The 115,343-nt window shown below is 58.2% G+C and carries 80 protein-coding genes (2 of these 80 running past the window's edge); 23 read left to right on the top strand and 57 right to left on the bottom strand.

Annotated elements, in window-relative coordinates:
* A protein-coding gene (locus BCM02_RS19245) for a YdcF family protein (RefSeq protein WP_148930748.1) crosses the window boundary here: on the top strand, positions 1-381 show its 3' portion. Its footprint begins 186 nt before the window's first position; 381 of the gene's 567 nt are visible here — the last part of the coding sequence; the start codon falls outside the window, past its left edge; its stop codon occupies positions 379-381.
* A gap of 29 nt (positions 382-410) precedes the next feature.
* Complete coding sequence (locus BCM02_RS19240; RefSeq protein ID WP_148930747.1) at positions 411-782, top strand: hypothetical protein; 372 nt, start codon at positions 411-413, stop codon at positions 780-782.
* A 141-nt stretch (positions 783-923) separates the two neighbouring features.
* On the opposite strand, the gene BCM02_RS19235 is transcribed toward BCM02_RS19240, so the two are convergent.
* Positions 924-1,889 (bottom strand): formylglycine-generating enzyme family protein, encoded by a 966-nt coding sequence (locus BCM02_RS19235; protein WP_148930746.1) that lies wholly within the window; start codon positions 1,887-1,889, stop codon positions 924-926.
* Between the two features lie 110 nt (positions 1,890-1,999).
* Positions 2,000-3,367, bottom strand: coding sequence for an MFS transporter (locus BCM02_RS19230; RefSeq protein WP_148930745.1), 1,368 nt, complete (start codon positions 3,365-3,367; stop codon positions 2,000-2,002).
* A 197-nt stretch (positions 3,368-3,564) separates the two neighbouring features.
* Between BCM02_RS19230 and spoVB the strand changes: the two genes are divergently transcribed.
* The gene (gene spoVB / locus BCM02_RS19225) at positions 3,565-5,109 is read left to right on the top strand and encodes a stage V sporulation protein B (RefSeq protein ID WP_148930744.1); all 1,545 of its coding nucleotides are present in this window, start codon (positions 3,565-3,567) and stop codon (positions 5,107-5,109) included.
* 106 nt (positions 5,110-5,215) lie between these two features.
* Here the strand turns inward: spoVB and BCM02_RS19220 are convergent, their stop codons facing one another.
* The 3 genes from BCM02_RS19220 to BCM02_RS19210 all read right to left on the bottom strand — a co-directional run bounded on the left by BCM02_RS19220 (position 5,216) and on the right by BCM02_RS19210 (position 10,355).
* A complete protein-coding gene (locus BCM02_RS19220) occupies positions 5,216-6,541 on the bottom strand; it encodes a type 2 periplasmic-binding domain-containing protein (protein WP_148930743.1) in 1,326 nt (441 codons plus the stop codon).
* A gap of 351 nt (positions 6,542-6,892) precedes the next feature.
* A complete protein-coding gene (locus BCM02_RS19215; RefSeq protein ID WP_148930742.1) occupies positions 6,893-8,536 on the bottom strand; it encodes a response regulator in 1,644 nt (547 codons plus the stop codon).
* 7 nt (positions 8,537-8,543) lie between these two features.
* A complete protein-coding gene (locus tag BCM02_RS19210) occupies positions 8,544-10,355 on the bottom strand; it encodes a sensor histidine kinase (RefSeq protein WP_148930741.1) in 1,812 nt (603 codons plus the stop codon).
* A 286-nt stretch (positions 10,356-10,641) separates the two neighbouring features.
* Here BCM02_RS19210 and BCM02_RS19205 point away from each other — a divergent pair, with 286 nt between their 5' ends.
* The 3 genes from BCM02_RS19205 to BCM02_RS19195 all read left to right on the top strand — a co-directional run bounded on the left by BCM02_RS19205 (position 10,642) and on the right by BCM02_RS19195 (position 13,278).
* Positions 10,642-11,529 carry a carbohydrate ABC transporter permease gene (locus BCM02_RS19205; RefSeq protein ID WP_148930740.1) on the top strand — a complete coding sequence of 296 codons (888 nt, stop codon included), beginning with the start codon at positions 10,642-10,644 and terminating at the stop codon, positions 11,527-11,529.
* Positions 11,529-12,359, top strand: a complete 831-nt coding sequence (locus BCM02_RS19200) for a carbohydrate ABC transporter permease (RefSeq protein ID WP_148930739.1) — start codon at positions 11,529-11,531, stop codon at positions 12,357-12,359. The genes BCM02_RS19205 and BCM02_RS19200 overlap by 1 nt, the downstream gene beginning before the upstream one ends.
* A 490-nt stretch (positions 12,360-12,849) precedes the next feature.
* A complete protein-coding gene (locus BCM02_RS19195) occupies positions 12,850-13,278 on the top strand; it encodes a VOC family protein (RefSeq protein WP_148930738.1) in 429 nt (142 codons plus the stop codon).
* Positions 13,279-13,311: 33 nt separating this feature from the next.
* Here BCM02_RS19195 and BCM02_RS19190 read toward each other — a convergent pair whose 3' ends face one another.
* Positions 13,312-14,256: a helix-turn-helix transcriptional regulator gene (locus BCM02_RS19190; protein ID WP_148930737.1), complete on the bottom strand. Its 945-nt coding sequence runs from the start codon at positions 14,254-14,256 to the stop codon at positions 13,312-13,314.
* A gap of 260 nt (positions 14,257-14,516) precedes the next feature.
* Here BCM02_RS19190 and BCM02_RS19185 point away from each other — a divergent pair, with 260 nt between their 5' ends.
* Entirely contained in the window at positions 14,517-15,158 is a 642-nt protein-coding gene (locus tag BCM02_RS19185) for an FMN-dependent NADH-azoreductase (RefSeq protein ID WP_148930736.1), read from the top strand.
* Between the two features lie 128 nt (positions 15,159-15,286).
* Here BCM02_RS19185 and BCM02_RS19180 read toward each other — a convergent pair whose 3' ends face one another.
* The 9 genes from BCM02_RS19180 to BCM02_RS19140 all read right to left on the bottom strand — a co-directional run bounded on the left by BCM02_RS19180 (position 15,287) and on the right by BCM02_RS19140 (position 27,969).
* Positions 15,287-19,138, bottom strand: coding sequence for a polysaccharide lyase family 8 super-sandwich domain-containing protein (locus BCM02_RS19180; protein WP_187434309.1), 3,852 nt, complete (start codon positions 19,136-19,138; stop codon positions 15,287-15,289).
* Between the two features lie 198 nt (positions 19,139-19,336).
* Complete coding sequence (locus BCM02_RS19175) at positions 19,337-20,491, bottom strand: glycoside hydrolase family 88 protein (protein ID WP_148930734.1); 1,155 nt, start codon at positions 20,489-20,491, stop codon at positions 19,337-19,339.
* Positions 20,492-20,498: 7 nt separating this feature from the next.
* Entirely contained in the window at positions 20,499-21,320 is an 822-nt protein-coding gene (locus BCM02_RS19170) for a carbohydrate ABC transporter permease (protein WP_148930733.1), read from the bottom strand.
* Positions 21,305-22,180: a carbohydrate ABC transporter permease gene (locus BCM02_RS19165; protein ID WP_148930732.1), complete on the bottom strand. Its 876-nt coding sequence runs from the start codon at positions 22,178-22,180 to the stop codon at positions 21,305-21,307. Before BCM02_RS19165 ends, BCM02_RS19170 begins: the two co-directional genes overlap by 16 nt.
* A 93-nt stretch (positions 22,181-22,273) precedes the next feature.
* Positions 22,274-23,587, bottom strand: a complete 1,314-nt coding sequence (locus BCM02_RS19160) for an ABC transporter substrate-binding protein (RefSeq protein WP_148930731.1) — start codon at positions 23,585-23,587, stop codon at positions 22,274-22,276.
* 183 nt (positions 23,588-23,770) lie between these two features.
* Entirely contained in the window at positions 23,771-25,246 is a 1,476-nt protein-coding gene (locus BCM02_RS19155) for a response regulator (protein WP_148930730.1), read from the bottom strand.
* The gene (locus BCM02_RS19150; protein ID WP_187434308.1) at positions 25,243-27,003 is read right to left on the bottom strand and encodes a sensor histidine kinase; all 1,761 of its coding nucleotides are present in this window, start codon (positions 27,001-27,003) and stop codon (positions 25,243-25,245) included. Before BCM02_RS19150 ends, BCM02_RS19155 begins: the two co-directional genes overlap by 4 nt.
* Positions 27,004-27,244: 241 nt before the next feature.
* Positions 27,245-27,511: a DUF7336 domain-containing protein gene (locus BCM02_RS19145; protein ID WP_148930728.1), complete on the bottom strand. Its 267-nt coding sequence runs from the start codon at positions 27,509-27,511 to the stop codon at positions 27,245-27,247.
* A gap of 35 nt (positions 27,512-27,546) precedes the next feature.
* The gene (locus BCM02_RS19140) at positions 27,547-27,969 is read right to left on the bottom strand and encodes a hypothetical protein (protein ID WP_148930727.1); all 423 of its coding nucleotides are present in this window, start codon (positions 27,967-27,969) and stop codon (positions 27,547-27,549) included.
* A gap of 231 nt (positions 27,970-28,200) precedes the next feature.
* On the opposite strand from BCM02_RS19140, the gene BCM02_RS19135 reads away from it, so the two are divergent.
* Entirely contained in the window at positions 28,201-29,595 is a 1,395-nt protein-coding gene (locus tag BCM02_RS19135) for a hypothetical protein (RefSeq protein ID WP_148930726.1), read from the top strand.
* A gap of 62 nt (positions 29,596-29,657) precedes the next feature.
* Here BCM02_RS19135 and BCM02_RS19130 read toward each other — a convergent pair whose 3' ends face one another.
* Together BCM02_RS19130 and BCM02_RS19125 are read right to left on the bottom strand one after the other, a co-directional pair.
* Complete coding sequence (locus tag BCM02_RS19130) at positions 29,658-31,052, bottom strand: YebC/PmpR family DNA-binding transcriptional regulator (protein ID WP_148930725.1); 1,395 nt, start codon at positions 31,050-31,052, stop codon at positions 29,658-29,660.
* Between the two features lie 243 nt (positions 31,053-31,295).
* Positions 31,296-31,880, bottom strand: a complete 585-nt coding sequence (locus BCM02_RS19125; RefSeq protein ID WP_148930724.1) for a TetR/AcrR family transcriptional regulator — start codon at positions 31,878-31,880, stop codon at positions 31,296-31,298.
* A 172-nt stretch (positions 31,881-32,052) separates the two neighbouring features.
* Here BCM02_RS19125 and BCM02_RS19120 point away from each other — a divergent pair, with 172 nt between their 5' ends.
* Positions 32,053-33,285 carry an MFS transporter gene (locus tag BCM02_RS19120; RefSeq protein ID WP_148930723.1) on the top strand — a complete coding sequence of 411 codons (1,233 nt, stop codon included), beginning with the start codon at positions 32,053-32,055 and terminating at the stop codon, positions 33,283-33,285.
* 54 nt (positions 33,286-33,339) lie between these two features.
* Here BCM02_RS19120 and BCM02_RS19115 read toward each other — a convergent pair whose 3' ends face one another.
* From BCM02_RS19115 to BCM02_RS19080, 9 genes are all read right to left on the bottom strand, one after another.
* Positions 33,340-33,897, bottom strand: a complete 558-nt coding sequence (locus tag BCM02_RS19115; protein ID WP_148930722.1) for a CBO0543 family protein — start codon at positions 33,895-33,897, stop codon at positions 33,340-33,342.
* 157 nt (positions 33,898-34,054) lie between these two features.
* Complete coding sequence (locus tag BCM02_RS35340; RefSeq protein ID WP_187434307.1) at positions 34,055-34,222, bottom strand: hypothetical protein; 168 nt, start codon at positions 34,220-34,222, stop codon at positions 34,055-34,057.
* 418 nt (positions 34,223-34,640) lie between these two features.
* Complete coding sequence (locus tag BCM02_RS19110) at positions 34,641-35,996, bottom strand: glycoside hydrolase (RefSeq protein ID WP_246183455.1); 1,356 nt, start codon at positions 35,994-35,996, stop codon at positions 34,641-34,643.
* A gap of 166 nt (positions 35,997-36,162) precedes the next feature.
* Positions 36,163-37,251 carry a response regulator gene (locus tag BCM02_RS19105; RefSeq protein WP_187434306.1) on the bottom strand — a complete coding sequence of 363 codons (1,089 nt, stop codon included), beginning with the start codon at positions 37,249-37,251 and terminating at the stop codon, positions 36,163-36,165.
* Positions 37,244-39,064 (bottom strand): sensor histidine kinase, encoded by a 1,821-nt coding sequence (locus BCM02_RS19100; RefSeq protein WP_187434305.1) that lies wholly within the window; start codon positions 39,062-39,064, stop codon positions 37,244-37,246. The genes BCM02_RS19105 and BCM02_RS19100 overlap by 8 nt, the downstream gene beginning before the upstream one ends.
* 446 nt (positions 39,065-39,510) lie before the next feature.
* Positions 39,511-44,235 (bottom strand): fibronectin type III domain-containing protein, encoded by a 4,725-nt coding sequence (locus BCM02_RS19095; protein WP_148930719.1) that lies wholly within the window; start codon positions 44,233-44,235, stop codon positions 39,511-39,513.
* Positions 44,236-44,766: 531 nt separating this feature from the next.
* Positions 44,767-46,344 (bottom strand): extracellular solute-binding protein, encoded by a 1,578-nt coding sequence (locus tag BCM02_RS19090; protein WP_187434304.1) that lies wholly within the window; start codon positions 46,342-46,344, stop codon positions 44,767-44,769.
* A 121-nt stretch (positions 46,345-46,465) separates the two neighbouring features.
* On the bottom strand, positions 46,466-47,347 hold the full coding sequence (locus BCM02_RS19085; RefSeq protein ID WP_148930717.1) for a carbohydrate ABC transporter permease: 882 nt from the start codon (positions 47,345-47,347) through the stop codon (positions 46,466-46,468).
* A gap of 21 nt (positions 47,348-47,368) precedes the next feature.
* Positions 47,369-48,328, bottom strand: a complete 960-nt coding sequence (locus tag BCM02_RS19080) for an ABC transporter permease (RefSeq protein ID WP_246183454.1) — start codon at positions 48,326-48,328, stop codon at positions 47,369-47,371.
* Between the two features lie 748 nt (positions 48,329-49,076).
* On the opposite strand from BCM02_RS19080, the gene BCM02_RS19075 reads away from it, so the two are divergent.
* From BCM02_RS19075 to BCM02_RS19065, 3 genes are all read left to right on the top strand, one after another.
* Positions 49,077-50,480: an ABC transporter substrate-binding protein gene (locus BCM02_RS19075; RefSeq protein ID WP_246183453.1), complete on the top strand. Its 1,404-nt coding sequence runs from the start codon at positions 49,077-49,079 to the stop codon at positions 50,478-50,480.
* A 75-nt stretch (positions 50,481-50,555) separates the two neighbouring features.
* A complete protein-coding gene (locus BCM02_RS19070) occupies positions 50,556-51,422 on the top strand; it encodes a carbohydrate ABC transporter permease (protein WP_148930716.1) in 867 nt (288 codons plus the stop codon).
* Positions 51,419-52,252 (top strand): carbohydrate ABC transporter permease, encoded by an 834-nt coding sequence (locus BCM02_RS19065; protein WP_148930715.1) that lies wholly within the window; start codon positions 51,419-51,421, stop codon positions 52,250-52,252. Before BCM02_RS19070 ends, BCM02_RS19065 begins: the two co-directional genes overlap by 4 nt.
* A 433-nt stretch (positions 52,253-52,685) precedes the next feature.
* On the opposite strand, the gene BCM02_RS19060 is transcribed toward BCM02_RS19065, so the two are convergent.
* Both BCM02_RS19060 and BCM02_RS19055 read right to left on the bottom strand, forming a co-directional pair.
* Positions 52,686-53,927: an ABC transporter substrate-binding protein gene (locus BCM02_RS19060; protein ID WP_187434303.1), complete on the bottom strand. Its 1,242-nt coding sequence runs from the start codon at positions 53,925-53,927 to the stop codon at positions 52,686-52,688.
* Between the two features lie 209 nt (positions 53,928-54,136).
* The gene (locus tag BCM02_RS19055; protein WP_148930713.1) at positions 54,137-55,489 is read right to left on the bottom strand and encodes an ABC transporter substrate-binding protein; all 1,353 of its coding nucleotides are present in this window, start codon (positions 55,487-55,489) and stop codon (positions 54,137-54,139) included.
* Between the two features lie 566 nt (positions 55,490-56,055).
* On the opposite strand from BCM02_RS19055, the gene BCM02_RS19050 reads away from it, so the two are divergent.
* From BCM02_RS19050 to BCM02_RS19025, 6 genes are read left to right on the top strand one after another with little or no spacing between them, the layout of a single operon-like run.
* Positions 56,056-56,478 carry a hypothetical protein gene (locus tag BCM02_RS19050; protein WP_148930712.1) on the top strand — a complete coding sequence of 141 codons (423 nt, stop codon included), beginning with the start codon at positions 56,056-56,058 and terminating at the stop codon, positions 56,476-56,478.
* Between the two features lie 26 nt (positions 56,479-56,504).
* Positions 56,505-58,244 (top strand): ABC transporter ATP-binding protein, encoded by a 1,740-nt coding sequence (locus BCM02_RS19045; protein WP_187434302.1) that lies wholly within the window; start codon positions 56,505-56,507, stop codon positions 58,242-58,244.
* On the top strand, positions 58,222-58,695 hold the full coding sequence (locus BCM02_RS19040; protein WP_148930710.1) for a TlpA family protein disulfide reductase: 474 nt from the start codon (positions 58,222-58,224) through the stop codon (positions 58,693-58,695). The genes BCM02_RS19045 and BCM02_RS19040 overlap by 23 nt, the downstream gene beginning before the upstream one ends.
* Before the next feature lie 33 nt (positions 58,696-58,728).
* A complete protein-coding gene (locus tag BCM02_RS19035) occupies positions 58,729-59,259 on the top strand; it encodes a MauE/DoxX family redox-associated membrane protein (RefSeq protein WP_148930709.1) in 531 nt (176 codons plus the stop codon).
* 35 nt (positions 59,260-59,294) lie between these two features.
* Complete coding sequence (locus BCM02_RS19030; RefSeq protein WP_148930708.1) at positions 59,295-59,720, top strand: hypothetical protein; 426 nt, start codon at positions 59,295-59,297, stop codon at positions 59,718-59,720.
* Between the two features lie 49 nt (positions 59,721-59,769).
* The gene (locus BCM02_RS19025) at positions 59,770-60,165 is read left to right on the top strand and encodes a hypothetical protein (RefSeq protein WP_148930707.1); all 396 of its coding nucleotides are present in this window, start codon (positions 59,770-59,772) and stop codon (positions 60,163-60,165) included.
* 355 nt (positions 60,166-60,520) lie between these two features.
* On the opposite strand, the gene BCM02_RS19020 is transcribed toward BCM02_RS19025, so the two are convergent.
* From BCM02_RS19020 to BCM02_RS18995, 6 genes are all read right to left on the bottom strand, one after another.
* On the bottom strand, positions 60,521-66,718 hold the full coding sequence (locus BCM02_RS19020) for a 5'-nucleotidase C-terminal domain-containing protein (protein WP_187434301.1): 6,198 nt from the start codon (positions 66,716-66,718) through the stop codon (positions 60,521-60,523).
* Positions 66,719-67,104: 386 nt separating this feature from the next.
* Positions 67,105-68,415, bottom strand: coding sequence for an ABC transporter substrate-binding protein (locus tag BCM02_RS19015; protein ID WP_148930705.1), 1,311 nt, complete (start codon positions 68,413-68,415; stop codon positions 67,105-67,107).
* Positions 68,416-68,424: 9 nt separating this feature from the next.
* The gene (locus BCM02_RS19010) at positions 68,425-69,930 is read right to left on the bottom strand and encodes a helix-turn-helix domain-containing protein (protein WP_148930704.1); all 1,506 of its coding nucleotides are present in this window, start codon (positions 69,928-69,930) and stop codon (positions 68,425-68,427) included.
* Positions 69,931-69,953: 23 nt separating this feature from the next.
* Positions 69,954-71,693, bottom strand: a complete 1,740-nt coding sequence (locus tag BCM02_RS19005; RefSeq protein ID WP_148930703.1) for a cache domain-containing sensor histidine kinase — start codon at positions 71,691-71,693, stop codon at positions 69,954-69,956.
* A gap of 154 nt (positions 71,694-71,847) precedes the next feature.
* Positions 71,848-73,428: an alpha-L-rhamnosidase-related protein gene (locus BCM02_RS19000; RefSeq protein ID WP_222871022.1), complete on the bottom strand. Its 1,581-nt coding sequence runs from the start codon at positions 73,426-73,428 to the stop codon at positions 71,848-71,850.
* Positions 73,425-75,938, bottom strand: coding sequence for a beta-glucosidase (locus BCM02_RS18995; protein WP_148930702.1), 2,514 nt, complete (start codon positions 75,936-75,938; stop codon positions 73,425-73,427). Before BCM02_RS18995 ends, BCM02_RS19000 begins: the two co-directional genes overlap by 4 nt.
* A 246-nt stretch (positions 75,939-76,184) precedes the next feature.
* Between BCM02_RS18995 and BCM02_RS18990 the strand changes: the two genes are divergently transcribed.
* Positions 76,185-77,177 carry an AraC family transcriptional regulator gene (locus BCM02_RS18990; RefSeq protein WP_148930701.1) on the top strand — a complete coding sequence of 331 codons (993 nt, stop codon included), beginning with the start codon at positions 76,185-76,187 and terminating at the stop codon, positions 77,175-77,177.
* Positions 77,178-77,256: 79 nt separating this feature from the next.
* Positions 77,257-77,679, top strand: a complete 423-nt coding sequence (locus tag BCM02_RS18985) for a hypothetical protein (RefSeq protein ID WP_148930700.1) — start codon at positions 77,257-77,259, stop codon at positions 77,677-77,679.
* 238 nt (positions 77,680-77,917) lie between these two features.
* Here the strand turns inward: BCM02_RS18985 and BCM02_RS18980 are convergent, their stop codons facing one another.
* The 10 genes from BCM02_RS18980 to BCM02_RS18935 all read right to left on the bottom strand — a co-directional run bounded on the left by BCM02_RS18980 (position 77,918) and on the right by BCM02_RS18935 (position 91,521).
* Positions 77,918-79,426, bottom strand: a complete 1,509-nt coding sequence (locus BCM02_RS18980; RefSeq protein WP_148930699.1) for a sulfatase family protein — start codon at positions 79,424-79,426, stop codon at positions 77,918-77,920.
* A 35-nt stretch (positions 79,427-79,461) separates the two neighbouring features.
* The gene (locus BCM02_RS18975; RefSeq protein ID WP_148930698.1) at positions 79,462-81,498 is read right to left on the bottom strand and encodes an alpha-L-arabinofuranosidase C-terminal domain-containing protein; all 2,037 of its coding nucleotides are present in this window, start codon (positions 81,496-81,498) and stop codon (positions 79,462-79,464) included.
* Between the two features lie 22 nt (positions 81,499-81,520).
* Complete coding sequence (locus BCM02_RS18970) at positions 81,521-82,414, bottom strand: carbohydrate ABC transporter permease (protein WP_148930697.1); 894 nt, start codon at positions 82,412-82,414, stop codon at positions 81,521-81,523.
* 14 nt (positions 82,415-82,428) lie between these two features.
* Positions 82,429-83,391, bottom strand: a complete 963-nt coding sequence (locus BCM02_RS18965; protein ID WP_148930696.1) for an ABC transporter permease — start codon at positions 83,389-83,391, stop codon at positions 82,429-82,431.
* A gap of 21 nt (positions 83,392-83,412) precedes the next feature.
* On the bottom strand, positions 83,413-85,026 hold the full coding sequence (locus tag BCM02_RS18960) for an extracellular solute-binding protein (protein ID WP_148930695.1): 1,614 nt from the start codon (positions 85,024-85,026) through the stop codon (positions 83,413-83,415).
* 106 nt (positions 85,027-85,132) lie between these two features.
* Positions 85,133-86,002 (bottom strand): AraC family transcriptional regulator, encoded by an 870-nt coding sequence (locus BCM02_RS18955; protein ID WP_187434300.1) that lies wholly within the window; start codon positions 86,000-86,002, stop codon positions 85,133-85,135.
* 403 nt (positions 86,003-86,405) lie between these two features.
* The gene (locus BCM02_RS18950; RefSeq protein ID WP_246183477.1) at positions 86,406-87,788 is read right to left on the bottom strand and encodes a sugar phosphate nucleotidyltransferase; all 1,383 of its coding nucleotides are present in this window, start codon (positions 87,786-87,788) and stop codon (positions 86,406-86,408) included.
* A 43-nt stretch (positions 87,789-87,831) separates the two neighbouring features.
* Complete coding sequence (locus BCM02_RS18945) at positions 87,832-89,169, bottom strand: glycosyltransferase (protein WP_148930692.1); 1,338 nt, start codon at positions 89,167-89,169, stop codon at positions 87,832-87,834.
* A 4-nt stretch (positions 89,170-89,173) separates the two neighbouring features.
* The gene (locus BCM02_RS18940; RefSeq protein ID WP_222871021.1) at positions 89,174-90,073 is read right to left on the bottom strand and encodes a DUF6492 family protein; all 900 of its coding nucleotides are present in this window, start codon (positions 90,071-90,073) and stop codon (positions 89,174-89,176) included.
* Positions 90,074-90,300: 227 nt separating this feature from the next.
* Positions 90,301-91,521, bottom strand: a complete 1,221-nt coding sequence (locus BCM02_RS18935) for a multidrug effflux MFS transporter (protein ID WP_148930691.1) — start codon at positions 91,519-91,521, stop codon at positions 90,301-90,303.
* 433 nt (positions 91,522-91,954) lie between these two features.
* On the opposite strand from BCM02_RS18935, the gene BCM02_RS18930 reads away from it, so the two are divergent.
* Positions 91,955-92,590 carry a glycoside hydrolase family 11 protein gene (locus BCM02_RS18930; protein WP_148930690.1) on the top strand — a complete coding sequence of 212 codons (636 nt, stop codon included), beginning with the start codon at positions 91,955-91,957 and terminating at the stop codon, positions 92,588-92,590.
* A 134-nt stretch (positions 92,591-92,724) separates the two neighbouring features.
* Entirely contained in the window at positions 92,725-93,636 is a 912-nt protein-coding gene (locus BCM02_RS18925) for a formylglycine-generating enzyme family protein (RefSeq protein ID WP_148930689.1), read from the top strand.
* Between the two features lie 116 nt (positions 93,637-93,752).
* On the opposite strand, the gene BCM02_RS18920 is transcribed toward BCM02_RS18925, so the two are convergent.
* From BCM02_RS18920 to BCM02_RS18890, 7 genes are all read right to left on the bottom strand, one after another.
* Positions 93,753-96,968 carry a galactose-binding domain-containing protein gene (locus BCM02_RS18920; protein WP_148930688.1) on the bottom strand — a complete coding sequence of 1,072 codons (3,216 nt, stop codon included), beginning with the start codon at positions 96,966-96,968 and terminating at the stop codon, positions 93,753-93,755.
* Positions 96,969-97,000: 32 nt separating this feature from the next.
* Entirely contained in the window at positions 97,001-100,123 is a 3,123-nt protein-coding gene (locus tag BCM02_RS18915; protein ID WP_148930687.1) for a glycosyl hydrolase family 95 catalytic domain-containing protein, read from the bottom strand.
* Positions 100,124-100,136: 13 nt separating this feature from the next.
* Entirely contained in the window at positions 100,137-101,012 is an 876-nt protein-coding gene (locus BCM02_RS18910; RefSeq protein WP_148930686.1) for a carbohydrate ABC transporter permease, read from the bottom strand.
* Positions 101,013-101,028: 16 nt separating this feature from the next.
* Positions 101,029-101,961, bottom strand: coding sequence for an ABC transporter permease (locus BCM02_RS18905; RefSeq protein ID WP_148930685.1), 933 nt, complete (start codon positions 101,959-101,961; stop codon positions 101,029-101,031).
* Positions 101,962-102,256: 295 nt separating this feature from the next.
* The gene (locus BCM02_RS18900; protein ID WP_148930684.1) at positions 102,257-103,891 is read right to left on the bottom strand and encodes a type 2 periplasmic-binding domain-containing protein; all 1,635 of its coding nucleotides are present in this window, start codon (positions 103,889-103,891) and stop codon (positions 102,257-102,259) included.
* Positions 103,892-104,451: 560 nt separating this feature from the next.
* Positions 104,452-106,833, bottom strand: coding sequence for a helix-turn-helix domain-containing protein (locus BCM02_RS18895; RefSeq protein ID WP_246183451.1), 2,382 nt, complete (start codon positions 106,831-106,833; stop codon positions 104,452-104,454).
* 171 nt (positions 106,834-107,004) lie between these two features.
* The gene (locus BCM02_RS18890; RefSeq protein ID WP_148930683.1) at positions 107,005-107,607 is read right to left on the bottom strand and encodes a TetR/AcrR family transcriptional regulator; all 603 of its coding nucleotides are present in this window, start codon (positions 107,605-107,607) and stop codon (positions 107,005-107,007) included.
* Positions 107,608-107,787: 180 nt separating this feature from the next.
* On the opposite strand from BCM02_RS18890, the gene BCM02_RS18885 reads away from it, so the two are divergent.
* Entirely contained in the window at positions 107,788-108,525 is a 738-nt protein-coding gene (locus BCM02_RS18885) for an SDR family NAD(P)-dependent oxidoreductase (protein WP_148930682.1), read from the top strand.
* Positions 108,526-108,661: 136 nt separating this feature from the next.
* Here the strand turns inward: BCM02_RS18885 and nudK are convergent, their stop codons facing one another.
* From nudK to BCM02_RS18855, 6 genes are all read right to left on the bottom strand, one after another.
* A complete protein-coding gene (gene nudK / locus BCM02_RS18880) occupies positions 108,662-109,636 on the bottom strand; it encodes a GDP-mannose pyrophosphatase NudK (protein WP_148930681.1) in 975 nt (324 codons plus the stop codon).
* 4 nt (positions 109,637-109,640) lie between these two features.
* Entirely contained in the window at positions 109,641-110,834 is a 1,194-nt protein-coding gene (locus BCM02_RS18875; protein WP_148930680.1) for a MerR family transcriptional regulator, read from the bottom strand.
* Between the two features lie 223 nt (positions 110,835-111,057).
* Positions 111,058-112,536: a serine hydrolase domain-containing protein gene (locus tag BCM02_RS18870; RefSeq protein ID WP_148930679.1), complete on the bottom strand. Its 1,479-nt coding sequence runs from the start codon at positions 112,534-112,536 to the stop codon at positions 111,058-111,060.
* Positions 112,537-112,583: 47 nt separating this feature from the next.
* A complete protein-coding gene (locus BCM02_RS18865) occupies positions 112,584-113,681 on the bottom strand; it encodes a HAMP domain-containing sensor histidine kinase (RefSeq protein ID WP_148930678.1) in 1,098 nt (365 codons plus the stop codon).
* Complete coding sequence (locus BCM02_RS18860; RefSeq protein WP_148930677.1) at positions 113,666-114,340, bottom strand: response regulator transcription factor; 675 nt, start codon at positions 114,338-114,340, stop codon at positions 113,666-113,668. The genes BCM02_RS18865 and BCM02_RS18860 overlap by 16 nt, the downstream gene beginning before the upstream one ends.
* A 660-nt stretch (positions 114,341-115,000) precedes the next feature.
* On the bottom strand, positions 115,001-115,343 hold the 3' portion of the coding sequence (locus BCM02_RS18855; RefSeq protein ID WP_425466191.1) for a TetR/AcrR family transcriptional regulator. The gene runs 299 nt beyond the window's last position; the window shows 343 of its 642 coding nt (coding positions 300-642); the start codon falls outside the window, past its right edge; the stop codon is at positions 115,001-115,003.

The raw sequence follows: 115,343 nt of genomic DNA, 5'->3' as shown, positions 1-115,343 counted from the left end.
ACGGAGTGGGAGTTTCTGCGGAATATAGGGACGTCATTAGGAATTCCTTCAGAAGCCATACTTCAAGAAGACAAAGCTACGAATACTTTTGAAAATGCGCGATTTTCCTTAGAAGTTTTAGACCATCACGGAATTCAACCGAAAAAGGTGGTTTTGGTGTGTAAAAACTATCATGCAAGAAGAGCGCTGTTAACGTATCGTTTTGTTTTTCCAAGAGAGACCGAATTTTATGTAAGCCCGGTTATTGATAAAACGGGGATTACAAAAGAAAACTGGTTTCTAGACGAGGAAAAAATCAGCCGTGTGATGAATGAGCTAGAAAAGGTCGGAAAATATTTTAGACCTGCTATATACCGGATTGGTTCAAGTGCTAGACAGTAGATAAATAGATTACGCGAGGATGAATGTAGATGACAGAGAGTAACTATAAAAATTGGCCGACCGATGAGCATGCCCGATGGATCAGAATGGGGCATTTCTTCGGGAAGACGCTGATGGAAGAAGTGAAGGGCCATGCAAAAGAGAGAATCGATCCCGCTTCTTCCGTAGAGGAACGACTTGCGGCGGAGAAAGCCATTCGCGATACCTTATACGGTTTTATGATGCTGCTTGATGGAGTGATCGACAGCCCTATTGATCAAGACCATGGGGTTGAATTCGCCCTAGTGGCTAGAGTGTTCAACCAAGATACAAGGGAATATCTGGAGGAAATCGAATTGGCCCCGGACGGCGACGGCTTATGTATGGGGATACATATGTGGGAAGACGGGGAATTTGAATAAGGGAACGTCTATGTTCGTCCCCCACGGCGACGCGCGTTTCATTCCGAAATATAAGAATCGATGGAGCGTAGAACTTATAAATTGTTGCATAACGTCAAGAAGCCCGCGGATAGCTGCGGGCTTCTTCGTCGATCACGTTGCTTAAACACGGTCCATCGCCACGCGGAATCCGATATTCCCCGTCGAGCTGTCCGGCGTGTTGGAGCTGCGAGCCGCGACCCGGTAGCGATTGCAGTAGGAACGATGGCATAAATACGAGCCGCCTCGCATCGCGCGCTTCCCGGTCGGGTCCGTGTAATGCGGATTCGCCGGGGCGGTCTGCCGATGATAGCCGGGACTGAACCAATCCGCGCACCATTCCCAGACGTTCCCCGATAGGTTGTACAAGCCGTAGCCGTTCGGCTCGTACGCATCGACCGGCGCCGTGCCGACGTAGCCATCGCTCGCGTTGTTCTTCACCGGGAATTTGCCCTGCCAAATGTTGCAGCGATGCTGGCCCCCCTGTTTCAACTCATCGCCCCACGGATACGTTCTCCCCGTCAAGCCGCCTCTGGCCGCATATTCCCATTCCGCTTCCGTGAGCAGACGCGTCCCCGACCAAGCGCAGTATGCGGCCGCGTCATGCCACGACACATGGACGACCGGATGGTCCATCCGCGCTTCGACCGACGAGTCAGGCCCCTCTGGCTTGGCCCAATAAGCGCCCTCGACCACGAGCCACCAAGGCACTTCCTGCGGGACGTTCGCCACGCGCGCCCGGGTCTCCTCCGACGCCAGCAGATGGAAGACGAACGACCAGCCGAAGCGCTCCGCCTCGGTCACATACCCCGTAGCGTCGACGAACGCGGCGAATTGCCGGTTGGTCACCGCATATGGCGCAATGCCGAACGGGTCGACGCGCACCTTCCGCACCGGACCTTCTCCATCCGCCGGGAACCCGTCCGGCGCATCCGAGCCCATGTAGAACTCTCCGCCTTCCAGCCAGACCATATCGCCCGACTGAGCGTTTCCGCGCGGTTGCGCCAATTCGGGCGCATTGTTCCCGGCTTCATGGGTTACGTCCTGCGACCGGCTGGCCGAACAACAAGATTGCGTTGGTTTCAACATCCTCGTCCCTCTCCCTCGTCAAAACTGCCGTTTGGCTAGTAGTATAGCAAGTCTATGAAGAAAAGATAAGCAGCTACGCGGCCGCCGCGATATCGAACGCGGCGTACCGCCTACTCCTTCGCGAGCCCCGGCCTTGCGGCAGGCAGCCGAAGCGTAAGCAGCAGCATGAAGACGCCCAGCGCGGCGCAAGCCCAAGCCATGCTATGCAGCTGCGGCGTCGAGATGGCCTTCCCGAATAGCGCGGCCAGCAAGCTGGAGGAGAGGATGGTGCCGATGAACCGGCTCGTCATGAACAAGCCCGACGCGATGCCCGTCTCTTCCTTCTTCACGAAATCGTACAAGACCGTCTGCATCCCCAAATTATTAAAACCGTTCGCAAAGCCAAGCACGCACAGCACCGGGAAAATGACCGTTACGGGTGCGGCATCCCGAATAAACAGCAGCAGCAGCGAACCGGCTATCGTCGACAACGTCCCCACGACGAGCGAAGGCTTGGAACCCTTGCGGTCGATCCATCGGCTGACTAGCGGCGTCACCAGCACGCTGAAGCCGGCGATGGACAGCATGACAAGCCCCGTCTGCTGCGGGTCCATATGCTGCACCTGCTGAAGATACGACGGTATGCCGAACATGATGGAATAGAAGGCGATGTTAGTCAGGATAAATTGCGCGTAGATCAGCGTCACGTTAACGTTATTCCGCAGGAACGCCACGTCGATGAACGGCGCTCGCCGGCCAAGCTCATACCGATAGAACCAGATCGACATCCCGGCAGCCGCCGCCAGCGTCCACGCGTTCGCTCCCTCCGCAATGGAGAGGAAGAACAGGAGCCACAGGAAGATCGTAGCCGAGAACAAAGCGACGCCCGGCCAATCCATGCCCGACAGTCGTCCGGGCTTCTGCGTATCGCGGGGGAACGCCTTCCACGCAAGGAGGAACGAACCGGCGATGAACGGGAAGTTGCATAGAAAGATGAGCTGCCAATCCCCGTAATGCAGCAGCAGACCGCCAAGCGATGGCCCGAACGCCGCGGAAGTGCCGGAGAAAATCGACAGCACGCCGAGCGCCTTGGCCTGGCCGGCCGTAATTTGGCTTCGGATCATCCCCATGCCGGACGGGAACAACGCCGAGCTGCCGAACGCCTGAATGATGCGAAATCCGATCAGCCAGCCGAAGCTCGGCGACAGCGGCGCCAGGCAGGATGCGAGCGTCACGAGCGTAAGACCCAGCAAGAACACCCGCTTGCGACCGAAGAGATCGCTCCATTTGCCCATGATCGGCTGCCCGATCGCGCTGGCCAAATAATAGGTGGAGATCAGCCACGACACCTCGCCGAAAGTTAGCCGAAATTCGTCTTGAAGCCGGGCCAACGCGACCGAAATCATCGTCGTATTGAGCGGGTTCAGCAGCGTCCCGAGCGCCACGGCGGTAATGAGCAGCAGTTCGCTCCGCGTCAACCCTCTCCGATCCGTCGTCATGCGTCGCCTCTTTTCTGCATCCCATGCGGCAAGGACGCGTTTATCATGCTTTCCATTATAACGTAACGCACCGATCTTAGGGGAGAAAAGGGATGTCCGCATGTTCGCCCAAGCCCGCGAATACAATGAAGAGGTTGTTCAAAAAGCGATTCGCCTGCACGCGCAATAAAGTATTTGATCATCGGGAGGGTATGCCCATGCCGCAGCCGTCATCCTTCATCAGAGGGACGTTCGTATTGTCCGTCGCCGCGTTCATCAACCGCATACTCGGGTTCGTCAGCGGGATGTATGTCGCCCGCCTGTTAGGCGCGGAGGGGATCGGTCTGCTCATGATCGCTCATCCGCTCGTGCCGCTCGTCATCACGCTGACGGAGCTCGGCTTGCCGGTCGCCATCTCCAAGCTGGTCGCCGAAGCCGATGCGCGCGGCCAGCACGCGAAGGTGAGACGAATTCTGCGCGTCTCCCTGGCCGTCACCGGCTTCTTGAGCCTGACGCTGACGACGGTTTCCCTGCTCGGTTCGGAATGGATCGCCTCCATCCTGCTGAGCGACCAGCGCGCTTATTACGCCATGCTCGCGATTACGCCGATCGCCCCGATCGTCGCCGTGTCCGCGGTGCTCAAGGGCTACTTCCGCGGCAAACAGCGGATGCAGACCATCGCCGTGTCCGACGTGCTGGAGTATACCGTCCAGATCGCCTGCGTCTTGGCCCTGGTTCACCTGCTGATGCCGTACGGCATCGCCTATGCCGCGGCCGGCGCGATGGCCGCTTCGGTCATTAGCGAAGCGTTCAGCCTGCTGTTCCTGCTCGCGAGCTATAGGCTCAGACGCGAAGCGCCTTCGCCGGGCGAGACGTGGTCGAGCCATCTCAAGCAAGGCCGGCCTACGCTCGCGGAGCTGCTTCGCATCGGCCTGCCGACGACCGGTCACGGCGTCGTCCAATCGCTGTACGGCGCATTCCAGCCGCTGCTCATCACGACCAGTCTGGCGTTGGCCGGGATCGGCACCGCCATGGCGACCAAGCAGTTCGGCATGCTCGCCGGCTTCGCGTTCCCGCTGCTGTTCATGCCAAGCTTTATTACGCATTCCTTGTCCACCGCCCTCATCCCGGCCATCAGCGAAGCGGCCGCGAACAAGAACAAGCTGCTCATGCACGAGCGAATGGACCAGGCGATGCGCTTGGGGCTCTTGATCGGGGCGCCGGCGACCGTCATCCTGTTCGTGTGGGCCACGCCGCTCACCACGCTCATCTACCATGCGCCGGAGGCCGGACCGCTGCTCCGCATTCTGGCGCCGATGTTCTTCCTGCACTATTTCGACGCGCCGCTGCACGCCATTCTGCTCGGTCTAGGCCGGGCCAACGCGTCGTTGTGGAATTTCGTCGTCGCCACGGTCTTCAAGGGAGCAGCCATCTTCGTGCTGGGCAGCAAGCTCGGCATCGAAGGCGTGGCCTATGGGCTGGGCATCGGCATCGTCGTCCAGACCATCTTAAATTTCTTCTCGATCTCCGGCACGATCGGCTTCTATTGGGATATCCGTCCTTACATCCGCGTCGGCCTCTGCATGATCGTCATGGCGCTATGCGGCCAAGCGGCTATGCGCTATCTGGGGAATATGGGACTTCCGACGACATGGGCCGTGATCGGCTCGATCGCGCTCTCGCTGCTCGTCTATCTCGTCGCCTTGTACTTCTCGGATCCGCCGGAGCGCAAGCGCAAGGCGCAATTCTCGTGGGGCGAATAAGCTTCTTGGTCGGCAAGCCTCGTCGATGGTTGATCCGGCGCGCGATTCGTTACGAACGCAGCAAACTCCTGCCTCATCGCGAGGCAGGAGTTTGTCGTTTATGCGGCTATTGCGCGGAACCCAGCTGAATCCACGCTTGCTGGATTTCCTCGACCGCTTGATCCTTCGTCTTCGACTTGCCGATGTAGGCTTGCATGATTTCGCCGAATTTCTGATGGAACGTATCGAGCGAGTAGTTGACGGACAGGTCGCCGGATTTCTCGGTCTTGAGAATTTCGTCCATTTGCTTCGGCATGTCGAGCTCCGGCAGCGGCGCGTCCTTGATCGGCGGGATAACCTTCGCCACCGAGGAGAACCAGCCTTTGCCGTAGTCGGACGTATAGAGCCAGTTGAAAAATTCGATCGTCTCCTTGGCTACCGCCGAATCCTTGTTGATGCGAAGCGCTTGGTCCGCGCCGGTGATGATCTGCGCCTGCTCGGCCTTGTCGCTGACCGGATAGCCCGCGATGCCCAGTTCGAAGTCCGGCGTAATCTTCTTGATCGCTTCTTCGTCCCATGCGCCCTTGCCGGTCAGGATCGCCGCTTTGCCGGACGCGAAGTCGCTCACTTGGGCGTTGCTGTCGCGCTCGAGCGGCTTCGGCGTGCCGTGCGCCACCGTCGTGTCGATGAAGCTGAAGAAGTTATTGTACAGCAGCGGATGGTCCTGGAACTTCGCCTCGCCGGCGATGAACGCCTTCACGAGATCCTGCGCGCTCTGACCCGCGTCCTGCGCGGCCGCGTCGACGTAGTGCTGGAAGATGTGCTTCCATACCCACCACTCTTTGTACGCGTTCGCGAACGGGGTGACGCCTTTCGCTTCGAGCTTCGCGATCGCGTCCTCCAGCTCGGCGGTCGTCTTCGGCGGCGCCGCGATGCCTGCATCGGCGAACAGCTTCTTGTTGTAGATCAGAGTGAACAGATTGCCCTTCACCGGCAGGCCGAGCACTTTGCCGTCCGCGGACGTCATGTTCGCGCGCACCGCGTCCGTCATCGCCGCCGCCAGCGGCTCGTTCGTCAGATCGGCGCTATATTCGGCGAACGTATCGATGTCGCCGCCCGCCGTCGTCTGGAACACGTCCGGCGTGCTGCCGGCCGCGATTTTGGATTTCAGCACCGTATTGTAGTCGGCTTGCATGATTTCCAGGTTTATCGTCACGTTCGGCTTCACTTCCTTGTACTCTTCGATGTAAGCGTTGAAGGCTTGCGTATATTCCGGCGATGCGGTAAACATATTGATCGTTACCGGCTTGGAGGCATCCGCCGCCTCGCTCGCATTCGCTCCCGCGTTCGCGCCCGCCGCATTGCCGTTGCCGTTATTGTTGCCGCCGCATGCGGATAGCAAAGCCATCGTCATCGCCAAGCTCAATGACAGCGCCACCATTTTGTTCTTCATGTCTACGCCCCACTTTCGTTATCGGTTGAACCTCTCGATGCCTATTGTAAAGAAAGCGGCGCGCGATCGAAATGCACATAAGTGAAGTGTTAAGGGTAAAAAAGCGTTCTCCCGGTGCCGCCTCCCCCTTCCCCCTCCGCCGAGGGGAACCAGAGGTCTCTGCCCTCTGGACTCCCTCTTCGTGCTTGCACGTTTGTTCGCGGTCGGCGGGTGGCTTCGAGCGGGGCACGCTTTTGTCCTCGCGGACAAAGCTTCAGTGGGTGTTAAAGTTCTAAGACATAAGTCTGTCAACTATAGGCTGTGGATAACTTCACCCGACTTTTTCCTTAACCTGACAGCATTGCCCTCGGCTTAGCCGTCGCAACGGGCAGCCCGATAGTCGGACGGCGAGAGGCCGCAGTAAGTGCGGAACGCTTTGCTGAAATAGTTCTTGTCCTTGTAGCCAAGCATCTCGGAAATCTCCTGGATCTTCAAAGCGGGATCGCCCAGCAGCTCCTTCGCCTTGTCCATCCGCACCTTCTGCATATATTCGTGAATGCCGACCCCGTACTGCTGCTTGAACAGCTTCATGAGGTATTCGCGGCTGAGGTAATGCTTCTCGGTGAACATGGAGATCTTGATATCCTCGAAATAATACCGGTCGATGTAGTCCCGCACGTCCGCGATCTGAAAAGGGCGGCTGCCGGACGCCTTCTCCAGGATGCGCTCCCCGTGGTGCTGAAGCGTCGCGGTCATCGCCGCCTCGAATTGCGCAAAGTCCGCGAAGTCCGGTCCGCCGCCTCCTTCGACGCGGCCGCCTGCTCCCGCGCCTGGCAGCGGCTCCAACCGCGCGCCGAGCTCGGCGGCCAGATCGCCCAGCAGCACCTGGAACTCGCGAAGACGCAGATCCGCCTCGGCCAAGCCGAACGATTCGAATTGTCTCAGCTGGCCGAGATAATCGGCTAACACGCTGCGCGCCTGCGGTAGATTGCCCGCCTCCAAGGCGCCGCGAATTTGGCCCATCCGGCTCGCGAGTCCGAGCGGCGCGCTTCGCGTCTCTCTGCCGGCGGACGCGCCGCCGGTTTCCGCGCCCGCGCCGGGCTTAAGCAGATTGAACCGGTTCAGCGCGGACTTCGCTTCCTCGTATGATCCCGCCAGCTCCAGCACATCGGTACAAGGCGATCCGAGCCCTGTCGCGACCTGCATCCCGAATAGAGCGGCGAGCGTCGCGACGGCTCTCTTCGCCAGAATGCCCGCCGTGAAGGCCAGCTCGTCCGCATAGCCGCCATCGGCGGAATAGACGACGATCATCTCCCGCGCGAACGCCGGATCGGCGAAGCTGAACGCCTGCAGCCGCTCGCCGCCCACGTCGCTCAGCACGTTGGCGACGGCGAACTGCAGCAGCGCGTTCTCCTTGTTGAAGCGCCTCGCGCACACCTCGTCGAAGTTCATCACCCGAAGCACCGCCGCTATATGGCGCCCGTTCGTCTTGTCCGCGCCGATGAGCGGCAGGAACGCCTCGTTCGATTGCCGCTTGAAGCTGCGTTCGAAGATCGACAGATACAGCTTCTCCTTCAGCTTCGGCAGCGACATATTGAGCGTGATGTTGCGGTTGACCAGCTCGCTCTGGCGCTCGCGCCTGGCTTCGAGCACCTGGACCGCCTTGCGCAGCGCCTGGTTCAAGTCCGCGCGATTCACCGGCTTGAGCAAATAATCGGCCACCTTCGAGCGAATCGCCTGCCGCGTAAATTCGAAATCATCGTAGCCGCTGATGACGATGGTCAGCAGCTCCGGATAGTCCCGCTCCACCTCCCGGAGAAATTCCACCCCGTTCATCTCCGGCATTTTCATATCCACCATCGCCACGTCCGGCTTATGCGCCGCCAGCATGGCGAGCGCGCTTCTACCGTCAGCGGCCTCTAGGATTCGCTCCACGCCCAAGCCCTGCCAATCCCCGAGGATGCGGATCGCTTCCCGCACGGGCTCCTCGTCGTCTATGATCAACACCGTATACACTTGTTTGTCACCCTCCTCGCGGCAGCGTCATCGTCATGCGGGCGCCGCTCTCTCTTGCTTCGATCGTCAAATCCGCCGCTTCGCCGTACAGCAGCTTCAAGCGCATATGCAAATTATGCAGGCCGATGCTGTCGCTCTCCCGCTCGTCCCAATCGGCCGCGAGCAGCCGCCGAACTTCCTCCAGCCGCTCCGGCGTAATGCCGGGGCCGTCGTCTTCCACGACGATGACGGCCTGCTCGTCCGCAAGCTCCGCGCGGATGACGACGGCGACGGGACGGGATACCCGTTCGACGCCGTGCTTGATCGCGTTCTCCACGAGCGTCTGCAGCGACAGCTTCGGCATCCGCAGCTCCGACAAGCGCGGGTCCCACTCCGTCGCGACGAGCAGCCGGCTGCCGAACCGCGCTTTTTGCAATGATAGATAGCGCTCCATATGCCGCAGCTCCTCTTCGGCGAGGACGATATCTTTGCCGCTGATGCAATATCGCAGCGTCAGCGCGAGCGCGTCGACCATATCCGCCACGTCGTCGGTCCCTTGCTTCAGCGCCTTGGTCGAGATCGCCTGCAGCGCGTTATAGAGAAAGTGGGGATTGATCTCCGCCTCCAGCGCCTTGAGCATCGCGTTCTTCTCCACCAGCTTCATCCGGAACCGCTCGTTGATCAGCTCGTTCGTCCGGACGACCATCTGATTGAACCGCCGGGTCAGGAACGCGATCTCGTCCCGGCCCTTCACCTGCGCGGCCGCGTCAAACGTGCCTTCGCCGAATTTGCGCATCTGCACCGACAGCTTCTTCAGCGGGAGCGTGATGGCATTGGCGGTCAAGGCGACGAGAATGACGGCGATGACGAGGAAAATCAACCCGATCATATAACTGACGTTGCGCGTGGTTGTCGCCGCCGCATAGATTTCGCGATACGGAATCGGCTTGACCAGCGACCAGCCCTCCACCTGCCCCGCGTTATGAACGACCATATACGGCTCGTCCGTCCCGTCCCAATCGAACTGCCCGTTGCCGCTGCCCGGCAGCCGAGCCGTCATGCCTCCTTCGCGCGCCTGCCGATAGAACGACGCGTCGTCCGCGTAGAACGGCGTCCGCGACGGATCGAGGAGCATCACATGCTCGCCCTCGCCTAGCGGCACGTCCCGCATCGTCTCTCGAACCGCTTTGTCGTTGAAGTAGAACGACAGCACCGCCTGGGGCTCCCGGCTGGCGATCGAGCGCAGTACTTTATGGAACGCCATGAACACCTTGTCTGTATGGACGTCGTAGCCGGTCGTCTCGCCGGGCAGCACGAACGACTGGAACGCGCGGTTCTGCTTGCTCGCCATCATCTGCTCGTACCAGCGCTGGTCCGCGATCTTCGCGTCCGTCCCGGTCCGGCTCGAGATCGTGTACGTCTCCCGGTAGATCGTATAGTATTTGTCTTCTTCCACGAGATAGAGATAGATCGCCTCCAGATCGTTCCGGGAGAAGAACAGGTCGCGCAGATAGTTCTCCAAGTATTGCCTCGACGCATAGTTCTCCGCTTCGGTCTTGATCGCGTGCACGATCTCGTCATAGCGCAGCTGCGGCTGGGACAGCGCTTCCATCCCCGCGAGATAGCCTTCGATATTTTTGTTCACGAGATATAAATTGTTCGTCGTGCTGGCGATGCTGCTCGCCACCGACTCCCGTTGAATCATCTGGTACGAGATGACGGTCAATGACCCGACGACAAGGATGATAATGCTCGTAAAGAGCAAGATCAGCTTGTTGACGAGTCGACGCGTCGCCCGGTCGACAATCGCTGCCAGGCCTCTTTTGATGCGGTCGATCATCGCTCGTTTCGCCCTCCCGTCCTCGGTTGCACAGTTCACCTTTTTACCCTTAACAGTCCCCTTTCCTCCATTCTGCGCGCTCGGCCCCCTAATTTATAATCCATTGTAACGAAATCCATCCCGAAGCAAACAAGGCGATACTTGTTACGTTCCGGAAAAGCTGATTGGTTTGCGTCCACAATCGAAAGATTGGGAATGCAGCATTCAGCGAAGGTGAAATACAAGATGACTTATATATGTGTAGCATATAAACGCTTGTATTTGAACAAAAAAAAAGAGGTGCTCTATGCGCAGACTAAGTAGAAAATGGGGCGACAAGCTCGAATTCGGCATCTTCACGCTTCCCGTGCTCCTATGCGTGGCCATCGCGTTCTACATTCCGTTCGCCATGACGGTGCGCTATTCGCTCACCAAGTGGAACGGGATTTCCAAGCATCCGAAATTCGTCGGCCTGGACAATTTCAAGCAAATCTTCCTGCACGACGCGAACTTCGCCAACGCGGCTTGGTTCACCCTTAAATACGCGGTGCTGTACATCGTGCTCGTCAACGTGCTGGCGATTCTGCTCGCGCTCGTGCTCGACATGAAGCTGAAGTCGTCGACATGGCTGCGGATGGCGTTCTTCACGCCGTATATTCTGAGCCTCGTCATCGTCGGCTTCATCTGGAAATTCATTTTTATGCAGGGCTTCGAGTCGCTCGGCGCCAGCACCGGATGGGGCGTCTTCGACCTCAGCTGGCTGGGGGAGCCGGGACTGGCGTTCGTCTCCATTCTCGGCGTCTCCATCTGGCAATCGATCGGCTTCTATATGGTCATCTACATCGCGGGTCTCCAATCCGTACCGGACGATCTGAAGGAAGCGGCCGTCATGGACGGCGCCGGACCGGTCCGGCGGTTCTTCAGCATCACGCTGCCGCTGCTCGCGCCGTCGATCACGATCTCGGTGTTCATGGCGCTGACGAATTCGATCAAAATATTCGACGTCATCCTGTCGCTGACCGGCGGCGGACCGGGCGGCACCACGTACAGCGTCGCCTACGACATCTACCGCGATACGTTCCAGAACAATTTGTACGGCTACGGCACGGCGAAAGCACTGATCCTGTTCGTGGCGGTGCTGATCATCACGATCGTACAATTATCGATCTTCAAACGCAGGGAGGTTGAAGCCTAATGAAGCGAATTAGAACAGGACGTCTGCTACTCGAAGTCTTCATGGTCCTCCTATCGCTCGTCTTTATCTATCCGCTCCTGCTCACGATTCTGAACGCGTTCAAAAGCTTCCAAGAGGTCATGACCGACGTCATCGCCCTGCCCAAAAAGCTGTCGTTCGCCAACTACGCGTACGTGTGGGACTTCATCGACTATCCGCGCCTGTTCCTGAACAATACGATCATTACCGTGCTCGGCTTGGCCGGCATCGTCCTCGTCTCGTCGATCGCGGCCTACAAGCTCGGACGCACGAAGACGCGAATCAGCGCCTTGATCTACCTGCTGTGCATTATGCCGATGCTCATCCCGTTCCAATCGATCATGCTCACCGTGCTGCAGCTGGCCAAAGACCTGAATCTGTCGGAGAGCACGTGGGGGCTCGGCATCCTGTACTGGGGCTTCGGCGCGCCGCTGGCGGTGTTCATCTACCACGGCTTCGTCAAAGGCATTCCGCTGGAGATCGACGAGAGCGCCAAGATCGACGGCGCCTCCGGCTTCCGCCTGTTCTTCAGCGTCATCTTCCCGCTGCTGAAATCGGTGACGACGACGATCATCATCATCGACGTCATGTGGATCTGGAACGACTTCCTGCTGCCGCTGCTCATGGTCAACGGCTCCCCGTCCACGAAGACGCTGACGCTGGCCGCCTATACGTTCGTCGGGCAGTACACCTCGGACTGGCAGTACGCGATGACGGCCATGGTGATGGCGGTCCTCCCGTCCATCGTCGTGTTCATGCTGCTGCAGAAGTATATCGTCAAAGGCGTCGTGGCCGGGGCGGTGAAAGGGTAGGCAGCGTCAATCAAAGGGCTATGCCCTTCGAGAACCCGTTCTTTTCCTCCCCCAAGCCCCCTCGCGAGGGGGTTCAGAGGGACCCGTCCCTCTGGACACCCGGAAGGATCGTGACTCGTTGCGCGGCCGTCTTCGATGTTTCCTTTCGAGGGGAGCCCGCTAGTCCTTCGGACTGGCTCTTGTTCGAGCTTCGTTCATTACGTTTTGCCTTGGGTGGTATCCTACAGGGCTGTCCGTTTGATGCGGCTCCGTGCTGACCTTCGCTTTCGTCCGCTATCGCGGACACGCTTTACTTATTCACTCGCAACAAAAAAGGGATCCGAACGTCATCCGAGATGACGATGGGATCCCTTTTCTCTTAAAATAACGCGATTTACCGCATCCGCTAAATTAGTTTATGACAGAAGTTGTCACGATTAGGGGATACAATTGGTTTCGAGGCCGGCGCATCGCAGTCCGAGCTAAACGAAACCAAAAGGAGTGTTTGATCATGACGTTTCAAGTTACGCCTTTTATCACGCTGAACGGGAATGCAAGAGAAGCGATTCGATTTTACGAATCCGCGCTGGAGGCCAAAACGGTATTCTTGCAAACATATGGAGAAGGCCCCGAGGATCCGTCGCACCCGCTGCCGGCGCACGCCAAAGAACGGGTAGCGCACGGGGTGCTAAAGATCGGAGAGGCGGAATTATTCGTGGCGGACTCGATCTCGGACGAGCCGAACGCGACCGGCGATCGCCTGCAGATCTGCATCACGACCCCCGATACCGAAACATCGGCCCGCTTCTTTAATGCGCTCTTGGAAGGCGGCCAAGTCGTGATGCCTTTGCAAGAAATCTACTTCAGCCCGGCTTTCGGCGTCGTGACGGACCGATTCGGCATTACGATCCAACTCTTTACTCCGAGAAACAAAGCGTAAACCGGACGAGGCGACCAAGAGATCGCCTCGTTTTCATCCCTGATAGTTCTCAAGTAATTCGATCAGCCTTCTGCGGATGGAGGCTCTCAATTCCGCCGGCTCGCGCAGCTTGACTTCGTCTCCCAGGGAGATGAAAAAATCAGTGTAAAATGAAATGTCGCTCCGGTCGACGTCCGCATCGATTATTGCAGTCCCGTCCTCGCGCACTTGGAGCAAAGGAGAGAGCCAGAGCTCGGCTTCGCAGCGCTGGGTGCCGGCGCGGGTCAGCTCGGCTCTTAACCTCATTGCATCCGCCGGCGACGCCGCCTCGTGCCCGAGCAGGCGGATATCGCTCAGTTGGAGCGGCTCGGTCGGATCGTCGACCGCATCGCGAATCCGGTCGCAGCGGAAGGTTCGGTAGTCCCGGCGCAGAAAACAATAGGCCGTACAGTACCAGAGGCCGCTGTGCGCATACAGGAAAACCGGCTGAATCCGCCGACGACTGGCCGCCCCTTCCTCCTTCGTGTCGTATAAGACCGCAAGCACCTTCTGCTTGACGGCGGCTTCCAGCAAGACGGCCAGGAACGGAGCGTCCGACCGCCGCGTCGGCGTTATAAAATCGACTCGCTCTTTCATGCCGTCGATCCGGTCCCGAACGTCGCCTGGCATGTGCAAATAAAATTTGCTCAAGGCCGAAGCGGATTCCGCATCGAACGGCAGCGAGGAATAGTGACGAAGCGCATGCACGGCAAAAAACATGGCCCCGGCCTCCCCCTCCGTGAACGCAATCGGCGGCAGCACCCGTTCCCTCACCACCTGATACCCGCCGTGCGGCCCCACCTCCGAATACAGCGGCACGCCCAGCTCGCTCAGTTCCTGCAAGTCCCGCAGAATCGTCCGCGAGGAGACGCCGAATTCGTCCGCCAATTCTTGAACTTTGAACCTCCGTTTACGGTTCACCGTCATCATGAGCTCCATGAGCCGTTTCGATTTGGGCATCGTCGCTCCCCCCTTCGGAGTAAATTCGCCTATGTCAACTATTCGCCAGATGAAGGAAACGAACCTGCCAGCGCCGCACAGGCAACGAAACGAAGCCGGTCTGCTCCCCGCTGGGGACAACCGGCTCGCTCGCGTGACGCTGCAGCTTCAAGCGTGTGTCTAACTATCTTTCTGAATATTTTCTAATCACTGTCACAGAATTGTTCCTTCAGCTGTCTTAATTGATGTATCGACAAAATACAAAATGGAGGAACCAACCTATGAGTAAACTGCTTGTCATTAATGCACACCCGGATACGGAGTCCGCTTCATCTTACAGCCTAAATGTCTTAAGTTATTTCTTAACACTCTATAAACAGCAGCATGCTAGCGACGAGGTCATTGAACAAATAAATCTATACAATGATGTTATACCTATGATCGACCAAACTGTCCTCCGTGCTTGGGAAAAACAACGAAATGGCGAAGAGTTAACAATCAAAGAGCAAGAAGTAACTGGGCGCATGAATGAAGTCTTGCAACAATTCAAGCGTGCAACTAAATATGTAATTGCCTATCCATTGCATAACTTTAATATTCCATCAAAATTAAAAGATTATATAGACAATATTTTGATCGCCAATGAGACGTTTAAATATACCGAAAATGGATCGGCGGGGCTTCTTAAGGATGGGAGAAGCATGATTGTAATCCAAGGAAGCGGAGCAATATATACGAATAATGACTGGTATACCGAAGTTGAATACTCGCACAAGTACTTGAAGTCGTTGTTCAATTTTATTGGTATCGAGGATTATGAAATACTTCGGGTTCAAGGAACATCTATAATCGATAAAAATGAAGTCTTGCAAAAGGCATATTTGGAGGCAGAAGAAGCAGCTTCAAAACTTGCGGCAAAATGACCCAAAAGTTCGGTTTGAATTGGACGTTACTTCAACGCATAGTGAGCAGCGGCAGCCGAACCGGCTGCCGCTGCTCGCTTATCTGCATCCCGCAGCTAACACGAGATTAAGAGCGTTGCCTTCGAGCTCTACTTCGCCAATCGAACCTCGAACGTTCTGCCTTTCGCGCCGCCGACTTCGACGCTTAGCTTGATCCGCTCGCCGAGCTCCGTCACCGTTACGCCGGCATCCGCTTCGATCGCGTCGACCGCTCGCAGCGCGAGCTCGACGTCGATCGCGCCCTGAGCGAGCATGGACGGATCGGATACGGCGACGATGATCTCGCCTTCGGTCTCCCGGACCATGACGGCGGCCGGAAGCGACACCGTGATGCCGCCGGCGCTCGCGCCCGGCGCCCAGAACAGACCGCCCGATATACCTAACGCATGCTCCCGGATAACCTGCGCCTCCGCCGTATTCGCGATGACCTCGAAATCCGGATTTGCCGCGTACGCGTTCACTTGGTCATCGGCGCGGTTCGGCAGTATCGCATAGGCATAGGAAGCTCCGGCCGGATTGGCCCCGTGATCCATCCATAGGGTGACGTAATTGCGAGTGAGAGGCGTCCGGGACTGGCCGCCATTGATGTCGGACCAGCTGGCCGTCCTTGCTTCCCGTATCCCTTTGACGGACGCGCCGCCCGGGAAATAATAGCCGATGCCGGTGGATGGCGTCTTGCCGGACAGATAGGCGCTGGAGACGTCGGATCGTTCAGCCGTCCAGCCGAGGGCGGCGCTTTGCGCTTCGCCATTGATGGATAGCCCTTGATTCGCGTCGAACAGCTTGCGGTTCTCGACAATCGTCTCGATCGCGCGGTTGTCCGTGCTCGTAATGCCTGCGCCGAGCGCCACGATCTCGTTATCGAGCATGAACCATGCTTTCTTGGCGGTCAGCGTACTGCTCCACCCTTGCAGATCCATGCCGACCGCGGCGAATTGTCCGTCCAGCACCGCGCCTCCGACGCCGGGATTGCGCATGACCGCTTGGCCGTCGCCGTCTCCGCGCTGACGGGTATCGACGGTCGTGCCGGGCAGCCGGTACGCATCGACGGTCGGCCAGAAGCCGTCGTCGTATTGCGTCAAGTCGTCGTTATACAAGTACGTCATGCCTTCCGACGTATACCAACCCTTGCGGTTCTCGTCGTTCATATATTCGTAGTTGAGCGTCCGGCTCGAATACAGACTGAGACCGAACGAATACCCGGGTCGTTGCTGCACCGCTTTGTCCATGTTGGCGAACACTTTCGCCGTTACGGGTACAGTCGCCGGTGCCACGGATTCGTCGGCGAGTAGCTCCCTCGCCCGCTTCATTTTGTTCAAATCCTTCAATTGTCCCACATGATCCCGAGCAGTATCGGCCTCTATCCACGACTTCGCCTTGCCGAGCAATGTCGTTCTATCGCTCCCATCGGCGGATTGCGCCAGCAGGATCACGGCGTCGATGATGTCGTGTCCGACGGAACGGCCCGTATCGGCCGCGCGGGAAATTGCCCGTCCGCGCACTATCTCCATCATAGCGCCGCTGGTCATGAGCGGTTCGAAGGCGGTCTCGACCCATTTGTACACATTGCTCCGGTCCGGGTCCGTCACTTCCCAATCCGTGCCATGCAGGATGTGCAGTACCTCGCCGATCCCCGACAGCAGCACGTTGCCGTATGATCCCGTATAGGCGACGTTCGTATGCTGAATGAAAGAACCGTCCGCATAGAAGCCATCCCCGGACGTCACTTCGTCGAACACGGGACCGATCGCATTCCGTGCCGTTTCCAACAACGCCGCTTGCTCGGCGAGCGCGCCGGCGACGATGTACACCTTCACGTTATCGACCAAGTTCGCGCCGGTCGCGGGGAACGGGGAATTGACGCGAATTCGGTTCACCGACGGGTCGGGCAGGAAGTATTGAATCGCGGCAGTCGCCTTCCGGACATGCTGTTCGTCGGCGATACCATCCAGTAGGACCAGCAGGTTATTCAACGCTTGCGGGCCGCCGATCTCCCAGTTCCACCAGTTACCGTATTCGACCTGCCCTTCGAAATACTCCTGCTCCAGCATCCAGTCCAATCCATCCATGATCGCGTCGTATAACGCCGGCTCGCCCCGCACAGGAGAGCCTTCCATGACGAAAGCTTTCGCCATCGTCGTCAAATGGCGGAACGATGTCGTGATGCCGGCCGAGTCGTAGCTTTTGTCCGCTTCGGGCCAGAGGTAGCGACGCTCTTTTCCTTGAAGCATCTTGCTGCGCACGTACTGCGCTTGCTCCGCCATCCCGGCGACGATTCCGTTCATGAGCGGGTCCGTCTCGAGGTACGCCTGTTCGCCGAGCATATGGTCCCGCCACGATGCGCGCAGCGCGTCGAAGCGGTCCGTCTCTCCGGCGACCACTTGGACGGGAACGGTATCGCGCACGCTTCCGTCGGCCGTCCGTACCGTAATGACCGTTTGACCCAGCGCGATCCCTTCTATGAAGCCGCCGTCCACCGCCGCGATGGCCGGATTGGAGCTCTCCCAGACGAGGGCCGTCGGCGACGCGTCCGCAGGTCCGATGGTGACCGGGGCATAGACGGTTTTACCCTGCTGGACGTGGAGCTGATCCTCCCGAATCGTCAGCGAACCGATCGGCGTCCAGCGCGCGAAGGCGACGTCATCCGCCCATACCGTCCCTTTGCTATGCTCGAGGAACAGCTCGATACGCGCTTTGTCGGCCCCGGCCGGCGCGACCGCCGTTCGTTCGACGGACGCCCAATCCGTCGTACCGGTGAGCGCGGACGTATAGACCGCACCGACGCTGGTCCCGCCCTTGTAAAATTGAATGCGGATCCGCGCGCCTTGCTCCTGGTTGACGGCGCTCGTCTTCAAACGGGCCGTTAAGCGGTACGCCGCGCCTGCCTCGATACCGCCGATCTCCTGCACGATCGCCCCTCTGGCCGGCTTCGATGCCGAGATGCGGACGGCGCTGCTTCCCGTGACGGAAGCAGACGCATCGACCGCATACGATGGCGTGCCGTTCGCGGTCCATGTCGACCAGCCGGTCGCGCCGATGGATTGGCTCCAGCCGGTCATCGCGGACGTCGCTTCGAAGCTGCCGTTGCGCTCGAGACCGGTGACGGTAATGCTGGCGACGGCCTTTAGTTTGCCGTCCGGCGTCTCGGCGGCGACCTTCGTCGTACCGGGCGAGATTCCCCTCACCACGCCGGATGGTGTTACGGTGGCGATCCTCGGATCGTAGGCGGTCCAGATGAGCGATTGGCTGGATGCGTCCGCCGGTTCGATGACCGCTTGAAGCGCTCGCTCCTCGCCCTGCGCGACGGTTACGGCTGCATCCGCAAGCGTCACGGATTGCGCGGGCGTCCACGTCTCGAGCATGAAGTCGTCGTACCAGACCGTGCCGGTGCCGCTCTCGAGCATCGCCTGCACGGACATGTTGTCCGCGCCGGGCGGCGCCGTGAAGATGAATTCGACCCGCTGCCAATCCCGGGTGCTCTGCACGCCCATCGCATAGACGATCGAAAGCTGAGCGCTGCCCTGCTTGAACTGGACTCTCGCCCGCGCGCCCGAGTACGCCGTGACGGCGTCGGTCTTGATGCGATACGTCAGCCGGTACGTCTGCATCGCCTGGGCCTGCACCGTCTGGGTAATCGCGCCGCGGGAGACGACGGCGCCGCCGATGCTGACCGAAGCGGCGCCTTCCGCTTTGACGGCGGTATCCCATGCGAATTGAGGCTTGCCGCTCGCGGACCACGTGCTCCAACTCGTCGGCTTGAGCCCGCCCGGCCAAGCGCTCGACGCCTCGGTCGCTTCCAGTCCCGGGTTGGCGAGCAAATTGATGCCGGCCGCATGCGCGACCGGCGGTTCGGTACCTCGGGTAGTCAGACTTGCAAACGGCGAGATGATCGTTAAGCTCAGCAGGCAGGCCGCCGCGACAAAAGCGATTTTACTCCACATCGTCATCCATCTCCCTCGCTTATTTTAGAAGCGTGGTGAATAAACCGTGACCTCCGGTCGATATGGGCTTCCACTCGCTGTTGTAACCGGATTTCTTTGACTTCAAGTTGTATCTGAGGTTGATATCCGTTTACAAAGGCGACCGCTGACGCTGTTCCTTCTCCATATCGACACTCCGGCCACTTCTTCACCACGCTTCTAACGCTCGTACCAATAACCGGGAACCCCGCGCTCCAGACGCAGCAGCGCTTCCAGATAGTAATAATCGCCCCAGATCATGTAGCCGTCCGGCCCCAGGTCGCCGCGGACGTGATAGGAGCCGTGGTCGAGCAGCCCCTCCGCTTCTTCGCCGATCGTGGCGTAGCCGCGGATGAGGGCGTCCACCGCGCGGGCGGCCGCTTCACCATACCGCTGACGGTCTGCGTCTTCCTCCGGCAGATGCGCGATGATCTCGAGCAGCCCGCACAGCGCGATCGCGGAGGCGGAGCTGTCCCGGTTCGTCGTTGCCGTCACCGGGGCGTTGAAGTCCCAGTAGGCGACGCCGTCCTCCGGCAGATGCGCGAGGAAGTAATCCGCCATTCGTTTCGCCGTCGCCAACAATTCGCCCCGTCCGGTGTAGCGGTACGATAGCGCGAATCCGTAAATCCCCCACGCCTGACCTCTCGTCCACGTCGAACCATCGTGATAGCCTTGATGCGTCCCGCCGCCGATCGGCACGCCGGTCGTCTGGTCGAAGTAGAACGTATGGTAGGAAGAGTCGTCGCCCCGCACGAGATAGCGCCGCGACAGCTCCGCTTGCCGAACCGCCACCTCGCCATAGGCGGCATTGCCAGTCGTCTCGGAAGCCCAATACAGCAGCGGCAAATTCATAAGACAGTCGATAATGATCCGCCCGCCGTTCTTCGGATCGCCCTCCGGTCCCCACGCCTGGATGTACCCGGGCGCGCGCCATCTTTCCATCAGCAGATCCGCCGCTCGCAAGGCCAGCGCTCGATGCGCCTCGCTGCCTTCGATCACCCAGCCTGCGAACGCGGATGGGCCGTACAGGAAGCCGATATCGTGGTGATCCAGACAGACCCGCTCCGTCAGCCGGCGGTCGAAGTCTTCGATGTGCCGATTGGCCTGCTCGCGGAAGAAGTCGTCCCCCGTGTATTCGTAGCACAGCCACGCCAGCCCGGTATGGAACCCTTCGATCCAATCCTCGTTCGCGCCCCAGTCGTACCGCTTCTCGCTCGCGATATGCGGGAACGCCAATCCGCGTTGTTCGAGATTGCGGCGCACCTTCGCTACCGCATCCTCGATCGCGGCCTGTCGAGTAGTCGATTGCGCGTTCGTCGTATTCGTCGTGCTCATGTCTGCGTCATCCTTTCACCGCGCCTACGGAGAGGCCGGATATGAAATATTTTTGAGCGAAGAAGAAGACCGCGATGACGGGAATGAGCGACGACACCGCGCCCGCCATAATGAGATTGAACTGCGACGCGAACTCGCCGTTCAGCGAAGCAAGCCCGAGCGGAATCGTCTTCAGACGATCGTCGTTCAGGTAAATCAGCGGCGCCTGAAAGTCGTTCCACACCCAGGAGAAGCAGAAGATCGTCAACGTGGCGATCGCCGGCTTGGCCAACGGCAGGATGACCCGGGCGAAAATGCCGATCTCCCCGCAGCCGTCGATCCGGGCCGCCTCGGACAGCTCGCGGGAGATGGAGATGAAGAACTGCCGCATCAGGAACACGCCGTACGGGCTGAAGATCTCCAGGAAGACGAGCGCCCAGTGCGAATTGACGAGCCCGAGGTTTTTCATGATCAAATACTGCGGGATCATAATGACTTGGTACGGTATCATGTACGACACCAAGTAGACGAGAAACATCCGGTTGCGCCCCGGAAACTCCAGCCGGGCGAAGGCGTAGCCGGCCAGCGAGCACGTCAGCAGCTGCCCGGCCGTAATGATCAGCGCCAGCTTCACCGAATTCCAATAGTAGGTCGGCATCGGAATGGCGGTCCAGACGGCCTTGTAATTCTCCGGCGCGAACACGGACGGAATCCATTCGATCGGAAAATTGAACACGTGCTCCTCCAGCTTGAAGGAGGTCGACAGCATCCAGATGAACGGCAGCGTCATGACCAGCGCGATCGCGACCATGACGACATACAGCGCGGACCGACTCAATAGTTGACCCATTTCTTCTCCCCCCGGTATTGGACGAACGTGATCAAGAGCACGATCGCCAGCAGCACGATCGCTTCCGCCGACGCATAGCCGAATTTGTTGAACGCGAACGCCTGCTTGTAGATATCGTAGACGAGCACCGAGGTCGCCCGTCCGGGACCGCCGGCCGTCATGACGTAGATGAGGTCGAACGACTTGAACAGGTTGATGATGCACGTAATGACGACGAGGAACGTCACCGGCGACAGCAGCGGCAGCGTGACGCGCCAGAATCGGCGGACGACGCCCGCGCCGTCGATCTTCGCCGCCTCGTACAGTTCCTCCGGAATGCCCTGCAGACCAGCCAGGAACAGCACCATGTAATACCCCGCCATCTTCCATACCGTGACGATGATCAAGCTCGTCATCGCCCAGTCGGAGCTGGCCAGCCACATCGGCGGACTGTCCGTGAACAGCTTCAAGAACATGTTGATCGGGCCCTGCGTCGGGTGGAAGATCGCCTGCCAGATGACGGCGACCGCGATGAACGACGCGATATGCGGGAAGAAGTAGGCGGCACGGAACACCGTAATGCCGCGCGTCTTCCGGTTGACGAGCAGCGCCAGCGCGATGGAGGCGCAGATGACGAGCAGACAAGACAAGGCGGTGTACGTCAGCGTATTGACGAGCGAGATGTGGAAGCTCTCGTCCGTAAGCAGCCGCTTGTAGTTGTCGAGCCCCACCCACCGAATCGGATTGAAGCCGTCCCAATCGGTGAACCCGAGCAGGACCGCCATGACGGCGGGCGCGGCGATGAAGAGCAGGAAGCCCGCGACGTTGGGCAGCAAGAAGAGATACGCGGTTCTCGCCTGCGGATGGAATGCCCGTTTCATGAACGTATTTATAACCACCACTCCGATCTGTTAACTCGGTATAGAAGATGAATCTGCCCGCCATGCAGGTCAGATTCATCCTCTCGCGCCCCGTTAAGGCAATTCCTTGCTCCGTCTATCCGCGATCGACGCTATCGCTTCGTCCGGCGTAATCTCGCCGAGCAGCGCGCGGTTGCCTTCCTCGGTGACGATCGTCTCGAGCTCCGGCAGGCCGGCTTGCAGATTGCGCTCCGGCACCGGCGTCATGTTGAAGATCGGCGCCATGTCGATGCCTTCGCTGAAATTCGATTCGAATGCTTGCTTCACGCCGTCCGCCTTGGACGCCGGCGTCTGATACTTCGCCACGATCGTCTGTCCTTCGTCGCCGGAGATGAAGCTCAGCCACTTGAACGCCTCCTCCTTGTGCTTGGAGGTTGCGCTGACCGAGTGGACGACCGCGGTCGACATGCTCGTGCCTTTGGCGACGCCTTCCGGATGCGGCACGTACGTCATGCCCCAATCGAACGATAACTTGCCGTCCTTCTTGTCCTGCTCGAGCATGCCCGGGAACCACGTGCCCGTATTGACCATCGCGGTCTTGCCGGCCAGGAACACCGGACGGTAATGGGCGTTGGTCGCTTGGTTCTCCGCTACGGTCGGCTGCGCGCCGCTGTCCGTCAGTTCCTTCCGCAGCTCCAACCCCCGTAAGTAAGGCGCCAAATCTTCGTCGAACAGCGTCTTGCCCAGCTGCTGGCCGTAACCATACCACGTCTGCGACCAGTCTGGCATGAAGGAGCCCCACGTCTTGCCCTGCCCCTCGCCTTGGGTTAGCTGCTTGGCGAGCGCGACGTATGCCTCCCACGTCATGTCGTCCTTCGGATAAGCGACGCCGGCGGCATCGAACAGATTTTTGTTATAGAAGAGCGCCCACCCGTCGTTGCGGAAAGGCAGACCGTACAGCTTGCCGTCGATCTTCAGCGTATCGAACAGATGGCTGACGCCGTTCAATGCGTCGCCCGCGCCCGCCGCCTGATCGTCGAGCTGCACGACCCGGCCGATCGAGGCCAGGCGGTAATATTCCTTTAAATCCTTGAACGCGAACGCGTCCACGTCCGAGCTGCCCGTCAGCGTGATCGTCAGCTTCTCGCTGTACGTTTTGATGTCGCTCTTGACGAGTTCGACGTTCACGTCCGGATTGTGCGCCTCGAAGGCCGCGACCAGGTCGGCGTACATGCTCTCGGATGCGGTATCGCTCCAGTGCATGAATTTGATCGTCACCGGCTCCTTCGCCGCATTCCCGGTAGACGCCGCCTCCGTCTCCGCCGCATTGCCGCCGCTTGCCGCTTCTTCCTGCGCATTGCCGCCGCAGCCGCTCAGCAGCGTCCCCGTCAGGACGATACCCATTGCCCCCGCCAACCACTTCTTCATTCGCGCTTCCCCCCGATGATCTCCAAGTTAATATCGTGTAAAGGTTGTGCCTTAGCTTGAGTATAATCGCGCGCGCCGCCCGTCGTCGTTGGCCGTGGTTCGGGTCTATTGTGCGCGGCTTCAGTTCCTCGTCCGGCGCTTGTTCCGATCTTCAGATGCGCTGTCGCGATCCTCAGCTTGGGCTTACCCGCGATAGTCGGTTGGGGATTTGCCGGTCGCCTGCTTGAACTGCTTGGAGAAGTGGCTCAGGTTCACGAAGCCGACCTGCTCGGCGATTTCTTGAATGAGGAGGTCTTTGCGCAGCAGCAGCTCCTTGGCCCGGTTCATGCGCAGCTCGGTCAAGTAGCCCATCGGCGTCCGGCCGGTCTGCTCCTTGAACAAGGTGGCGAAATAGTTCGGATTGAGGAACGCCTCCTGCGCCAGCCGCTGCAGCGTGATTTTCTCGGCCATATGCCGCTCCATGCTGGCGATCGCGCCGGAGACCGCCTTGGAGAAATCGCCGATCGGCGCGCGGTCGGCGAAGGCGCGCAGGAAGCCGGCCGTCTCCTGGAGGAACTCGTCCTTCGTCCGGCACTTGACCAGCTGGCTGACCGTCTCGCCCCAGTTCATGCCCGATTGGTTCACCCGCTCCGGCCGCGAGCCGCGCACGAGCAGCATCGCCACCGCCTGCTTGAACGAACGGGGATGCACGCCTTGGCGGTCCGCCTCGTCGATCGCCTCGCCGAGATGCCGGAGGCATTCATCCGGCTTGCTTACGGCCAACAGCCGCGCCATTTCTTCGCTCATGCGCGGTTCGAGCGGGATTTGCCCCAGCTTGTAATGCCGCCGCTGCTCATAGCGCAGCCTCGTCTGCCAGCCCGTATAGAAGAAATCCGCGCACAGCTCTTCCGCCTGCCGGAACGCCTCCTCCCAGGCGGATGCGACAACCGAGCCGCTCAGGGCCAGCGCGCATTTGCAATACCCTTCCATCCACGCATGGATCGCCGCCGGCTCTTCAGCGCCTTCCCGCAGGATGGCATGCACCCGTCCGGACGCATCCACGAAAACCCGGTTGTCGCGGAGCGCGGCTTGCAGCGGGAAATCCGACCACTGGATCGTTCGGCCCCACGAGCCGATGTCCGGATCTTCGAGCTCCGTTATCGCCCAAACCCAGCCTGCATGCCCCTTCGCGTCCTGCTCTCGCCGGTTGGCTTTAAGGTAAGACAAAGGACTGAATTCAATGGCCGGCTTGCCGGTCTCCTCCGCGCTCTCCGCCTTCCCCGCGTCCGCGCCGTCCGTCTGACTTCCGAGCAGCTCGCGCAGTCTGCCGAGGCATTGCTCGATCTCGCCGGAGGAGAGGTGAACCTTGTCGAGGTACTCGAATACCCCGTGCCGGAAGCCTTGCTTGACGAGATTGAAATCGGTATGGCTGCTGAGCACGCAGATCGGCACCTTGGGCGACAACTCGCGAATATGCGCGATGAGCGTCATCCCATCCATGCCGGGCATGCGGATATCCGTGAATACGACGTCGGGCCGCAGCCGCTTGAACAGCTCGAGCGCGGCGTCGCCGTTGTCCGCCTCGCCCGCGATCTCGAACCCTTGCTCCTGCCACGGAATCATGCGCCGCAAGCCTTCCCGCACCAACCACTCGTCTTCCACCAGCATGACGCGAATCATGATGCCTTCTCCTCCATCCTTTTCGGTAGATTGATTTCCACGCGCGTCCCGCCGCCCGCCGCGCTGTCGAATTGAAGCCCGAACATGGGGCCGAAATACAGCCGGATCCGCTGGTCGATGTTCGTCAGCCCGATCCCGCCGAAGCCGTGCAGCGGGTCGCTCTCCTCTCGCCCTGCTTCGATACGACGCAGCGGGTTGACGTCCGTGCCTTTGCCGTTGTCCATCATGACGACGACGCAATGCTCGCCCGCCATGTACGCCTGCACCCAGATCATGAGCGGCGCATCGCCCTGCATGCCGTGATAGATGCTGTTCTCGACGATCGGCTGCAGCATGAACCGCGGGACCTCTTGCCGGAACAGCGTATCGGGGATGTCGATGATGACGTCGAACTTGTCCGGGTAGCGAATCCGCATAATGTTCACGTAATGCTCCAGCGCTTGGAGCTCCTCTTCCAGCGGCACGATCGGACGGCCATGATAGATGCGCGTGGACATGAAATACCCGAGGGAATCGACAAGTCGATGAATCTGGTCCGTTCTCCCCTGCAGCGCGAGCCCGTTAATGGAAGCGAGCGTGTTCTTCACGAAATGCGGCTGGATCTGCGACAGCAGCGCGTTGAATTCCATCTCCAGCTTCAACTTCTGCTCCTGCTGCATCTGGCGCTGCATCAGCTTGAGGTCGGTCGCCATCCGGTTGAACGTGTTCTGCAAAATCCCGATCTCGGGGTCGGCCTGCACGTCGAGCATGTCTTCCTTCCAGCGACCGTGGCCCAAGTCCTTCATCATCCGCACGAGCTGCAGGACGGGACGGATGATTCGCCCGATGAACACGTGTCCGAGCACGACGGAGACGATGGCGGCCGCGGCGCCCGCGAAGAGCAGTACTTTGCGCAGCGGGGCCAGCTCCGCGAGCAGCGCTTCGTAGGGCACGCCCTCCACGACGAACCAATCGTTGTCGAAGGCGCCCGCGATCAGGAGCATCCGCTCGCCGCCGCGTTCCTCGCTCGACCAATCGATCCGCGTCTCGCCCGGCTGCGGCGCAAGCCGAAGCGAAGCGTCCCGGAAGCCGGCGTCGAGCGAGGCGTCGGTCGCGTAGACCGCCGTTCCGGTCTTGGTATAGACGGCGTACGACTCGGCGATCTTGCCCGCGGTCCCGAACATCTCGTCCACGCTCGACGAGACGACGACTCGCCCGCCTTCCGCGCCGGTGCGCGGATCGATGTAGGTCGCGGCATACGACAGCATCGCGCCGCGATTGCCCTGCTCCGTGAAATCCGCGTGCGGCGCGGTCCAGCCGAACGGCTCTTCGGCGCCGGCGTCCAGGATGCCTCGGAACGCGTCGTTCCGCTGCAGCCGCTCGTACAACGGCTCCCCGTTCGAAATCCAGCTCGTGAATACTTTCGTATTCGATCCGTAAACGGTTACATCCGGCGGGGTCGCGAAGTTGTGCGTGTATTTGTTGACCAGTACGTTGAACGTCTGCCACTCGCGTATGTATTGCGTCAGGTTGGCCGCGGACGACTGCGGTGACAGCATGGCGCCGATCTGCTCGTCCAGCAGCAGCGCGTCCGCCAGCATTTGGAGCTGATAGAGGCGGTCGTCGGCCGCGGCGATGCTCTGCTGGAGCGCCTGCTGCCGAATTTGGCCCGCTTGGCTGATGATCGTCTTCTGCGCGAAATAATACCCCGCCCAGCCGATCAGCTGCATCGGCACGATGCCGACGACCAGCAGCACCAGAATAAATTTCGCCCGCAACGTAAGCCTCTTCGCGTATCGCATCCTCATTCCCATGCCGCTTTCGCCCCCATGTTCGCCCGGACGCCTGTTCAGGCGTCGCTATTGTGTTGGGACTAATTGTAATGAGATTTGGGAGATTCGGCTAGGCGTTTGTGGGGACAACCGACCAAGCAGGGGCAATAAAAAGAACCCGCATGGAGTTGTGTACTCGCATGCGGGTTAAGAGTCAGAGAGGTTGGGGCTGATTGAATTACTTCGTTTATTCTTCCTCTTCATGGTAAACCGTGACGAACCCCCCATCCCAATAGCCTCTGTCTAAAATGCAGGGACCAATGGTAAATCCATCGGGGTAATCCCGAAACCCCTCAAGTTTTTTGTATTCCTCTACAGCGGCTTCCGCTTTCTCCAGCGACGAGAATATCCCGATTATTTTCACCTCTATTTCCTCTTCTAAGTCATAGGCATGCTGAACAAGATATACAAGAGGTTGCTTTTCTTCATCATTTTTATAATCCAGGGGTATCATTCCTTTGATAGATTTTTTATTAGCATTGGTTGGTCTTAGGCTTCCGAATTGAAAGGAATTTTATTAACGCTAATGGATTTTATTGCCGAATTATCGTCGTCCCATCCTTCTAAAATAAAGTAGATCCCCTTGTACTGTTTCGAAAAAAAATTGCAGTCGTTATCGTCCTCAATTAATTCATACTCTAACAGGTCCCGATAGTCAGCTAAGATAGACCCGACTCCTACTTCGCCTAGCACTTTCCCCTTATACGTGCCATATGCAGTCAGCTGGATTAATGCGAGGTTCTCATCAAAGAATAAATCGATACCTTCTGATTCCACTATGGTGCAATCACCAGAGACTACGACTGTATATGCAAAATCAATTTTTCTTTTGATTGCATCGATATGTTCTCCCAGCAAAAAAATCCCCATTCGCTCCCAGGGAACTATTTCGCCAAACAGATGTTCATTCATAAGCAATCCCTCCAACTTTTCATGAATCCATCATACCACGATCTAGTTATCTGCTAACGTGATGGATATCGTTATCTCAGCCTCTATTTCTGCTGTTGTTATTACATTAAAGGCCGTTGCCTATCAAGCAAATCTTTTTCGATTGACAACCAATTTTGACCAATGATAGAATGCTAGCAACAAATTCCTACACTTTTAGTCGGAATAACACGCGTTCAGGAGGCATGTCCGATGGTCCATCCGTTCATTCGTTCGAAGAAAGCGCTCGCCACCGCTCTTTCGTTATCCCTGCTTGCCGCGCTACCCGCGCAAGCTCTGGCAGCCGAAGCCGCCGCTAAGCCAACCTCATCCACAGTAGTCGCTCCCTCTAGTCAGAAAGCCGCATTGACCGAGAATTATGCGCTGTTTCTGCAGGACAAGTTCGGCATCCAATTCGCTCCGAACCCGACGCGCGGCGGCTTCATCCTTGCCCTCGCAGCCGCCCTTGAACTAACGGCGAAGAGCGAAGCCGAAGCCGTCTCCACCGATGCAAGCCGCCTTGCTACGGCCATCGCCGCGCTTCAGAAGAACGGGATCATCAGCACGACGGACATTCAGGCCGATCAAGCGCTGACTTCCTTGCAAGCCGTATTTCTAGCCGTCAAAGCCGCGGAGCTGAAGGAGCTGGCCTACACATATCCGAGGGACAAAGCAGCCGCTTCGCTAAAGCGCGCCAAGCTAAACTTCGCCCAGTTCGGCTCTCTCACGGCTGCTCAAGAGGTCGCGGCCGCGATCGACACGGGACTCGTCGACCCTGCGTTTTATAACCAGCTCTCGCCGGGAACGAAGGCATCCGCCGCTTTCTCCGCGGCGCTGCTCGGCCGCGTGCTCGAAGCGAAAGGCTTGTATAAACACTACTTGGGCGAGACGTCCGATTTCGATATCTATGCGAAACTGACCGACGCGTACCGCACGTCCGACATCCTGGAAGGCGGCGAGCTCGAGGAGATCGCAAGCGGGGCCCTGGAGCAAGGGCTCGTGACGGGCTATAACCTGAAGGACAGCCGCTACGACGCGAATTTCGTGGATGCGCTGTCGCTCACGTACGGGCATTCCGATCTCAAACATGCGATTCAGCTGATCGGCCTGCTGCGCAGCGAAGGCCTCCATGCGAAGGTGCAGTTCGAACCGAAAACCTCGGCGTTCGTCCATCTCATCGAATGGGGCGAGCCGCAGCCGTCGGAGGATTACCAGTACGAGAAGCTCGATAACGGCAACTATATCGCCTCCGCGAAGGAATACGATATCGCCTTCGAATTCGATTCGGCCGCGGACAAAGAACGCTTCCAGCCGGTTATTTTAAAGTATGCGAAGAAGAACAGCGAGGATGTCCAAGGGCTGATCAGCGGCTCCTGGTGGCAGCCGCTCTATTACTCCAATACGAAGCTGGCCGACTACGACGTCATCACGAATAACAAGCTGCTAGGCGACGGTTATGTGTATGCCCAATCATTCTCGCTGAGCAAAGATTCCGCGGCCGTCATCGCCGGGTTCAAGAAGCTGAATCCAAACGCGAACGTCATCTCCTACGAATTCTGGGTCGACCATCCGTTCCATAACTATTTGACCGGCGATTCCCATCTGTAAGCGAAAAGGCATGTGCTCTGCCCCTCGGCAGAACACATGCCTTTTTAACGTTTCCCTCGAACTTAGTCGTTCCCCGCGGCATCGAGCATCTCGGTTACGCCGATCGGCGGCACGATTTCTTTGGCGGTCTCATGATAGGTATAGATGAATTCGTTCCTCATGCTCACAAACCCGTTGCCGTCATCGGATTCGATCTCCAACACCGCGGAAGCCGGCAGCATGGTAGCCGCATCGATCCGAAAGCGATGCTGCGCGGCAATGGTTGTGGAAGAGGGGCGGTGCTGAAGCGCGAGTTTGTCTATCTTGCTCGGATTATAGCGGATTTCAACGTGGATCACGTCTCCGGAAGCCGCCACGCGAACCTCTTCGGCAGCTTCTGCATTCGCATCGGAGAAATACGCGGTCAGATTGTCCGGCGCCCCGCCAACGCCATCGCTAACCGTCCATTCGCCCGCTAAATTGTTCGTGGAATATAGTTTATCTTGGACCGCGATCGTTTCTTGCTCCACGTCCATCCCGCCCGATTGAAAGGACGATTTGGCATGCAGGGCGAATTCGGGCTTAAGGTTGATATCGCCCTCCAGCATCATGGTCAACTCGTAATCGGAACCGGTCATGCTCATGGAACCTTGGTAGGCATAACGGTTCACTTGCCCGATGGCGTTCATGATCGTGCTGAAGAGGCCCCGCTCTTCGTCCGACAGGGTAAAAGGAGGTTCAATTGCTTCTTCCTCCTCGTCTTCCGCGTCCAAATCCACGTTATGATAGACCTGCAGGACGTCCTTCAGGTCTTCGAGGTCGCGGATCATGCGCGCGAACGGGGCCTTCGCATCGGCCGGAAGCGTGATATAGTCCTGCGGCTCCATCGTCTGCTCGACAACGGCGAATGCCGAGACGCCGGCGTTTCGCAGCGCCTGCTCCATGACCGCGAACGCCTCCGCGTTGCACAAGCTAACCACCGCATCCTCATCCTCAAGGATATAAAATGAATTGACTTGCTCTTCGATGTGAAGCTTGTACACATCTTCATAACTGAGGTCGGTCTGGCCGATCACGCCCATCGCATCGAACATGCACGCCGCGGATTCGCTCTCGCTCCAGCTTATGCCGTTCTGCTCGAAAACGTCGCGTACGCCGGCGATCGTGCGTTCCGCCTGATCTGTCAATGCCTCCACGATGATCATGGCGCCATCCGGCCCGAAGCCTTCGCAGCGAATTTCCTCGTAACGTTCCGTGCCGCTTCTCGCGTCTTCTATCGCGCGGTCTATCATGTCACGGGGCACCTGATAGGTTTGCGCGCGCGCAAGAACGCCTTTCAGAGAGCGGAAGGCATCCGAATCGGCATCCCCTCGTCTTGCAGCGGCTTGAATCTCGCGGCGGAATCGTTCATAGACGCGACGCGCGCCGGCCTCATCGGAGGCAATCCGATTGCGGATCTTGTTCCACTTATGGTCCATATGGCTTCCGCTCGCTTTCTAATTTTGTCTGCAGTTCACGTCGTTCATGTCCACATTCTACCATATTCAATTAACAACCGACTGGCGCTGACGTTAGGCCACAAGCCTTATTTTGAGAGAAGAAAAAAAACCAGATTCGCTCCCGCCGGAACGAATCTGGTTTGGCGGCCCGTCTTACGACGGCACCTCTTGGACATCTCGACGAACGGGCATGAACGAGAAACCTTCCGCCCCGACCCGTGGTTACCTCGTTCTCGCGCCTATTCCATCGAACACATGCTGGACCAGCTGCTCTACGTACGCATCATCGACCGGATCGCCGGATACCAGCAGCCGGTAGAAGATCGATCCGTAAATGAGATCCGTGATTAAAGCCACATCCACGCTTGCGGGCAGCTCCCCGCGCTGCATCCCCTTCTCCAGTATGCCGCGAAACTCCAGCCGGCGCGGTTGAATGTATCGGGTACGGAGCGCTTCCGCCAAGGAAGCGTCGATCTGGCCTTCCCCGATGATCTCCAGCAACACAACGCCTTCCCGGCTTCTCGTGAATCGGGCCGTGTTGGTCGCATGGGCCAGCACGTCGCCGCTGACCGAGCCCGTATCCGGCACGGGCAATCGCGCGGTCGCCGCGAATAGGAAGCCGTCCATAACGACCGCCGCCTTATTCGGCCACCATTTATAGATCGTCGCCTTGCTCACCTTGGCACGCTCGGCGATCTTCTCGACCGTAACCTCTCCAAAACCGCATTCGAGCAATAGATCGTAGGACGCGGTCAGAATCGCGTCGTGCGTGTCCATGTTGCGCGGCCGTCCTCTTTTGCCCTGCACAGCTCGTCCTCCCTGCAACTATTCCGTCTGCTTTTCATCTAAACGATACGTTTAGTATACGAAAGACAAGCGGCGAAAAAAAGCCTATTTACAAAACGATACGTTCAGTATATGATTTGGAACAAAAGAATTACTGAACACATCGTTCAATATATTGCGGAGGTGGAGTAGGATGCGAAACGAATCCGGAAATCAAGAACGTCGCATTTCAAAATGGATGGTGCTGATGCTGTCGGCCGCGTGCGGACTGATCGCTGCCAATTTGTATTACGCGCAAACGCTGGTAGGACCGATTCGCGATGCGATCGGCCTGTCTTCAACCGCTGCCGGGCTCATTGTGACCGTGACCCAGATCGGGTATGTCATCGGCTTGCTGTTCATCGTGCCGATCAGCGACATCGTGGAGAATCGGCGGCTCTCGGTCGCGATGCTGCTCATCGCTGCGCTTGCTCTCTTAACAACCGCTTTCGCGACCACGGCGCCATTGTTTCTGCTCGCGGCGCTCGTCATCGGGATCGGTTCGGTCGTTGCGCAAATTCTCGTCCCCCTCGCCGCCTCCTTGGCTTCGGAAGAGCAGCGCGGCCTCGTCGTCGGCAACGTCATGAGCGGCCTCTTGCTCGGCATCATGCTCGCACGGCCGGCCGCCAGCTTCGTCGCCGACTTATGGGGCTGGCGCGCCATCTTCGTGCTCTCCGCAATCGTCATCGCGCTATTAACCACGCTGCTCGCTTACGCGCTTCCATCGCGCAAGCCGCCGAAGGCCGTCCGCTACGGGCAGCTCATTCTATCCCTAGGCGCATTGTGGCGGCAGACGCCCGTGCTGCGCCGCCGCGCGTTGTATCAGGCATCCATGTTCGGGGCGTTCAGCTTGTTCTGGACCGTCGTTCCGCTGCATCTGGCCGACCGGTTCGGCATGTCCCAGCAAGGCATCGCCTGGTTCGCGCTCGTCGGCGTCGGCGGCGCGATCGCCGCGCCGATCGCGGGACGATTGGCCGACCGCGGCTGGAGCAAGGCGATGACGTGGAGCGCGATGGTCGTGGCCGTGCTGTCTTTTCTGGCGATTCATCTGTTCGACCGTCACTCTACGCCGGCGCTCGTCCTTCTCTTCGTCTCCGCTTTTACGCTCGACATGGCCGTATCCGGCAACCTGGTCGTCGGCCAGCGCGCGATATATACGTTAGGAAATGCAGCCCGAGGACGTCTAAACGGATTGTTTATGGCGGTGTTCTTCACGGGCGGAGCGATCGGATCGTCTGTCGGCGGGTGGTCATATGAACAAGGTGGCTGGGCGCTCGCTTCGTTAATCGGAACGGCGCTGCCGCTGATGGCGTTGGGGTATTATTTCACGGAGAGACGGATGGCGACGAACAACGAGACAGCCAAAGGAGTCTCTTCCGTCGGTTAACCGCCCCTGTACGAGGTTGGGTCGGCCCAGTATGAGGCGCTGCGGAGTGCATGCTCAACTTATCTTATCGAACTCATTTCTCTTCGACATATAATGCGCCGTCAGATAAAGAACAAACTGAATAGGAACGGAATAGGTGAATTTCCAATTCACGGGGTTATACACTAGGAGCCATTGAAAAAAGGGCTCGGCCACATAAGAAGTTAACAACGCAAAAACCGCCGCTTTAAGGTAAGGGCTCACGCTTGGTTTGAATTGAATGAGCCACATAATGGTAACGGGCATCAACGTAAAGTCCCAAGGCAAATAGGTAGGCACCACGGGAATTACGTTAAACCGGTAGTTCCAAAAGCCTAACTGATCGCCGACTAAATCTAAAGCAACCGCGATAATGGAAGCGAAAAATCCGACATAGAGCAATCGATCGGTGCTGCTTTTTTTTCGGTAGAAAATCCAAATTACCCAGGGGATAATCGACAAGGCTGCGCCCATCCACCATAGATTCGAGAATACAACCTGCTCCGACCATATTTCGATTTTCTTTTGAATGAGTTGATGAATCTGCTCCACATTCTCGTCAATTAATCGTGCCGTTTCCTTTTTATCACTCATGAGCGAGTATCCCTCGGCAATGTTTTCCTTAACATTCCCGCATGGTTGTACTTTATTCCCAGATCTAAGCATGACAAGGCCGGCTTATGGAACGGGGGCGAAGCAGGCCGAGAGGAAGAGCGGAGAAACAAAAAAGAAGAGGATGCTCATCCTCTTCTCAGGCTCCCCGTCCGCGGGAAGCTCTCGATTTGCTAAAGTCTTGGCCCTTGGTCACGACGCGGCCGCCCTGCACGTCTTCCATTTCATCTTCCGAAAGCTCTTGGGAAATATCTTCGATTTCCGTCGTACTCGGTTGCTGCTCTTCAGGTTTCTGATTATCGGCCATGATGGCACCTCCGTTAAAATAAGATTCCCCGAGAGGGGGAGCTGCGAACTTAGGGATTACCTGCCGCGTCTCTTATCTCTAGTCGACGGTCCTGTTCTGCCGCCTTGTACGTCTTGCTTGTCCGAATCCGTTAGTTCTTGGGCCAATGGTTGCACCTCCGGCAGTAATGAAGACATTTTAACATGGTTCAACTCGCAAAATGTATACCCCGAAGGGGTGATCAATGGGGCGGGAACTGCCGCTTGGCCCGTCAACAGCAGCCTGCGAAACGAATGCTCCGCGCGTGTAAGGGCGCTTAATCGCGCCCAGATTGGAATACCCGTGCACACGCCGAAAGCCGAGGGACTATCCCCTCGGCTTTTGGCCAAATACAAGCGTTATAAGTTTCACGATTATGCATTCACCTTGGTTCATCCGCTCAATATTCCGTGAAGCTCGTAATCGACTTGCCCGGCAGCGTGACCGTCACGGCCCCGTTCGTGACCGTCAAATCCGTCAGCTTGGCGAGGTTCTCGGTCGCGCTCGTGCGTCTGGCCGCCAGATGGGCGAACGTCAAGCCGTCGATCGTCGCCGTCTGCGCCGAGGCGCTGTTGTTGATGACGATGACCGAAGCCCGCCCGGTGCCGTTCTTGCCGGCGATCGAGACAAGGTCCGGGTTGTTCGAGGCCGCCAGGATGCGGGTATCGTCCGGACGAAGATATCGGCTGAACTGCCCCATCGTATATAACCGCTTGTTGACGGTATAAGTGCCGTTCGGCCCGAGATTGACGAGCCCCTCGCCCGTCGTGCTGGAGGCGGGATTGACCGCCCACCAATACAGCCAGCCGCGCTCGCCCCGTTTCAGGTCGGCCGCGATCATGTTCGCCCATTTCAACCCGTCGGTAATACTCGGATCGTTCGCGGATTGGAAGTTGCTGACCTCGGTCGCGATGAGCGGCTTGCCGAAATGGTTCACGTCCGCGTAGGCGCTGTAGTCGTGGACCGACACGAAATCAAGTTTGTCGCGGGTCGCCTGGCTGAAACTCTGCATGTACGCGTTCGATGCCGTCCGGTTCGAGCCTTCCGGCGCGCCGACGAGTACGCCCTGGCCGAGACTGTGTATCGCGTCCGCCACTTTGCCCGCCACCGTATTCATCTCGGCCGTCGTGTACTGCGCGGAGGCGTAAGGCGTCGCCAAGTCAGGCTCGTTCTGCACGCTCACCCACTTGATGTTGAGGCCGTATGCGTTCCGGTATTGGTTGACGTAGGTTTTCAAATAATTCGCGAAGGTATCGTAATGCGTCGGCTTCAGATGTCCGCCGTTGTTCGGCGAGCTGTTATCCTTCATCCACCCCGGCGGGCTCCATGGCACGGCGTAGAACTGGTTCATGCCCCGGTTCTTCGCTTCGCCGGCGAACCAGCGCTGATGCAGATCGGTGTTCCAGTCGATGACGCCGTCCTGCGGCATGAACGTCGTCTGTACCGCATCTTGCGCGGCGGTGTACGGATTGATCTCCAGGCGGACGATCGACAGCCCCGCGTTCGACTCGTCGGTCTTGAAGAGCACATCCAGAATCGCCGACTGAGTGGCCGCGGAGTAGTTGCTCCGCAGCTCCTGCACCGGATGATTCGCCGCCGCGCCGAAGCCCCAGATCGTCTGGTACGCCGTGCTTTTGGACACCGAGATCGTGTTGCCCGCCGCGAGCGACGCCGACGGCGCGTTCATGCCGCCCGCCGCCAATGTCATCGCCAAACCTCCAACCGTCGCGGCCCGCTTCCAACCCTTCATGCTCATCCGAATCCCTTCTCTCTCAAGTGATTGGCTTGCAGTGCTATTTTAAAATGAAAGCCCTTACAAGACACGGCAGAGGAAGTACGATTTGCGGCAGTCATCGTATCGACTTTGCCGCGCTCGTCCCTCTTTATTGCAAATTCAGTAACCTGAAATGCCGCCTGTCGGGTTACGCCTCCTCGAACCGGTTCTTGTACTCCGTCGGGTTGATGCCGTGATACTGCTTGAAGATGCGCGAGAAATGGATGCTGTTCTCGTAGCCGACCCGGTCCGCGACCTCGTAGCTTTTCAGGTTCGTCGTCAGCAGCAGGTCGCGGGCTTTGCGCATCCGGACGTTGATGCAGTACGTCCAGATCGTCATCCCCGTCTCCTCCTTGAACAGGATGGCGAGGTAAGAGCGGCTCATCGCCACGTGGTCCGCCACGTCCTGTAAGCTCCATTTGCCGGCGTAATGCGTCTCGACGTACCGCTTGACCTGATCGACGACGGATTGCTTCTGGAGATTCTTGTTCTTCCGCGCGCCGGCCATCAGCAGATTGGCCACGTCCTCGAGTCGGCGAACCGCGCACAGCCGAAAATAATGCCGGACTCCGCGGCGCTCCAACAGGTCCCCGCCCAGCTCGTCGTCCGCGCCTTCTTCGTACGCGATGTGAACGGCATGCTTCTTCAGCTCGTCGATCACAAGTCCCGTCCACGCCGTCGCGAGCTCGCCCAGCAGCTCGTGGCGCCCGTCCAGCCAGTCCTCGAACGCAGCCAGCGTCTCGACGATGAGCAGCGGCTGCCGGTGCAGGAACACCGACAGCACCATGTCCACCCATTGATCGAGCAGCGGCTTGCACGCCGGCAGCTTGCGGAGCAGCAGCTGGCCCGCTTCGTAACGGCGGCGGGTCCGCAGCTGCGCGCGCGCCTTCGTCATCACGTCGGCGAGCGCCGTCTGCTCGATCGGCTTCATGATGTAGTCAACCGCGCCCAATTGCAGGCTGCGCTTGGCGTATTCGAAGTCGTCATGGCTCGAGATGACGATGCAGCTCATCCACGGGTATCGTTCGTTGATCGCTTCGATCAGCTGCAGCCCGTCGACGAGCGGCATTCGGACGTCCGTCACGCAAATATCGACGAAGTAGCCCTCCAGCCACTCCAGCGCCTTTTGCCCGTTCGCCATGGCTGCCGACACGCTCACGCCCTCCATATCGGCGAGGCGCATGGACAAGCTTTGGCGGATCAAATGCTCGTCGTCCACGACCAAAATTCTATGCATCGGTCCCATCCTCTCCCTTCGCGCTCATGTTGTCGTCTCGCAGCGGCAGCACGACTTCGACGACGGCTCCGCCCGCCTGCCCGTCATTGCGGAACGATATGTCCGCTTCTTCCCCATAGAACATGTGCAGCCGGTAGATCAAATTCGAAAGGCCGACGCCCGTCAACGAGTACGCCTGCGCACCGCCTCCGCGAATTTCCCCGCGCAGTTGGGCTAACGCTTGCTCCGTAAAACCGGCCCCGTTGTCCCGAACGGACAGCTTCAGCTTGCCTGTCTCGATGATCTCCGCCGCGACCCGGATCGACACCGCCTCCGCCGTCGTCTCCCGCGTATGCTTGATGCAGTTCTCGATGAGCGGCTGCAGCAGCGCCTTGGAACAGCGGGCTTGAAGCAGGTCGGGCGGCACGTCCAGCCCATAGGTCACCTCGTCGCCGAACCGCACTTTCATAATGCCGAGGTAGTCTTCCGCATGCCGAATCTCGTCTGCCAAGGCGACCTCCCACTCCTTGTAGTTCGACGTATAGCGCAGCATGTGCGAGAGCGATACGGCTACCGTGCCGATATCCGGATTGCGCGAGATCAGCGCCATCGAATTGATCGTCTCCAGCGTGTTGTACAGAAAATGCGAGTTGATCTGCGATTGCAGCGCCGAGATCGACGCCTTATGCCGCTGCACCCGCGTCTCGGCCAGATCGTGGACCGATTGCGCGAGATGCCCGAGCAATTTGTTGAACGACACGCTCAGATCGGTCACCTCGTCGGTGCCTTCCACCTGCGCGCGCAGCGAGAAATCGTTCTTCACCTGCGTCATGAACATCGCCTGCCGCAGCTTCGCGATCCGCCGGACGACCGAAGCGGCCGCCCAATACGTGAGGAAGACCGAGACGATCAGCGCGGCGACCGAGATAACGATCGTCGTATTGCGCACGTGGTAGAGGCTTCCCGCGATTTTCTCGTACGGAATGATGGCGAGGATCTGCCACCCCGTGCGCGCGATCGATTGGTAGACGATCAGCTCCTGCCGGTCGGAATCGTAGATCGACCCCTGCTGCTTCCCGGCCAGCAGCTTCACGACCCGCTCGTCCATCCGTTGCATGACTTCGCCCGATTCGGAGTGATGAATGATCGTGCCGCTTCCGTCGATGACGGCAGCCGCGCTGGAGTCCACGATATTGATCCGGTCCATGACGTTCTGCGACGGAGTGAGCGAAATATCCATGCGGAGATAGCCGTCGTAGAACCGCTTGAACAGCGTCAGCACCGGCTTCTCGACCTTCTGGTTTGACCGGTCCATATAATAATCCGCGGTGCGCGGGATGAACTTCACCTTGTCGTACCGCCCGCTCTCCCCGAGGAACGCCTCGCTGCGGATGCTGTAGTCGCTCGATAGAATCGCCGCATTCGTAAAGTGCTGCTCCAAGCCGCGCGGATTGTACATCGACACCGACATCACTTCCGGGTATTGCAGAAACACGCGGTTCAAATAGTTCTCCTTGATGCGCTCGTAGTAGCGCACCGATAGCGACGTCAACGATTGACTGCCCGAAGCGTGCAGCCACTCCCGGTACTCCAGGCTGCTGCCGAGCAGCAGGAAGATCATCTCGTATTCCGTGTAGTAGCGATCGAGATTCATATTGGCCTGGGTCAAAATTTGCTTGCTCAAACGGTCGATATCTTTGCCGACGGAACGCATCGTCTGGTTATAGCCGACGTACCCGATCGCCGAGACGGTGAAGACCAGAATCGCCGCGATCATCGCCACCAGCTTCCATTTGAGCGATTGTTTGACTTTCTTCGTGATGGCAGCTAGCAAATCGCCCGGCCTCCCTGTCGAAACTTGTAACTCTTCTTTCACTGTACCCGACGCGCGAGCTTTAGGAAAGACAACAAAGGGCTTCGCCCCTTTGACCCGACTTTTGTTCTTCCCTCCCCCTTCCCCCTCCGCCGAGGGGAACCAGAGGACTTCGCCCTCTGGACTCCCTTTTCGTGCCTGCACGTTTGTTCGCGGTTGGCGGTGGCATCCGTGTTGGCACGCTTTTGTCCTGGCGGACAAAGCTTCAGTAGGTTTTGAAGTCAGTCCTAAGACTTGCTGACCTTCGCTTCCGTCCGCTCCCGCGGACACGCTATACATATCCAGAATTCTTCGGCTCCGCCATCTTCCAGCGGCGTGGCACGTATCATTCAGCGACCATGAAGTACAAGAGCAAGACGAACCCCTCGGTCCGTCATTGCACCTCGATATCCGTCACTTGCAGCCGCCTACATCCCCGTGCTCGGCCCGAGCGTCGTCCAGTTGCCGGCCGGATCGGACGCCTCCACGTGATAGACGGTCTCGCCATCTGTCTGCCCGGCATCGGTATAGCTCGTCTTCCGGCCGTCTAACAACGCAATGATCGCGCCGTCGCGATAGAGACGGTACTGCTTCACCTCGACGTTGTCCTCGGCCTTTTCCCACCGCAGCTTCACGCCGTCCTTGCCGCTCGTCGCCTCGATCCGGGAGCCGGTCGGCCACTGCGGCACGATCGTATCCCGCTCGAGCGTCCGCAGCTTCTCCGCCTTCAGCGGCTTGGAGACGTTCCCGGCGGCATCGACCGCGACGACATGGACATCATAGGACGTTTCGGCCTTCAATCCCGTGATGAAAATGCCCCGCACCGCTTTTCCGACCTCGGCAATCATACGTTTCTCGACATAAATCCGGTAAGCTTCCGTCCCGGTATCGTCAGTCGCCTGCGGCCATTCCAGCCACGCGCCGGATACGGATTCGGACGAGACGGCCGCCTTTCCGCCCGCGTTCCACTTCGGCGGCGCGGTGTCGGGCGCCTGGGTCGTCAGCTTGAGCGGGGCGCTCGTCGTCTCGTTGCCGGCGGCATCCCGCGCGCCGATGCGGATCGTATAGCTCGTTCCCGGACGCAGACCGCGCAGCTCGTAGACATTGGCGCTGCCCGGCAGCTCCGCGACGGCCGTGCCGCCGTTATACACGACATAGGTCTCGATGCCGTAGTTGTCCGTGGCGGATGGCCATTGAATCGTCGCGCCGAATCTGCCGACATCGGCCGCACGCGGCGAAGCAGTCGATGGCCATTCCGGAGGCGTCATATCTGCGGCCGGCGTCTCGATTCGGATCGCCGGACCGTCCGTCGTCTCCTGCGCGGCATCGAAGGCTTCGACCTTGAACGCGTACGCCGTAGACGGCTGCAGTCCGTTCGCCTCGTATGTCGATTGATCCGCCGCGATCGTCGCGATCGCGACGCCGTCCTGGTAGATGCGATAGCCATTCACGCCCGCATCGTCGGCCGCCGCCGACCAAGAGAACGTCGCGCTCAGCGGCGTCACGCGGTTCGCTTCGGCGCGCGCCCCCTCCCATGCAGGAGCTTGCGTATCCGCAGGGACGTCTTCCGTCCCGATCAACAAGTAAGGCTTGAATACGGCATTCGCTCCGGACGCCTCTCTGGAATACATGTCGACGTTCTGGTCGAGCCACTTGTCATCCGTCAGTTTGAAGCTAACCACCTGGTCGCCATTACGCTCGGCGACGACGTAATCGGTGACCGGAATCGACTTCCAATAGCCGGCATTGCGCACGACCGCGCCGCCGATCCGGCTCCCGTCGGCCGGTTTGTTCTTCCAATTGATCGTCGTCTCCGTCCAATCGTCTCCGGTCGCATAAACGTCGAGTCCGATATCGACGTTCGGCGTTTGAACCGCGTAGACGTACACGCTCAACGTCGCCGAATACACCGAACCTTGGACGTCGTTCAACGGGAATTGCAGATAAACCCGGCGGTTGTTGCCCGTATTCCGGTTCTGCTCGCTCCCCGATGCGCCCGCCGCGTTCTTATACCGCAAGTAGCCGAGCGCGTTCTGGTTCGTGCCGTCGCCGCCGAATACGGCCGGCGCCTGAATGAAAGCATCCCCGCTTGGCAGCACCTTCGTCTCGCTTCGCACCACGCCCGCCGGCGTCGTCACCGCGACGGATGGTCCGCCGGAAGACCAATTGCCCGCGGCATCAACGGCTTCGACCCGGAACGAATACGCGCGGCCGGCCTCCAGCTGCTGTACGGCGTATTCGCGGGCAGCTCCATCTACGGTCGCGATGAGATCGCCATTCCTATAAATCCGATAACCGGTCACCCCGCCGTTATCGTCCGCGGCCGACCAGCGCAGCGTGACGCTTCGGTCCGTGAGCGTGCCGTATTGCAGCTTCCGGTCCAACGGCCAGCTTGGCGGGGCGACGTCCCGAGTCGCGGAAGGGGTCGTGATCGCCAGCGTCGGTCCCGTATTCGACCAATTGCCGGCATCGTCGGCCGCTTCTACGCGGAACGCATAGGCGCGGCCGCCGGATAGGCCATCGACTCGATAAGACGAGGCCGAAGGCGGCAAGGTAACAATCTCCCGGTCGCCATCGGACAACCGGTAAGCCGCCACGCCGACGGCATCCTGCGCGCCGCTCCAATGCAGCGTCACGCCGTCCGCGGTAAGCTCGCTCGACGTCAGCGTCGGCTGCTTCCATGCGGGAGCCGTCGTATCCGTCGCCTCAATTGTACGGAATACGACGACCGGACCGCCCTCGGACAAGTTGCCCTGCTTATCCTTCGCCGCTACGCGCACGGTGTACGAGACGTTCGGCGACAAGCCGTCCAACGCGTATTCGCGCTCGGCGGTCTCCCCGTCCAGCTGCCCGTTCACGTAGATTTTGTAGCCGGCGACTTTCCCTTTGCGGTCGTCGGCAGCCTGCCACTTCAGCCGGACGCTCGTCTCGCCGAGGCCGCTCAGCTTGATTAGCGAGCCGTTCTTCCAGCCGGGAAGCGTCTGGTCCGCATCGGCGACGGTCTTCACGGCCAGTTTGCCGCCGGGAACCGAACGATTGCCCGCTCCGTCCACCGCTTCGACGGCGAACGTGTAGCTGTGATCCGGCGCAAGCCCCGTCACGTCATACCGGGTCACGTTCGCCGCCGTCTCAAGCAGGAACGCTCCGTCCTTATAGATGCGATAACTCGTCACCGCAATATTGTCCCGCGCGGCCGGCCAGCTAAGCGTGACCGACGTCGGCGACGGGTCCGACGCGCTGAACGCGCTGCCGTAAGGCCAGACCGGAGCCGTTATATCCGAGCCCGACGTCGGCAGCGGCAGCGGCTCGAACGGCTTGGCCGGCTGCGGCTGTTCGCCCAGCGTGACGGATACGCGGCGCGAGCCTTCTTTCAGGAAGGAGGCTGGTACCGTCTGGCTAACGCCATTATGCGTGACGGTGATGTCATACTCGCCATAGAAGCCCCGCGCCGCGTACACGCCGCTCGCGTCGGTCTGTCCTGCTGTCTCCGTCCACCAGGTATCGTAAATCAAACTGCGCCACGCTTCGCCCGACGGCTTCAAGCTCCAGTCGCCGCGGAACAGCGGGGCATTGTTCTGCCAATGCGCGCCGTCCCAGAATCCCCACAGCGTGAACGACGTGACATTCGGATGGCTGAACATCGCCAGCAGCAGGTCATGCGTGAACTTCCCTTGAATATCCTCGCGCGGGGAGTTCATGTCGAACTCGGTGATCGCGATCTCCGGCGCGTATTGGGCGAAATGCGTCACCTGGTCGTAGAACGCCATCGGGCTGACCGGAGTGCTACCGAAATGCGCTTGGATGCCGACGCCGTCGAGCGGCGCGCCGTTGTCCTTCAGCGTCTGCAAGATCGACGAGAGACTGGCGATGACCGGCGCGTCCACGCCGAGAATTTGCGTCTCGTTCACGAACAGCTTGGCGTCCGGGTCGGCTTCCTTGGCCCGCTTGAACCAGTCCGCCGCGATGGCGTCGCCGTATCGCCCGCGGATCAGGCGATTGAGCACAGGCTCGTTGAGCACGTCCCAATCGAGCAAGCGGCCGCGGAAGTAGCCCGCCGTCTCGTGAATATGTTCGGCGATCCTCGCATCCAGCTTGGCGCGGTCCTGCAGCAGTCCGCCGATATCGGCAGGCATCCGGCTCTCGCTGTCCCATAGCAGATTATGTCCACGGACAGAGAAGCCGTTCTCGCCGAGCCAATTGTACAGCTTGACGGCCCGGGCGCGGTCCGCCTCCCACCACGGCCACTTCATCTCGTTCTCCATGACGGCCGAATTGAAATTCTCCTTCAGCTTCGCCCGGTACAGCTCGGCGTTCGCGTCCGTCCCGAGCGCAAGCGCGCTGTTGACCGCCGTGCCGAATTTGAACTCGTGGTTCGTCATGCGCAGCTGCACGTCCGCCCCCGCTACCGGCTGGCCCTGCTTGTCCACGACGGCGATTTCGAAGTCGCCCTTGCGGACCTGCTCAATCCGCTGGTTCGCTTCGGCTCGCCATGGCGCGTCGTCCTCCATCCCCACGTAGGTGACCGGCGTGCTCGGCAGCTGATCGAACGTAACCGCTTTCATAAAATTGGTAAGTTCGAGGCCTCCGATCTCGACCGTCTGCGGCTTGAAGCCGAGCCGGAGCGTCAGCTGCGATTGCCCTTCCGGCATGTCCACCGCGGCCTTGATCGGCACGATGAACTTCTTCCACTGGGTCGGAATCGCGACCGTCTCGGTGAGCGACTTCTCCCACGTGCCCTTCTTCTCCAGCACGAGCGCCAGCTGCCCTTCGCCCGTCTCGACGGTCGAGCTGACCGCCCGGGCGTAGAACGTCGCGAGCAGCACGTCGTCCTTCGCGATCGGTCCCTCGATCGGCAATATATATTGAAGCAAGTACGCGCTGGCCGGCTGGGTTACCGTCCGGAACCGAAGCGCCTCGGCGAATGGCTGGCCTTCGGCCGCGACGACCTCCATCGCGCCATAGGCGGACGCCTCCGCATTCAAGGCTGCGCCTTCCTTCCGCAGATCGTCGATCAGCACTTGGCTGCCTTCGATCGCCTCCAGCTCTTCTTCCGTCAACGGCTGCGCGAACGCTCCGCCCGAGAGGCAGGACGTCCAGATCAGCAGGCCGATCAGCATAAGCGTAATTGTTTTGTACGACCGGTGACGCATCATGATCACCCTTTCCCATAAGGTATTCCCTCTCCCCGAGATTGCCTCCCCCTTCCCCCTCCGCCGAGGGGAACCTAAGGGCTTTGCCCTCTGGACTCCCTTCTTCGTGCTGGCATGGTCGTTCGCGGTCGGCGGTTGGGCTAGAGCAGGGCACGCTTTTGTCCTGACGGACAAAGCTTCAGTAGGTTTTGAAGTTCGTCCTATGACTACAGCCTGTCAACTATAGGCCCTAGTCGGCTTCACCGTACGCTTTTCCTTAACCTGACAGCATTACGATGGCGGGAAGAGGGACATTCATTCGAACTAGCTGAATGCTGCATTCCCAATCTTCCGATTGGGAACGCAAACCAATCAGCTTTACTCTAGCTGAATGCTGCATTCCCAATCTTCCGATTGGGAACGCAAACCAATCAGCTTCTCTAGCTGAATGCTGCATTCCCAATCCTAGGATTGGGAACGCAAACCAATCAGCTTTACTCTAGCTGAATGCTGCATTCCCAATCTTCCGATTGGGAACGCAAACCAATCAGCTTTTTACTTGCGGTTCTCGTTATACCAAGCCGTCATCTCTTCGATCGCCTGCTCGCCTCCTTGCTTCTTCCAGCTCGCGACGAATTCGTCGAAGTAGTCGAGCGACTTCTCGCCGAGCACGATTTTGGCCGCCGCCTCCTGGAACAGGCTGCCTTTGAAGCTCAGCTCCGCGTTCTGGGTCATCGCCGGGGATGGCGCCATGCCCGCGGTCGGGTTGTCGATGCCTTCGCTGCGGGATGTCTCGATCGTGGCCATCAGCTTGTTGAACGCTTCCTCGTTGTTGATCTTCACCTTCTGCGCCGCTTCGTTGAAGCCATGGAGAGTGAATACCGCCTGTCTCCACTTCAAATCCTTGTCGGCGTCCGCGTTATAGGTCAGCTGCTCGCCCGCCTTCGTGAACGTCTCGCCCTCGATGCCGAGGTCGGCGAACAGCTGGCCTTCCTCCGTCACGAGCCAATCGAACATGCGGACGATCGCTTCCGGGTTCGCGGCGTCTTTCTTCACGACGAACGTCTTCAGCACCGATTTCTCCACGCGGCCGACATCGCCCTCGTAGCCTGCGCCCTTCGGCGTCGGGATCGCCACGACGTTCGGCTTCTTGTCCGCCAGCAGCGTGCTCATCTCCTTCTGCCACGAATCCCAGACGCCGAGCACGACGTGGTTCCATGAGCCGACGAGATCGGATTTGATCTTCTGATCCCACACCGCCCGCGAGTTCGTCAGGAATTCCGGATCGATCAGCTTCTCTTCGTACATCGTCCGAACCAACCCGAGCGACTGCTTCATGTTCGGCGTGACGAAGCCCGGCATGACCTTGCCGTCGCTGACGGTGTTCGAATCGAGGTTCACGCCGTACATGCCGAGCACGTTGTCCATCCATTCGAACTTCTCGCGGCTCGAGAACGGAATCTCGTCCTGCTTGCCGTTTCCGTTTGGGTCCTTATCCCGGAACGCGCGCAGCATGTCCAGGAATTCGTCGGACGTCTTCGGCACGGCGAGGCCGAGTTTATCCAGCCAATCCTTGCGGACGTAGATGACCCGTTCTGCCGGCGCATTGCCTTGGGCGACCTGCGGAATGGCGAGAATTTGGCCGTTCAGCGTCACCGCATCCCACGCGGATTGCGGGATTTCTTTGAGCAAATGCTGCCCGTGCTTCTCTAAGTAAGGCTTCAAATCCAGCGCGAGGTCGTTCGTCACCAACTCCGAGTTCTCGATGCCCCACACCATATGGACGTCGGGAATATCGCCGCCGGCGAATTTGAGCCGCAGCTGCTCCATATAGTTCTCGTGCGGCAGGAACGTAATGTCCAGCTCCGTGTTCGTCTTGCCGGCCAGATGCTTCACCGTGGCCAAATCCATCGACTTGCCGGGCGGGATCTGCTCCGCGTTGTTGGAGACGAACAGGCTGATCGAAGCCGGTTCGGCCGACGCTTTATTATCGGAAGCGTGCGACGACGCGTTGGCCGCTGGCGTCTCTCCATTGTTCGCTTTGCTGCCGCCGCCGTCTCCGCATGCCGTGCCGGTAATCGTCAGAGCCGCGATGCACAGGACCGCTAATCTTTTTTTGTACGCTGCTTTCATACGAGAATGACCCTCCTTAGAATGAATGCATGATGATGCGTGATGCCTGGGCTGCCGCTTCGATCGAATCGTCGAAGCCGCCATCACCTCCCCGAAGCCGGATGCGGGCGTCCGCTGACGCTTATTCTTTCACGGAGCCGAGCAGCGCCCCTTTGATGAAATGCTTCTGCAGGAACGGATAGATAATGACGACCGGCACCGTGGCCACGACGATCGTCGCCATCTGCAGCCCTTGCGGCGTCAGTCGGGAGGACAGCTCCAGCACCGATTCGCCGCCGGCCGAGTCCATATCGAATTGGGAAATGAGGTTGTACAGGTAGAGCTGCAGCGGCTGCTTCGCCCGGTCGGTCACGTACAGGAGCGGTCCCAAATAGTTGTTCCAGTGGCCGACCGCATAAAACAGCATGAGCGTCACGTTGATCGGCATCGAGAGCGGCGTCACGATGCGCCATAGAATCCGGTATTCGTTCATGCCGTCTACGCGCGCCGCCTCGAACAGCTCTTCCGGAATCGATCGCAAGAAGGTAATGCACAGCAGCATGTTGAACGCGCTGAGCGCGCTCGGGATGATGAGGGCCCAGATCGAATCGAGCAAATGAAGCTCTTTGATCAGCAGGTACATCGGCACCATCGGCGCCTGGAAAATCATCGTGAAGATGATGAACAGCATAATCGGCCTGCGACCGCCCAGCCACGCTTTGGACAGCGGGTACGACGTCAGCAGCGTCATGACCATGTTGATCGCGGTGCCGATGACGACGATCATGATCGTGACGCCGAACGATCGCCAGAACACGGCGTTATGAATGACGAAATCGTAATTGTCCAGATTGAAGCCGACCGGCCACAGCCGCACCTCCGAATGCATGATCGCCTCGTTCGAGCTGAGCGAGCCAGCCACGACGTACAGCAGCGGGATCGCGACGGCCAAGCAGCAGATGGCGAGCAGGATCGCATTGACCGCGTCGAAGGTTCGTTCTCCCATGGATCGTTTGATTCTCATCGCGTCTTCTATCCCTCCATCCTAATAAATGCCTTCGCCGGTCGTCCAGCGGCTGACGCGGTTGGCGATGACAAGCAGGACGAAGCCGATGACCGACTTGAACAATCCGATTGCCGTCGTAATGCTGTACTGCCCTTGCAGGATACCGACGCGGTACGTGTAGGTGTCCAGTACGTCGCCCGTCTCGAACGCGGCGGGGGTGAGGAACTGATAAATTTGCTCGAAGCCGGAGTCGAGAATGTGGCCGATTTTGAGCAGCAGCAGGATCATGATCGCGGGTAACAGGCCCGGCAGGGAAATGTGCAGGAACTGCTTCCACCGGTTCGCCCCGTCCATCTTGGCCGCCTCGTACAACGAAGGGCTGATGCCGGCCAGCGCCGCGATGAAGATGATCGCGTTCCACCCCATCTCCTTCCAGATGCCCGAGATGATGATGATCGGCCGGAAGTACTCGGACTGCTGCAGGATTCCGCCCTCGGCGCCCATGCCGGAGAAGATCGACGCGAACAGGCCGTTCGTCGGCGAGAGCAGCATGTACGAGAGGCCGAAGACGATCGTCCACGATAGAAAATGCGGCAGGTACAGCACCGTCTGCACGATCCGCTTGTACGCCATCTGGCGCACCTCGTTGAGCATCAGGGCGAGCAGGATCGGCAGCGGGAACGCGAATACGATCTGATACAGGCTGATGATGAGCGTATTCTCGATCAGCCGGCCGAAATTCGGGTACTGGAACAGCTGGCGGAACCACTTCAAGCCGACCCATTCGCTGCCCGAGAAGCCTTTGAAAATATTAAAGTCTTGAAAGGCGATGAAACTGCCCGTCAGGGGCAAATACTTGAACACCAGGAAGTACAGCAGGCCCGGCGCCAGCATGATGTAGAAGGCGCGGTGACGGAGGAAGTACCGCCACGGCCCTCTCCCGGCGGCGGCTCGTTCGGCACCCGGTCGTGCCGCTTTCGCGAGCGAGGTCGTCGTCATAATAAGGTCTCCCCACATGGTATTTGTCGTTCGTAAGCTCATTATAGGTTGGCCGCCGGGACCCCAACAATGTGAGCGGATTTCGATTTAGTGCAGTAATCGTCCAGAAGCGAAAAAAGGGCTGCGCCCTTCTTTACAACCTGTCTTCTCCTTCTCCCTCGCCCCTTCAGTTTTCTCCCTCGCCCCTTCTCCCTCCGCCGAGGGGAACCAAGGGCTCCCGCCCTCTGGACACCCGGAATCAGCGTAACTCGTTGCGCGGCCGTCTTCGATCTGTCCTTTCGGGGGGAGCCCGCTTGTCCTTCGGACAGGCTGTTGTTCGAGCTTCGTTCGTGACGTTTTGCCTTGGGGGTGGTATCCTGCGGGGGTGTGCGCTTAGCGTGGCTTCGTGCGGACCTTCGCTTACGTCCGCTTGGTCGGATACGCTTTACGTTTTTATGCACAAGATGATTTCCTGAGCAATAAAAAAACGACGCAAGCTTCGCCTGCTTCCGTTTCTTTCCTCCTCCAAAATCAACCTGAGTCCTCTAGTCCAGCGCCCCGACAACCGTCTCCCGTTCGTGCAGCACCCCAAAAAAATCCGACACGGCCAAAAAATGCGGCGCTTACGCAAACCAATGTAAGCCTTTACAATTTGAGTTACAGGGGCTGGCGAACGAAGCGATTCGCTCTCGGCTCCCTCACGAACAGCGTTACTGGCCCAAGGGGGGCTTGGCGCTAACGCGCCGAAATCAAAGGAGGCATTCACAACATGCGTGCGAAATCCAAACAAGTATTGACCGCGGCGACAAGCCTGATCCTCGTCGCCGGACTGGTCGCGGGATGCGGCAACAACGCGAACTCGGGGAATAACGCGAATGCGGGCACCAACGCCGAGCAGACGAACGGCGGCGGCACGGAGACGAATGCGGCGGCGGGCGGCAACGCGCCGGCCGAAGGCGCAAGCGCGGAGCGTTACGAAGAGACCGTCACGCTGAAGATGCTGATCGACAACCAAACCTCGACCGAAGGACTCAAGGCCGTCACGGACGAAATCGAGAAACGTTTCAACATTAAGACCGAATACGAGCTCCGTCCGGGCGGCGGCGAAGGCGACAATCTCGTGAAGACGAGACTCGTCTCCGGCGAAATGACCGACCTGAACTTCTACAACGCCGGCTCCCTCTTCAAGTCGCTCCAGCCGGAGAAATATTTCGTCGATCTAACGAGCGAGCCATTCATGCAAAACGTCATGGAGTCGTTCCTGCCGACCGTCAGCGTGGGCGATAAGGTCTATGCGGCACCAAGCGGATCTTCGCAAGCCGGCGCATGGCTGTACAACAAGAAGGTCTATGCCGAACTGGGCCTCTCCGTGCCGAAGACGTGGGACGAATTGATGGCGAACAACGAGAAGATCAAAGCCGCCGGCAAAACCGCCGTCATCGGCTCCTACAAGGACAGCTGGACGTCCCAGCTCATCCTGCTCGCGGACTACTACAACGTGCAAGCCGAGGCGCCGACGTTCGCGGACGACTTCACGAACAACAAGGCGAAGTTCGAGACGACGCCTGCGGCGGTGCGCGGCTTCGAGAAGCTCGCTTCCGTAAAGGATTATATGAACAAGGACTACCTGGCGACGACGTATGACCAAGCGCTCAAAATGCTCGTCGACGGGACCGGCGTTCATTACCCGATGCTGACGTTCGCGCTCTCCAACATTTTCGCCACCTACCCGGACAAGATCGACGACATCGGCGTCTTCGCCCAACCGGGCGACAGCGCGGACAAGAACGGTCTGACCGTGTGGATGCCGGCCGCGATCTCCATCTACAAGGAGAGCAAGAACATTGAAGCCGCGAAGAAATGGATGTCCTTCTTCGTCACGCCGGAGGCGATGGCGCTCATGGCGACGAAGGCGAAACCGGAAGGTCCTTATGTTATCAAAGGCGCTAAGCTGCCGGACGATGCTTACGGCGGCGTCAAAGATATGATGCCGTACTTCGATAACAATACCAACGCGCCGGCGCTCGAGTTCCTCTCCCCGCTGAAGGGACCCAACCTGCCGCAAATTACGGTCGAAGCCGGCGCGGGCATGAAATCGCCCGCGGATTCCGCGAAAGCCTACGATAAAGATGTCGAGAAGCAAGCGAAGCAGCTCGGAATCGCCGGCTGGTAAGCGAACGCCCCGACCGATGGAGGCCCTGCCCAGTTGCAGGGCTTCTATCGTAAATAGGATTTGGGAGAGATCACAATGACAAAGCTAAGCAAGCACTACTACAGCTATGCGTTCATCCTGCCCCTGGGCATCATCTACTTCATCTTCTTCCTTCTACCGACCCTGATGTCGTTCTTCTTCAGCTTGACCCGCTGGGATCTGGCGGACTGGGAATTCATCGGCTTGGAGAACTATGTCACGTTCTTCTCCGAATCGTCGCTGACGATCGGATTTCGCAACACGCTCATCTACGCAGTCGTCACCTGCGTGCTGAAGGTCGTGCTCGGCCTGCTGTTGGCCGTCGCGCTGACATCCAATTTGAGAAGCAAAGGCTATTTGCGCTCCGTCGTCTTCTTCCCGACCCTGCTGAGCACGATCGCCGTCGGCATCGCATTCAGCACGTTGATGCACCCTACGCAAGGGTTGATCAATCAAGGCTTGTCGTACCTGAACATTGTCGGACCCGATTGGCTCGGGGATACGAGCATCGCGCTGCTCTCCGTCGCTTTCGTCGACGTGTGGAAAGGCGTCGGCATGGCGACCGTCATCTATATCGCGGGCATCATGTCCATTCCGCAAGACTATTCCGAGGCGCTTCAGATCGACGGCGGCACCGCCTTCGACAAGTTCAAGCACATTACGATCCCGCTCACCGCTCCCGCGATGAACTCGGTTATCATTTTGTCCTTCATCGGCGGACTCCGCTCGTTCGATCTCGTCTGGGCGATGACCAAGGGCGGACCGGGCTTCAGCACGGACCTGATTGCCTCGATTATTTATAAGCAGTATCAAGGCGGCTTCTACGGCCTCGCGACCGCAGGCAACGTGATTTTGTTCATCGGCGTCTCCCTGCTTGCCTTCCCGCTGTTCATGCTGCTGTCCAAGAGAGAGGTAGACCTATGAGAAAACGCAGCGCAATCCGCTTATTCTGGGAAGTCGTCGCCATCGCGCTTTCGATCGTCATCTTCTGGGTGCCGTTCTATTTCGTCATTATTAATTCGTTCAAAAACCGGACGGAGTCGTCCCTGCTCAATATCGATTGGCCGAGCACCTTCCATATTCTCGACAACTACAAGGAAGTGCTGACCGCGCAGGACGGCATGGTCATCCGCGCCTTCTGGAACAGTACGCTCATTACGCTGCTCTCCATCATCGTTCTCGTCATCGTGTGCGCCATGGCGGGGTACGTGCTGCAGCGCCGCTCCGACCGCTGGTCTGGGCCGATTAACTTCCTCATTCTGGCCGGTCTCATGATTCCGCCGGCGATCGTCCCGACGATCTGGGTGCTCGACTCGATCCACCTGTACAAGACGATCACGGGCATCGTCCTCATTGAGACCGCGCTTGGCGTGTCGTTCGCGACGATTCTGTACAAAGGCTTCATGGCCACCATTCCGCGCGAGATCGACGAAGCGGCGCTGGTCGACGGCTGCGGACCGGTCCGCATGTTCTTCCAGATGATCTTCCCGCTGCTCATGCCGGTCAACTCGACGGTCATCGTGCTGTCGGCCGTCGGCATCTACAACGACTTTGTCAATCCGCTGTACTTCTTGCCCGGCGCGAAGAACGCCACGATCCAGCTGACGCTCTACAACTTCACGAGCATGTACAACACGTCGTGGAACCTGCTGTTCGCGGACATCATTTTGATCTCGCTGCCGCCGCTCATATTGTTTATTTTCTTTAATAAGCGAATTGTCGCGGGCATGACGGCCGGGGCTGTGAAGGGGTAGGCTTCCCCTTCATAACCCCTTTTTTCTTCCATGTCCTTAGTTCCCCCCTCGCCCCTTGGGTTTTTCCCTCGCCCCTTCCCCCTCCGCCGAGGGGAACCAGAGGTCTACCGCCCTCTGGACTCCCGTCTTCGTGCTGCTACGATTGTTCGCGGTCGGCGGTAAGGCTTGAGCAGGGCACGCTTTTGTCCTGATGGACAAAGCTTCAGTGGATTTTTCCTATGCCCGCAATACTGGGCGCTTTTGCCCGTTTGTCCTGCGGACAGGCTTTTGTTCGAGCTTCGTACGTGACTTTGTGCCTTGGGTGGTATCCTGAGGGGGTGCGCGCTTGACGCGGCTTCGTGCTGACCTTCGCTTTCGGAGCCACGCCTCGAACAAAAATGGCAGCCTCAATCGGTTTTCCGACCAGGGCTGCCATTTCATTTTTACTTGCCAACTATTTCGTCTTATCCGCCTCCGCCAACTGCTTGTTCGTCCGATCCAGCTCGAGCTGTCCCTCGTTCTGAATGGACGTCATGGCCTCGTCCAGATTTTTGCTGCCGGATACGACCGCCTGCAGCTCTTTGCCCGCAAGCTGTCTGATCGACCTATTAAAATCGCTCAGCGTGTTCATATGCATCGACTGGCCTCTAGGCTGCAGCGTATAGAAGGGATCATAAAGGATGCCTTCATCGGACGTGTTGTATTGAGTCCGGGTCATTAAGTTTCCGTTGCTGGATCTCGAGAGCAGCTTCGCGGTCGTATCCCCGTTAATATGCTTCACAAGCTGCCAGGCCGCCTTCTTATTAGCTGAATTGGCATGGATTCCATAGATTTCGGTTAGGGCGAACGAGGAGGAAACGTCGGGGTTGGCCGGATCGAAAGGTTCCGTGAGCCAGCTCCAATTGACCGGCTTCTTCCCAAGCGTTTCATACACCTTCATGCTTCCGGCGTAAGAAGTTCTTTTAATCGTCATCGCGGATTTGCCGGAGAAGAACAAGTCTGAATCCAAATACTCGTCAAAGTTTAGCTGCGAATAATCCAGATCGCCCGGGAAATAGAATGCCCCCGACTTCTGAGCATCTACGGCCATGCCGAAAGCCTGCTTCCATCCATCGGTTTGAATGGTGACCTGCTTGCCGAGCGCATCGGTGTATCGATATCCTGTCGTATCCCCGATCGTAAACCCGAGGCTAGACAAATTCTCATCCATCGTGAACCCGTAAATCCGCTCTTCTTCACTGCCTGTCGTCGGGAACCGCTTCGCCAGTTCGATGACTTCCGGCCAGGTCATGCTCGTGGTCGGAATCGGTATCTTATAGTTGTCGAACAGGTCTTTGTTATAATACAGGGCATTGGCGGAAAAGTACGGCGATATCCCGTATAATTTGCCGTCGCCCTTCTCTCTTAACAACTGCAAGGAAGCCGGCAGCAGATCGGCGCTCTTGAAGTCCTCTTCCAGCAGCATCGGCTCCAAATCCAATAAGGTGTTCTTCTCGACAAGCTCGCTGTATTGAGAGACCCCGCTCATTAAGATCACATCGGGATTTTCCTTCTCGATCAGATCATGAAACGCCGTATCTGCATTGCCGCCTCCCGCGAGCGATGAAACTTCTACGACTTCGATCTCAATATTGGGAAACTTCAAATTAAACGAATTGCCATACAGCTGACTGAAGTTATCCTCATTAACATACATGACCTTCAGCTGCCCTGCTTCATCTGCTTCAAAAGAGTCTTCGCCGCTACAGCCTTGAATAAGCATAGACGAAATGACCAAAAGCGATGCTATCCCCCTTTTTGAGCCCTTCATCCTTGACCTCCCATTTCATATAATTACAGCTATATTCTACCGGATTCCACAAATTATCAATTCATGATCAATGAAGAAGAAATCGCATACTTCTTCTATTTATCAGCCTCCGCCATCCTCTTGTTCGCCATATCCAGCTCGAGCTGCCCTTCGTTCTGAATCGTCGTGATCGCCTCGTCCAGGCTCTTGCTGCCCTTCGCGACTGCTTTCAGCTCTTGATCCGTAAGCTCTCTTAACGATCTGGCAAAGTTGAATAGATTGTACTTAAAAAACTCCGGACCTCTAGGAGGCTGAAGCGAATAGAAAGAATCAAAATTGAAGCCTTCATCGGACTGGTTGTATTGCGTCCGGGTCATCAAGCTTCCATAGTGGGATCGTGATAACAGCTTCGCGGTCTCATCCCCGTTCATATACTTCACAAGCTGCCAGGCCGCCTCCTTGTTGGCCGAATCCGCGTTGACCCCATAGATTTCAGTAAGATAGAACGAGGAGGAGACATCGGGATTAGCGGGATCGTAGGGCTCGGTGAGCCACCCCCAGTTGAACTTCTTCACACGTGTCGCATTCATCTTCATTCTATTAGCAAGATAAAAATCTTCAATTCCCATCGCGGCTTTGCCGATAATGAACTTGTCTCTATTGAGAGACTCTTCTATGCTTTGCGTTGATTTTGGAGTACCTGGGAAATAGAACGCTCCCGACTTCTGGGCATCCACGGCCATTTTGTAAACTTGCTTCCATCCCTCACTTTGAACGGTTACCTTCTTGCCAGCCGAGTCGGTAAGACGAAGTCCTAACGTCTCTCCGATGGCCGACCCGAGGTCAGACAGCAAAACATGCATCGCAAACCCGTAAACCCGATCTTCCTCGCTACCCGTCGTCGGGAACCGTTGCGCCAGTTCGATCACTTCCGGCCAAGTCATGCTCTTAGTCGGGAGCGGCACCTTGTATTGGTCGAACAGATCTTTATTGTAATACAGGACTTTAGTGGAAAAGAACGGCGCGATCCCGTACAATTTGCCGCCGCCCTGCTCCCTTAACAGCTGCAAGGAAGCCGGCAGCAGATCGGCGCTCTTGAAGTCCTCCTCCAGCAGCATCGGTTCCATGTCCATCAATTTGTTCTTCTCAATAAGTTCGCTATATTGCGTCAACGTGTTCATCAAGATTACGTCGGGATTTTCTTTCTCCACTACATCCCTGTACGCCTGTTCCATATTAACGACGCTATCCGTAAAGATCGGTTGGGTCGCTACGATTTCAATCTCGAGATTCGGGAACTTCGAATAAATCAATTGGCCGTATTTCTGATTGAACGTATCCTCATCAAAATACATCACCTTCAGCTTCTCTGGTTCCTCTGGATTAAAGGAGTCGTCGCCGCTACATCCTTGAACGAGAATGGCGGAAACGAACATAAGTGACGTAAGAACCCCTTTTGATAACCTCATCCATTGCCCCCCATGTTATATAAATATAGCTAGATTCTACCAAATTACTTTAAATTGTCAATTGCGGTTACCGACTTCATATCATCCGAATTTATTGACAGTGCATTTGTGGAAACCTCAACTCTATTGGCCGGAAGTAAGGTAGGAAATAAGACACAATATAGTTACAAAATACTATTTATAGAAATTATATTGACAGAAAACTTCCAATTATTTAATGTGGATATTGCGCTCATAAGAAACATTTTTTAACAAAAAGAGCATTTTAATTCCAATCCCATCATTCTGCAAAGGAGGTGAAACATAATGTCATGTTCCGGATGCATTCGAGAGTTTACAAGCTGCTCTTCTCAACAATGCGACAGATACGGTAGTAAAGCGCAATACCTGGTTTGCGCGCAAAGCGGCAGCACTTGTACGACTTTTAACGGTTGTGTTTGCTAATCGCTAGTCTTCTAACCTAACATCTCTTACCAATGCGGACTGCTGGACCCTTGTTTTTGTAAGCGCATTCAGCAGTCCGCATCTAGGCTTTTATACATAACTAAAGCTCAAGGAGCCGTTCGATGCGAACTCATATCCAAATCGGAGATTACATTCCGGATGTTACGTTGTCCGCTGGAATCAAGCTGTACTCGCTTCTGGAGGATTACTTGTTAATTGCAATGGTCAGCACGGACTGCGCCGTTTGCCTGCCGGCCTTCGACGAGATCGACCGGTTTGCCGCCGAGCGCCCGGACTACAAGCTCATCGTCCTTATGGATACCTCCGAAGACAAATTAGAACTTGCCAAACAAGCCTTCTCCGCGCCTGTCCGCCTCTATAGGATCGAGGCCAGCGTTGACCACGACATGAAAGGCTACGGATTTCCTTGGGCATACGGCGTTAATTCGGAAGGGCAGCTCATTTCCCACTACAGCTGCAGCGAGCCCGGTCACTTGGACATTATCGCCGCTCCATTCCGCATGTTTCACTCCGTTGTCGGATGACGTCGTCTCTTCAATGGATCCGAATTATGATTCAAGGCTCGATCCTTAACGCGAGTTTCGTGATTGTTCTGCTGGCTATACAACCGACGGTAGGCTGGCTTACCTTTCATCTGAACAAACGTCTATTCGATCAAATCGCGGCCCATCCCATATGGAGCGATCTGGCTTGGGTAGCTTTACTATTGGCTCTGTTGAAAGCAACGGATCTCATCCTAAGCGAAGGTTCCAGGCTCGTACAGGCGCGCTTGTCGCTTCGCATCCATAATCGGCTGGAGCATCACCTGTATGGTTCGATACAGCCCACCTGCATTACGCAAGTCGAAACGCCCGCTTTTCGTCACGACATCACGACGCTGAAGAACAGCTTGAACCAAATCGAGCAATCCATCTCTTCGATTATCGGATTGGTTCAGCAGGTCCTCATTCTTGGCGTCTACGGCTACCTCATTCTGACGTACAGCTGGCTGGCCGGAGTCGTTCTACTCGTTTTCTCGCTCCCCCTCTTCTGGGTGGAATTACGGACCGCCTTATGGTTGGAGCGATATTTTCACACGGTAGCGCAGCATCAGATTGAGTCCATGCTGGCCTCCGACCTCATTTTGCAGCCGCAAGCGTTGAAAGAAACGATGATCTTCGGCAGTCGTCTCTACCTGCTGCGAAGATGGGCGGAAGCGGCCGAAGCGGTTATTCGCAAAACAGTAAAGCTCAAAAACGGCGAATTCAAGATGCGAAGCGTCGCCATGGTATTTCAGCCGACCGGCTTTTTACTGACAGAGCTCCTTTTTTTCAAACAACTCGCGGCTAACTCATTAAGCGTGGGCGACTTTGCAGCGCTGTCGACAGCCGCTATGACCGTCTTTAGTTCGATCACGATGATCGCCGCGAACTCCCGCATTTTCAACCAGATTCCGATCGCGACCCGCAACTTCAAAACCTTCTTGAATACGTATGTCCCCCAGCCCAAGCAAGCTAACTTGCAGCCCGATGCTGTAACTAGCGTCTCGCTGCATGAGCTGAACTTCGCCTACCCGAACGCGGCTCGACCTGCATTGGCCGATATAAGCCTCCACATGATGAAGGGCGATGTCATTGCCATTGTCGGCGAGAACGGATCCGGCAAATCGACGTTAGCGAAAATATTGTTGGGACTCCATGCCGTCGAACCGGGCACGCTGCATCTCAATGACCGCGATATTCATGACTACGAGCCCCGCTATTGGTTCCGGCAAGTATCGGTGGTCAATCAGGACTATATGAAATATCCGTTCTCGATTGTTGAGAATATTGCGCTCGCCCATCCGACTGAAGAAATTCGAGCTCGAGTCAAGCGGCTTATTCGGTCCTATCCGATGTTGGTCCCGAACGATCTCCATGACGAGCTCGATACCGTGTTAGGCAACAGCCTGCAAGGCGGACGCCAGCTGTCCGGCGGACAATGGCAGCGCATCGCGATCGCCAGGGCGCTGTACAAGGATTCCCCTTACTTGCTGCTTGATGAAGCGACATCGGAGCTTGATCCGATGACCGAGATGAATTTGATCCAACAAATTATCGCGGAGCGCGGAGGAAGAACAACCGTCATGGTCACCCATAATCTGTCCGTTGCCTCGATGGCCCAGCAAATTATCGTGATGCATAACGGCCGCATATTGGAACGAGGAAGCCACCAGCAGCTGCTGCGCGCGAAGGGAAGGTATTTCGACATGTGGAACAAACAACGCCTCGCTGAAGGAGAGAAGGTTCATGAGCAAAGTTTCGTTTCGTGATTTATTTGATGCCGATCTGTTAGCCAAAGACGAAGCCGATAAGCAGAAGCGCGAGCAGCGGACGGTTCGGGGCGATCTGTTTATCCGGGAGAAGCTATCTATCGATGTAGCGTCCATCGAGCTCGCGGTTGTTTGTTTCATGTCGCTCAGCTGTGCCAGCTGCATCGATCTCCTGCCCCAGCTTCCGGCCTTCGCCGATCACTTCGAGGGAACTTTCATTCTCGTCAGCAGCGGAACCGAAGAAGAAAACAACGAGCTAGCCAGCCACTTCGGTTTCTCCTTCGCCGTCATCACGATGTCCAAGGAGGAGCGCTTGCGGAAATATGGTTCCAGCACGACGCCGTACGCTTATTTTCTGGAGGACGGTTACGTCATGAACGCGGCCGTGGTGGACTCGATCCCCGAGCTTCATGCCTTGATCGGTCGAGTCGAGGAGACGAATGAGGTATAGCACGCGGCGGAAAGCGAGCGCGCGGGTGATCGCATGCACATAGCGGCCTATATGCTCGATATGGTTATGGCAGCGCTATTCTTCTTGGCTGCTTTCTCCAAGCTCGGTTCATCCTTTGCCGACTTTCGCCTATCCATCGTTTCTTACCGCGTCCTGCCCATTCGGCTCGTCACCTTGGCGGCAAGCGGCGTGCTGGCAGCCGAGTTCGCCTTATTTTTGTTATACGGCTTCGGGCTTTTGTTCATCTGGAAGGACCTTTTCGCCCTTCTGCTGTTCGCCTTTTTTACCGCGATGTTGTTTCGGAAGCGGCGCTTGAAGGAGAATGCGGATTCCAGCTGCTCCTGCTTTGGCCGGATTCAAGCTTTGAATCGCTATCCTGTTCTGCGCAATGGCCTTCTGATGGCATTAACCAGTGTACGGCTCCTATTGCCGGAACGTATTCCGCATACGATGGATTCCGCCATGCATGCTCTGGCAGGCGTGACGGTTATCGCAAGCGGCGTCATGCTGGCTCAACTATACGCTAGCCTTGCGCGGAGCAAGGAAGTGCGAATCGAGCTATGACCGCTGACCTCGTTCTCTTGGCATGCTGCGCATTAATGATCGGCATCGCTTCGCTTCTGTGGCATTACAAGAAGCAGGTGCGACAATCGGAATCCGCCCTGCTTCATCATCTGTTCGCACAAGAGGGAATTCCCGTTCACGACCACAACGTTGTCATTCGTATCGATTATGCGCAACCGGCCTATAAAGTACTGGACGAATGGTTATCTTCGCGAGCGGATTCCGGTCCTGCGACGTTCGTTATCCTGTTGACCGCCCCTGGCTGGCTATGTCAAATCAAACGCAAAAGCTGGGATGCGCGCGCCTGGATCGTCGATGCCTCCGCATGTCATCCAGTTTGGCACGCGCTGCTCTCTTCACCTTACACGGTGTTCGAATTAATCGGCAATCAACGCCGTTATTACACCGACCAGCAACTGTTTCTGGAACAGACAAGGCAAGAGGCTATCGCCGTCTCTTAGCGGCGATGGGCGTTTCGTCTCCGAACCGTCATATAAAGAGGTGATCTACATGACAACCGCATTAACCGGACAATTGGTCGTAGCCGAGAAAGTCGATTTTGATCAAGAGCTGAAGTGCCATACCATCGTGAATATCAAAAACCGCATTGCCGTCAACACCTATCCGGCTGTCGCGCTCGTACACGTCTGGATCAAGCTGTGGTTGAGCACGGAACCGCGTCACTCGGTCATGCTAACCGTCTACAATCCGGAAGGGGAGACGCTGATCGACCATCCGATCGAACACATTTCCAATTATCGCCCTGCCGGTATGCCGCCTGGCGTCGACATGCAGCGGGAGCTCCGTATCATTGTTACGCAACCTGGGATTTACCCGATTGTCCTGCGCGATTCCCATAAGAACGTGATCGCGGAATACCCGCTTTACATCGCGAGAGCCTCATAGAACAAAAGGGGTTCTCCCCTTCAGATCCCATTTCTCCCTCCGCTGCAATGCTGTCAGGTTAAGAGGGCTCCGCCCTTTTGACCCGACTTTTGTTGCTCCCTCCTCCCACCTCCTCCGCCGAGGAGGCTCCAAAGGGCTTTGCCCTCTGGACTCCCGTCTTCGTGCTGCCACGATGGTTCGCGGTCGGCGGGAAGGCTTGAGTGTGGCATGCTTTTATCCTGACGGACAAAGCTTCAGTGGGTTTTAAGTCCTTCTTATACATAAGCGTGTTGGAGCGTGATAACCGCTGTACGCCGGTGCCTAAAAATCAAAAAGCCTGCCGGAGCGGACTCCGGCAGGCTTTCTTGCTATCTATCTAGTTGATGAATCCTACATGCTTCAGCAGACGGCCCAGCATGACCGCGGCTTCCGCGCGCGTGGCGTCGCTGCCCGGCAGAAGTTTGCCGCCGTTGCCCTGGAGCACGCCGATCTCGATGCCGAGCGCGACTTGCTCTTTCGCCCAGCCGCTTACTTCCGCGACGTCGGCGAATGAATCGATTGACGCAGCATGGCTAGCGAAGCTGCCGTTGCCCGTTGCCGTCAAGGCACGTGCAATCATGACCGCGATTTCTTCGCGCGTAATGCGGGCGTTCGGACGGAAGCTGCCGTCCGCGCCGCCTTGGATCAGGCCGGCTTTCACGGCTGCGCCTACCGCGCCTGCATACCATTGGCCGGCGGCCACATCCTTGAATGCCGCTCCGCTCGCCTCTTCCTTCAACCCGAGCGCCCGTACGAGCATGGCGGCGAATTCGGCGCGCGTGATCGCCGCGTTCGGCGAGAATGCAGCGTCGCTCGCGCCATTCACGATCAGCTTCGAAGCGAGCAGCTCCACATTGGCCTTCGACCAATGACCGGCAAGATCGACGAATGTCTTGGAAGAAGCTACGACCGCATAGATACTGTTGCTGTTGCGTTTCATCGTGATCACGGTTTTGCCGTTGATCGTATCGAATGTAGCCGGAACAAAGGAAATCTTCCCTGTCGTCTCGTCATAGACGACGGCTGTGGCGCGGCTTGGGTCGACCGTCTGCTCCACCGTGATCGAACGGGATACGTACACGGTGCCGAAGTTGTTCAGTTCGGTCGATTTACCTCCGCCCGTCGCCGTGATGCCGAAGCTGACCGGAGCGCCCAGCACATCGCCTACGGCATTCGCTGCGTCTGCCACTTTAACGGCTTCCTGCCCGGTCAGCGGCTCGATATTCACCGAGATCGCGATTTGATCGCCTGGTACGCCCATGCTCTTCGAGAGTTCAGAGATCGAGAGGACGGATACCGGCAAATCGTAGGACAGGTTATCGGTTTTCACTTGGATAATAAGTCCGCTCTTCGCGCCTGCCAGCGCCGCAGCCGGCAGCTGAACGACCGCGCTGCCGTCGACCGCTCCCAGATTCAAGACAACCGTCGTGGCGTCGGCATGCTTGGCCGCCTGCTCCACCGATTGCTTCAGCTCTTCTTGGCTGACTTCCAGCTTCGATACCTTCTGACCGTTCGCCTTCGTCTCGGTCTTCAGATCCTTCGGATCGATCGCGAGCTCGACCTTGCCGCCTTCCACGGACGGTGTCGTCGGCGTGGTCGGTGCTGGCGTTGGCGTCGGGTTGGGAGTCGATGGTACGACTGCGCCTTTGTTATCGACGATCCGTCCTTCAAGCGCGATGTTCACATCGCCGACGCGCTTCAGATGGTCGATAAACACTTCATAATCCGGCATATACAGCTCATAATAGCGGCCTGCGGCCTTCGCCTGCTTCAGCGAGTAGTAGAAATCCCCGCCGTCCGCCGTGAAGGAGTTCGTCGCCAGCATGTAATACGCGTTCTTATCAATGGCGCTGTACGTACCGTCCGCATTCTTGATTTGCACGCTCAGAATGCGTTCGCCTTCCTTCGTAATCTTCGCCGCAGTCTGGTCGATCACTTGCTTCGCCTTCGTCGAATCGAAGACGTACTTCATGCCGGAGACATGCGGGAAGCCGCCTTTCTCCGCCGGCGCATCCGAGACGCCGTTCTCCAAGGCCGAGATCAGCTCTTGCCCCGTTACTTTCAACGCGACGATGCTGTTATTGTACGGCAGCACCGTGCGCACTTGCCCCATCGTAATGTCGCCGGCCGCGATCGGTCCGCGAATGCCGCCGCCGTTCTGGATGGCGACATAACCTTTGACGTTCGCAAGTTCGGCAGCCGGCACGAGATTGGTGATTTTCTCTTTCATCGCCGCCGTCATGCCGTCCGTGATGAGGTTGCCCAGGTTCGTCTCTTGTTTGCGAACCAGACGTTGTTTGTTCGCATCCTCGTAGACCAAATCGACCAGCGACTTGCCGACCTTCTCGCTCTTCATGGCTTCAAGCTCGCTCGCATACGTCGCAAGCTTGGCTTTGGCCGCCGTATCTTCCGCGTATTTCGCGACCTCGAGCAGCTTGCCGTCCCAAGTCTTCAGAACGCCTGCCGCATCGAAGCTGGCATCGATCTGGCCCAGGAAATCGCCATACTCGCCGGTTTGGACGATAATGGTTGGTTCCGCCTCCGCATGCTTCACGACGGGAGCCGTCAGCTTCGTGTGGCTGTGCCCGCCGACGATGATGTCGATGCCAGGTACTTGCTCCGCCAGCGTGATGTCGAAATCATAACCGAGGTGAGTCAACGCAATGATTTTGTTAATGCCTTGATCCTGCAGCGATTTAACCGTCGCTTTGGCGGAATCCAGGTAATTATTAAATTGAATCGTATTGCCCGGCGAAGAAAGTCCTACCGTCTCTTCCGTCGTCAGACCGAATACGCCGACCTTCTGGCCTTTCACGTCGAGAACGACGGCCGGATAAATCTTGCCGTCTGCGACCGGATCGGCTCCTGTGCTTCCGCCGATCTCGTTCTTATAGAGCGCGTTCAATCCTGCATTCGCGCCGTAATCAATGTTGGCGCTGACGATCGGGAATCCCGCCGTTTTAATGAAGCTCTCCAGCGCGGCCGGCCCTTTGTCGAATTCATGATTGCCCGGCACCATCGCATCGTAACCGATCATATTCATGAATTCGAGATCGGCCTGGCCGCTGAACTTCGTAAAGTACAACGTGCCCGAGAACACGTCGCCGGCATCCAGCACGATCGCGTTGTCGGTCCGGTTCTCTTTGATCGCGGTTACCCGCTTCGCGACATTGTCCAAATGCGCATGCGTATCGTTCGTGTGCAGCACGCGAAGATCGAACGACTCCGTTGCAGCGCCCTTCAGATCCACCTGCACCATGAGCGGGTCATGGTCGGATACGCGTCCGCGGTCTTCCGGGAAGTCCGCGTTCAAGTGAACGACATCCGCCGTGCTTGCTTGGGCGAGATTGCGGCTCACCAGAATATGGTCCAGCGTCTGGGAGTTGCCGTCATACGTGTAGGAGTAGCGTTCGTTCGACGGCAGCGCGTCGATCATGTTGACCAGCTCGCCACCCTTGAGAATGTCCAGCGTCTTCGTGAACTGGAAGTCGTTCAGATCGCCCAGCACGACGAAATTGGCATCGTCGTTCTTCGCGATCACGTCCTTGATGAACGTATTCACCGCGGTTGCAATCTGATGGCGCTGCGTTTCGCTGCTCAATACCGGCGGCTGCGCGTTGCCGAACGGCTGCGTATCTCCGCCTTTGGAGTTAAAGTGATTCACGACGGCGTAGACATGCTCGCCATTGAAGACGAATTCGCCGACCAGCGGCTTACGGGAAGCATTGAAAGCCGCATTCGTCGGATCAATCCGGCCTGGATTCACATTCAATTGACCCGAAGTTTCGTTATAAGCAACCGCCTGCGTAGATCCGCCGGCCGCATTCGCGTCGCTAGGAGCAAGGGTTACGCGATTCGGGTTGTACAGGAAGCCGACGCGGATATTGCCGCCGCCTTCGCCGCCATCCTGGTTGTTGACCGGATCGATGTTGGTGAAGCTGTAAGCCGGTCCGCCTTTCGCCGAGATCGCGTCGGTCAGCGCCTTGAAGCTTAGATCTGCGGCTACCGTGCCGTTGTTCTCCGCGCCGTTGTTGTCCTGTACCTCGATCAAACCGATAATATCCGGCGATTTCAAGTTGTTGACGATGGATTCCGCGATTTTGTTGATTTTCTCCGCGCCCGAACCCGGGTGGAAGTTCTCCACGTTGTAAGAGGCAATCGTCAGCTTGTCCGCCGCGGGCGCAAGCGACGTCGCTTCTTGCTTGAAGGACCCCTTCACGATGGCCGGCAACCCGTTCAGCTTCGCAATGACTTTGTAATTGCCGCTGTTGTAGCCGATGACGCCCGTGACGTCGCCGTCGAAGTAGTCGCCCGTTCCCAGCTCCATGCCCGGGTTCTGCGCGGCGATGATCAGACGCTGCGGATTCTGGTTGCCCAGTTCTTTCAGAATGAGGCCGCCGGCTGCCGTCACCGTATCCGGCGTCGTATTCTCGACGCGCGTCGCGATGTTATAGAAAGAACCGCTTACCCAATACGGACTGATAATTGTAGGCGATGGCAGCTGGACGAGCATGCCTTCCATCGACTCGTAGAAGTCCATGGCGTCTTCGCTAGCGTCGAACGTCGTTAGGCCGTCGTTATCAATAACCGCCGTAGGAAGCGCGCGGCCGTTCTTGCCCAGAACGACGGGGGCCGGCACTTCATGATCGTGGCTGACAATCTCGACGGACGACACGTTAGAGATCTGCGTCGACGTCATGTTCGAGGAGCTGCCCTCGTTGTATTCGCCGACCGTGCCCGTTACGCGGACCAGATCGCCGACCAAGGGCTTGTTGCTCTCATAGGTCGTAAATACATAAATGCCTTCGGACGTCGCGATATTGGTATCCGGCGTCGCATCTTGGATGTAGAAGCCTCTGAAGGAGCCATTGGACGCGTTATAGCCGAGCTGCGTGACGACGCCTTCGATGTTCTCGACGACTTGGCCGTTGAAAGGCGACGCGTGCGTCTCGCCTTGAATATCGCGAATGCGCGGCAGATCGCTTGCGATATAGGCGAAGGAGAAAACTTCCGTCGTCGCATCGCCTTTCACCGCGATCGCTTTGATCGTCGTATCCGCCTCAATGGCGATCGGCGCCGTATACGCCGTGCTGCTTGCGGTTGGCGTCTCGCCATTGGTCGTGTAGTAGATGGCCGCTCCCGCTTCCGGAGAGGACAGGACGACCGACTTGCCTTTAATAATGCGGCCTGCCTCAGGCGAGGCTTGTACGGACAGCAAGTTCTCCACCAGCGCTTCGTTGCTGAGCGGCACGAATTGATGCGTGCCGTTATATTCCTGAAGCATGCCCGTGATCCGTTCGAACTTGGCCCCAACGACAAGCTTGGACAGCGAAGAATAGATGGTGAAGCTCGCGTCGCCTTGTTTGGCCGTCACGGTCGAGCCGTTCTTAGCCGCGATTTCAACGTTCTCCATCGCGAGCAGCTTCGCTTCGTTGCTTTCGTTCAGTTGAGCGGCCGTCACAAGCTGCGGGGCCGGAGCGCCTGCGCCGGCTTCCGTTACGCTGTAAGTCAGGCCGGCGACCGGCTTCAGTTCCTGCAAGCCGTTATAGATGTCCATGACGCCTTGAACGGACACTTTATCCCCGATATTCGCGAAGCTCGGGTAGCTGTAGAGCACGATGGCGGACGAAGCATCCTGGATGTACGTATTGCTGCCGTCGATATGCGTGACGACGCCTTCCGTCCACGCATGCTTGCCCTTCTCGGCAAGCCGCGCGGCCGCGATGTCCGACTTGGCCAGCACGGTATATGCGTACGACTTCACTTCGCTGTTGGCCAGGTTCTCGGCCGTTGCATACGTATACAATGTCATCGCTTCCTGGATGACGATGGGCGCCGTATAGGCTTGATAGGGACCTTCCGCGCCTGTCAGCGAATAATAGATCGTCGCATTTTCCGTCGCCGACGTCAGCGTGATTGCGGTGCCAGACGGCCAAGCATTAGGCGCGACGTTAACCGCGACCGGACTTGCTTTGGGCACGGTCGATACGCCGGAGACCGCGATGTCCGCCATGCGGCTGTTGCCGGTCGCGGCCACGGGATTCGCATCGTCCGTCTTGACGCGCGCGCTCGTATAATTCAACCAACGGACAACCACTTCGTTCGCATCCGCCGCTTCCGAAGGAAGATCGAACGAATAGCTTTTAATGGCATTCGTCTGCTCGAATGTCGCCACATCCGTGAAATCCGCGCCATTGACGCTGTACTGAAGCTTGAAGTCCTTCGGCGACGTGTCCGTTCCGTAACTTCTGAAGGCGATGGACAAGTCGCGATACCCTTTCGTATTCAGCTTGGCTTGCCAGTAACGGTTCACCACGTCCCAACCGTTGGTATAGACCGTTTTGCTGGAAGCGGTATACGACAGCGTTCTGCCATCGCTAACCGCGAACTCGCTAACGCCTTTATTCGCATTGTTGCCGTCCGTGGCCTTCAGATCATCCTTGGACGGAAAATTCCACACCGCGATCGGCTCTTGGACATCTGCCGCGGATACGAACGCGTTCGGGGCATACGGGAATATAATTGCTGCAAGCATAAGCAAGCTCATTGTCATACCGAATAACTTCTTTTTACGATTCAACCACGTATACAAAGCATTACACCTCTCTCTTCATTCTTCTTGCTGTAACCTGACTCTCCGGTGACCGTCGATTCGCATTGCATATACATTGTTCTGCCGCGCTTACCCTCCCTTTTACAACAAGAGATCGCAAGTCAACTAGGAAACAAGCACTACTAAAGTTACAGGGGAATGATTAATTTACATGCCGAATATTGTTGAGATATTATTAAACATCCAAGTTAATCTGTCATTATTTGCAATAAAACAACAAAAAAGCTTGATTTCTCAAGCTTTTCTCAACATTGCTTATCGCTGCCCGATATCGCGCATTCGATTAGACTCTAGCAATCCGGTTTCGTTCACTCCTGCGTTAGCGCTTCATGCAGCTCCTTCATATACATCTCCGGCGTATAGTCGCGGTTGGCGACCAGCAATTGCGCGTTGTCCCATGCCGTCTTCTGGGCGGCGGGCGTGAACAACGCTTCGAACCAGAGGACGCCGTTCTTGACGCCGCCGATTTTCTCCTGCACCATCTGGGTCAGCGGCGGCATCGAAGCCGGCAGGCGATCGACTTGGAAGCCGGTTAGGAAGCCCATCTCGTTCATCGCTTTGTCGCCATAGTTGCTGAACACGTGCTTCATCCAATCCTTCATGTTGTCATTATAGGCATCGGCGGAGAACGAGGTCGTCAGCCCCGCGTTCATCAGCCAGTCGTCCAGCGTGCCGGCTCCCCCTTCGACGAGGGGGATATTGAAGAAGCCGATCTGATCGGCGCCGATTTTATTTTGACTCGGATCGTTGAAATCGCGCAGGCTCCAGCTGCCCGAATAGTACATCGCCGCCTTGCCCTGCAGGAACAACGAGGCCGCGGTATTCAAATCCGTCGTGTTGACGTCGTCGCCCAAATACCCGTTCAGTCCCATGCGCTGGACGACGCTCGCCGCCTCGACGAAGCCCGGGTCGGTCACTTGGAGCTCGCCGCTGGCCACCCGCTGCATAACGTCATAGCCATACAAGCGGATGACGTAGCCGTTGATGAGCCGCGTAATCGGCCACTTGACCGTGCCGGCGACCGAGAACGGCTGGATGCCGTTCTCCTTGAAGAGGGCGGCCGCCTCCAGCATCTCGTCCCAGGTTCGCGGTTCTCCCAGCCCGTATTCGGCGAACAGCGCTTTGTTGTACCAGAAGCCTTCGATATTCATCTCGAGAGGCAGAGCGTACAGCCCTTTCCCGCCGACCATCGACTTCAGCAGCTTCACCGCCGCCGGATTCAGTTTCTCGTACAAGCCCAGCTCCTTGAACGCCTGCTCGATATCCAGCACGAAGCCGTTATCCGCCAGTACCTCCAGCGGCTTGCCGGACTCGAAGGAGAACAGCTCGGGCAGATCGTTGCTCGCGGCCAGCAGCTGGATTTTCTGCAGCAGATCGGTCGTATTGACGTTCTCGAATTCATAGCGAACGTCCGGATGCGCGCGGCCGTATTCCTCCGCCAGCTCGCCGATGATCTTGGCGCTGCCCTGATAGTCCAGCATGGACGACACGTATTGAATCGTCTGCGTCTTGTCTTCCATCGTGTTCTGCCGAGGAATCCCGCCGGAGCCCGCCGCGCATCCCGACAGCTGCGCGCCGATCAGCAGCGCGAGCACGAATAAACAGCATTCCCTCATCATGTCCGACGTCTAGCCTCCTCCGTGCTTGAGCTCATGCTGCTCCCGATACTGGCTTGGCGTGTAGCCGTAATGCTTCTTGAACAGTTCCGTGAAATGCCGGTACTTATAATACCCGACCTTCTCGCACACTTCATTGACCTTAAGGCCGCTCCGCAGCAGCGTTTTCGCATGCTCCAGCCGAATTCGGGTCACGTACTTGATGTACGAGGTGCCCGTCTTCTCCTTGAACAACAGGCTGAAGTACGTGGCGTTCATGCCGACATGATCCGCGACGTCCTGCAAGCTCAGATCGAGATGATAATGTTGCCGGATATAGTCCTGCGCCTTCTCGATCGGCTGATGCTTCGGCGCCCGTCGCGCTTCCTCCGCCCACTGCATGAGCGTCTCAATATGGCGCCGCAGCCACGCGAACATCGCTTCCCTGTCGTGCATGCCGCTCAGCTCCCGATGCTGGACGGCAGACATTTTACCGGACGGTCGCGAATCGATGCCCATCTCTTTCATCACCTGCATACCGATATAGGCCAACTTCAGGATCTCCTCCTCCGCGCGCTCGGGGTCCAGCCGTTCGCCGGCCATCCAGCCGTTGAACGCCTCCAGTTGTTCGATCAGACCGGCTTTATCGTTCGTGCGCATATGGAAGAGAATCGCTTCTTCGCGCTCGGACATGCCGCCCGGATCGGCCGACGCCTCGCCGACATGCTCGATCCGCACCCACCCCGGCTCTTCCAGAAACCGGCCGTATCGCAGCGCCCGCTGCGCTTCCAGGTAGCTTTTCCTCGCATCGGAAGCGTCTCTATAGGTCTGGCCGGAGCCGAACGTCTCCGTCATATCGGCGGTCGCGGACGCCAGCTCCTCCCAGACCGTCTCAACCGGCCACTCCGCATGCGCAAGCAGCACGGCCCATTCCGCGCCAGGCTTCATGACGATATGGCGGCAGCTCAGCTGGGCGCAGAAGACGTGCGGGGAGCTCGGGAACGCGAGCACGGAGAACGCCTCGACCCGATCGGCCTCTTCGCCGAGGCATGCGCGGAACCGATCGGCCCCTTCCGCCCCGAGCAGCAGGTCCATCGCGGCTTTCGCCAGCAGTTCCTCCCGGCTCTCGGCGAGCCGGTCTTCCAGGGCTCGCACCTGCTGCCGCTGGCCGAGCTTCCGCATCGCGCGCGCGAGCGCCTCCTCCACCTTCTCGATCGTAACGGGCTTCTCTAGATAATCGACCACGTCCAGCTTCATCGCGGTCTTAATGTAATCGAATTCGTTAAATCCGCTGAACACGATGCACATCGTGCCCGGCTCCTCATGCATCACCTGCTCGATTAGCTGCAGGCCGTTCAGCCCCGGCATCCGAATATCGGTCATGACGATGTCCGGCTTCTCCCGGCGGATCAGCTCGAGCCCCTCTAAGCCGTTGCCCGCCGTTCCCGCGAGTTCGATGCCGTAGCCGGCCCAGTCGATATTATCCTGGAGTCCTTCCAATACGATATATTCGTCGTCAATCAGAACCGCCTTTAGCATGCATGCCGCCCTCCTTTTCGTCTCTATAAGCGGAACCGGATTTCAATGGTCGTTCCCCGGTCTGCCTCGCTGTCGATCGTAAACCTCGCGCTCGGTCCATAATAGAGCGCCAATCGTTCCTTCACGTTGCCGATGCCGTAACCTTGATGGATCGCCGCCATGTCTTTGATGCCGATGCCGTCGTCCGCCACGACGAAGGTGACGACGCCGTCCTCGAGGCGTCCGGTCAACCGCACGGTCCCTTCCCCGATCTTGGGCTCCAGGCCATGGTAGATCGCGTTCTCGACCAGCGGCTGCAGCAGCAGCTTCAGCATGTCCAGATGCATCAGCTCCGGCGCCACGTCTTGAACATACGTGAACCGGTTCTTGAAGCGCAAATTCTGAATCGTAATGTAATGCTCGATATGCTTCAGCTCTTTGAACACGGGGATCGTCTCCCTCCCCTTGTTGAGGCTGAGCTTGAAGCTTTCCGACAGCGCGACGGCCATCTTGGCGATATCTTGGTTCTTCTGCTTGACGGCCATCCAATAGATCGAATCGAGCGTGTTGTACAGAAAATGAGGCTTGATCTGCGATTGCAGCGTCTGCAGTTCGGCCTCGCGCTCCTTCAGCTGGGCATGGATGAGCCGCTCCTCCAGCTGCTGGTTCTCCGAGGAAATCCGCTTGAACGTCTCGCCGATCGCGCCGATCTCGTCCCCTTCGAAGGAGACGAGCTGGGTCTGCGCCCCGGAACCCTTCGACCAGTCGACCATCATCTTCTTGATCCGCAGCAGCGGACGGATAATGCTGCCGGATAAGATCAGGGACAGCAGCATCGCCACGGCCGCGATCAAGGCGGCGAACACCCACGTGATGCTCCCGATCCGATTAGCATCCTTCAGCAGCGCGCCGCTCTCGACGACGTGCACCAACGTCCAATCCGTCGTCTTGTTGCGGTAGCCGATCGACAGATAACCTTCGCGGCGGAGCTCGTCGAACCAGGCGTCTTCGGACATTCCCCCGTCGATGCCTCCCGTCGCGCCCGGCATTTCTTCATACACGGGCCGCATGCCGCCGCCTGTCGCGTCCAGCACCATGAAGCCGCCGTCCTCCGTCTCGTTAATCGCTTCTTGGAACATCGACGTCTTAATATTAATGACCAGCATGCCGAGCGGCTGGAACCGGTACGGATCGCGCAGCAGCTTGACGCTGGAGAACGATTGGCCGCTCGCCGTCCCTTGAAGGACGTTTGAGCTGAAGAAGACTTCCTTCCCTTTGGCCGCGGTTACCTGCCGGTACCAGTCGCTCGATTCGATCTTGCGCTTGCCGTCTTGCGTGACATAGTAGCCGGCGTAGACGTCCGTGCTGCCGTAGCAGGCGGATTGGAAACCTCGGTCGAACAAGCAGATCGATTCGACATACCGGGTATCGATCAAGTTCGTCACGACGAGATTTTGCAGCCGGGTGGCGGTGCGTACGTCAAGCGGACGGCCGCCGGCATAGCTCGCCGCCAGCTCCGCGCGCAGCTCGTTGTTCGCGAGAATGAGCCGGTGCATGTTGATGACGTTGCGCAGGAGCAGATCGGCGACTTCGCTGGCGGTCTTCAAATTTTGCGCGTTGGTGGTCAAATGGTTCGACACGATCGTCGATCGCGAAATATTCGTCGATATAAAGCCAAGCAGGAGCAGCGGCGGAACGGACAACATGACCATCGCGGCCAGTATGCGCGTTCGCAGCCTGCGCGGCTTGAGGCGCAGCCATAGTTGGCGAAATGAAAGCTTCATCTTGGAACCGCCTTCTGTATCAATTGCAATCCTTTCTATTGTAAGCGATAACACGTCCCTTTGGTCCGGCAAACAAGAAGTCAACCGACGCCTTGGAAAATAAACAAAAGAAAACAATGGCCGACAAATAGCCATTGTCTAATGCGCAATCTAACTACAACCCGTATCGGCGGATCAAATACGTCGGCGTGCAGCTCCAGGCATGGCAGTAGCTGTTGATGAGCGGGCTGCCGTACGGGGAGAAGCTTTTGTTCTGCGGGTCGTACAGCTCCCAGAACGTATCCGCGCCGTCCTGCGCCATCTGGCCCCAGTACGCTTTCATCCGCGCGATCGCTTCTTCCTTGCAGCCCGCGATCAGCAGCGCCTCGACAAAATGATGGACCATGTACGGCGTCGTCATCCCGACGTCCGGATTAGCCGCTTGCAGCCGAAGCAGCAGGTCGCGGTTGTCCGCTTCGGGGAGAATCTCCGCCAACGCCAGCCACGCTTGGCCGGCCCACGACACTTGGCGCTGCGCGCCGCTGACGAAGAAGCGTTGCTCCGAATCCCACAGTTCTCGCATCGTCGCGGCCGTCAGGGTGGCGATGGTCTCCGCTAGCTGCGCCGCGATGCCTGGCTCGCCGACCGCTTCCGCCAGTTGAACCGCGCGCTTCAGCGTATAGAGGAGAACGCCTTGCGACGGCGCTTGTTTGTTCAGCTGGTCGTTCCAATCGATGAACGACCACCATGATTCATCATCGCGGAGAATCCCCGTCTCATCGACCCGCTCGAGCGCCAACTCCACCTGCCTGTAAGCGGTCGGCCACAACTCGCGCAGCGTCTGCCGGTCGTTCGTCGCGACGAAGTAATCGTACAAGCTGGCGGTGAAGAACAGCGAGTAATCGAACAAGTACGTATCATCCGCGATGACCGTCGGCTGGATGAACAGATTAGCCGATACGCGGCCCTTCTCGTCCGGCACGCCGGCGAACAGATACAGGCACCGCTTCACCAAATCATTCTGATTGAACGTCTCGTAGTTCGCGAGCGCCTGGAGCCTCAGATCCCCTAGCCATAGGCGACGATCCCGCTTCGGTCCGTCCTCGAACACGTCCTGCATGCAATCTTCCAGCGTTCGAATGCTGATCCGGTCGAGCTGCTCCAGCACCGGGTCGGCATGGCGGAGGGGGGCGACCTGACCGCTATCGGCGGAAGTAACTGTACGGCACGCGAAATCATGGAACGAGACGCTGTACTTCTGCGATGTAGCAAGGACCTCCACCTTCACATAACGGAAGCTATATCGTCGAGGCAGCTCCACGCGATGCGGCATCACGTCGACGAACAACGTCTCCTCCTGTAACCAAGCACTGCTGATCCAACCGTCATAGGTATCGAAAGGCACCGCCACCTCGACCGGCATTTCGCCAAAGGTCAGCTTGACCTTGAGCGGGGCGTCGGGCGGGCTGCCTACCGTTCGGATCGCAAAGGAAAGGTAACCGACCCGATGATCGCCAAAGTCGAGAATGAACGATTCTCCTCTGCCGAAGCTGCGTTCTTCGAGTTCGGCGGCATCCGCGACCGGCTTGCTGCGGTAGCCATGCACGGCGGTCGAATCGGCTGCAATCTGGACGAGCTGCCGCGGCCGAACGGCTTTCTCGCGCAGCTCCGGCTTTAAGCGGTCCGCTTCTGCCAGAAAAGCTTCGTTACGTACGATGATGGCGGTTGAGGTTTGCATTTTGGCTTGATCGGTCATGGCGCGGGCACTCCCTTCTCATTAGACGGCATTGAACCGTGCAGCACGGTCGTGCATTGATTCGCGGCTAATCTCAGTGTTTCGGAGGGAACGATCTCCGCTGCCAGCGCGAACTTCTCGGACGACTCGCCCACCAGAATGCGGAACGCGCCCGGCGGGATGACCCACTGGTCCAGCTTCGTATCCCATACGCTGAACGCTCGGGCGTTCAAGACCAAGTCGACCGTCACCGACTGACCGGACGCCACCGGCACCTTCGCGAAATTCTTGAGCTGCGCCGGCGGCTCTCCGGCTTCGGAAGGGAAGGCGACGTATAGTTGCGGCACCGTCTTGCCGTCTCGCTCTCCATCATTGTTAACATCGAAGCTCACTTGCAGACTCGGAAGTCCCTTGATGTTCGTCTCGCGGACCTGCAGATTGCCGTAACGGAAGTCCGCATACGACAAACCATGACCGAACGGGAACAACGGTCTCTCCTTGTTCGCGGCGAACCATCGATAGCCGACTAGGAGCTTCTCCGTGTACGCCGTGTCTTGATCGATACCCGGATACTGCCCCGCCGTCGACAGCGGACCTTGTCGGTCCGAACTCGGGAAGCTCATCGGCAGACGCCCGGACGGATTCGTCTCGCCGAACAGCACCTTGGCGATCGCTTCGCCGCCCTGCGCGCCCGGATACCACGCTTGGACGACGGCCTGCACGCCGCCCAGCCAAGGCATGGTTACCGGTCCGCCGGTATTGAGCACGACGATCGTCTGCTTATTGACCGCGGCTACCGCTTCGATAAGCCGGTTCTGCGAACCCGGCAGGTCCAGGTTCGGTTTGTCGAAATTCTCGGTCATATAGTCGTTCGCAAACACGATCGCGATATCGGCTCGCGAAGCTGCCTCGACGGCTTGCGCGATGAGCGCTTCGTCTTCGCCGGCGAACCATTCGAGCGCGATCGACGGCAGCTGGGCTTCGCCGCCGGATGCGTAATGCACCTCTATCGCGACCGTTCGTCCCGCTTCAAGCTGCTTGACCCCCGTCTTGTAGAGCGAGCGCGACTGCCAATTGTCGATCACCAGCTCCCCGTTCAGCCATAGGCGGGACGCGCCGGAAGTCGGCAAATAGAACGTATATGCTGCCGTTTCCTGCGGAAATAGCGTCCCCGTCCATCTGGCGGAGACCGGATGCGGCACGCCGGCAAACTGCCAGTTGATGTTCAAGTTCGGCACGGTATCGACGCGCATGGGCTCGCCGCTCAGATCAGGCGTGTCGTACGCTTCGGCGAGCAGTCCGTTCTCGAACGCTGCAGCCGGTACGGTGAGGAAGGCGAGCGGCGAAGGATATACGAAGGACGGACCCGTCGGTACTGGAGCCGTGCCCGGCGCGTACAGCACCTTCCGTCCATCGCCCGCGCGGCGTTCGATTCCTTGCAGCGGCGTCACGACGGCGTTGCAGGGAACATGGGCGCTGCCTCCCCCGGATGCGATGGGATTGATCGCCGATTGTCCGATGACGGCTATGGTCGGCTGGGCGCCGAGCGGGAGCAATCCGCCGTCGTTCTTGAGCAGCACGATGGATTCTTCAGCCAGGCGCAGCGCTTCTTCGTCGCGCGATTTCAGCTGCTCGGCCGGCACGACGCCTTCGCCAGGCGCGCGGTCGAACAAGCCGATGCGGAACATCTCTTTCAAGATGCGGCCGGCGCTCCCGTCGATTATCGCTTCCGGCACGAGGCCGCCGGCGACGGCTTCCTTAAGCGGTTCGCCATAGAAGCGCTTGAACGGAATCGTCAGCTCGTAATCCAATCCCGAATGAATCGATTTCACCGTGCTTTGCGTGGCGAGGAAGTCGGAGACGACGAAGCCCTCGAAGCCCCAGTTGTCTTTCAAGATGCGGGTCAGCAGCGGCTGGTTCTCCGCGCCGTGCGTGCCGTTGATCTTATTGTAGGAGGCCATGACGGACGCGACATTGCCCTCCTTCACTGCCGCTTCGAAGGCGGGCAGATACATTTCGCGGAGAGTCCGCTCGTCGATGATGCTGTTCTGCGTGAACCGGTCGGCCTCCTGATTGTTCGCCGCGTAATGCTTCACGCACGCCATGACGCCCTGCTCCTGAATGCCCCGGATGACCGCCGTCCCCGTCGCGGCCGACAAATACGGGTCCTCGCCGTAGCCTTCGAACGTCCGGCCGTTCAGCGGGGTGCGCGCGATATTGACCGTCGGCCCGAGCAGCAGCGAGGTCCCCCGCTCCCTCGATTCCTTACCGATAACCTCGCCGTAGCGATAGGCGGCTTCCTGATCAAACGCGGCGCCTAGCGCGATGGGGGCCGGAAGCTGCGTACCTGCCGCTTCCTCGGGTCCGGTCACGCCGCCGGGGCCGTCGTTCAGCTTCAATGTCGGGATGCCGAGCGAGGCGTCGGGCGTACCTCCGTGCATCATCGCCAGCCTGTCGTCCAAGGACATGGCGTCCATCAGCAGCTGCACCCGCGCGTCCAAGGACAGTAACGTATTCATCCAAGGTTTCATGTTCGATCCAACCTTTCTCTATGGAAGACTTCTCTTTTTACAGTACTATTTCAATACTGCTGATCTGCAAGGCATCTAGTATACATAATTATGGATAACGATAGATTCGCTTGCGGTTGTTGCGTGAATCGGCTGTTTTTGTTACGATCGCGATATCCTTATTAAAACGCTTTCGCCGGCGGATCACAATTCCGCTTTTACGGTTCTCATTCTTCTTTTTACAGATTAGTTGGACGGAGGATTATCGTGGACCATAGCATGCTGGATCAGTATTTGAGAGAAATCAACGAGACCGAAGCCGAGCAGCTTGCGAACGGGGAGAACGTGAACGACTTGCAGTTCCCGAATTGGCCGGAAGACGGGGAGTCTTATTTTCGCATGCCCGATACGCCCTTCTTCCAGAACGGGCCGATCCATGTACGCAAGCACAACCGCTTCGCGCCGATGCCGCCGCACTATCACAGCTTCATTGAATTGAACTATATTTATTCGGGGGTATGCGAGCAGCAGATCAACGGGGAGACGGTCATTTTGCGGGAAGGACAAGTTTGTCTGCTCGATTCCGAGGTCGTCCATAGCATCGAGCCGATGGGCCAAGGCGATATTCTGATCAACATCATCATGAAGAAGAACACGTTCTTGTCTTCCTTCCTCAGCCGCTTCGGCTCGCGCGGGATCGTCTCTGATTTCCTGGCGAACGCCATCGCGACGAATACGAACCACAACCGCTACATCGTGTTCGAATCCGAGCAGCACGCCGATCTGCAGCTGTTCATGCGCCACATGATGTGCGAAGCGTTCGGCAGCCGGGCCTACGCCCAAGAGATGATCTACAACTACATGATGCTGATCTGCACCGAGCTCATGCGGGTCTATACGTATCGAACGAACGACGAGCACCGGCAGCGCCACTCGCGGTCGGACCTCATTCAAATTCTCGACTACATCGAGAAAAACCATCAGACCTGCACGCTCACCGAACTGGCGAACGCTTTCAATTTCAACGCCAACTATCTGGGCAATCTGCTGAAGAAACGAACGGGCAAGACGTTCATGGAGCTCGTGAAGACGCAGCGCATGATTCACGCCGCCGGCTTGCTCGCCAATACCGAACAGCCCGTCGCCGACATCGCGCATGCGGTGGGCTATCAGAGCATGGGATTCTTCTACCAGACGTTCGCGGACTACTATCAGATGACGCCGATGGCTTATCGGAACCAGAACCAGCTGGCGGAATAGCGGGAGGGGGACCGGTCGTGACAATGAGAGGCGGCAATTCTTTATACCATCGCAACCAATAAACCAACGAGGTGATCGTATGACCACGATTTATGTCCATGTGCGGCATTGGCTGTTCTGGTATGGCGACTATGGGTTTTGCCGGAAGAGCTGCAACGATGAAATCAGCTTGTATTCGGGCGAGGATCGAGAGCAAAGCGACTTTCTGGGCTATTTCGAGCTCACGACCGCCCCTTGCCTGCGCTACCTTGTAAACCATGATCTCGATCCGGTTGACGATAAGGAATACCGCGAGGAAATTCAAGCTTTCTTGCACGATGAGACGAAGGAAATGATGTACAGTTATCTTTATCCAAGAGATGAGGAAGATACGGCGTATCAAGTGAAGCATCACGCGCCTTTGAATGAAAAGGGGCATAAGCCAGTCCGAGGCTTGGGATCGGGAAGAACTTATGAGAACCGCAAAGGTTCTTGCCGCAGAATTTCTGCAGATGGATGTTGAACACGTGGAATTTATCGAAGCTCCTTCTTATGAAGAGACCGAGCTTTCGTACAAGAGGGATTACGAGCCTTATGTAAAATGAACAATGATTCCCGTTTGGACATCGTTTGGCGCATAGCGACACATCGATACCCAGACCGACTTTGCAGACATGCCTTGCAGAAAAGGCCGCCCAAAATTTTGGGCGACCTCTTCTGCTAGAAGCTAGATGCTTTCCCTTCGATCCCGATTCCCCTGCCTACGCATGCCAGATCCGCGGCATCGGCATAGCCTCCTTGCCCAGCTCGGCCCAGGCGTACTTGAGCAGCAGCTCCGATTTCAAGGCGGCGTAATCCGGATCGTCCCACCGGTTGCGGAGCTCGCCCGGGTCCTCCTGCAGATCGAACAGCTCGCCGTACGTCTGGCGGTAGTAGACGGTCAGCTTGTAGCGGGCGTCGACGTACGTCTTCTGATGAATCGTCGTCGGCTCGTGGCGGAATTCGCACAGCGCGTGGTCGCGCGCCGACGATTGCAGTCCCCGCCATACGCCGCTCTGATCGACGCCGGTCATGCCGGGCAGCGGCTCGATCCCGCACAGCGACAGGAAGGTCGGCGCCAGGTCGACCAGCGACTGGATCGCCGGACTGCGCGCGCCCGCAGGCACCTGCCCCGGATAACGCACGAGGAACGGCAGCCGAATCAAGTCCTCGTAATGGAACCCGCCTTTGTGCTGAAGCCCGTGCTGCCCGAAGAAATGGCCGTGATCGGTCGTGAAGACGACGATCGTATTGTCGGCGAGCCCCAGCTCGTCGAGCTTGTCGAGAATATTCCCGATATACTTATCCATCAGGCTGATCATGCCGTAGTAGGTGGCGACGAGCTGCTTGGCTTCGTCATCGGGCACCAAATGCGAGCGGTAGCCGTGAATGCCGTGCCCGGTCTCCTTCAAGTGGTCGAAGTCCGGCTCCGACTCCTGCGTCATGCGAAAATGCGGCGGGTTGTGGTCGTGCTCGCCGTCCACGAGACCCGGGATCGTGAGCGTATTCGGATCGTACAGCTTATCCCAAGGTTCGGGGACTAAATAATCGGGATGCGGGTCGAAGAAGCTGGCCCATAGGAAGAACGGCTCCTCCTGGTCGCGATATTGTTCCAAGCAAGCATTCGTGCGCTCCGCGATCCACGTATCGTAGTGGTACGCTTCCGGTATCGCCCACGTGTGCGTCACGGACGGATCCATCGTGCCGGTCGGCGGCAGAAAATAATCCCGCCAGTTCGCGCATCCCTTCTCTTCCATCCAGAGGGCGTAATGCTGGCCGACATGCGCTTCGTTCGTATGATTGCGCGCCAGCTCCACATGATCGAACCCGTAGTAGGGCCCGTGAAAATCACGCCAGAATTCCAAGTCCTGCAGCAGCGGGTACGATTCCAGCGACGGGTATTCGTCGGTCCCTTGCAGCGGCTGAAAATGGGCTTTCCCGATCAGCGCCGTCCGGTAGCCGCTCGCCTGCAAGTCCTCGCCGACCGTATGACGGTCCTCGAGCAGCTTCGTCCCGAGCGTCCACGCGCCGTGCTGGCTCGGATACATACCCGTAATAATCGACGAGCGGCTGGGCGTACACACCGGACTCGGGCAATACGCCCGGCTGAACGTCGTTCCCTCCCGGGCCAGACGATCCAGATTCGGCGTCCGCAGTTCCGGGTTGAACGCGCCGATCGTATTCCAGTGCTGCTGGTCGCTCGTAATCAACAAAATATTCGGTTTGCTCATCTTTGCCTCTCCCCTCCGTTCGCGGGTTCCGTCCATCATTCGATCGCCTCTCCTCTCCCGCGCTTCTCCTTGAGTTCGAGCGCATACACCGAGGCGGGGCGCAGCGGGTAACCGCCGCGCGTCCAGTCCTCTGTCGAGACGACGCGCTCCCGGGCGGCGATGCGATCGGGCGCGAAGACGGTGTTGATGTCGTCGACGGATTCGCCCGTAATTTCATGCAGCACCGCCTCAGCTTCGGGCTCGAAGCCTTGCAAGCTCAGCTCGGCCGTCACCTCCCGCAGTCTGCGGTTGACGATAAAGACGGTGACGATGCGCCCGTCCTCGCTCGCGCAAGCGGCGACGTCCAGATCGGGCAGCGCGTCCAGCGCGACCGGCGCCGGCTTGGCCGTTCGGACCGCGAACGTGCCGCATTCGGCTTCGGCGGGCAGCATCCGCCGGATGTCCCGGCCCGCATACAGCTTCAACACTTCATAGGTAGGCGTTCCGTACACGGTAAGCGGATGGCCGCTCCACCCCGGCGCTTTGCCGCAGTATTGATCCGCATAATAGTCGCCTACCCGAATACAGCCTCCGAGCCAGCCGTTCACGAGATCGGAGAAGCTGCCGATGTCGACGATGTCGCTGCATCGCAGCATCTCGTTCAAGTTCGCGGCGTTCGCGACCGCGGCTCCCAGCGTGTGCTCGTCGGGCAGTCCTTTGCGGATCGTGTTCGGATAGTACATCGTATTGTACTCGGTAATGGCCAGCTTCACGTGACGATGCTTGGCATGGGCGCGAATCTGCGTCTGCGTCCGGCGAATGTCGTCCCGGGTCCATTCCGGGTAGGAGGCGATCGCCTTGTACCGCTCCTCCGCGGAGGTGTCCCGGTTCATCCCGAACCGTCCGTAGCCGTGGTACAGATGCAGGGTCAAATAATCCATATGCTCGCCGGCGATGTCGAGCACCGTCCGGTTCCACGCCTGATCGGTATGCCCGCAAGCGAGCAGAATCACCGAAGGGTCTGCCGCCTTCATCGCCTGCGCGAACGAGAGATACCGCTCCGCGAATTCATCCGCGGTACACGTGCCGACCTGCCAGTCTCCCCACACTTCGTTGCCGATCTCCCAATACCGGACGTTGTACGGTTCGGGATGTCCGTTGGCCGCGCGGCGCGCGCCCATCGGGGTGTCGGCGCCGCCGTTGCAGTACTCGACCCACCGCGCGGCTTCTTCCGGCGTGCCGGAGCCGTCGTTCACGCAGATGAGCGGCTCGACCTCAAGTTCCCGGCAGAACCGGATGAATTCGTCCGTGCCGAAATATTTGTTCGCCCATCCGCCCCACGCTTCGTTGTAATTGACAGGCCGCTCCAGCACGGGACCAATGCTATGCTCCCAATGATAGGCGCTGATGTAATTCCCCGCGAGCCGCATCATGCCCGCGTTCAGCGGTCTGGTCATCTCCACGACCTCGCGCTTCACCTCGCCGACGTGATCCTCCGGCAGCAGCGACACATGGTCGAGCCAGAGCATGCCGGTCGACACATGATCGCGCCATCTCGAATGATCGGCCGGCACATAGACGCGCAGCTCGGCATCGTCACAGGCGCGGGCGATGTCCAGCTTCGCCTCGTACGTCCGCCAATTATGGCTGTCCAGGTCGATGCGGACCTGGCCGAGACGCTCCTCCGAGCGGCGGTCGACCGCTTCGACGAGCACATAGCGGAGCTCGACCGATGCCCGCGCGACCAGACGTACTGCGTAGGCGAGCGGTCCCTTGAGCGCGACGCGCTGCGCCAATCCGGCATATGCCTCGTCATCGCTTCGCATGTGAATGCGCTGGGCGCGGCCCGAATGCCGGGGAGCCGGCGATTCGAGCGCATAGCGCGTATTCCGTCCGTTCGTATAGGCGCTCCAACTGCCGGACACCGCGATCCTTGCTTCGGCGTCGCCTTCGAAATCCATATCCTTCAGCGGATAAGCGAGCATCGCGTCCATATGGTCGCGAATATCTTCCACGAAGTGGCCGAACAAGAACGGGTTGATCACATGCCCGCTCCTCGCGCCGCCGTCGATCGTAATTCTCGCGTTCGTCATGAACCTCTACCTCCCCAATGTGTTAGCCTTTGACCGATCCGATCATGACGCCTTTGACGAAATGCCGCTGCATGAACGGGTACATCAGCCATACCGGCAGGCTGGAGATGATGATGACCGCGTATTTGATGCTTTCGGCCAGCAAAATTTTGTCCTCCAGCCCGACGTTGCCGTCGATGGCGTCCGATTGGCTGATCATCAGAATCTCGCGCAAAATAAGCTGCAGCGGATAGAGCGATTCGTTGCGAATATAGATCAGCGCGTTAAAGAACGAATTCCAATGGCCGACCGCGTAGAACAGCGCCATGACGGCGATAATCGGCTTGGACAGCGGCAGGATGATGTTCAGCAGCAGCCGCCAATTCGTGCAGCCGTCGATGAGCGCCGCCTCCTGCAGTTCCCAAGGGATGCTCGACTGAAAATACGTGCGCATGACGATCAAATTGTACGTCGAGATCGCGCCGGGGACGATGAGCGCCCACATCGTATCGACCATCCCGAGCGACTTCACGAGCAAGTAGGTCGGGATGAGCCCGCCGCCGAAGAACATCGTGAGCGTAATGAACAGCATGAGCGTCTTGCGCCCCGGCAGATCCGGCCGCGACAGCGGATATGCCGCCAAGATCGTCATGATCAGGTTGATGGCCGTGCCGACCGAAGCGTAGAGAATCGAGTTGCGATAACCGATCCATAATTTCTCGTTCTGCAAAATATTCGTGTACGCCTCGACCGAGACGCCCTTCGGCAGCAGCCAGACTTCCCCGGCGAGCACCTTCGCCGGATCGCTGAACGATGCGCTGACGACGAACAGCAGCGGGTACAGCACGATAGCGATAATGACGGCCGCGACGGCGTACACCGCCGCGTTGAACAACCGCTCTTCCGACAGGCGGCGGACCGCAGTTGGCTTGGACATGTGGTCGCCTCCCTTTACCATAGACTCGTCTCGGACGTCTTGCGCGCGAATCGGTTCACCAGCAGCAGCAGCGCCAGATTGATGACCGAATTGAACAGTCCTATCGCCGCCGTATAGCTGTATTCCCCTTTGAGAATGCCCGTCGTGTACACGAAGGTCGAGATGACGTCGCTCGATTCCAGATTCAAATTGTTTTGCATGAGCAGTACTTTCTCGAACCCGATATTCATGAAATGCCCGATGTCCAGAATGAGCAGAATGACGATGACCGGCACGATCCCGGGCAGGGAGACGTGCCAGATGCGCCGCAGCCGGGAAGCCCCGTCCATCTTGGCCGCCTCGTACAGCTGCGGATTGACGCCGGCGAGCGCCGCGATATAGATGATCGACTGCCACCCCATGTTCTGCCAGATGTTCGAGCCGATGAAGATCGTCTTGAACCAGCCCGCCGACTCCAGAAAGCGGATCGGCTCGCCCCCGAACGTCTCGATTAGCGTGTTGACCGGGCCGCCCTTAGGCGAGAGGAACAGCGTCAGCATGCCGACGATGACGACCATCGAGATGAAGTGCGGCAGGTAGGTAATATTTTGCAGCCACTTGCCGAACGCCTTGCTCGGAATTTCGTTGATGAGCAAAGCCAGGAAGATCGGGATCGGGAAGGCGATCAGCAGCGAGAACAAGTTGATGGAGAGCGTGTTCCACAGCAGCCGCCAGAAGTAATACGAGTCGAAAAACCGTTCGAAGTGCTCGAAGCCCGCCCAATCGCTGCCCATGATCCCTTTCGCCGGATTGAAATGCTTGAACGCGATCTGCAGCCCGTACAGCGGCCCGTAGTGAAAGACCGCGTACCAGGCGACCGGCAGCAGCAGCATCAGGTAGAGATCGTATCGCTTGGCCGCCTGCTTGAGCAGCCGCGGAACGGGTCGTGAACGAGACTGTGCGGCGGCGGTTGTCCGTCCGGCCTGCGCCGTTTTCATAGGCTTGCTCCTTCCGCCTCGTTATTTCTGCATCGCGTCATAGGCTGTCTGGTAGATTTGCTCCAGCTCGTCGATATTCAGCTTCGCAAGCGTCGCCTCGAATTCGTCCCACTTGTCGAAGCTGATCGCTCCGGCGATGAATTTCGTGCTTTGTTCCTCGTAATACTTGTCGATGTCGGTGCGGAGCACGTCGACCTTCCGGGCGGTCTCCTCGTCGAACATCGGGGAGGCGTAGCGAACCTTCGGCATGTACGGGTCCAGCTTCTTCTGCGCTTCCTGCACCTGAGGCGGGTTAATGAAGGACGCGACCTTCTCGCTGATCAGATGCGGGGCGCCGCCGCCGGCATACGGCGTGATTTTCGCTTGATTGCCCGATTTGAGGAAGTCCTCTTTGTAGTACGGCATGCCGTCCTTCAGCTCGTAATGCTCGCCCTCCCGGCCGAACCGGAGCAGCGTCGAGCCTTCGTCGCTGTAGAAATAATCGACCCAGCGCAGCGCCGCTTCCGGCGTCTTGTTGACCGAGGTAATCGCGAACGAGCCGAAGTCCCGCGGTACCGGCGCGCCCTGGCTTTGGATCCGATCTCCGTGCGGACCTTCCGGCGGCGCGATGCCCGTATATTGATCGGCGATCTCGAGGAACGGATTATTCGTCTGGTCGAAGAAAAAGCCGGCGTTGCCGGACCCTTGCTTGGCGAGGTAGTCCGCTTCCTTATGCGAGAACACCTCGGGATCGAGCAGCTTCTCGCCGTAGAGCTTGTTGAGATATTGCAGCAGCTCTTTGTTGCGCTCGCTGCCCATCCAGATGTCCACCTTGCCGTCCGTCAGGTTAATGTTATAGCCGAGCTGATTGTCCAGGCCGAACGACCCGCCCATCATGGCGACGACCGGCAGCCCAAGCCCCGGCCCGCCGCTCGCGCGCGCCGTCATCGGAATTTCGTCCGGCTTGCCGTTCCCGTTCGGATCGCCGTCCCGGAACGCGACGAGCACGTTGTACAGATCCTCCGTCGTCGCCGGCTCCTTCAGGTTCAGCTTCTTCAGCCACGCCTGATTGATCCACTTCTTGTCCGTCCGCGCCGCGCCGAGCGTCACGACCGTAGGGAGGGAATAAATATGTCCTTCCGGCGTCGTGATGGCGGAGCGTATCTCCGGATATTGATCCATCAATTTCTTGAAGTTCGGCGCGTAATCGTCGATCAGCTTCTCCAGCGGAATCAGCTGCCCGGCCGTGCCGTAACGAATCGTCTCGAGCGGCGTCAATCCGGCGCGGAACAGCACATCGGGGAGCTCGTTGGACGCGAACAGCAAATTTTTCTTCTCCTGGAAGCCGTCCGTCGGCACTTCGGTGAAGTCCGCCTGCACGTTGCTCAGCTTCTCGTAATCCTGGAAAACCGGCATATCCTTGAACGGTCCGTTCACCGGCGCGATCCGGGCGAACATCTTCTGCACGAGCGGCTGCGCGACGATCGGGAATCCCGTCTTGCTCACGCCTGCCGCCGCCTCTCCTTTGGGCTTGTTCTCTCCGTTCGCGTTCGCGTCCGAATTGGCGTCCGTGTTCGTATTCGAACTGCAGCCCGCGAGCACGAGACTCAGCGCGATCACCGTGCTTAGCGTTGTTGTTCTCCAATGGTTATTCATCTACTGCCGCCTCCCCAATATCATAGTAATCTAAGGTATATAGTAGGTTTTAAGTACTATATTTAGCATAATGTACCGAGCGGCAAATAGAAATGACATTTCGTTGTCACTCATTTAGCATTTCGTTCGGTTGGGAGAGGCGCGCGCGGTATTTCGAAGGCGATATCCCGTAGTACGTGCCGAACGCGCGCGAGAACGTATACAAATCCGTGTAGCCGAGCGAATGCGAGATTTCGGTGACGGATAACGTCCGGCTCCGCAGCATGTCGCCCGCGCGCTCCATCCGCAGTTTGATCAAATAATCGCGCGGGCTCATCCCGATGCTGTCCTTGAACCGGCTGGACAGATGGGAGCGGTTCATCCCGGCGAATTGCGCGACGTCCGCGACCGAGATGCCTTCGGCGTAATGCGTCTCCATGTGCCGCAAGCATGCGCGAAGCCAATCCTTGTCCTCTATCGCATGAGGGAGCGGCCGCGATAACAGCTCGAACAACCGGTACATCATGATCTGCAGCTGCAAATCTCCTTCGTTCTGCGAACCGTTCATCCGCTGCATGCAGCCCTGCAGTAGTTCGGACAGCTCGGCCGTAAGTTTGTTGCGCAAATATGGCTTGCGTTCCGTCAGCCCGATTCGGTTCACGAGCAGCTCCGCCTGCGATCCCGTGAACGCCAGCCAGCGCAGCCGCAAGGGCTGTTCGGAATCGAATTGCGAGACCCAGTAGCTATGCTTCACGTCCGGGAAGAGGCAGAACATGCTGTCTTTCGTCAAGGTGACGGTCTCGCCCATGGTGGACAGCGTGACCGCGCCGCTTAGGACGAAATGAAACGAGAAGCATTCGATTACCCTCGGCCCCACGCTGTAGTTGGCCTTCGCCACGTTGTGCCCGGTGCGCAGCGGCCAGAGCCCGCCGAGCTTCTCGAACTCGCTCGGCGTGTAGAACAGAACATCCGCGTATTCGTGGCCCAGATCTTTCATACTTTTTCTCGCTCCCCCTTCCCCCTCCGCCGAGGGGAACCAGAGGGCTTGCGCCCTCTGGACTCCGCAATTAAGCGTGACTCGTTGCGCGGCCGTCTTCGATGTGTCCTCTCGAAGGGAGCCCGCTTGTCCTTCGGACAGGCTCTTGTTCGAGCTTCGTTCGAGACGTTTTGCCTTTAGGTGGTATCCTGCAGGTGTGTGCGTTTGATGCGGCTCCGTGCTGACCATAGCTTTCGTCCGCTTGCGCGGACACTCTTTACTTTTTCCGCAAGTCTCAATCATCAATAGTCTCTTAAACAAAGAAAAAGACATGGCAGAATAAAACCTGCCATGTCTCTAGTTTTCTAGTCGACGCTCGGAAGCTTGCTCGCTTGATAGAATAAGACTATATTATACGCTTTCCTTACCAGCTCGTCGACAGCCGCAAGATGTCCGTTTCGTCCCGCACCTGCCCGATTTCGACCTGCACGCACAACAGCGCCGTATCTGCCTTCACGCCATGGCGTGCGCCAGTCGGGAAGCGCATGACGTCGCCGGGGCCGACCGTGTAAATCTTGTCCTCCAGGATGAAGCTCCCGTTCCCGAAGAGCACCGTCCACACTTCCTCTTTCCCAGCATGCGAATGATAGCTGGTGCGGCCGCCGGGTTGCAGCTCGATCCGCCGCGTGAGCACGCCCCCCTGCTCCGTCTCGACGTAATCGAGCGTCCGGCAGAAGCCCCATCGTTTCTCTTCGTACATCGGCATGCGCGCTTCCTCGCCCAGCAGCGATTTCACGAGGTTGGAGTCGCTCTTGCTCGCGACGAGAATGCCGTCCGGGCTCGCCGCGACGATGGCGTCCGGTACCCCGACGACATAGACCGGACGATCGAGCTCGTTAACCAGATGCGTGTTCGGCGAGTCCTCGCCGACGTGACCCGGGCCGACCCGCCGCTCCTCCATATGCCGCGCGAACGTCTCCCAGCTTCCAAGATCATGCCATGGCCCCTCGTAGACCAGCGCGATTCTGCGCGCCGATCGCTCGACGACTTGCTCGTCGAAGCTCGCCTCCGGCAAGCCGGCGTACTTGTCCGCCCACTCCGCCGGCGTCGTCGGCTGTCCTTCCCTTTGCAAACTCTCCATCATATGCCCGAGTCGAAAAGCGAACGCGCCGCAATTCCAGAGCGCGCCCTGCTTCATCAGCTTAGCGGCGGCAGGCGGATCGGGCTTCTCCGTGAACCGCTCGATCCCGATCCAGTCCGGCGCGGCCGCACCGTCGGCGCCGGAGGGGACGGTAGCGGCCCGCCCCCGGCGTCCGGAAGTCGCCTTTCGCTTCGGCACCATATAGCCGTATTGGCTCGATGGGTGGGATGGCGGCGTGCCGATCAGCCCGATGTCGGCTCCGGCCTGACGAAGCGCCTCTGGCAGCCGCTGCAGCACGCGGAAGAAGGACGGCTCGACGAATAGATCGACCGGCAGCACGAGTATCGTTTCGTCCGGCGCGACATGCAATTCGGCCGACAGGAACGAACAGGCCAGCGCGATCGCCGCATAGGTCCCCCGCTTGAGCGGCTCCTCGATAATCGGAATGTCCGCCCCGGCATGTCTGCGCGTGATCTCCGTCTGGCTGCAGTGGGTCACGATGACGGCCCGCTCGAGCAATCCGGCCGCCGCTAGCTGCCGGCAGACGCGCTGCATCATCGATTCCGGCTGACCGTCCGCGCCCGGCAGCAGCTTCAAAAACAACTTGGACCGGATCTCGTTGGACAGCGGCCACAGCCGCTTGCCCGATCCTCCGGATAACAGCACGATTCGCAACTGTGCAATGCCCCCTTTCTCTACAAGCGAGCCTCTAACGCGGCTGCCGCCTGAAGCGGCTGTCCAGCCACGGGCGGCGGTTACGCTCCGGGTCCCCTGGGCGATGTCCCCCGACCCTCGCCGTCTTCGGCCCGGCCGTCTTCTTCTGCATTGCTCCGACGGTCAAGGCCGCCTTTCGCGATCCGCGAGCATCCGCCACGACGCGGTCCAGCGCGGACGACATGGCGCGACCGGCCGCCTGCCAGCCAAGGCCCAGCATGTCCCGGCGTCCGAGCCGTCCCTTCTCCCGGCAGAGCGAAGGATTCGCATAGGCGCGGCGCATTTGCAGCTTCAGCATGCCGAGGTCGGCCTCGGCCCATAGCTGATCCTTCTCCGCGAATATTTCGCGAAAGGAACGGGAAATCGCGGAGTTCTTGCCCATGGAGACCGCGGGCCGCCGGAGCCGGTAAGGCACGAGGAAGGAATTGGACGGCGTCAGGAAGTCCATCTGCCCGCCCCATGCGGTCGCGATACACGGAATGCCGCTCGCCATCGCTTCCATGAACGGCATGCCGACGCCTTCGCCCCGGGTAGGGAGCACGAATGCATCCGCCGCGGTATAGAGGCCTTTCAGCTCGCGGCCGTCCAGATGGCGGGTCAGGAGCAGCAGCGGCGCCGTTCGATGGGCTATGCGCAGCGAGGCGCGGTAGCGGCTGATCCGGTTCCGAATCCATGCTCCGTCCTCGTCGTTGCCATATCCGCTCGTCTTGATGACGAGCAGCACGTTGTCTTGATCCGTAAATTCCTCCCAGTACGCGCGGAGCAGCGCCTCCGGATTTTTGCGGTGCTGAAAGCCGAAGACGGAGAGGAACACGAACCTGCCCTGGCTCCCTGGCAGCTTGGCAGGCGGATTGGATGGACGAAATCCGCCGGTGTTCACGCCGTGCGGCGCCAAATAGACCGGTACCTGGACGCCGCTGTCATACATCGCCTTCCTGTTATGGCGAGTCGGGACCAATACGGCATCATAGCGATTCATCGCTCGGCGCCATCGGGCCGGGATCCGCGTCGTTTCCCATACCGTGTTGAGCACGACCTTATCGTAGCCGAGCCGCTTCGCGCGGGCGGGACTCATCGTATGCGGCGGATAGTGATAGACCAGGACGCGCTTCCCGGGAGAGGCGGCGGTCGGCCGCTTGATTGCCCGCGAAGAGCCGGCTTGAACCGGAATGCCCTGCCGCCGAAGCGCCCGCGCATACGCCTTGCTGGCTCCGCCCAGCCCCCCTTTTCGGTGAAGGGGACCATGCCAGTAGACCCGATATCGAGGCGAGCGGGCGCCGCCGGTCACGCCGCGCCTTCCGACCAATCGCTTGCGAGGTCTGTTCGTCGCCATCCGCTCAGCCCCTGCTCGCCGTTGCCGGCTTGGCGGTCTTGCCGCGCGTAGGTTTGATTCTGCTCTGCGATGGTTGTGAAGACGCGACGCGAGCAGCCGCGCTCCGTACGTAGCCCTCACGCTCGTGGAAGCTGACGGAACGGTATCGGACCGCCAGTTTCTTGTAACGCCGAGCCGTCATTCGGTCCACGCGGGCATGAAGCGCGCGGTTGCGAGCAGGCAGCAGGCGGACGCCGTCCGGATATCGGGTGTACACGTAGTTGCCGTAAGTCTCGTATTCGCTGAACCCGAACTGCTTGGTCCGGTCGATGCTGTCGATGATGGCCCTGTACCAGCTCGTGCCGTGTATCGCTTCGATGAATCGCTTCAACTCGCGCAGCTTGCTTTTCTCGAACAGCATGTAGTGGGTGACCAAGGAGCGCGGAGCCGAAGCCTCTCTTCCCATCAGCTTCCGGTACGTCCGGAAGTACTCCGGCTGACTCCACTTTCGCGTGTAGAACGTCGTGCGGCCGCCGGAGTGGAATCGATGCGGCCGAATCAGCACCGTGTCCGCGTCGATGACGAGAAAATGCTCCGACCGGACGAGCTTATCGCCGCTCAGCTTCAGCAGCTGCTGGAACAGCCAGCCCGAGCGCTCCCAGCGGGCCGAACGGTAGTGAATGTGCTTCTTCGTAATCGGCAGCACCGTATTCTCGTCCACGAATCGCCAGCCGTTGGCGCGGCAAGCGGCCAGGATGGCCTCCTCGCGCGGCGCGACGATGACGACGTCGCCGACCGGATGGCGCGAGTGGCGGCGGACCGCCTCCACGACGTGCGGCAAGGTCCTGAGGTCTTTGCTTATCGCGGGAATAAGAACGTCGATCCGGATGCCCGATGCACCGGCTCCTTCTGATTGATTCGGCATGCTGTCATCTCCATTGGGCTATGAATTTGTGACTCTCCCTATCTCTGTCACTATCATATGCCGCCGACGTAGACCCCGGTTGGGCCAACCCCGGGAAGGGGCAGTCGTTCACTTCAGGGAAAATTCAACAACTACCTCTAGCACTTCGACAACGCAAAAAAGAGACCGACCCCAAAACGAGGTCGATCCCTTATACAGATCGGCAGATTGCCGTATTCATAAAACGCCTACGCCACCGCTTGCTCCTTCGCGGCCGTCGCCGTCGCCTTCCCGGCCAAACCGAAGAACGCGACCAGCGCGAGCACGCTCGTGCACACGATGATGACGCCCATCGGCACGGCGGAGTACTCGCCCGCGACGCCGACGAGCGGCGACGTGATGGATCCGATGACGAAGGGCAGCAAGCCGAGCAGCGCGGCGGCGCTTCCCGCCCGTTCGCTCTGCGAGCCCATCGCCAGCACGAAGGAAGCGGTAGCCGTCATCCCGATCGAGGCGACGAAGAAGAACAGCGGAATGACGAGCGCGAACAAAGGTCCCTGCAGCAAAATGACGAGCAGTGCCGTCAAGCTGGCCGCGCAGGACAAGAACAAACCGAGAATAACGAAATTCCGCTCCGAGAATACGCGGCTGAACCGCCCGACCACCTGCGAGCCGATAATCAAGCTGATGCCGTTAGAGGCGAACAGCAGCGCGAAGAGCTGCGGCGATGCGCCGTATATATTCTGATACACGAACGGGGTACCCGATACGTACGCGAATACGCCCCCGATCATGATCCCCTGCGCCAGCGCGCAGCCGATGAAATGCCGGTCCTTGATCAGCGCCCGAATGCCGGTGGCAAGCTCGCCGAAGTTGCCGGATACCCGCTTCTCGACCGGCAGCGTCTCCTTCAAGCCCGTCGTCGCCAAGATGACGAGCAACAGCCCGACGATGCCCAGGACAATAAACACGCCGACCCACGTTGTAAAAGAAATGACGCCGCTGCCGGCCATCGGCGCGATCATCGGGAACAGATTGTTGACCAACATCAGCATGGAGAAGAACTTCGTTAATTCCGTCCCGCTGTACACGTCGCGCACGACGGCTCTCGAGATGACGATCCCCGCCGAAGCCGCGAACCCTTGCACGAAGCGCGCCGCGATAAAGAAATAAATGTTCGGCGAGATCGCGCAGACGAAAGACGCGACCAGGTAGAGCACGAGCGACAGGATGACGGGCTTGCGTCTGCCGTGCACGTCGCTCAGCGGCCCCATAATGATTTGCCCCAGTCCGAGCCCGATCAGACAGGCCGTCAAACTGAGCTGCACGAGCGAAGCCTGCGTGCCGAAATCGGCCGTAATTTCCGGGAACGACGGCAAATACATGTCGATCGTCAGCGGGCCGAGCGCCGAGAATGCGCCGAGCAGCAGTACTAGCCGCAAACGGTCCATCTTTTTGGTTCCAGTCATGATTGCTCTCCTATACTCTACATATTGTTGAATCCGCGTCAGACCTCATGGGGATCCTTCTCTCTCTCATCCGAACGCCCCTGTCTAAATCTTCACTAACTATAGCAGAACGAAGTAAGAAAGGAACTAAACAAAACTAACTAAATTTTCCTAAGGCATGTCCCGTCATGATCTTCGAATCGGCCAAGCCGTTCTAAGCGATCGCGTTGTCCTCCGCTCCCGCCGCCTCCAGCTTGGAACAACTTTAAAATGTATAGGGAAATCTTTAATTTCTCAAGTTCAAATGAATACGCTTTCTTTTATCATTTTCCTAGCGAGGAGGTGGTCATGGCAGCTCAAGGCGGCTGATCCAACATCATGTACGGCAGCGCGAATCGACAGACGAATCGAAAGCAGGCATGTCGTTCCAACCCAACTTATTAGGAGGTTATTAATGATGAAGATGAACAAAAAAATGTTGACGGGCATTATGGCGGCTTCCATCGGGTTCAGCGCGTTCGCGGCTTCCGCGAGCGCGGCGACGGACTACTGGCAGAATTGGACGGACGGCGGCGGCACGGTGAACGCGGTCAACGGCTCCGGCGGCAACTATAGCGTCAACTGGTCGAATACCGGCAACTTCGTCGTCGGCAAAGGCTGGACGACCGGCTCGCCGAACCGCGTGGTCAATTACAACGCCGGCGTGTGGGCGCCAAGCGGCAACGGCTATTTGACGCTCTACGGATGGACGCGCAATTCGCTCATCGAATATTACGTCGTCGACAGCTGGGGCACGTACAGACCGACCGGCACGCATAAAGGCACCGTCACGAGCGACGGCGGCACGTACGACATCTACACGACGACGCGCTACAACGCGCCTTCCATCGACGGCACGCAGACGTTCACCCAGTTCTGGAGCGTTCGCCAGTCGAAGCGGCCGACCGGCAGCAACGTGGCCATTACGTTCGGCAACCATGTGAACGCCTGGAAGAGCAAAGGCATGAACCTGGGCAGTAGCTGGTCGTACCAGGTGCTCGCGACGGAAGGCTATCAAAGCAGCGGCAGCTCGAACGTCACGGTATGGTAATCGCCCGGCCGCACGCTGGGTAACCGCACGGGCGACGGCAGGTCCGTCTCCGGAAGAGGGAATTCGAGCGCGTCTTCAGGTATAGGCCGTCATGGCCTATACCTTTTCCCATCCGCAAGAAAGGAGGTCTCATCATGAGATGGCGAATTATGCTGCTGTTAACCGCGACGACGATCGTTGCCAGCGCTTGCGCGTCCAGCAAAGCCGCGCAGACGCCTGTCGCCCCGACGCAGACCGAACAGACGCACACGGAACAGACGTCAAGAACCTTAGTCAAGGCGGATAACATGGTCCTTGTCGAAGGCGGCGCCTTCCAGCATGCGAAGTCCAGCTTCTACGGGAACGGCGCGGCGATAGAGAGCTTTTATATCGGCCAATACGAGGTCACGCAGCAAGAGTGGGCGGACATCATGGGCGGCAATCCCTCCACTTTCAAAGGCGTCGACTTGCCGGTCGAGATGGTCAGCTGGTACGACGTCGTGGAGTATTGCAATAAGCGGAGCCTGCAAGAGGGCCTCGCCCCTTATTACCAGATCGACAAGACGAAAGCAGATCCGAATAACAAGAGCGAATACGATCCGCTGAAATGGACCGTCACGATCAACGCGGATGCGAATGGCTACCGGCTGCCGACCGAAGCCGAATGGGAATACGCCGCCGGCGGCGGGCAGCTCAGCAAGAGCTATACATACAGCGGAGGCAACAACGCCGACGAAGTCGCTTGGTATTGGCGCAATGCCGGCGATCAGTACTTATCCGGCGACTGGAACTGGCCGATCATCGAGAGCAACCATAGCCGCACGCACGCAATCGGCGGCAAGAAGCCGAACGAACTGGGGCTGTACGATATGTCCGGCAATGTGCGGGAATGGTGCTGGAATTGGTATGCCGAGTCGGGCGCGCCTACCAACGGCGGCTCCTGGCGCGTGCTGAAAGGCGGCGGCTGGATGGGCGACGTCAAGAGCAGCGAGCTCGCGTACCGCGGCAAGTTCGAGGCCAGCGGCTACGGCCCGGATCAGGGGTTTCGCGTGAGCCGGAATGCGTAGACGGGAGACGGCGCGGCTAGCATAGCGAGACGCGAAATAACCCACATCCTGGAGAGGAGTGGGTTATTCGGCGCGATCAGCGATAGGCTTCGTCGCTTGCCGAGACTTATCCCTAACTAGCCATACACCTTAAACTCATAACTAGAGGCGCTGCCGCCGCTGTAACTGGACCCGGTGACCGTCACCCGGATGTAGCGGTAGGTGCCGCTAAGCGTATCCGTGGTCAGCCCCTGCGTCGTATTTCCCGTTCGATCCGCGATCGTGGTGTAAGTCGCGTCATCATTGCTGCCTTCGATCCTGTACTGGTAAGAACGCGGGTACGTCGCGCTGTTGTACCAATAACTCTCCAGCTTCGAGACGTTCCGGCTGCTGCCCAGATCGACCTTCCACCACTGCGGATAAACGTTCGAGACGGCCGCCCATCGGGTCGAGGTCGCATTCCCGTCATTGGCGCTGCCGATCGCGTTCCCGGTCTGCTCCGAGCTGGCCGTGGCGGTCTTGCCTTGGGAGATGAGCTGGCCGGCCTGACTAGGCTCGCCATAGACTTTGAATTCATAGCTGGAGGCGCTGCCGCCGCTGTAGCTGGAGCCGGTGACGGTGACGCGGACATACCGGTACGTGGCATTGAACGTATCCGTCGTCAAACCTTGCGTCGTATTCCCCGTACGGTCGACGATCGTCGTATACGTTACATCGTCGAGGCTGCCTTCGATCTTGTATTGGTAAGACCGCGGATAGGTCGCGCTGTTATACCAATAGCTCTCCAGCTTCGTAATATCCATGCTGCCGCCCAGGTCGACCTTCCACCACTGCGGATACGCATTGGTTGCGGCTGCCCACCTTGTCGCGGACGAATTGCCGTCGGCGGCGTAGCCGATCGCGTTCCCGGCTTGCTCCGAGCTGGCCGTCGTCGTCTTGCCCTGCGAGACGATGCCCGATAATGTCGTAGCGCTCGCAGGCAAGCTCCAGTCGCCCGCTCCCGTGCCGTTCTTCGCCCGGACCTGATAGGTATGGGTCGAGCTTGGCGCAAGGTTGGCATGGCTATAAGGACTGGTCGCATTCGCGACGATCGTCCCGTCCACCATCAGGTCATAACCGGTAGCGCCCGCGGACCCGCTCCAGCTGACCTGGATGGCCGATACGCCCGTCGCCGTAGCGGTCAAGCCGGTCGGCGCGGCAGGTACGCCCGGCGTTCCGGTCGCCGGCGTAATCGTCAGCACTTGCGGATTGTTCGCGCCGAACTCGATGCCTTGGATGGATGCGCTGCCGGAGGCGAATTCGACGGCCAGCGCGCTCGTTCGGTTCACCAGCCGATACTTGGTAACGCCGCTCAGCGACGTGTTCGTCGCCGCCGCGATCGTCGCCGATGAAGAGGCGGACGTGATATAGGCAGGCGTCGCGTTGCCGACGGGGAGCAGGTACCACTGGTCGCTGCCGACCGCCGCGCCGTTCCCGGCGTTGCCGCTCGGATCGGCGCCCGCATCGGCCGCGCCGACGGTGACGGCCGCGCCGACCGCCCGCTTGGCCTCCGCCGTGGCTCCGGCCGTCTTCAAGTAAGCGCCGGTGGTCACGTTCTGCAAGCGGTAGAAGCCGCTGTTCTTGCTCGGATCGAATTCATCGGGTACCGGGATGAACTGCCACCGGTCCGCCGCCCCGTCCTTGAGCGCGGTGCCGCCGATCGCGATCGTATAGCTGGAGGTTGGCGAAAGGGCTGCGCCGTTCTTGTCCTTGGGCGGGTTATACGCCGAGTAGTACGTCTGCCCGGCGGCCGGATCGGCGGTCGTATAGTTGATTTGTTTGCCGGACAGATCGGAGATGGTACGGAACGAATACCCGCTGACCTGCTGATTGGTCAAACTGCCCGTATCGATCTGCGACAAGTAGCTGCCGACCTTGGCCGGAAGCTTGCCGACGACCTTGAACGTGTCGGGCGCGCCAAGGTCGTCCGTCTCGTAGACGTAGCCGTCATAGCCGACGGAACGATACTTGCCGCTGTACGCGTTATACGAGAAGGCATTCTGGTATTGCGTATTCACCGGCACGAACAACCTTTGGGTGGCCGTGTTCTTGAACACCACGTTGCCGCTGGCAGTTGGACTCACGGTCGTCTGATAGCCGGTCGAATTGTTCTCCTGCTTGATCCACACTTGGCCGTTCTCGATATAGACCGTCATCGTCGCGTCGAGCGCCGGATCGGAATACGAGACGGAAGGAACGGTTGCGCCGCCGGAATTGGTAATCGTCCTGGCCACTGTATTCGCCGTATACGCGCTGCCGCTGGCATCCTTGAACGTGAACTCGCCGCTGCTCGGAATCTTCGTGTAGCCGATGTTCAGCGCCGACCCGTCCATGCCCGTGCCGGTCAACGTGAGACTGTCCGTCGCGGGAGTATAATTGACCGTCAGATTATGGTCGCTTCCGGCCCCCATCGGACTGCCGATCCATCCGGCATAACCCTTCAGCGCGGATCTGGTCCACGTCCCGTTGTACCACACGTCCCACGAACCCTCCGCCATCTTGGCGCTGATCGGAGACCGGGCGAGGCTGAAGTAGGTCAGGATGTTGCTGTATCCCGGCTTCCAGTTGATGTGGTTGTTGTACAGCGCATAGAAATACCCGTTCACGTTGTCCACGAAGAATCGGGCGCCCGCCACGCCGTACGACCAGGTCGATCCGGGGAAATTGGCGGACGTCGCGGCTTCGTTCGCATCATTCCACGGCGAGGTCGCCACCTGACCGATTAACTGCCAGGTGGTGCCTTTGTCCGTGGAGTAGGAGGATAACAGACGGTTGTTATGGATCCCGGAAGCGATTCTCGCGTTGGTCGTCGGATTGTTGGTCGCGAAGGGGAGGAATTGATACTCGTCGTTGGTCAGCGCGTACCAGATGCCGGTATCCGGGTCCACCCAGACGCCGATGCCGTCGTTGTGATCGTCTTGGTACGGAGTCGGGATGCCGTATACTTCGTCGATCTTGTAATTGAACGTGCCCGGCCGGTTCCAGTACGAATTATAGACCTTCGTCGTCCCCCAGTTCGTATTCAGCGCGCCCAGGTCCGAGTTGGTGTTCAGCTTGTTCCAGGAGCCGCCGTTGTCGGCCTGTTCGTAGTCGGCTTGCGAATACATCCAGTAGAACTTGCCGTCCTTGTCGACGAACGCCGAGCCGGCGATATCCGCGCGGCCGGCGGTCAAGCTCGGGACGGCCGATTGCCCATAGGTCGGGAACTTCTCCGTCGCGGCTTGAACTTGCGTCAGTCCTCCCAGCCCTTGCGTCAACAAGAGCGCGGGCAGCGCCAGGCAAGCAGCCTTGGTCGCGATTGTAGCCATACGCATGTCAATGTCCTCCTCTAATTTGGTGGAGTGGATTACAAATACGTATAATTGCGATTAATCACCAGCAGGTTCACCCGCCACGGGAGCCCTGAACGCGAACGGAACCGCAGCTCGGCGCAGCCGTCCTTCCGCTGCGTAATCGGGATGATCTCCGCTGCATATTCGCCCGCTCGGAGCGCGCGTTCCGTCGTCCAGCGCGGACCTCCTTGAATATTCAGTTCGGTGTATGATAACGCCGCGGCGTCGCCGGAGACGATCAGCAGGTCATACCTGCCCCGTGGCAGTTCGACGAGGAAGACTGCTTCGTCCGTGCCGCCGACGAAATCCCGCCGCAGCAGGTCCGGCCCCTCGCGGTCGACGGCTTCGACCGACTCCGTCCGCGCCCAACCGATCCCGGTTTGCGGCGTGAACAGGCTGTCGGCGGTTACTTTGCGAAAAGCCTGGCCCAGCACGCCCTCTACATGAACCTGGCGAGGCAGCGCCTGGCGGTAATCCTTGGCCAACAGCTCCGGCTTCACCCCGAAATCCAACCGATAAGACGCCAGCTTCGATACTCGGCTGTTCCCGGCGTAATAGTCGAACGTGAAGTGATCGAGCAGCTGATCATGCCGCGTGTCCCGGTCCTTACCCAGAAATACGCGCCGTCCGGTATGCGCCTCATGGACGCGGGGTGCTCCGCCGGCGGCGAGGGCCGCGCGTCCCTCCCGAGCCCTAGTCGACCATGCCGATCGCAACCCCTCTGCCCGGCTTCCGACATACACGACATAATTGGCGTCCCGCGCCGTGTTGAATCGCAGGCAGCCGTCGCGGTACACCGGCGCTACCCGCTCCCGCGATGTTGCCGTCAACGCCATGATGACGATATCCTCTCCTTCGCCGAACGGGCTGCGCATGACCGCTTCGCCGCCGGCCAAGCTCCGAATACTCACCCAATCCGTCCGTCCGCCGCTTCGGCTCGCGCTCACTTCGAACCCTCCTACAGCGAGCAGTCCCCGGAACGCGCACTCGTCCCAAGCGGGATAAGCCCGCATCCGCTCCTCCGTCTGATGATCGTACGCGGCCGGATCTCCAAGCTGTGCGGTTGCGCCTTGAGGAACAGCCGGGAACACGTCAATCACCCCGTCGTAGCTTTGCAGCAGCATCTCGTTCACGGCGGCGACGATCTCGCCCGAAGCTTCCATCATGTGCGGGTGGTAGAGCGGTTCGTTCGTGATGTTGCAATAGTTCATCCATCGCTCCGTCTCCTCCGCGAACAAGCCGTTGCACCGCAGCGACAAGTCGATCCCTTGCTCGTACAGCAGCCGGAGCGCGGCATCCCCGTCGCCCAGCCGTGAGGCGGCGCAGGACAGCCAGCCGAATTGGAACATGCCGTATTCCATCCGCGCCGACGCATAACGCAGCGTATTGGCCGCCCGCTGCCGAAGCTCCGGCCCGCTGCGCCGGTCGATCTCCCCGATCGGATAAATCGGCATAAGCAGGGACGGATGCCGCAGCGGCAAGTCGGCCGGCGCCCATTCCGAATCGAGCATAACCTCGCCGTACCGCGCGGACACTGCCGATGGATAAGGGGCTAACCGCTCGGCCAGCGCCTTCCATCTGTCACGCTCTTCGTATGTCTCGCCCAGCAGCTCGCTGGCCTCGGCGGCGATGCGAAGCGCGTACTTGACCGCCGCCAGCGTGCAGGTGGAATTGCGCGTCAGCGGACCCTGCTCCGGCGATATATCCGGGAAGATGCCGTACCGCCCGCTGTCGGCGTCGTATTCCAGCACGCCTTCGAAGAACCGCGCGATCCCCCGCAGCACCGGATATGCCTTGTCCCGCAGGAACGCTTCATTCATGCCGTACCGGTAATAATCCCACAGAAACTGCGCGCACCACGGCCAAATGCTGAAGTACAGCGCGTGCGGGTAATCCCCGGCGATGCCTTCCACGCCGTAGAACCGCTCCGCCATCCGCTCGGCATGCCCGACGTAGGCGAGCAGCCCTTCATTGAACGCCTCCGCCAGCTCCAGATGATTCGCCGTATAGAGCGGCCAGAAGGCGGCTTGGATGTTGACGTCCCAATACCACATGCTGCCCCATTTGGTCGGCTGCTTAATATCCCACAGACCGTTCAGTCCGCATGCCTGCTCGGGCATCGAGCCGCCGCGGCCGTTACAGCAAGCGAGCGCGTACAGATTGACGTGCCACAAATCCTGGAGCAGCTTATCGGGCAGCGCGACGGACGAGCGCGACCAGAATCGCGACCAATACGCGCGATGGTTCGCCTTCATCGCCTCGATGCGCGAGACGGCCTCCGCCATCCGATCGAGCGCCGTCTGCAATAGATCCGTCGCCTGCGCTTCCGTCACGACTGTCGTCAGCAGCGTCAGCCGCTCTCCCGCGTCGCGCAGCCGCATTCGTACGCCATCGGATGCGCACTCGATGTCTCCCGTCGCGCCGATCGCCTTCGTCATAACGAGGAAGGAGAAGGGCGGGGAACGTTCCTTGTCCTCCCCGTCCGGGTAGAAGGACCCCGTATAATAGAAGATCGATTCATCCCGCGCATGATACGACACGTCCATCTCCGCATACCGTCTTGCCGGAACCGACAGCTCGACCGCGCTTAATAGCGAGCCCTCCGTCTGGCGGATCTCCGTCAGCACGTAGTCGCCGTCCTCGGCCACGATCGTGCTCGCCGTAAGCTTCCTCCCCTCTCTCTCGATCCGCAAGCGCACCTCCGCCTGCTCTACATCGAGCCGCAAATCATAATGATCGGGATCCTCGAGCGCGGCGGAAGGGAAGAGTTTGATCTCCCCTGTCGGATAATGAGATACGCCGCCGGACGGCTTGCCGTACTTGCGATACATGCTCTGCTCGTTCAAGGCGTCGCCATACAGGAAGAGCGGCCCTTCGGCAGAATCGCGGTACAGCTCCAGCGCGCGACGCTTGAGCTGCTCGAAGGTCCGGCCGTACTGCAGGCTGAAATCCGGACCCTCGCCCTCCATGTATCGATGGCTGTAGCGATGAAGTTTGCGGTAATACACCTCGTAATGATTCAGCGCCATCGTCAGAATATGGTCCTCGTAATGGATCATCCCGCCGAAATGTCCGTTGCCCAGCGGCAGCGCTTCGTTCCAGCCGCTCGGCGCGTTGTCGTACGTCACGGTTGTCACGCGCCTCTTCCTCCTATCCTTTGATCGCCCCGATCATGACGCCCTTGACGAAATACTTCTGCAAGAACGGATACAAGCAAATGATCGGCAGCGTTGACACGATGATCGTCGCGTATTTAAGCGTTTCGCCAACGGCGTATTTGTCGTCGCTGGCCGCGCCCGTCATCATCGAATCCGTGCTGTTGGCGATCAAGATATCGCGCAGCACGAGCTGGAGCGGATATTTCTCGCTATCGCGCAAATAGACGAGCGCGCTGAAATACGAATTCCAATGGCCGACCGCATACCACAAAATCATGACCGCGATGACCGGCATCGACAGCGGGATGACGATGCGGAACAGAATCGTCCACTCTCCCGCGCCGTCCATGCGCGCCGATTCTTCCAGCGACACCGGCACCGTCTGGAACGAGGTGCGCATAATGATCATGTTGTACGTGTTGATGGCGCCCGGGATGAGCAGCGCCCACATCGTATTCATCATGCCGAGCTCGTTCACGAGCAGATAACTCGGAATCAAGCCGCCGTGGAACACCATCGTGATAACGATGAAGAACATGAGGACATGCCGGAAATACAAATTCGGCCGGGATAGCACGTACGCGCCCATGGCGGTCATGACGAGATTGATCGCCGTGCCGACGACCACGTACAGCAGCGTATTTTGGTAGCCCTGCATAATCATCGGATTGCGGAACACCGCCTTGTACGCGCTCAGATCGAAGCCGGCCGGCGCGAGCAGCAGCCCCCGGTTCTGCAGGAAGCTCGTCGCGTCGCTGAACGAGGCGAACAGCACGTACAGGAACGGATACAGCGTCACGACGCACAGGCCGAGCATCAGCAGGACGTTCAACCAGCCGAATGCCCGCTCCCCCATCGTAAGTTTCATCGGATCTCTCCCTCCCTCACCACAGTCTCGTCTCGCTGAACCGCTTGCTGATCTGGTTGGCCGCCACGATCAACAGGAGGCTGATGACGGAGTTGAACAGGCCGACCGCCGCCGAGAAGCCATAGCTCGCTTCCAGCACCCCTTTGCGGTACACGTACGTCGAGATGACGTCGGCCGTCGAATAGGTGAGCGGGTTGTAGAGCAGCAGCACCTTCTCGCTGCCCACGGTCATCATGCTGCCCATTTGCAGGATCAGCAGGATGACGACCGTCGGCATGATGCCGGGGATCGTCACGTGCAGCGTCTGCTTCCAGCGGCCCGCCCCGTCGATGCGCGCCGCCTCGTAGAGCGTCGGGTCGATGCCGGCGATCGCGGCCAAGTAAATAATCGAGCCCCAGCCGACGCCCTGCCAGATTCCCGAGGAGACATACAGAAACCGGAACCAGCTCTCGTCCTTCAGGAAGTCGATCGGCTCGATGCCGAAGGCGCCCATCAATTGGTTCACCAGACCCGTGCGGCCGAGGAAATCGACCATCATCCCCGCCACCACGACGATCGAGATGAAGTGCGGCAAGTACGAGATCGTCTGCACGATTCGCTTGAACGCGCTGCGGCGAATCTCGTTCAGCAGCAGCGCCAGCACGACCGCCGCCGGGAAGCCGAACAGCAGCTCGTATACGTTGATCAAGATCGTGTTCTTGATCAAGCGCCAGAAGTAGATGCCGTTGAAGAAGCTCTCGAAGTGGTCGAGCCCGATCCACGGGCTCCCCCATATTCCTTGGGCCGGCTGGAAGTCCTTGAACGCGATCTGCAGCCCATACATCGGTCCGTAATGAAAAATGGCATAATACGCGATAACGGGGAGCGCCATCAAATAAACGCCCCAATGCCGCCGCCAGTCCACGCGCAGCGTGCGCAGCAAATCGGGATTCCGTGCGCGCTTCGACATCGTGCCTTCCTTCCTCTCCGTGTGGAATGAGCGATCTTATCCCGCTTTGGCAATGCTGTCAGGTTAAGCGGGACTGCGCCCCGTTGACCCCACTTTTGTTGCTCCCTCCTCCCACCTCCTCCGCCGAGGAGGCTCCAAAGGGCTTTGCCCTCTGGACTCCCTTTTCGTGCAGGCGCGTTTGTTCGCGGTCGGCGACTGGGCCTGAGCGGGGCACGCTTTTGTCCTGACGGACAAAGCTTCAGAGGGTGTTGAAGTCAGTCCGACACAAACCTGTCAACTATAGGCCGTCCTTCGCTCAGCGCTTGGCGAACCGTTCGAGCGCCGCCTGCTGGATCTTCAGGGCATCGTCAATGCCCATGCTCTTGATCTTCTCGACGTAGCCGTCGAATTCATCGAGCGGCTCCACGCCCATAATGAACTTCAGCAGCATCTCGTCCTTGTACGTGTTGATATCCGTCATGATCGAAGCGAACTTGCTGCTCTCGTCCTGCGTCGGCGTCACCAGCGGCATTTTGCGTTCGGCGGTCGGCTTGGACCAGATCTCCAGCGCTTCCTTCTGCTGCGGCAGGGCGAGATATTGCAGCTGGAAGTTGTCGCTGAGCACGAACGGCGCGCTCCACGTCGCCCGGGTATACTTGGCGATCGCCTGCTGGCTGCTCGTTCCGTTCGGCGGGGTCAACAGCTCCGGCTTCAGGACGGCCTTACCGTCTTGCAACGTATAGCTCTCGCCCTCGATGCCGTAGTTGAACAGCAGCTCGCCTTCCGCGCCGTACGCGTAATCCAGCCACTTCACCGTCTCGATCGGGTTGTCGTCGCTCGTCGTGATTGCCGCGCCGATGCCGTTGAAGGCGAAATCCTTCTGCCCCCAGATCGCTTGGTCGCCCGCCTTCAGCACGGGATAAGGAGCGGCGACGAGCTTGAAGCTCGGGTCTTTGTCCTTCATTAAGCCGGCGTATTTGCCGATGCCGCCGCCATTATAGGTCGCCGTCGCGCCCAAGAGGTTCGTCGTCATCTTATTGTCGAGCAGCTTGCCGTTGGGCGCCGCGAAGTCCTGGTCCAGCAGCCCTTCCTCGTACCACTTGTTCATCGTCTCTAGGAAGGCCTTGAACTGGGGCTGAATCGGGCCGAATTTCACCGTGCCGTTATCTTGATAGAAGCCGTTGTTCACGCCCCATGCGCCGAGGAAAGGCGCATCGGTGTTGAAGTGGTCCTTGTCGAGGTAGAGCGGGATTTCGTCCGCCTGGCCGTTGCCGTTGGGATCCTTCTCCTTGAACGCCTTCAATACGCCGTACCAGTCGTCGATCGTCTCCGGCTTCGCAAGGCCCAGCTTGTCGAGCCAATCTTGGCGGATCGCCGGCCCGAAGAACACCCGCACCTTATCGTCGCCGCGCAGGAACGGGAATGCGTAGATGCTGCCGTTATCGGTCGTAATCTGCTTCTTCCAGTCCGGATGTTCGTCCAGCAGCTTCTTCAAGTTCGGCGCATACTGGTCGATCAGGTCGTTGAGCTTGATGATTTTGTTATCCTGAATCGCCTTCTCCGGACCGCCCAAGTAGTCGTTCCAATTGTATTCGATGACGTCCGGCAAGTCGCTTCCGACGATCATCAGATTGAACTGCTCCTTCGCCTGCGCGGCGTCGAGCGGCGGATGCTGGAAATCGACTTTGACCCCGCTGGCCTTCTCCCGCTCCCTATACATGCCCATCTCCGCATACGTCTTCATCGACGCGGCGGCCGCGGCATGATTCCCTACCCAATACGTCAGCTGGCTGAGCTTGGGCGGCTCCGACTCGGCGCCGCCCGGCTGCGCCGCGTTCGCAGGCTCCTCGTTGTTCCCGCTGTTCGCGTCGTTCCCGCTGCATGCCGCAAGCGATACAACGAGCGCCGATGCCGCCAACATACATCCCGACCGCTTCATGGCGTTGTTCATCCGTGCGATCACTCCCCTGAATTAGTGGACGTTCTCTATTGTTCTTCGGGCAAGCCTGGCCGTGCCGACCGGCTCCCGATTCCAAGTGTAGGGGCGCAAGCGGCCGGCTGACCATGCTCTCCTTTTCATGTGCGTTGTATTTTCGTAAGAACCGGCAGCCGGCTTAAAATAAGTCGGTTGCGGCTTAAAAATCATCAGTTGACGCGAAGATAAAGGGCTTCGCCCTTCGTGAACCCTCCTCTCTCCCTCCCCCTTCCCCCTCCGCCGAGGGGAACCATAGGGCTTTGCCCTCTGGACTCCCTTTTTCGTGCTGGCGCACTTGTTCGCGGTCGGCGATTGGGCTTCAGCGGGGCACGCTTTTGTCCTGACGGACAAAGCTTCAGTTGGTTAAACCTTGGGGTGGTATCCTTTGGGGGTCGTGCGCTTAATGAGACTTCGTGCTTACCTTCGCTTTCGTCCGCTTGCGCGGACACGCTTTACTTTAGCCTCAAGGCACAGTTCTTCGAAATGTCCTAAACAAAGAAAAGGCAGCCTCGCCCGAGACTGCCTTGGTTCGCCCCTTATTCGCCGAGGCTGATCGCATCCGGCGCGATCGTCTCCCGGTACTTGCCGGGCGTGATGCCTTCGAGCTTCTTGAAGGCGCGGATGAACACGACGTCGTTGTTGTAGCCGACCCGGTGCGCGATCTGCGCGATCGTCAAGTCGCGCTTGTCCATGAGCCGCTTCGCCGCCGCGATGCGGTTGTGCGTGATGTAGTCGAGCAGATTCTGGCCCTGATTCTTCTTGAAGAACGTGGAGATGTACGGCGGGGTCATGCGGAAATGATCGGCGACCATGGCCAGTCCCAAATTCGGATCGTCGAGCGCGCCGTCGACGAAGGCGAGCATCTCCGCATGCAGCACGGTGCGATGATCGGACCGCTCGGCTTGGAAGGACCGGGCGAGCGTGTCGTACAACTCCTTCGTCTTCCGCTGCATCCCCTCGGCCGTCGTATGGCTGAACACCGCTTTGATCGGGTCGAAGTCCTCGCCGAGCCCCTCCAATTGATTCATGTTGGCCGAGTTCATGATTTTCAGGAACGTGCTGATGACGTTGAAGAACAAGCATTTGCCCAGCTCCGGGGTCAGATGGCCGGAGTCGAAGTTCATGGCGTAGATGCTGTCCAGCAGCTTCCCGACGTTGTCGGCATCCCCGCTTCGCGCGAAGTTCGTCAGCTGGATTTCCGTCTCGAGCGGATAGTGAACCTGCTGCTTGGTGCCGGCCAGATCCGGAAAATGAATGATCGCGTTCTTGCCCAGAATGAGCCGGTACTCGAGCGCCGCCAACGCTTCGGGGAACGAATCGCGAATCGCCTTGGGCCCTTGGTGGACGCCGCCGGCCGCGATGGTGATGCCGATCTTGAACCTTTGCGAGAGGATCGCGTAGAGCGATTGCACCAGCTCCCGAATGACGCGCTCCCCGTCCTCCCCGCCCGGATCCAAATTGACGAGAATCGCCAGCCGGTCCCGGTCCAGCTCCACGGGAAAACCGCGATGCGGCGGGACGATCAGGTCGACGCCGATATTGGCGACGACGAAGCGCGCCCGCGCCCACTGCTGCTCGTCCTCCTCGGCGAACAGATGCACGTCCTCGATTTTGACCAGCAGCACCGCGAATCGGTCGCCGATAAAGTGTAGTCCCATCATTCGCAGCGACTCTTCGTTGTCCGCGGGCACGTCCACGTCCATATAGCCATGAAGCAGCCGGGAGAGATAGTTCGCCCGGATGAACGGCGTCTGCTTCGTCAGCGTGCTGCGCAAGTGCTTCTCTTCGTGCATCGACCCTTCGATCGTCTGCCGAATGAATTCGTACTCGTCGCGCGCCGGACGGCCGTTCATCGATTTGCCGCGCATGATCGCGTTCACCGTCGTATGGAGGGGCTTGTAGCTGCGGTATACCGCGGAGAAGACGGCGAGCAAGCCGGCGAACAGGCACAGCGCGAACAACCCGAGCGACCAACGCTCAATCTGATTGACCTGCTGCATGAACACGTCGATCGGCGTAATCGAGACATAGCGGAAGCCCGTCCGCTGCGAGCCGACGGCCGATACCATCTGATCGACGCCTTCGAGCTTGTAGCGGAACGGATCGTCGACCATGTCCACGCGCCCGAGCAGATCGGAGGGGAAGCGCGCCGAGCTGGTGCTCATGATCGTCCGTCCGTCGTCGTCCAGAATGTAGATGTCGCTGTGGCTGGCCGATTCGAGCTGGGCGAACATCCGCTTGATCTCGCCGACGTCGATGAGCACGACGAAGTTGCCCAGCTGTTCGGACGGCGAGCTGGCGGGGAGCGTCTGGACATAGACGATGACGTCCTCCGGAATATCCTCGAGGCTCGCGAGCGGGTTAAGCCCGCGGGAGAGCGACGTTACCGGCAAATAGGACGTCTCGTGCGCGCCGGTCAGCAGGCCCCTCTTCCATTGCTCGTACGATTGACCGGTAAAGGTGTAGTTGGTGGCGTAGAAGGTGCGCGAATCGGTCAGGAGGTCGGCTTTGACCACCGTATCGCTGCGGGAGAAATAGACGAAGTAATCGAAGATGAAGCTGCTGGTCATGCTGCGGTAACGGGCCATTTTGTCCCGCATGAATTCGACGAATTGGTAGTGGTCGGCGCTGCCGGCATGCGCGGGGATTTTCAGCATGTAATCCAGCTTCGGGTCGAACACGACTTGGCGGGTGAGAATGTCCACTTCGGACAATTTGTTGTCCAGCAGCAGCCGGAGCTGCTCCAGCATCGCCGCGTTGGAGCGGTTCGTGCTCTTCTCGAGGCTTTGCTCGACTTTGGCATAGAGAAACAGCCCCATGGCCATGGGGATGAGGAGGATGAATAGATTGGAGACGATCAGCGTCTGAAGCGCATGCCTGCTATTGCCGAACAACCTTACATGAATCCGTGGAAGCACCGCGCATCACGTCCCATTCCGAAGTTGATCCATTCAAGGCACAAGGAAAGCCTAACATTCGAGGCGAATCGGTGAGGAATTCAAACTGTTAATTATTGGTGCGGACGAGCGTTGTCTTTACCTATTCGACATAATCCGGAAAGCTCCTCTTCACAATATGTAAAAATCGCGTCACTTCCCCACATACCGGAACGCATGCATGTGCGTCTTCGTCAGGTCGATCACTTCCTGGATGAACGTCTCCTGCGATTCCCGGAAGCCGCTCGCGATCCAGTTGCGGACGAGCCCGTAGAAGCCATAGGCGGTGTAATGCTTGAAATAATCCATGTTGACCGGGATGTTGTTGATCGTCTCGAACACGAATTGCTCCTTATAGATCGTCAGGATCGTCTCCGGAAAACCGACGTGCAGCCCCGGCAGCGTGTCGTCGTATTGGATCAGCTCGAAGAAATCCCGGTGTTCGTAAATATAAGTCACGATCGCGAAGGACGGCAAGTTCAGCTTGGCCGTAAATACCTTCTGTCCGTGCCGGTAAGGCGTGCCGACCGCTTCCTCCAACCCCTTCAACATCGAGGTTAGCAGCTCTTCGGCGAGCTCGATTTTGTCCTGGTAGTGGGCGTAGAAGGTGCTGCGGTTGTACGCCGCCTGGTCAACGATGTCCCGGACGGACACGGCATGATAGCCCTTGTCCTTAATGAGCCGGATCAGGGCAGACTTCAGATGCTCCTTCGTCCGGCTCCGCCGCTGCGTGGTCACAAGATGTTCATCATTCATTTCACAATCTCTCCCGAAACCGACATTTTCGCTTCAAGTGTCTACGAGGTGAACATTCGCGCTAATCTTGCTGATTGGATCGCGAATTGGGCAGGCGTACAATTAGACCTGTAAACGACATATAGCGCCGTAAACGCGCGAATCGGCGCTATTCAAAATATTGTACTGGAGGAAACAACGATGGGCAAACTACAAGGTAAAGTGGCGGTTATTACGGGCGGAGCATCGGGGATCGGAGCGGCGACGGCACGGCTGTTCGTCGCGGAAGGCGCGAAGGTCGTCCTGGTCGACTTGAACGAAGCGAAAGGCCAAGCATTCGAACAGGAGCTGAAGGCGCAAGGCGCCGACGCGCTTTTCATCCCGGCGAACATCACGAGCGAAGACGAGGTCGCGGCGATCTTCGAGCAGACGATCGAAGCGTTCGGCAAAGTCGACGTCGTCTTCAACAATGCCGGCATCGGCCGCGTCCATCCTTCGCATGAGCTCGATTACGCCGAATGGCGCAACACGGTCAACGTCGACCTCGACGGCGTGTTCCTGGTGGCGCGCGAATCGATCCGCGAAATGCTCAAGGCGGGCGGCGGCACGATCGTCAACACGGCATCCATGTACGGCTGGGTAGGTTCGCCGGGATCGGCCGCCTACAACGCGGCCAAAGGCGGCGTCGTGAACCTGACCCGGTCGCTCGCGCTCGAATATGCCGAGCAGAACATTCGCGTGAACGCGCTCTGCCCGGGCTTCATCGATACGCCGATCATTCCGGAGGAGAGCAAGCAGGCGCTGGCGGCGGTCACGCCGATGAAGCGTCTGGGCCAAGCGGACGAAATGGCCAAAGCCGTCCTCTTCCTCGCGAGCGACGATTCGTCGTACATGACGGGCAACAGCTTGATCGTGGACGGCGGATATACGGCGCAGTAAAGGAGCATGAGGCAGGCCCTGCAATAAGCGGGGAGTGGCACCTCAAACCTCCGCGACAAAAAAGCCTGAAGCGTTTGCTTCGGGCTTTTTTGTCGATCTTTTGGTCGCGCGCTTCAGAATCCGTCTTCGAACGAAGTCAGGCATTCAGCTTCGGAACGTCCTCCAGCTTCTCGAAGATCAGCTTCCCCATCGCCTTGGCCGCGTTCACCATCTCATCCGCTCCTGCCGACGGACCGCCAACTCTCACGACGGCATCGCAATGGCGCAACAGCCTTTCGGACGACGGATGGAAAATCCGGTTGAACGGCTCGTCTCCGATTCCGGTCGACCCCGCGGTCGCGATCAGCGGCAGCGCATACCATTCCCCCAACACCGGCATGTGCCCGGCTTCATAGAGCTGCAGGGCGATGTGGTTCATGTACCGGACGTTCTGCTCGATCTTCTCCGGATCGTCGCCGGTTCCCGATCGGTAAGGGCCCGCGACGAGAATATGCAGCGGCTGGCGTGGCGCTTCATGCGCCGCCTCCCGTTCAAGCAGTCCTTTCAGCTTGGCGTATTGCAGCAGCAGAATGGTCTTCCCGTCCCGAATTTCGCCGGTCCGGATCATCGCCATGGCCTGGTCGAACGGCAGTTCCAGCACCTCGATGTTTTCCTGCTCCTCGTCGAGTCCCCCGCCCTTTCCCGATGCCATCGTTTCGTCGTACTCGCCGACATAGAAATGGACGATCTCCGTGACCGACCCCGGAGACATGTACGCCTCTCCGACTTTTTGCACCGCCGCGAGCTTATAGCCCGTCTCTTCTTCCGTCTCGCGAACGATGCTGGCTTCCGGCGTTTCTTGATCCAGCAACCCTGCGCACGTTTCGATCAGCATCCCGGACGGGTTCTGATTCTTATAGGTCGGCATCCGGAACTGACGAGTCAGCACGACCGTCCGTTTGTCCCGATTATAGAGAAGGATGGTCGCGCCGTTGCCGCGATCGTACACTTCGCGCGCCTGCTCCTCCCACGCCCCGTTCTCTTTGCGGTACTCGAACGTAACCTTCTTCAGCACATACCAATTGTCCGATAGCACTTCCTCGGTAATCTTTCGAATTCGAGGGTTTTCCATTGTGTTATTTCCTCCCTATGTACATGCCGTTTTCCTTCGTAACCTTGAGCGGGCCTTCATTCTCCAGCCGATGTCCGACATAGTCGCGAAACCGTTCCAGCGCCGCTCCTTGCAGTCGCGACCTCGCATTCATGGGCGTTGAGGTCATGTAGTCGATCAGCGGCTCCGCTTCGGTGATGACTAGACGATCCTCGTACATGAGCGGTTGAACCTCATGGAAGAGAGGCGCGAACTGCTCGGCCGCATTGTCCAAGTGGAATCGTTCGATCACGCGATCCAGCACCTTCATGGCCGGGTCAAAATCCGTCCCCAGCCGCTCCACCTCCTGCAGGTGCCGCAAGCTCATCGTCGTCGCGTAGCATTGACCGCCTTTCTTGAGGACGCGATGGATTTCGTTGATCGCTTGCGGGATGTTCCGCACATGGTAGAGCATATTGTTCGCAATCGCTTTATCGAATTGTCCGTCATGGAACGGAATATCCTGCGCATCGACCAACAGGAACTTGAACTGGGGCAGCCCTTGAAGCCGGTCCCGCGCCTCCTCCAACATTCCCTGGGAAATATCCGTTAAGGTGATACGCCAGCTCTCTGGGATGCGGTCGGCATTGCGCAGCCACAAGGCGCCATCCCCGCAGCCGACCTCGAGCACATGGACATCCCGCTCCGTTCCCAGTTGGTCGAATACCCACCTATGCCAACCGTGCCGATTGGTCGAGAATCGATCGTACAGGTGAATGCGGGATTGCAGCCGCGAGGCATTCCGATACTGCTCTCCCCACTTCTGCTCCGCCTGCACGGCCCGGATAATATCCGCCAGATGACTCCAACTCCTCTCGCCAAGCCGCTCGTCATCCGCCAGCGCCTGCCGGATCGCCTTGACGACGTTCTCGGCATGCGCCATCTTCTGCCGCAGCACGTCCAGCTGCGCCAGAAGCGAATCCCGAATCCCACGTCCCGCATCCATCTCCGCCGCGAGAAGCTGTCCGATCTCCTCCAGCGACAGCCCCACATACTTGAGCGTCTGAATTTGCTGCAGCCGTCTGAGGTCATCCACATCGTATCGCCGCGCCGCCCCGATCTGGTCCTTGCCCGGCGTCAGGAGTCCGATCTGGTCGTAATATCGTAACGTTCGCAGCGTGAGCCCCGTCCGCTTGGCCAGCTGTCCTGTCGTAAAATAAGTCGGTTCGCTCAATTCCATCTTCCATCCTCCTTCCGCTTGATTTGATTTCTGACTGGTCAACACCAGTATAGAGGGTTACGTAACGTCATCCGCAAGCGTACGAGAAAAATAAAGGGTTTGACCGGACTCGGACTAAACCCCTGTAATAACGAAAGGCAGTCTGTAGACTTGGAAAATAAAGTCGTAGACTGCCTGTTATTATGGAGGGATCGTTCTCAGTCGTAAACAGAACCTCCTAGCATTATCGGTAGCCGGCCTCCAAACGAGCTTTTTTTGTATACTGAACATAGAGGTTATAATAGCAAACCAAGTGCAGTACATTGGCTAGCGACCATACAGCAAGCCATAAAATTAGAGTTGGTAGAGTAGTCCAAATGCCGAACCAGGGCAGCACGCGCCCTCCGCCGATAAACGTCAACAATGGAGACAGGGACAAGAGAATCAGGATCGGGATCAGCCTTCCTATCGTTATCGAAATCAACTTGCCGATTGTTAGGCGCTTCTTCTTCCGACGGATGCGAACATAGGCATACACGCCCCATACAAGCGTCGCGAGGATCAGCGCAATCAGGATGATTTCCATATTTCGGCCGTTCAGAAAAGAGGTTTCGGGTTGCTCGCCCCTCATAATATCCGCGATTCCATCGATAAACGCGGCGTAATTCACAAAAGCGTTCAAACCGGAATTAAACATCACCGCGATCCCCATCTGATCGTCCAAATAAATCGTTTCTTCCGACTTATACGTCCAGAAAATGCCGCTGTGGGAAATCGTTCGGCCGCCGGCTTCCTCTTGGTCTGCCAGCCATCCCATTCCATATGGGCCGATAGCTCCGGCGGAATGGTATTGTTTCGTCAGCGCCGGGGAAAGGAGGTCGCCGCGGTACTGGGCAAGCATCCACCGTGACATATCTTCCGCGGTTGAAACGATGCCGGCTGGACCTTCAACGAACCATAGCGGCTCCGAATGGCTTACGGAACGTCCCAGAATGAAGTAATGCCCCGGCGGAATCGCGTCGTTCCCATCGATTTGCCGCGTCGTGCCAACACTGAAGGTATTGTCCATTCCGAGAGGTTTAAAAACATGTTGATTCAGGTAATCCGAAAAGCGCTCTCCACTGACGCTTTCCACGAGGTTTGCCAACAGCACGTAATTGGGATTATGGTAGCTGTAGGTTGTTCCGGGATCATGGGCGAGCTGAACCTCGTTTAATAACCATTTCGCCTCATGCAGGGTTTGGAATTGCGGATTCCTCGTCATGTCGGGATTTGTTTGATCATTCAGACCGCTGGTTTGATTCAATAAATGGCGAATCGTAATGTCACGAACGCGGGGGTCCTGCGGCGAAAGTTCGGGAAAATAGGACGCGTACGTCGCATCGAGGTCAATCCGTCCTTTATCGACCAGCTGCAGCACGGCCAAAGCGGTAAAAGATTTGCTTAGCGAAGCAATGGGGAAAGGCGTATCGCCCGTTACGCGTTGGCCATCCGCGAATGTACCGTAGCCCTCTGCATAGAAGACCTCTTCGTTATTCGCGATGGCCAAAGACGCACCCTCGATGTGATTTGCCTTCATGTTCCGGTTCATGTATTCGTCGATGTCCCGCCACACCTTGGCACGATCACGGACTTCCATGGCGGATATGGGCGTCGTACACACGGAACATAAAAGCAGCAAGCAGCCGATTGCGATGAACATTCTTTTTTGCAGGTTCTGCATCATAGCACTCCTTTAATTCGCGATAAGGAAATGCTAACGGATAATCTTCAACTTTTTATCAATTCCATCCCAAAACTTGCCGACACGCTGCCTCCCCCATGAGGATGGTTTTCGATCCGCAGGCCCCCCTCGTGTTTTTCGCAAAGCACCTTACAAATATAGAGACCCAACCCGTGATGTTCGTTCGCGTCCCACATCTCCCCGCGGTAAAAAGGAAGTACGGCCTTGCGCAAGGCTTCGTCCGAGAAACCGGGCCCGTCATCCGTGACGGTAATATGTAAAGCGCCATCTTGGATGACATAGCGAACATTCACCTGACTGACTGCGTAGCGCACCCCATTGGCCACCAGGTTTTCAAAAACCTGCATGACGATGTAAGTATCCACGTTAATTTCGATACTAGCGCCTTCCATAGAAGAGACGAAGCGTTTACCGAACTGCCTCGTGAGTTGTTCGGCGCTATCGTTCAGCAAAGCCGTCAACGTTGTCGTCTCCGTCGGCCTGCGATTCACCGGGACGTCCTCCAGCTTCTGAATCGAGGCCATAGCCTCCGCATAGCTCTCCAGACGCAGGATGTGAAGGTTCATGGTATGAATTAGGTCGAGCACCTTTTCGTCCGACAATTTCTTCTCGGGCAAATAGGTCGCGAGAAACTCGGCGTATCCTTTCAACACCGACAGCGGCGTCCTCAGATCATGGGCAAAAATCGCATTAAGCTGCTTGCGCTCCTCAACCGAACGCCACAGCGTCTTCATGTTTCTTTCCAATTGCTCGCGCATATTTTCAAATACGGCAATCAGCTCGCCCATCTCGTCCCGGCTATCATAGGAGATAGGGAAGCTTAGATCATTGGCCGAAATGTTCTCGGATGCTTGCTTTAATATCTCCAGCGGACGTTGTAGTTTCCACCGGTAAAATAGTACGGCCATGGTCACAATTCCGGCAGTCACGGTTAGCAGAACCGCCGCGACGAGGGAGGTGAGCACCCAATCCGCATCTCCGAAACGCTTCCGCAGGCTCTCTGCCCAGGCAAACTCCAGGGTGATGACGCCAAGTACGGCCATGAGCGTAAGAACGCATAACAGAATAAAAGATTGCAGCAAGTTGAGTCGCTTTAGCAGTTGCCCATTCATGAACTTGGCCATTTGTATCCTACTCCCCAAACCGTCTCGATTCGGTCCTTGCACTCGTATTCCTTTAATTTGGAGCGAATTCGCCTGATATGCTCCGCGATCACGCTGCTTTCTCCTTCATTGTCCAAGCCCCATATATTTTCGTATATGCGTTCCTTCTCGAACACCATGCCGGGATGCATGGACAGCAATTCGATAATGTCGAATTCTTTTTTGGCCAGCGGAATTCGCGTACCCCGGTAGCACAGCGTCCGGGCCGTATAGTCAATGACTAAATCATCGTTAAACCTCACCGAGTTTTTGGTTTGGATTCGCTGTTCCCTGCGCAAATGCGCTTCGACCCTGGCGCCCAGCTCGCGAATGCTGAACGGTTTCAGGATATAGTCGTCTCCTCCGACTCCAAATCCGGCTACTTTATCGGCATCTTCGATTCGAGCCGTTAAGAATAAGATCGGACAAGAGACGAAGTCTCTCATTTTCTCGCATAATTCAAGACCATTCTGTTCGGGCATGTTAATGTCCAGTAAAATGAGATCGGGGCGCTGTTCCACCTTCCGCAGCGCCTCCCGGCCGTCCTTGGCCGTCATGACGAAATACCCGTTGATTTCGAAGTAATCGGTCAGCAGTTTTCGAAGGTCCGCTTCATCGTCCACGATCAGTATTCTAGGCATCAATGCTCCATCTCCTATAGCATATGAATGGAAATAAAAAACAACCGAAGGAGCAGCTGATCGGTTGCCAAGTAAGCGTTCTTAATGATCTTAGGATAACTTAGATACACTTCTGATAAGGAAACGGTACTACAAAACCGTTAGAGATACAACGAAATTCCCCTTTATCCAGTCTTTCATTATTTACTCTTGCCCGGTAGCTTAATGAGGCCGCCGATCTTACCGGCAGCCTCATCATGGTTGGTTGATGGAACTAATGTCTCCGATAGTTGAATCACTTAGACTTTTATTTATTCCTTTCAATAAGTTCATTTATTTTCTCCATAAGTATCTTGTCATTCTTCAACTTCCGTTTAAGGCTACCGTCAATACTAATTAAGCCAGTGACTACCAAGAACATGAAAATTAAAATGAGTACGTTCATTGGGCATTCAACCCCCTCCAAAAAGATGCCAGCTTCATACAACCTCCACAGCTCACTTAATTTCATAACAAAACCTCCCTTTAGAAGCTATTAAAACTAGTTTGCTTCTAAGGAGAGGTTTTAATAATCAGCAGGGCGTGTTGAACTATCGTTTCCCGTTACCGGAATGACCTGAATGTAAACTATGGTACGGTTCAGTCTGTAACGGCAAGTTAAAGGCCACCCCACAGATGTGCTCACGAAATTGTTAGTAAAATCTCCGCTACCTGACTCTCAAAATTGGAGTCGTCAATTGCATCCAGATGTTCCGGTCTAATCATTTGATACTTTTTCATCTTATAATATTCGATTATTGCTTGTTTCAACGTGAGATCATACCATTGAATACTGAAAGTCGGTTCCATGAAGCGCCGCAGTGTGGCGTCATCTTGAATCAAGGGCAGCACGGGATTCATTCTGTTGAAAACTTTCCGGTCCATCCCGTTTTCGAAAAAAGCCTGTAAATTCTTATTTCGATTTTGTTGGGCCATAGCGAGCTTATCATAAAGCGTCGGATAGAATTCCTTGAGATCTTGCAGA

Source organism: Paenibacillus methanolicus (assembly GCF_008124765.1).
Lineage (GTDB): Bacteria > Bacillota > Bacilli > Paenibacillales > Paenibacillaceae > Paenibacillus_Z > Paenibacillus_Z methanolicus.
Note: the sequence above shows the minus strand (reverse complement) of the source record. Positions and strands in the feature narration are given on the sequence as shown.

Coding starts and splice junctions, on each gene's coding strand:
- BCM02_RS19240 (WP_148930747.1), top strand. CDS start 411: ATGACAGAGAGTAACTATAAAAATTGGCCGACCGATGAGCATGCCCGA.
- BCM02_RS19235 (WP_148930746.1), bottom strand. CDS start 1,889: ATGTTGAAACCAACGCAATCTTGTTGTTCGGCCAGCCGGTCGCAGGAC.
- BCM02_RS19230 (WP_148930745.1), bottom strand. CDS start 3,367: ATGACGACGGATCGGAGAGGGTTGACGCGGAGCGAACTGCTGCTCATT.
- spoVB (WP_148930744.1), top strand. CDS start 3,565: ATGCCGCAGCCGTCATCCTTCATCAGAGGGACGTTCGTATTGTCCGTC.
- BCM02_RS19220 (WP_148930743.1), bottom strand. CDS start 6,541: ATGAAGAACAAAATGGTGGCGCTGTCATTGAGCTTGGCGATGACGATG.
- BCM02_RS19210 (WP_148930741.1), bottom strand. CDS start 10,355: ATGATCGACCGCATCAAAAGAGGCCTGGCAGCGATTGTCGACCGGGCG.
- BCM02_RS19205 (WP_148930740.1), top strand. CDS start 10,642: ATGCGCAGACTAAGTAGAAAATGGGGCGACAAGCTCGAATTCGGCATC.
- BCM02_RS19200 (WP_148930739.1), top strand. CDS start 11,529: ATGAAGCGAATTAGAACAGGACGTCTGCTACTCGAAGTCTTCATGGTC.
- BCM02_RS19195 (WP_148930738.1), top strand. CDS start 12,850: ATGACGTTTCAAGTTACGCCTTTTATCACGCTGAACGGGAATGCAAGA.
- BCM02_RS19190 (WP_148930737.1), bottom strand. CDS start 14,256: ATGCCCAAATCGAAACGGCTCATGGAGCTCATGATGACGGTGAACCGT.
- BCM02_RS19185 (WP_148930736.1), top strand. CDS start 14,517: ATGAGTAAACTGCTTGTCATTAATGCACACCCGGATACGGAGTCCGCT.
- BCM02_RS19180 (WP_187434309.1), bottom strand. CDS start 19,138: ATGTGGAGTAAAATCGCTTTTGTCGCGGCGGCCTGCCTGCTGAGCTTA.
- BCM02_RS19175 (WP_148930734.1), bottom strand. CDS start 20,491: ATGAGCACGACGAATACGACGAACGCGCAATCGACTACTCGACAGGCC.
- BCM02_RS19170 (WP_148930733.1), bottom strand. CDS start 21,320: ATGGGTCAACTATTGAGTCGGTCCGCGCTGTATGTCGTCATGGTCGCG.
- BCM02_RS19165 (WP_148930732.1), bottom strand. CDS start 22,180: ATGAAACGGGCATTCCATCCGCAGGCGAGAACCGCGTATCTCTTCTTG.
- BCM02_RS19160 (WP_148930731.1), bottom strand. CDS start 23,587: ATGAAGAAGTGGTTGGCGGGGGCAATGGGTATCGTCCTGACGGGGACG.
- BCM02_RS19155 (WP_148930730.1), bottom strand. CDS start 25,246: ATGATTCGCGTCATGCTGGTGGAAGACGAGTGGTTGGTGCGGGAAGGC.
- BCM02_RS19145 (WP_148930728.1), bottom strand. CDS start 27,511: ATGATACCCCTGGATTATAAAAATGATGAAGAAAAGCAACCTCTTGTA.
- BCM02_RS19140 (WP_148930727.1), bottom strand. CDS start 27,969: ATGAATGAACATCTGTTTGGCGAAATAGTTCCCTGGGAGCGAATGGGG.
- BCM02_RS19135 (WP_148930726.1), top strand. CDS start 28,201: ATGGTCCATCCGTTCATTCGTTCGAAGAAAGCGCTCGCCACCGCTCTT.
- BCM02_RS19130 (WP_148930725.1), bottom strand. CDS start 31,052: ATGGACCATAAGTGGAACAAGATCCGCAATCGGATTGCCTCCGATGAG.
- BCM02_RS19120 (WP_148930723.1), top strand. CDS start 32,053: ATGCGAAACGAATCCGGAAATCAAGAACGTCGCATTTCAAAATGGATG.
- BCM02_RS19115 (WP_148930722.1), bottom strand. CDS start 33,897: ATGAGTGATAAAAAGGAAACGGCACGATTAATTGACGAGAATGTGGAG.
- BCM02_RS35340 (WP_187434307.1), bottom strand. CDS start 34,222: ATGGCCGATAATCAGAAACCTGAAGAGCAGCAACCGAGTACGACGGAA.
- BCM02_RS19110 (WP_246183455.1), bottom strand. CDS start 35,996: ATGAGCATGAAGGGTTGGAAGCGGGCCGCGACGGTTGGAGGTTTGGCG.
- BCM02_RS19105 (WP_187434306.1), bottom strand. CDS start 37,251: ATGCATAGAATTTTGGTCGTGGACGACGAGCATTTGATCCGCCAAAGC.
- BCM02_RS19095 (WP_148930719.1), bottom strand. CDS start 44,235: ATGATGCGTCACCGGTCGTACAAAACAATTACGCTTATGCTGATCGGC.
- BCM02_RS19090 (WP_187434304.1), bottom strand. CDS start 46,344: ATGAAAGCAGCGTACAAAAAAAGATTAGCGGTCCTGTGCATCGCGGCT.
- BCM02_RS19085 (WP_148930717.1), bottom strand. CDS start 47,347: ATGAGAATCAAACGATCCATGGGAGAACGAACCTTCGACGCGGTCAAT.
- BCM02_RS19080 (WP_246183454.1), bottom strand. CDS start 48,328: ATGACGACGACCTCGCTCGCGAAAGCGGCACGACCGGGTGCCGAACGA.
- BCM02_RS19075 (WP_246183453.1), top strand. CDS start 49,077: ATGCGTGCGAAATCCAAACAAGTATTGACCGCGGCGACAAGCCTGATC.
- BCM02_RS19070 (WP_148930716.1), top strand. CDS start 50,556: ATGACAAAGCTAAGCAAGCACTACTACAGCTATGCGTTCATCCTGCCC.
- BCM02_RS19065 (WP_148930715.1), top strand. CDS start 51,419: ATGAGAAAACGCAGCGCAATCCGCTTATTCTGGGAAGTCGTCGCCATC.
- BCM02_RS19060 (WP_187434303.1), bottom strand. CDS start 53,927: ATGTATGTTAATGAGGATAACTTCAGTCAGCTGTATGGCAATTCGTTT.
- BCM02_RS19055 (WP_148930713.1), bottom strand. CDS start 55,489: ATGAGGTTATCAAAAGGGGTTCTTACGTCACTTATGTTCGTTTCCGCC.
- BCM02_RS19050 (WP_148930712.1), top strand. CDS start 56,056: ATGCGAACTCATATCCAAATCGGAGATTACATTCCGGATGTTACGTTG.
- BCM02_RS19045 (WP_187434302.1), top strand. CDS start 56,505: ATGATTCAAGGCTCGATCCTTAACGCGAGTTTCGTGATTGTTCTGCTG.
- BCM02_RS19040 (WP_148930710.1), top strand. CDS start 58,222: ATGAGCAAAGTTTCGTTTCGTGATTTATTTGATGCCGATCTGTTAGCC.
- BCM02_RS19035 (WP_148930709.1), top strand. CDS start 58,729: ATGCACATAGCGGCCTATATGCTCGATATGGTTATGGCAGCGCTATTC.
- BCM02_RS19030 (WP_148930708.1), top strand. CDS start 59,295: ATGATCGGCATCGCTTCGCTTCTGTGGCATTACAAGAAGCAGGTGCGA.
- BCM02_RS19025 (WP_148930707.1), top strand. CDS start 59,770: ATGACAACCGCATTAACCGGACAATTGGTCGTAGCCGAGAAAGTCGAT.
- BCM02_RS19020 (WP_187434301.1), bottom strand. CDS start 66,718: ATGCTTGCAGCAATTATATTCCCGTATGCCCCGAACGCGTTCGTATCC.
- BCM02_RS19015 (WP_148930705.1), bottom strand. CDS start 68,415: ATGATGAGGGAATGCTGTTTATTCGTGCTCGCGCTGCTGATCGGCGCG.
- BCM02_RS19010 (WP_148930704.1), bottom strand. CDS start 69,930: ATGCTAAAGGCGGTTCTGATTGACGACGAATATATCGTATTGGAAGGA.
- BCM02_RS19005 (WP_148930703.1), bottom strand. CDS start 71,693: ATGAAGCTTTCATTTCGCCAACTATGGCTGCGCCTCAAGCCGCGCAGG.
- BCM02_RS19000 (WP_222871022.1), bottom strand. CDS start 73,428: ATGACCGATCAAGCCAAAATGCAAACCTCAACCGCCATCATCGTACGT.
- BCM02_RS18995 (WP_148930702.1), bottom strand. CDS start 75,938: ATGAAACCTTGGATGAATACGTTACTGTCCTTGGACGCGCGGGTGCAG.
- BCM02_RS18985 (WP_148930700.1), top strand. CDS start 77,257: ATGACCACGATTTATGTCCATGTGCGGCATTGGCTGTTCTGGTATGGC.
- BCM02_RS18980 (WP_148930699.1), bottom strand. CDS start 79,426: ATGAGCAAACCGAATATTTTGTTGATTACGAGCGACCAGCAGCACTGG.
- BCM02_RS18975 (WP_148930698.1), bottom strand. CDS start 81,498: ATGACGAACGCGAGAATTACGATCGACGGCGGCGCGAGGAGCGGGCAT.
- BCM02_RS18970 (WP_148930697.1), bottom strand. CDS start 82,414: ATGTCCAAGCCAACTGCGGTCCGCCGCCTGTCGGAAGAGCGGTTGTTC.
- BCM02_RS18965 (WP_148930696.1), bottom strand. CDS start 83,391: ATGAAAACGGCGCAGGCCGGACGGACAACCGCCGCCGCACAGTCTCGT.
- BCM02_RS18960 (WP_148930695.1), bottom strand. CDS start 85,026: ATGAATAACCATTGGAGAACAACAACGCTAAGCACGGTGATCGCGCTG.
- BCM02_RS18955 (WP_187434300.1), bottom strand. CDS start 86,002: ATGAAAGATCTGGGCCACGAATACGCGGATGTTCTGTTCTACACGCCG.
- BCM02_RS18945 (WP_148930692.1), bottom strand. CDS start 89,169: ATGGCGACGAACAGACCTCGCAAGCGATTGGTCGGAAGGCGCGGCGTG.
- BCM02_RS18940 (WP_222871021.1), bottom strand. CDS start 90,073: ATGCCGAATCAATCAGAAGGAGCCGGTGCATCGGGCATCCGGATCGAC.
- BCM02_RS18935 (WP_148930691.1), bottom strand. CDS start 91,521: ATGACTGGAACCAAAAAGATGGACCGTTTGCGGCTAGTACTGCTGCTC.
- BCM02_RS18930 (WP_148930690.1), top strand. CDS start 91,955: ATGATGAAGATGAACAAAAAAATGTTGACGGGCATTATGGCGGCTTCC.
- BCM02_RS18925 (WP_148930689.1), top strand. CDS start 92,725: ATGAGATGGCGAATTATGCTGCTGTTAACCGCGACGACGATCGTTGCC.
- BCM02_RS18920 (WP_148930688.1), bottom strand. CDS start 96,968: ATGCGTATGGCTACAATCGCGACCAAGGCTGCTTGCCTGGCGCTGCCC.
- BCM02_RS18910 (WP_148930686.1), bottom strand. CDS start 101,012: ATGAAACTTACGATGGGGGAGCGGGCATTCGGCTGGTTGAACGTCCTG.
- BCM02_RS18905 (WP_148930685.1), bottom strand. CDS start 101,961: ATGTCGAAGCGCGCACGGAATCCCGATTTGCTGCGCACGCTGCGCGTG.
- BCM02_RS18900 (WP_148930684.1), bottom strand. CDS start 103,891: ATGAACAACGCCATGAAGCGGTCGGGATGTATGTTGGCGGCATCGGCG.
- BCM02_RS18890 (WP_148930683.1), bottom strand. CDS start 107,607: ATGAATGATGAACATCTTGTGACCACGCAGCGGCGGAGCCGGACGAAG.
- BCM02_RS18885 (WP_148930682.1), top strand. CDS start 107,788: ATGGGCAAACTACAAGGTAAAGTGGCGGTTATTACGGGCGGAGCATCG.
- nudK (WP_148930681.1), bottom strand. CDS start 109,636: ATGGAAAACCCTCGAATTCGAAAGATTACCGAGGAAGTGCTATCGGAC.
- BCM02_RS18875 (WP_148930680.1), bottom strand. CDS start 110,834: ATGGAATTGAGCGAACCGACTTATTTTACGACAGGACAGCTGGCCAAG.
- BCM02_RS18870 (WP_148930679.1), bottom strand. CDS start 112,536: ATGCAGAACCTGCAAAAAAGAATGTTCATCGCAATCGGCTGCTTGCTG.
- BCM02_RS18865 (WP_148930678.1), bottom strand. CDS start 113,681: ATGGCCAAGTTCATGAATGGGCAACTGCTAAAGCGACTCAACTTGCTG.
- BCM02_RS18860 (WP_148930677.1), bottom strand. CDS start 114,340: ATGCCTAGAATACTGATCGTGGACGATGAAGCGGACCTTCGAAAACTG.